This is a genomic window from Actinomadura sp. 6N118 (assembly GCF_044326415.1).
Taxonomy (GTDB): domain Bacteria; phylum Actinomycetota; class Actinomycetes; order Streptosporangiales; family Streptosporangiaceae; genus Spirillospora.
In genome coordinates this window covers 679825-795167 of the sequence record NZ_JBIRAZ010000002.1, presented here as the reverse complement: position 1 = coordinate 795167, position 115343 = coordinate 679825, and the positions used below count along the sequence as shown (strand labels likewise).

The window sequence follows — 115343 nt, the reverse complement described above, 5'->3', positions numbered from 1 at the left end:
GGCCCGAAGGGCTGCTGGAGGCCCACGGCGAGAACGTCGAGGTGCTGGTCAAGCACCGCGGCGCGCGGGGCGGGATCACCGGGACGCGGTACGTCTACCCCCGGCACCCGTTCGACGTCGTCGGCTGGGACGGCTGCCTCTACCCGTACACGTTCAACATCGCCGACTTCGAGCCGATCACCGGGCGTGTGCACCAGCCGCCGCCCGTGCACCAGGTCTTCGAGGGCAACAACTTCGTCATCTGCAACTTCGTACCGCGGAAGGTCGACTACCACCCGCTGTCGATCCCGGTGCCGTACTACCACTCCAACGTCGACTCCGACGAAGTGATGTTCTACTGCGGCGGCAACTACGAGGCGCGCAAGGGCGCCGGCATCGGTCAGGGCTCCATCACCCTGCATCCCGGCGGGCACGCCCACGGCCCCCAGCCCGGCGCGTACGAACGCAGCATCGGCGCGGAGTTCTTCGACGAGCTCGCCGTCATGGTCGACACGTTCAAGCCACTCCAGGTCGGCGAGGGCGGGCTGGCCACCGAGGACGAGGCGTACGCCTGGACATGGGCGGGCGGCCGCCGTTGACCCCGCCAGGCGGGCCGGCGCCGGAGACCGGGACGTTGCTGGACGCGCTGGTGGACGATGCCGGGCTGTTTCCGCCGACGGCGCTCGACATGGGCGATGCGGTGCGGCGGCACATCGACGACCAGCGCCGTCGGCACCCCATGCTCAGCCACCGGTTCCTGTGCCCGGCCAGCCGCCTCGGCGAACTGCGCGCTCAGTTGAACGGAGGCCATCGGCTCCGCGTGGGGCTCATCGCGGACACCGGCGTCGATGGCCTTTCCGACGCGCTCATGGAGATCGGCGTCGACCCGCGCCTGGAGATCGCCCACTTGGAGGTGCCTCTGGCGGCGATTTCGGGCGATGAGGCCTCCGCGGTCGCCGCCGTGCGGAGCGTGGCCGGTGGCTCCCTCTTCGTCTTCTGCGAGCCTGCCTCGTATGAACGGGTGCCGCACACCGTGCGTGCCCTCCAGGACGGCGACGGGCTGAAACTGCGCTGCGGCGGCGTGCGCGCCGAGCTCTTTCCCAGCCCGTCCACGCTGGCCGGCGCGCTGGTCACAGCGGCGGCGGCCGGCGTGCCGGTGAAGGCGACCGCAGGGCTGCACGAGGCAGTACGGCACCACGATCCGGCGACAGGCTTCACCCACCACGGCTACCTCAACCTGCTGCTGGCCACCGCCGAGGCGGTCGCCGGAGCCGAGGCGTTCAACGTCCGGTCGGCCCTGGAGATCACCGACGCGGCTGTTCTGACCCGCCGGCTCAAGGCGCTGGACGCACAGGCCGTCGCCCGGCTGCGGCGGACGTTCGTCAGCTATGGCTCGTGCAGCACGAGCACACCCATCGACCAGGCCCGCGACCTTCTCCTGACCAATCCGGGCCTTGCGAAAGGACGACGATGATCAACGGCTTCGGGATCGAGAACCTCCCCTACGGCGTGTTCTCGATCTCCGGCGACGCGCCGCGCGTCGGCGTCCGGTTCGGCGACCAGGTGCTCGACCTGGCCGCCACGCTCGACGACGCCACGTTCGCCGCACCCTCCCTGAACCCGTTCATGGCGCAGGGCCGCGCCCGCTGGACCGAGGTCCGCGAGCAGATCACCGGCATTCTGGCGCACGGGCGGCGGGCGGTGCTGCATCCCCTCACCGGCGTGCGCCTGCACCTGCCGTTCGAGGTCGCCGACTACGTCGACTTCTACGCGTCCGAGGAGCACGCGACCAACCTCGGACGCATGTTCCGCCCTGACTCGGCGCCGCTGCTGCCCAACTGGAAACATCTCCCCGTCGGCTACCACGGCCGTTCCGGCACCGTCGTCCCGTCCGGCACCGACATCGTGCGGCCCACCGGCCAGCGCAAGCCACCCGGTCAGGAGAGCCCTGACTTCGGCGCCAGCCGGCGCCTGGACGTCGAGGTCGAGGTGGGCTTCGTCGTCGGCGTGCCCTCCGCCCTCGGCGAGCCCGTGCCCACCAGCGCGTTCGCCGACCATGTCTTCGGTGTGTGCCTGGTGAACGACTGGTCCGCCCGCGACATCCAGGCCTGGGAGTACGTCCCGCTCGGCCCGTTCCTGGGCAAGTCGTTCGCCACCTCCATCTCCCCGTGGATCGTGCCGCTGGACGCCCTCGCCGGGGCCCGCGTCCCCACCCCGCCCCAGGATCCGCAGCCCCTCCCCTACCTGGCGGAGGACGAACCCTGGGGTCTGGACCTCTCGCTCGCCCTCACGCTGAACGGCACCACCGTCTCCCACCCGCCGTACGCGTCGATGTACTGGTCACCGGCACAGATGCTCGCCCACATGACCGCCAACGGAGCCTCCCTGCGCACCGGCGACCTCTACGCCTCCGGCACGGTCTCCGGCCCTTCACCCGACCAGCGCGGCTCGTTCATCGAGCTCACCTGGAGCGGCCAGGACCCGCTCAAGCTCCCCGATGGCAGCACCCGCACCTTCCTGGAGGACGGCGACAAGGTGACCATCAGTGGCAGCTGGGGCGACGTCTCCCTGGGAGAGGTGACCGGGCGGATCCTCCCGGCCAGGCAATGACGAGGTGGCGTGCCCCCCTGCAGGTAACGGCGTTTGCCCACGTAGAGCCGTGGCACTGATCTCGAGTTAGTGCCGCAGGCCCTCCTTGCCCTGCCTGCGGGACCACATAATCCCCAAGCATGACCCCAACCCCCCGAATCGCGGCACTCATCGGTGCGGTGGCCCTGGTCCCGCCCCTGCTGGGTGTCGCCGCAGCGCCGACACATGCCGCACCCGCGGCTCCGCAGGCTCCGGCAGCGGCTCCTGCCACCGCCCACGGACCGCCCGCCTTCATCACGGCGACCAAGAAGGTCACCATCAAGGCCCAGAAGCAGCAGCGCAGCTACTGGTGTGCCCCGGCCGCCGGGCGTGCCCTGCTCTACCCGCTGCTCGGCTCGGCTCTGCCCAGCCAGAGCAAGCTGGCCGGCTGGATGAGGACCGACTCCGGCGGCACCTCCGGTCCCGCGCTGCGCAACGGCCTGCGCAAGGCACTGTCCACGTACGGCAGCGGCCAGTACGACGTGGTGGCGCTGCGCCCCGGCTCGCAGAGCGCGTTCCACACCAACATCAAGTCAGCCGTCGGCTCGAAGAAGGTCGCCCTGATCTACCGGGTGTACTTCGGCTACAAGCCGTGGGGCCGGCAGGTCAACAACAAGACCGGCCACTTCATGGTCGTCCGCGGCTACACCACCGGGTCGGGCCCGAAGGTCCTCTGGTGGGACCCGTGGGACAACACCTACCACACCGCCTCGCTGGCCAAGTCCTGGGCGAGCGTCAAGAAGGCCGGCCGTCACGGCCACGTCGCCGCCAAGAGCTGAGCCACGTCGCCGTCAAGAGCTGACACCATAGCCCCCTGGCACCAACGGCAGGTTGGTGCCAGGGGCCCTGATGCCGCCCCGCCAGAGATCGCATAATCCCAGGGTATGACCCGAACTTCCCGCATCACGGCGCTCGTCGGTGCCGCCGTGCTGACGCCGCCGCTGCTGGCCGGCATCGCCGTCGCCCCGGCACACGCGGCGCCGGCCGCCCCGCAGGCTCCGGTCGCCGCTGCGGCACCGGTCGCCGCCGCGGCACCAGCCGCCGAAGTGTTGGCGACCAAGAAGGTCACCATCAAGGTCCAGAAGCAGCAGCGCAGCTACTGGTGTGTCCCGGCCGCGGGGCGCGCCATGCTCTCCCGGCTGATCAGCCGGGGACTGCCCAGCCAGAGCAAGCTGGCCGGCTACATGAGGACCAACTCCGACGGCACGACCCCTGCGGGTTTCCGCAACGGTCTGCGCAAGGCCCTCAGCACGTACGGCAGCGGCCAGTACGACGTGGTGCCGCTACGTCCCGGTTCGCAGAGCGCGTTCCACACCAACATCAAGGCCGCCGTCGGCGAAAAGAAGGTCGCGGTGGCGTACCGGGTCTACTTCGGTTACAAGCCGTGGGGCCGGCAGGTCAACAACAAGACCGGCCACATGATGGTCGTCCACGGCTACACCACCGGGTCGAGCCCGATGATCCTCTGGTGGGACCCGTGGGACAACACCTACCACAAGGCCTCGCTGGCCAAGTCCTGGGCGAGCGTCAAGAAGGCGGGCCGTCAAGGCCACGTCGCAGCCAAGAGCTGACGCCGTCCGCCGAGAACTGACGCCGCCTGCCGAGAACTGACCCAGCCCGCGAGAACCGGCCCCGCCACCTAGCCCCCACGGTGGCGGGGCCTTTTCGCGTCCGAAGGAAGTCTGTCCGCAGGATGGCCGGTTATTTGACGCCTGCCTCCTTCATGTCGCGGAGCTCGCGCTTGAGCTCCTTGATCTCGTCGCGGAGGCGGGCGGCGAGCTCGAACTGGAGGTCGGTGGCGGCCTGGTGCATCTGGTCGGTCATCTGCTCGATGAGCGACTCCATCTCCTCGCGGGGGCGTTCGCCGACGAGGTCGGCGGCGTGCCGGCCGGCTTCCTTTCTGCGCGAGGCCAGGCCGGGGACGGGGGCCTTGCCGCGGCTCTGCTGGCGGCCGGCGCCGCCGATGAGGGTCTCGGTGTCAGCGTCCTCGCGGACGAGGGAGTCGAGGATGTCGGCGATCTTCTTGCGGAGCGCGGTGGGCTCGATGCCGTTCTCGGTGTTGTAGGCCTGCTGCTTGGCGCGCCGGCGGTTGGTCTCATCGATCGCGCGCGCCATGGACGGCGTGACCGTGTCGGCGTACATGTGGACCTGGCCGGAGACGTTACGGGCGGCGCGGCCGATGGTCTGGATGAGGGAGGTCTCCGAACGCAGGAAGCCCTCCTTGTCGGCGTCGAGGATCGCGACGAGCGAGACCTCGGGCAGGTCGAGGCCCTCACGGAGGAGGTTGATGCCGACGAGGACGTCGAACTCACCGGCGCGCAGCTCGCGGAGCAGCTCGATGCGGCGCAGGGTGTCGACCTCGCTGTGCAGGTAGCGGACCTGGATGCCGAGCTCGAGGAGATAGTCGGTGAGGTCCTCGGACATCTTCTTGGTGAGGGTGGTGACCAGGACGCGCTCGTCCTTCTCGGTGCGCAGCCGGATCTCGTGGATCAGGTCGTCGATCTGGCCCTTGGTGGGCTTGACCACGATCTCGGGGTCGATCAGGCCGGTCGGGCGGATGACCTGCTCGACGACGTCGCCCTTGACCCGGTTCATCTCGTACGAGCCGGGGGTCGCCGACAGGTAGACGGTCTGGCCGATGCGCTCCAGGAACTCCTCCCATTTGAGCGGGCGGTTGTCCATCGCGGAGGGCAGGCGGAAGCCGTGCTCGACCAGCATGCGCTTGCGGGAGGCGTCGCCCTCGTACATCGCGCCGATCTGCGGGACGGTCTGGTGGGACTCGTCGACCACGAGGAGAAAGTCCTCGGGGAAGAAGTCCAGCAGGGTGTTGGGGGCGGTGCCCCCCTCGCGGCCGTCGATGTGGCGCGAGTAGTTCTCGATGCCGGAGCAGGTGCCGACCTGGCGCATCATCTCGATGTCGTACGTGGTGCGCATGCGCAGGCGCTGGGCCTCGAGCATCTTGCTTTGGCGCTCCATGGTGGCCAGGGTCTCTTCGAGCTCGGCCTCGATGCCCCCGATCGCCCGCTCCATGCGCTCCGGGCCCGCGACGTAGTGGGAGGCGGGGAAGACGTAAAGCTCGTCGTCCTCGGTGATCACCTCGCCGGTGAGCGGGTGGAGGGTGGCGAGTTTCTCGATCTCGTCGCCGAACATCTCGATGCGGACGGCGAGCTCCTCGTACTGCGGGATGATCTCGACCGTGTCGCCGCGCACACGGAACGTGCCGCGCGTGAACGCCAGGTCATTGCGGGTGTATTGCATGCCGACGAGCTGGCGGAGGAGGTCGTCGCGCTCGATCTGCTGGCCGACGCGGAGCTGGACCATGCGGTCGACGTACTCCTGCGGGGTGCCCAGGCCGTAGATGCACGAGACGGAGGCGACCACGACGGTGTCGCGGCGGGTGAGGAGCGAGTTGGTCGCCGAGTGGCGGAGCCGGTCGACCTCGTCGTTGATCGAGGAGTCCTTCTCGATGTAGGTGTCGGTCTGCGGGATGTAGGCCTCGGGCTGGTAGTAGTCGTAGTAGGAGACGAAGTATTCGACCGCGTTGTGCGGCATCATCTCGCGCAGCTCGTTGGCGAACTGCGCGGCCAGCGTCTTGTTGGGCTGCATGACCAGGACGGGCCGCTGGAGCTCCTCGACGAGCCAGGCGATCGTGGCGGTCTTGCCGGTGCCGGTGGCGCCCAGCAACACCGCGTCCTTGTCGCCCCGCCGGATGCGCACCGCCAGGTCGGCGATCGCCTGCGGCTGGTCGCCGGACGGCGTCATCTCCGTGACGACCTCGAACGGCGCCACCTTGCGCTGCAGGTCAGTGATCGGCCGCATGCCTTCAATCTCCCTGATCAAACACCCGCGGGCCGGGTCGGCCCGCATTCCCCACTCTATGCAGGGGGTACGACAGTCTTCCGGGCCGTGGTATTTCCGGTCTGGGCACGATCAGGAGGCGGGGAGCGGGATCCTGGCCCGGACGGCATATCCGCCGTTCTCGCAGGGACCCGCCTCGAACGTCCCGCCCAGGGCCACGACGCGTTCCTGGAGGCCCACCAGGCCGTTGCCGCCGCTGGGCAGGCCGTGGTCGGGCCGGCCGTCCGGCGGGGCGTTCTCGACCTCCACCTCGACCGCCTCCGGCAACAGCAGCAGGCCGATCCTGGTGTCGGCGTCGCCGGCGTGCTTGTGCACGTTCGTCAGGCCCTCCTGGACCAGCCGGTAGACCGTCCGGCCGACCGCCGGGGGCATGGCACGTTCCTCGCCCTGAACGTTCAGATCGGCGCGGAGCCCGGCGGACGTGGACTGGCCGACCAGCTCATGGAGATCGTCCAGCGTCGGCGTGCTCAGGGGCAGCGCCTGCTCGCCCTGCCGCAGCACCCCGATGACCTGCCGAAGCTCGTCCAGCGCCTGCCGCCCCATGTCGCCGATCACCCCGGCCGTCTCGGCGGCGCGCTCGGGATCGCGGGTGGCCACGGCCTTGAGGGCGCCCGCGTGGACGACCATGACGCTCACCCGGTTGGCCACGACGTCGTGCATCTCGCGGGCGATGCGGGTGCGTTCCTCGGCCCTGGCCTTGTCGGCGAGCAGATGGACCTCGCGTTCGAGCCGCCGGGTCCGCTCCTGCAGGGAGGCGATCAGCTGCTTGCGCGTGCCCATGTAGAGCCCCAGCACCACTGGCAGCGCCGTGAACGCCACGCCCAATGTCGTCAATGCCAGGAAGGACTCATCGGTCGCCGTAGGGCCGGGGAAAGCCAGGAACGCGAGGTATCCGGCCACCGAGACCATGATCACCGTGCGCCGGGACGCCGTGTAGGCCCCCAGCGAGTACAGGATGACCAGGGAGGCGATGCCGCCGGCGCCCGTCACCGTGCCCCACACCACCTGGTAGAGCGCGACACCGACAGGATGGTGCCGCCGCAGCACCAAGCCGAGGGCCAGGATCGCGCTGCAGATCGAGACCACCGGCGGCGGCAGCCAGAATTCCTGTGGCGCGAACCACAACCAGACCGCGTCGAAGGCGGCGGTGCCGCCGGCCAGAGAAAGATCCAGCGCCCGAGACCGACGTGTCGGCCACTGCGCCGACCACCAGTTCCGAAAGCGCATGTGACGAGCCTATAGCGAGGCATTACCTGACCAGGCCAGATAAATACGGCAGCGCACCGACTTTCCACCGGCACCCTGCCGGACACCCTCCCGGCGCCCTCCCGCAGACCCCCGGAGCACCCGCGGTCCGCCGAGCCGATGGGCGGAAGCCCTACCAGGACGGCGATTCCGGCGTGCGGCCGGCACCGCCGGAGAGGTGTATCGAGTGGCTTGCCACTGGCACTCTGGTTACGATGACGACGCCGCCAAGGGAACGGGGAATTAGCCCACGATGACCCGATTCGCCATCTGGCTCGGGAAGAACGCCGACGCCTTCATCGCCCTCGTACTCGCCATCGTCGTCGCAGTGATCAGTATCGGACTGAAGATCCCCAACGAGAACCAGGTGATCAACAGCGCGATCCTGGCGGTGATCGGCCTGCTGGCGTCCTCGGTCCTGCGCGACCGCGGCCGGCGGATCCCGGTCGAGGCCGAGGTCCGCGACACGCTGCGGGCGTCGTCGGCCACGCTGGAAGGGCTCAGCGAACGGCTCGAGCACATCGAGCGCTTCGAGGAAGTGATCTCCGACACCAAGCGTGCGCTCGACGAGACCGCCGTGGTCCGGGTGATCAGCGGCGCGCAGGTGGGCCAGGTCCTCGCCGAGGCGCGGCGCGACACCGACCGCTGGTTCTTCAAGGGCGGCACCGGCACCTACATCCGCGCCCGGACGCTCCCCGAATGCGTGGCGGCGGCCCGGCGCGAACGGCGCACCCTCCTGTTCCGGCTCGAGATCCTGGATCCGACCAACGTCGGGGTCTGCGAGTCCTACGCGCGGCACCGCCGGTCGGTCTCCGAGGAGCCCGACGGCACCGGCGAGCAGTGGACGACCGAACGCACCCGCAAGGAGGCGTACGCGACGATCCTGGCGGCGTGCTGGCACAAGCAGCGGTTCGGCATGCTCGACATCGACATGGGCCTGTCCCAGACGATGACGACCCTGCGTTACGACCTGTCCAAGTCATGGGTGGTGGTCACGCGGGACGACCCGCGCGGCGAGGCCCTCGTGATCGCCGCCGACAAGTTCTACTACGGCTGGTACAGCGCCGAGCTCCAGATCAGCCTGGACCAGGCACGCCGCGTTCCGATCGAGCAGGCCCGGCTGGCGCCGCTCGACGACGAGCCGACCGTCGAGGAGGCGCGCAAGCTCTTCGAGGTCCTCGGCATCGAGCTGGCCCGGGGCTACACCGACCGGGACATCGCCGAGATCATCCGCAAGGCCCTCCGGGCCAAGGACCCTTTCGAATGACGCGATACGACGACATCCAGCGAGCGCTCGTGACGGGCACGGCGCCGGACATGCTGCCGGCGTGGGCCCGCCGGGTGCTCGACGATGTCGCCGCGGGGCGGCTGGCGGTCGCGGCGGTGCGGCATCCGCTGGGTTTCCTGTGCCTGCCCGTGGAGCGCAGCGGCGACCTCGGCGTCTGCCTGCACATCTGGTCTCCGGAGGTGCCGGCCGCCCCGGCGACCACCTCGCCGGTGCACTGCCACAGCTGGGACCTGATCAGCTTCGTGTTGTACGGAACGGTGCGCAACGCCCGCGCCGACGTCACCGAGCCGCCAGAGCCCGCCGCGGCCGAGCGGCGGATCTTCGAGGTGGTCAGCCGCGGCGGGATCGACGAGCTTCAGGCCACGTCCCGCACGGTCAGCTGTACCCCCGGCGACTCGTCGGTGCACCGGACGGGCGACACCTACACGCTCCCGGCCGGTGTCTTCCACAGCACGTTCATCGAGGGTGGCCCGGACGCCGCGACCATCGCGCTGGGACGCCAGACGCCCGGCCGCGGTGACCTGTCCATCGGGCCCCTCGACGTCCCCACCCATCAGACCCAGCGCGAACGCTGCGCACCCGACGAGGCCGCCCGGGCGGCCCTCCGGTCGGCGCGGCTGCTGGCTCAGGCTCACCCTGGCATGGCCCACCCGGGTATGACTCCCGACGACGTCCATCCTTCGGCACGGCTCTGACCGCACAACACGTCTGACCGCAGAGTACGGAGAGGCCCCGATGAACTCATCGCACCCCGCCCCGGCCCCTCTGGTCGATCTCATCGAGGCGGGACGCGTCGCCGCCGAGGCGGCCGAGGCCGCCGGGGATCTCCTGCGCACCCGGATGACGGGTCCGCTGGACATCCATCTCAAGGGCGCCGGCGTGGACGTCGTCACCGACCTGGACCTGGCCTGCGAGGAGCTGATCCTGGAACGGATCGGCGGCGCGTTCCCCGGGCACCGCATCATCTCCGAGGAGGCGGGGGCCGTCGGTGCGGCCGGCAGCGGCTTCACCTGGCTGGTCGACCCGCTCGACGGGACCAACAACGTCGCGATCGGCATGCCGGTGTGCGCGGTCGGCCTGGCGCTCTGCGCGGGGTCCCTGCCGGTGCTGGGCGTCGTCCACGAGCCGGTCAGCGGCCGTACATGGCGGGCCGTGCGCGGTGAGGGCGCGGTGGGCCCGGACGGAACGCGGCTGCGGCTCCCCGACCAGCCCCGGCCTGGCCGCGCCGACAAGCCGGTGCTCGCCTGGATCCAGGGCCACGATGTGGACCGCGACGACGAGGTGGCGGTGCCGCTGAAGACGATGCTGGAGCGGCACGGCGGCCGGTTGCTCCAGCTGTGGGCGCCGCTTGTCGCGTGGGTCATGCTGGCCCGCGGCGACATCGACGGCATCGTGGGCTACCGGCCCGAACTCGTCGACCTGCCCGCCGGGGCCCTCCTCGCCCAGGAGGCGGGCGCGGAGCTCCGCGCGCTCGACGGCGGCCCGTACCGTCCGAGCATCGAGCTGCCCCCGGCCGAGCGCGGCTTCGTGGCTGCCCGTCCCGAGTCGCTCGGCCGCCTGCTCGACACGGCCGAGGCCGTCCTCGACCTGGCCGCGGGCTTGCCCGTCAGCCCGTGAGGAGCTCAGCCCGTGAGGAGCAGGGCGCCCACCGACGCCGCGCATCCCAGCACCCCCAGCGCCGTGCCGGTCAGGACGAACTTGCGCATCGGAACGCGGACGTCCCAGCGCCTGCACCACTCGAACCACAACAGGGTCGCCAGCGAGCCCCACGGCGTGATCACCGGGCCGACGTTCGTCCCGATGAGGAGTGACAGCAACTGATCCCGGTTGTGCTCCGGGACGGCCGACTCCCCCGCCACGTACGCGGGCAGGTTGTTGAGCACGTTGGACAGGCCGCCCCCGGCGAACGCGGCGCGCATCGCCCCGGCCACCCCGTCGTCGGTGCCGACGAGCGCCCGCATCACCTCGTCCAGCCCGTACCGCTCCAGCGTGGGCACCACGAGGAACAGCCCGGTGACGAAGACCATCAACTGCCAGGGGATCAGCGACGGCCGCAGCGAGCCAGGGTCCCGTACCGCGAACGCGATCACCGCCACCACCGCCGCCACGGTCGCGGCGATGCCCAGCTGGATGCCGGTGTGCACGCCCGCGAGGATGGCCGCGATGAACAGCAAGCACGCGATCCCGGTCGCCCCGAACAAAATGCGGTCCCGTACGGGCTCGGGCTCGGGCGGCTCGTAGCGGTCCGCGTCCACACCCCGCATCGAACGCCGCCAGAAGAAGACCCACAGCAGCACCATCGTGACGGCGAGGGCCGCCAGCTGCGGCGCCCACATCCGCTCGGCGAACGCGGAAGTCTCCAAGGCGACCCGGTTCGCCGCCAGCAGGTTGGTCAAGTTGGAGACGGGCAGCAGCAGGCTCGCGGTGTTGGCCAGCCACACGGTCGTCATCGCGAGCGGCAACGCCGCGATGCGCGCACGCACCGCCAGCGCAAGCATGACCGGAGTGAGCAGCACAGCCGTCGTGTCGAGGTTGAGGAAGATGGTGTTGACCGAGGCGAACGCCACGCAAAGCAGGAACAGCGCGAAGTAGTCTCCGCGCCCCCACTTGGCCAGCCGCTGCGCGATCGCGTCGAAGACGCCAGCCTCTTTGGTCAGCTCGGCCAGCACGATGACGCTGAACAAGAACAGCAACAGCGGGGCGATGCGTTCAATGCTCTCCTCCGCCTCCGCACGTGGCAGCAGACCGGTGGCCACGAAGAGCAAGCCCAGCGCGAGCAGGCCGAAACGGATCCAGTCGAGCACGCCCATGTCGCCCGCGGCTCGGCGGAGGACCTGTCCGGGAGGTGACACGGCGACATGATCCCATATGCGTCGTCTGGTGCTACGCCGTGCCGCCGTGCCGCGCGATAATCCACCCATGACACCCCCCGGCCCGCCACGACAGGAACGCCCGACCGATTTCTTCATCAGCTACTCCCCCGCCGACGAGCGGTGGGCGTCCTGGATCGCCTGGCAACTGGAGGCCGCCGGGCACCGGACGATGATGCAGGCCTGGGACTTCGTGCCGGGGACGAACTTCATCGACTTCATGGACCGCGGCCTGTCGGAGGCGAAGGTCGTGGTGGCGGTGCTGTCGCGCAATTACCTGCGTTCGCGGTACGGCCGCCTGGAGTGGATGTCCGCGCTGCGCGCCGACCCGGACAACCCCGCCAACAAGCTGGTGACGGTACGGATCGAGGACTGCCCGATCGACGGGTTGCTGTCCACCATCACCTACGTCGACCTGGTGGGGATCGACGATCCAGACCAGGCGCGCGACCTGCTGATGCGCCGCATCGAGGAGGCCCTCGCGGGCCACGCCATGCCGGCGGCCGGGCCCGGCTTCCCCGGCCGAGCGCCACTCCCCGGCCGGGCGCCGCTCCCCGGACAGGTCGAGCACGACGACACCGGACGCCACGACCCTGGGAGTCACGACAACGGGCGCCGTGGCGGGGCACGGCTGCCGGAGCAGACCGGCGAGCGCCAAGCCAGGCGTGCGCCGGTCGCCGCGCCGTTGTTCCCCGCGACGTCGGGCGCCGACCGGGAGCCGCGCGAGCACATCAGTGTGCTGCACGTCACCGGGCCGCGGTTCGGCCGTACGCTCGCCGAGCCGGGCGAGCCCACCACCGCGACCGAGCTGCAGGACCGGATCTGGAGCGACGTCACGCGGCTCGCGGATTCGGACGTGCCACGGCCGGACCTGCTCGTCGTCACCGGCAACCTGACCCACTCCGGGAGCCGCAAGGAGTTCGCCGAGGCGCTGTCGTTCCTCACCAGCCTGCGCGCGCTGCTCGGGCTGGAGGCGCAGCGCGTGGTGATCGTGCCGGGCACCCGCGACGTCAACCGTGCGGCCTCCCAGGCGTACTTCTCCAGCTGCGAGGCCGACGACATCGACCCGCAGCCGCCGTACTGGCCCAAGTGGCGGCACTTCGCCGGGCTCTTCAAGGAGCTCTACCAGGGACTCGACAGCCTGGTCTTCGACAGCGCCCAGCCGTGGACGTTGTTCCCGGTGCCGGATCTCAAGGTCGTGATCGCGGGCCTCAACTCCACGCTCCCGCAGACGCACCGCCAGGACGACCGGTACGGGCAGGTCGGGCAGGCGCAGGCGGCGTGGTTCACCGAACGCCTGCGCCACTTCGAGGACGAGGGATGGCTGCGTCTCGGGGTCGTCGAGCACACGCCCATCGCCGGTGAGCCGGGGGCGCTGCGCGATCCGGACCCGGCCACCGTGGACACGCTCCTCGGCGGTCACGTGAACCTCTTCTTCCAGGGCACCGAGCCCGATTTCGGCGGCGGCATCCCGGAGCTGCCGTCCGGGCCGCCGTGCGTTCCGGCGCTCGGCCCCGGCCGCCACCAGGTCGTGGTCGTGCGGCGGGACGGCCTGGAACGCTGGATCCCCGAGGAGGCGACCCGGCGCGGACCCGAACGCCTCGCCCGGGAGTGGATCCGGGTCGGTGGCACGTTCCCGGCACCGCGGCAGGAGGCACCTACCGAGACCGCGGTCGGGCCGACGCCCGAGCTCGGGCCGCGCCGGCTGGAGGTCGAACCCTCGTCCGACCCCACCGCCGAGCTGCTCGACCGCATCGCCGAGGCGTGCGAGACGCGCTTCGAGCGGGCCACGATCCGAAGGATCGACGCCGACCCGCCGCACCTGCTGCTGACGCATCTGGAGGACGGGTTCGTCCGGCAGTACCGCATCGGCGCGCACGTCGGCGCGCTCTCGCAGGAGGACGTCGACGCGTTCGTCAGGCACGTCCACGCCGACGGCGCCGACCACGGCTCCGAGCTGGTCTACATCGGCTCGGCTCCGCCCCGGTCGCTGCGCGAGGACGCGCTGCGGCGCGGGATCAGGGTGCGCAGCCTCACCGAGTTCCAGGGGCTGCTCGACCTGTCGGAGTACGTGAGCGGGCAGACGCGGCGGCTGGCCTCGGGCGGCCTCTACCCGCCGTCGTTGTACGTGCCGCAGCGCTACCGCGACCTTGACCGTCCCGCGTCGGGCCCTGAGGTCCACGAAGACCTCGTCGGCGAGATGCTCCGGCTGCTGGCGGCCGACCATGGCCGGTTCCTGCTGCTGCTCGGCGACTTCGGGCGCGGCAAGACGTTCGCGCTGCGCGAGCTGGCCCGGCGCATCCCGGCCGAGCTTCCGCACGTGATCCCGATCCTCATCGAGCTGCGGGCGCTCGACAAGGCGCACTCGGTCGACGGCCTGGTGGCCGCGCACCTCGCCAACCACGGCGAGGAGCTCATCGACCTGAAGGCGTTCCACTACATGCTGCGGCAGGGCCGCATCGTGCTGCTCTTCGACGGCTTCGACGAGCTGGTGACACGCGTGACGTACGACCAGGCTGCGGACCACCTCGACATGTTGCTGCAGGCCGCGCAGGACAAGGCGAAGATCGTGGTGGCCAGCCGTACCCAGCACTTCAAGTCGCAGGCGCAGGTGCTGACCGCCCTCGGCGAGAAGGTCGGCGTGCTCCCCCACCGGCGGGTGCTCGGCATCGAGGACTTCACGCCCACGCAGGTCCGCTCGTACCTCGTGCACCGGTACGGCGACGAGGAGATCGCCGAGGCCCGGCTGCGGATCCTGTCGGGCATCGAGGAGCTGCTCGGCCTGACCAGCAACCCGCGCATGCTGAGCTTCATCGCCGACCTGCCCGAGGAACGCCTGCGCGCCGTGGCACAGGCCCGGCACACCGTCAGCCCGGCGGACCTCTACCGCGAGATCCTCAGCTCCTGGCTCGCCCACGAGGCCGAACGGGTGCGGGGCTCCGGCGGCCCCTCCGGCCTGGAGACCACGGACATGTGGCGGGCGGTCAGCACGCTCGCGCTGCGGCTGTGGGAGAGCAACGAGTCGTTCCTGCGGCTGAACGAGCTCTCGGACGTGGCTGACACGCTCACCGACCTCGCCGAAGGACGCATGTCGCCGCATCAGGTGATGCACGCCGTCGGGGCCGGGAGCCTCCTTGTGCGGACCGAAGAGGGACTCTTCGGCTTCATCCACAGCTCGGTGATGGAGTGGCTCGTCGCGCGGCACATCGCCGACGAGTTCGCCCGCGGCACCGGGTCCACCAACGGCAGCGGGTTCGTCCACGGCACCGGGTTCGTCCACGGCACGGGGCCGCGCGCCCTGTCGCTGCGGGCGCTGTCACAGCTGACCGTGGACTTCCTCTGCGACCTCGCCGACACCCGCACGCTCCAGGACTGGGCCGCCGGCGTGCTCGCCGACCCCGACCTCCATGACGTGGCGCGCACCAACGCCATCAAGGTCACCACACGGCTGCGCACGCCCGCCCGCGCCGACCTGCGCGGCGCCAACCTGCAGGGCGAGGATCTGTCCTACCGCGACCTCCAGGAGGTCGACCTCACCGGCGCCGACCTCACCGACGCGCAGCTGGTCGGAGCCAATCTCTCGCGGGCGATCCTGCGGGACGCGTCGCTGGTGGGCGCGCGCCTCGATGACGCCCGGCTGACCGGCGCCGACCTTCGCGGCGCCGACCTGGGCCGGGCGCGCCTGGCCAACGCCGACCTGCGGGACGTCGCCGTCGAGGGCAGCCGCTGGACGCGGGCCGCGCTCATCAGCGCGTCGCTGCCGGACCGGATCGCGCAGGCGCCCGAGCTCCGCGAGGCCGCCATCGCGCCCGGCCGTCCCATCGACGTCCAGGTCGCCCCGGCGGCGGTGGGGGTGCCGTACGGCTTCCACTTCCAGACCAGCCGCCTCCCGCAGCCCCTCGCGTACAGCCCGGGCGGCTCGGTCCTCGCGGTCGGCAGCGAGGACGGCGGCGTGCTGATCGTCGACGCCGTCACCGGCACCCCGCTCCGCACCCTGGAGGGCCACCGCGACCGCGCCTACGCGGTCGGATTCGACGCGGACGGCAACCTCCTCGCGTCCGGATCCGCCGACGGGTCGGTCCGGCTCTGGGATCTGGCGACCGGGCGCTGCGCGCACACGCTGACCGTGCATCCCGAAGGCGTCTGGCCGGTCGTCATCGGCCCCCGCGGCAGCTTCCTCGTGGCGGCGGGCGCGGCCGACGGCACGATCCGCGTCTGGGACGCGAGGACCGGCGATCTGAGGCACGAGCTGCCCGGTCACACCGCGCCCGTCTACACGGCGGTCTTCGACCCGAACGCGCCGCGCATGGTGACCGGTGACGCCGGTGGCACGCTGCGCGTGTGGGACCTGGAGACCGGCGAGCTGCGGCGGACGCTCACGGGCCACCGGGGCGCCGTCTACCGGGCCGTCTTCCACCCGGACGGATCGTTGCTGGCCGCGGGCGACGAGGCCGGCGTGGTGCGGCTCTGGGACATCCGAACGGGTGAGATCCGGCAAGAGCTCCTCGGCCACACCGGACGTGTCTACGCCATCGCGTTCCACCCCGGCGGCGACGTGATGGTCACCGGTGACACCGACGGCTCCGTGCGGCTGTGGGAGAAGGAGCGGCTGTGGGAGGACGCGCGGCACTCGCTGACGCTCTCCGGCCACGGCGGCGCCATCTACCAGGCGACGTTCAGCCCCGACGGCGGCCGCCTCGCGACGGCCGACAGCGCGGGCTCGGTGCGCCTGTGGGACCCCGAGACCGGGCACCAGCGCCTCGAACTCGCCGGGCACCGCGGCGCGGTCTGGCCGTTCGCCTTCCGGCCTGACGGCGCCCAGCTCGCCACCAGCAGCAACGACGGCACCGCCCGCGTGTGGGACGCCGAGACGGGCCAGTGCCGGGTGGTCCTGCGCGGCCACGGGCGGCGTGTCACCACCGTGGCCTTCAGCCCGGACGGCGGGCTGCTGGCGAGCGCGGGCAACGACGGCCTCGTCCGGCTGTGGGAGCCGCGCACCGGCAGGCTCGTCCGGCAGCTGAGCGGCACCGCCGACAACCTCACCTCCGCTGCGTTCAACCCGCGCGGGTCGCAGCTGGCGACCGCCACCAACGACGGCGGCGTGCACCTCTGGCAGGCGGGCACCGGAACGTTCGAACGCGAGCTCAATGTCGAGACCGACCACGTCTGGGCGCAGGCGTTCAGCCCCTCAGGCGACGTGCTGGCCACCGCCAACGACGACGACAGCGTCCGGCTCTGGTACTGGACGACGGGCCGCGAGACCGTCAACCTCGCCGACCACAGGGGGCGCGTCCGGTCGATCGACTTCAGCCCCGACGGCGAACTGGTGGCCACCGGCTGCGACGACGGGGTCGTCCGGATCTGGGCTGCCCGCAGCGGCGAGTGCGTGCGGGCGCTGCAGGGTCACACCGACCGTGTCTACCGCGTGGTCTTCCATCCCGACGGCGAGACCCTTGCCAGCGCGAGCAACGACGGCACCGCCCGCCTCTGGGACCACCGCACCGGCGAGAGCCGTCACGTGATGACCCGCCATACCGGCCGGCTCTGGACCGCCGCCTTCCACCCCGCGGGCTCGTTCCTCGCGACCGCCGGCGACGACCTGGTGATCCGCCTCTGGGATCCGTCCACTGGACGCCACCTGCACACCCTCTCGGGCCACACGCGCCGTGTCTGGTCCCTGGCGTTCGATCCCGGCGGCACCACCCTCGCGAGCGCGGGCGACGACGGCGCGGTCCTCCTCTGGGACGTGAGCGACCCGGCGGCGCCCATCCGGAAGGCCACTCTGCTCGGCCTGTCGGAGGGCTGGGCCGCGCTCACTCCTGACGGGCGTTACAAATGGGAGGGCAACGCGACCGCCGAGTTCTGGTACGGCATCGGCATGTGCCGTTTCGAGCCCGGAGAGCTGGACGCGTACCTGCCGGAGGTCCGCCGCCTCGCCCTAGACGCGGACCTCTGACTGCTTTTCGGGCGAAGCCCTGGGGGTCTGGGGGTCCACCCCCAGAGGGGACTCTGAGCGCCCTTCGGGCGAAGCCCTGGGGGTCTGGGGGTCCGCCCCCAGAGGAGGCTCTGACAGCGCGGACGCCGCCTCCTGCGGGCTGAGGGTGCGGCCCCGGGTGAACTCCGCTTCGAAGGTGTCGTCGTCCAGAGCGGCGCGGACGGCGGCCGTGACGCGGGCGTTCTCGTCAAGGGCCGTACGGCCCGGGCCTTCGGCGGGAGTGCAGCTCTGGTGAACGTCACCGGGGTCGGCCGCCGCGCGGAGGGCGGCGGCCGAGCCGAGCAGCCGGGCCGCCTGGCGGCCCTCGCCGTCGATGAGCTGGATGGCCGCGAGCCCTTCAAGGACAAAGGCGACTCTGCGGGCGTCCCGGTCGTTCTGGTTGACCTGGTCGTTCCGGAGGATCTCTCGGTGCTGGGCTTCGGCCTGGGCGAGCGCGACGGACAGCGAGCGGCGCGCCTCGTCCAGGCGGCCGGTCTGGATCCAGTACCAGGCGAGGGCGCCGGTGAGGCGCACGGCCAACTCGGTGTCGCTGCGGTGGAGGACGCTCTCGAACGAGGCGCGCAGGTTGGCAGTCTCGGCGGCGAGCCGTTCGGTCCAGCGGATCCGCGCGGGGCCGAGCCGGTAGACCTCCGCGCACTCGGCGACCATCGTGTAGTAGAGGTCGCGGCGCCGCAGCGTCCGGTCGAGCTCGCCTGACTCCCGCAGGCGTTCCATGCCGTAGGCCGCGATCGACTCCAGCAACGCGTAACGGCCGTCCCGGCCGGCACCGTCGGTGCGCAGGACCAGCGAACGGTCGACGAGGCCCGCGAGCAGGCCCGGCAGCTCCTGCGCGTCCACGCCGTGCCCCGCGCAGACCTCCTCGGCCGCTTCAAGGGTGAGGCCGCCCGGGTGGGCGGCGAGACGGCGCAGGAGGATGCGTTCGGGCTCGGTCAGCAGCTCCCAGCTCCACTCGATCGTCGCGCGCAGCGTGCGCTGGCGGTCGGGGGTCCCGCGCCGGCCCGCGGACAGGAGCCGGAAGCGGTCGTCGAGACGGGCGGCCAGCTCCGCCACGCCGAGACCGTTGACGCGGGCGGCGGCGAGTTCGAGGGCGAGCGGCAGCCCGTCCAGCCGCCGGCAGATCGTGGCCACCGCGGCGTCGGCGCCGGGCCCGGGCACGAAGCCCGGAGCGGCAGCCGACACCCGGTCCAGGAAGAGCCGTACGGCGTCGGGCCCCGCCAGCGGCGGGACCGTGCGGACGACCTCGCCGGAGATGCCGACGGGTTCCTGGCTGGTGGCGAGGATCCGGAGCTCGGGCGCGGATTTGAGGAGGCGGTCGGCGAGCTTGGCGACCGCCTCGATGACATGCTCGCAGTTGTCCAGGAGCAGGAGCGCGCGGGCGTCGGAGAGGGCCTCGACCGGATCGGCGTCGCCGAGCCCCAGGGCGGTGGCGACGGCCTCGGCCACCTTGTCCGGGGAGGTGCCGGGGGTGAGCGGTGCGAGCTCGACGATGTGCGCGGGGTCGGGGAACGGGGCGGCTGCTTCGAGAGCGAGGCGGGTCTTGCCCACTCCCCCGGGGCCGGTGAGGGTGACCAGCCGTTCCTTGGTGATCAGTATGCGGATCTCCTCGACGAGATCCGCGCGCCCGACCAGCTCGGTCAACGGGACGGGGAGGCGGGCGGGTGACGTGCGAGGCCGCACGCGAGGCGGATCCAGGGCGGGATCCTGGGCCAGGATCGCCTGCTGGAGGGCGTTCAGCTCATGGCTCGGCGTGAGGCCGAGCTCCTCGCCGAGACGGTGGTGCAGGCCCCGGTGGACGTCGAGTGCCTCGTTCTGCCTGCCCGATCGGTAGAGGGCCAGCATGAGGGCCGCGTGGAAACGTTCCCGCAACGGATGGCGATCGACGTGGTCGGTGAGTTCGCCGATGAGCGCGCTGTGCTCGCCGAGCTCCAGCCGTGCCTCCGCGAGATCCTCCTGCGCGGTCAGCCGCTGCTCGTTCAGGCGGGCGATCGCGCTCCGCGTGAACTCCTCGTCCGCGAAATCGGCGAACGCAGGACCTCGCCACAGCCTGAGCGCCTCCGTCAGGAGCGCCGCCTTGGCGGCGGGCCGGTCCGCCTCGCGTGCCTTGGCGGTGAGCTCCTCGAAGCGGCGGGCGTCCACGGCATCGCACTTGAGGACGTAACCCGGCGGTTGGGAGATCACGAGGTCCGGCCCGTCCGGCTCGGCCTCGCGCAAGGCACGGCGGAGCTGCGACACCTTGGCACGCAGGGCGCCCAGGGGCTTGCCGGGCAGGTCGCGCGGCCACAGGTCCGCGATGAGCCGGTCCGGCGACACCGGATGTCCCTCGTTCACCAGCAGATCGGCCAGCAACGCGCGGACCTTCAGCTCGGGCACCTTGACCGAGCCTCCGTCGTCCGCCCAGACCTCCAGCGGGCCGAGCACCCCGAAACGCATGGGTCCACGCTAACCGGTCCATAACCGGACCCGAATCTCTCCATAACGGCCTCGGCGCATCGTGGAGACCGCTAACCGACCGTTGTGAACGTTCGAGAGGGCTGAACGTTCGAGAAGGGCTCTGTCATGTCGTCGACCGCACCCCCCGACGCAGGTGCCCGCGCCGGGGCCAGAGAATGGGCCGGCCTCGCCGTCCTGGCGCTGCCGGTCCTCCTGCTGGCGCTGGACAACAGCGTATTGTTCCTCGCCGCCCCGCACCTGGGCGCCGACCTGCGCCCGTCCGGCACCCAGCTGTTGTGGATCATGGATGTCTACGGCTTCATGGTGGCCGGTTTCATGATCACCATGGGCACGCTGGGCGACCGCGTCGGACGCCGGCGGCTGCTGCTGACCGGCGCGGCGGCGTTCGCCGGCGCCTCCGTGCTCGCGGCGTACTCCGCGAACCCAGAAATGATGATCGTCGCCCGGGCGCTGCTGGGCGTCACCGGCGCGACGCTCGGCCCCTCGGCGCTCGCGCTGATCGGCACGATGTTCGGCGACCCGCGCCAGCGGGCCATGGCGTTCGGCATCTTCACCGCGTGCTTCATGGGCGGCGCCGCCCTGGGGCCGGTGGTCGGCGGTGTCCTGCTGGAGTCGTTCTGGTGGGGATCGGTGTTCCTGCTGGGCGTCCCGGTGATGGTGATCCTCCTTGTGGCCGGATCGTTGATCCTTCCCGAGTACCGGGACACCGCGGCGGGCCGCGTGGACCTCATCAGCGTCGCTCTGTCGCTCGCCGCGATCATGCCGGTCATCTACGGGCTCAAGGAGATCGCCGACGAGCCCGGACGTGCGGTGCCGTACGTGGCGGTCGTGATCGGCCTGGGCTTCGGCATGTGGTTCGTCCGGCGGCAGCGGTCCTTGGAGACACCGCTGCTGGACATGGCGCTCTTCAAGGGGCGAGGCTTCACCGCCGCACTGGCGATCCTGCTGCTCACGGGCATCGTGCAGAGCGGGCTCTATCTCTTCGTCAGCCAGTACCTGCAGATGATCGAGGGGATGTCGCCGCTCAAGGCGGGCCTGTGGCTCGTTCCGCCGGCCCTGGCGCTGGCGGCCGGGTCCGTGCTGGCACCGGTCGTCGCCCGCCGGTTCCGCCCGTCGCACGTCATGGGCGCGGGGCTCGCGCTCGGGGCCGCCGGGCTCCTGGTCACCGCCGCGGCCGACGGCCTGGGGCTCCTCATGACCGGCGTCGTCATCGGGTTCTTCGGCACCGCGCCGGTGAGCGTCTTCGTCTTCGACCTGATCGTGGGGACGGCCCCGGTCGAGAAGGCGGGTTCCGCGTCGGCCGTCGCGCAGACCTCCGGGGAGTTCGGGATCGCGCTGGGCGTCGCGACGCTGGGCAGCCTCGGGACCGCCGTCTACGGCAGCCGGATCGACGTACCAGGCCAGGTGCCGGCCGGGTCCCGGGAGACCGCCGCCGACTCGCTGAGCGGGGCCATGGAGGTCGCCGCGGGGCTGCCCGCCGCCGTCGCCGCCGACCTCCTGCGCGCCGCGCACGCCGCGTTCACCGACGCGCTGGCCGCCGTCTCGGTCGCGAGCGCGGCCTTGATGATCGCCCTCGCCGTCGTCTCGCTGGCCGTCCTGCGATCGGTGCGCCTGGCCGGGGAGGACGTCCGCGGCCCTGAGCAGGCAGAGCCCGCCACCGGAACGCGATCCGAAGAGATCACCGTCGGTGACGGCTGATCTTCACGCCCCGCGCCCGCCCGGCCTCCGCCGGGCGGGCGCGCCGCATGTCTTCCCCGACCCCCTCTTCCCCGTCCCCCGTCCGGTCACGGTGTGACGATGGCCAGGGTCGCGTCGTCGTGGATCTTGTTGCGCGGCCAGCGATCGCCCTCCGGGTCGGTGCGTTCGGTCTCGCGGGTATGGTCGATCAGCCCGGTGGGACCGTGCTCGTCGATCAGCTGGACGAGGCCGGGCCAGTCGGTCAGGCCGAACTCGTCGACCAGCCGGGTGGCGCCGTCCGTGAGCAGGAAGGCCCGCCGCAGGTCCCGCAGCGGGATCGTGCCGGTGATGGCGTGCTCGGCCACACCCGGGTCCGCAGCGGCATAGACATGGCCACCGGTGATCTCCTGGAGGAATTCCGTGCCGTCGAGGAGCAGGGTGGAATCGGCGAGGACCAGGTAGTCCAGCACGTCACCGCGAACGCGGAGGGCCAGGACCGTGGCGGCTGGCGTGGTGGCGAGCCCGAGATCGCAGGTGGCACGGTGCGAGGCCGCGACGTCGGCGATGGCCCCGGCCAGCCGGGCGACGAGTGGCCGACGGGCCGGGCGGTGGGCTCCCTCGGGCGGGCCGACGGGCGGACCTGCCTGCGGCGCCGCACCCATGCTGTCGGTGAGCCGTGCCAGCAGCCTCGTGCCGAGGGAACGCGCGTACCAGGCGGTGCCGTGGACGCAGCCGAGATCGGTGCCGAGCGAGAGCCCGCAGCCGTCGAGCATCACCACCGCACCGGGCGCGGCGGCCACGAAGTCCTCGTTGGGCCGCTCAGGGCTCCCCTGATCGGTGGCCCACGCCATGTGCTTCACGCGTCCTCCTGAGGGTGTCCGCGCTCGACGGCGAGGCTCAATCGCCGTCGCTCCGCTCCGCGGCCGTCTGGGCGCGGCCGGTCAGGTCTTCCCAGAGCTCGTCGACCTGAGCCTTGAGATCGTCGAGCGAGCCGGAATTGTCGATCACATGGTCGGCGACGGCACGGCGGGCCTCGCGGGTGGCCTGGGCGGCGATCCGGGCCCGGGCGGCCTCCTCGGTCATGCCGCGCCGGGTGGTGAGGCGGTCGAGCTGGGTCTCCACCGGGGTGTCGACGACCACGACGACGTCATAGAACCCGGCGAGGTCGTTCTCGGTGAGGAGGGGGACGTCGTAGACGACGATCGCGTCGTCGGGAGCGGCGTCCATCAGCTCCTGCATGCGCGCCCCGACCAGCGGGTGCACGATGGCGTTGAGGGCCTTGAGCCGGTCGGCGTCGCCGAACACGATCGTGCCGACCTTCTCGCGGTCGAGCCCGCCATCCGGGAGCAGGACCTCCTCGCCGAACTCCGCCACGACCGCGGCCAGGCCGGGCGTGCCCGGCTCGACCACCTCGCGGGCGATCTTGTCGGCGTCGATGACGAGGGCGCCGTGGCCGGACAGGCGCCTGGACACCTCGCTCTTGCCCGAGCCGATCCCGCCGGTCAGTCCCACTCGCAGCAGCACGGGATCACGCCTCCTGGGCGGCGGGCACCAGGGGCTTGCGCATGTGCACAAGGGTGAGGTGCGCGGCGACGCGTTCGCGATGGGTCTCGGTGTAGCCCAGCCGGCGGTAGAGCCGCAGGTTGCCGTCGCTGAGGTGGCCGGTGAACAGCACACACGCGTCGGCGCGGGCCATGACCTCGCGTTCGAGCGCCTCCATGAGCCGCCTGCCGATGCCGCGGCCCTGCATGTCGGGCACCACCACGAGCCGGCCGATCAGGCAGGTGTGATCGCTGAACTGGGCGCGCACGGCGCCGACGAGCCGCGCGCCCGCCATCGCCTTGAGCACCACCGAGTCGGCGTTGAGCATCTTGTGGAGCTGCTCGTACGACTCGACCAGCGGCGGGATGAAGGGATCGCCGTACAGCTGCGCCTCGCTGACGTAGGCGGCGCGCTGCACGGTCAGGATCTCCCCCGCGTCGTCGGGCTTCGCCGGCTCGATCCTGACGTCCTCAGTGCTCATAGGGCGAACCTTACCGGGGCGCCCGCCGCCGGTCCGCTCAGCGCCCGATCCGGACGGTCACCCCGACGGGATAGTGATCGGACGCCTCGGACCGGGTCACCCTGTAGTCGTCCAAGACCAGGTCGTCGGTGCCGATGATCCAGTCGATGCGCTCGCCGTCGGGGGTGGTCGGCGTGGCGTCGCCCCTCGCCGCGCTGCGCAGCTCGACGCTGCCGCCGCTGCCCTCCAGCAGCCGGCTGATCTCCGGGCTCCCGGGCTGGGCGTTCATGTCGCCGCCGATGATCGTACGAGGGGCGCCGCCCCAGTTCCGCAGCAGCGCGGTCACCTCGCGGATGCGCTCGTCCGCCTGGTCGCTGCCGCCCTCCAGGTGCGTCGACCAGACGTCGATCGAGGTGTTGCCGACGCCGAGACGCGCCCACACGAACCCGCGGATCTGCGACCAGTCCCCCTTGGTCATCCGGCCGGTACCGGACTTCTTCACCGGCAGCGAGGTGAGGATCGCGTTGCCGAACTGACCGTCGGCGGCCGGGCCCCACAGCAGCTTCATGCCGAGCCTGCGCGACAGCCAGACGCCCACGTCGGTGGTGCCCGACAAAAGGGAGCCGCGGCTGGCCTCCTGGAGCAGGACGACATCGGCCTTTTGCGCCTCGATGGTCTCGGCGATGCCTTCGGGGTCCAGGCGGCCCTTGGTGTTGACGGCGTCGTGGATGTTGTAGGTGACGACGCGAACCTGGCCGGGGGTGGCCGCGCGGGCCTCGTTCTTCGGGGTGGCGATCGTGAAGATCACGGTGCCCAGGAGCAGGCCGAGCGAGGCGGCAGCGGCGGTCACCGCCCGCAGCGGCGCGCGGGCGGGCAGCGGGCCGCCGCGCGCCGCGGCGATCGCGGCCAGCGCGCCCAGCGCGATCCCGGCGAGGCCGGGCAGCACGTTGTTGGGCAGCGGCAGCGGCGTGACGGCACTGACCTGGTACGGAATCAGGATCAGCGCGACAAGGAAACCGCCCAGGGCGGCGCTCACGTCGATCCGCCACACCGGACCGCCGGCGCCGGCGCGGCGCAGCGGAGCCCGGCACGCGACCGCGAGCAGCCACGCCGCCAGGACCTGGCCGACGATCACAACGGGCACCACCTCGATGCCGGCGACCGCGTACGTCCCGGCGATCGCCCCGGCGCCCACCCCGAGGAGCGTGCCGCCCAGGACGCAGACTCCGCCCGGGACGGCACGTACCGCCAGACCCGAAGCGAGGAACGCCAGCGCCAGCCCCTGCCCGGCGACGATCACGATGTGCGCGCCGACGAGCGACTGCCAGCCGGAAGAGGCGACGAACGCCGGGCTGGCCAGAATCAGAACCTGCAGCGCGAGGAACGGGCCGAACGCAGCCGCACCCAGTGCGTCCCGCCAAGAGATCCCCGGTGCGGTGACAGGACCGGACGACAGCTCCCGATAGAGCGCCGCAGCCCCCAGACCCACGTACAACAAGCAGGCCAGCCACGGCCAGACACCGGAACGCCAGGCGGGGTCCCAGGTCGCGAACGCCATCCGGACGGCGGAGTCCACCGCGAGGCCCGCGATCGCCGCCGTGGCGAAGCCGACACCCGACAGCCCCCGGGCGCCCTCGTACAGCGCCGCCACCGCGACCATGCCGATGGCCGTGCCGAGGAACGCCAGCCAGAGCTGCGGCGACAATGCCTGCGCGAGCAGCCGTACGGCGAACAGGCCGCCCACGCCGACCAGCAGCAGGCCCTGCGGCCCGGCCGCCCGCCTGATCAGCGGGCTGAGGAAGCCCGCCAGATAGACGAGCACCACGAGCGCGGCGGCGGCGCCGGTGCCCGCGGTGTCGGCGAACCGGTCAAGCTGGGGAAGCGAGAAACGCAGGGTCTGCGCGAGGACGGCGACCGTGATCGCGATCAGTGCGAGCCGCGCCGGGCCCTGCGGGACGATCGAGGGACCGGACGGCTGGGCGGGACCACCGGTCTGATCAGGTCGGGGAGTGCCTACATCTGTACTGGCCAAGGGAAACAGCTGCTCCGGAGGACGAGCGGGTACGAGGGGCCGTGCCCCGGGATCATGGCCCGGGATCGGCACCGGGGAACACGGATCCGAGAGTATCGGCAACGACCCCGACGGGTCGAAAAGCACGCCGAACACCCAAGCAGATCCAAGCAGCCCTTACCCGGCCTCCAGCCCGCAAACGGCGGGCGCCAGTCGATGAGCGGCGGCCGCCAGATGATGAACGGCGGCCGCCTGACGATGGGGCCCCAGGGACCGGCATCCCGGTGGAAAACAGATCACGGCCGGAGGGGGATCCTGGGGATCTCCCTCCGGCCGTGATCTCAGGTCACCGACCGGGCGGCATGGGGGCCGGAGCCCCCACGTGGCTTACTGACCGCCGGAGAGCTTCTCGCGCAGTGCCGCGAGCGCCTCGTCGGTGGCGAGGGCGCCACCTACGGTCTCGGCCTCTTCGCCGCCACCGGAGTACGAGGTCTCGCCGCCGCCACCGCCGCCGCCGACCGTGGTGGTCCCGCCGGTGGCTTCGGCTTCCGCCTCGGCCTTGCGGGCGTCCTCGATCTGCTTGCGGTGCGCGTCGAACCGCGAGCGGGCCTCGGCGTACTGCCGCTCCCAGGTCTCGCGCTGCTCGTCGAAGCCCTCGAGCCACTCGCCGGTCTCGGCGTCGAAGCCCTCGGGGTACTTGTAGTTGCCCTGCTCGTCGTACTCGGCGGGCATGCCGTACAGGGTCGGGTCGAACTCCTCTTCCTCGACCACGACGCCCTCGTTGGCCTGCTTGAGCGACAGGCTTATACGGCGCCGGTCGAGGTCGATGTCGATGATCTTCACGAAGATCTCGTCGCCGACCTGGACGACCTGCTCGGGGATCTCCACGTGGCGCTCGGCCAGCTCGGAGATGTGCACCAGGCCCTCGATGCCCTCCTCGACGCGGACGAACGCGCCGAACGGCACCAGCTTGGTGACGCGGCCCGGCACGACCTGGCCGATCTGGTGGGTCCGGGCGAACTGCTGCCACGGGTCTTCCTGGGTCGCCTTGAGCGACAGGGAGACGCGCTCGCGCTCCATGTCGACGTCCAGGACCTCGACCGTGACCTCCTGGCCTACCTCGACGACCTCAGACGGGTGGTCGATGTGCTTCCAGGACAGCTCGGAGACGTGCACCAGACCGTCGACGCCGCCCAGGTCCACGAACGCACCGAAGTTGACGATCGAGGAGACCACGCCCTTGCGGACCTGGCCCTTCTGGAGGGTGTTGAGGAAGGTCTGGCGGACCTCGCTCTGCGTCTGCTCCAGCCAGGCACGGCGGGACAGGACCACGTTGTTGCGGTTCTTGTCCAGCTCGATGATCTTGGCTTCGAGCTCGCGGCCGACGTACGGCTGGAGGTCGCGGACCCGTCGCATCTCCACGAGGGAGGCGGGCAGGAAGCCGCGCAGGCCGATGTCGAGGATGAGACCACCCTTGACGACCTCGATGACGGTGCCGGTGACGATGCCGTCCTCGTCCTTGATCTTTTCGATCGTGCCCCAGGCCCGCTCGTACTGAGCGCGCTTCTTGGACAGGATCAGACGGCCTTCCTTGTCCTCCTTCTGAAGGACGAGGGCCTCGACGTGGTCTCCGACGGTGACGACCTCGTTGGGATCGACATCGTGCTTGATGGAGAGCTCGCGAGAGGGAATGACACCCTCGGTCTTGTAGCCGATGTCGAGGAGGACCTCGTCACGATCGACCTTGACGACGGTGCCTTCGACAATGTCGCCGTCGTTGAAGTACTTGATGGTCTCATCGATCGCTGCGAGGAATGCTTCCTCGGAGCCGATGTCGTTGACCGCTACCTGCGGGGTGGTCGAGGTGGCCTCGGTGCTACTCGTCATGTGTCGGCTGGCTCCGGATACGGACATGCGTAGGTGTCATCACTGCGCGGAGGGCTTTATATCCGCCCTGCCGAGGACCGGGAAGGGACGCAGCCTGAGCGACGTCAATGAACCGAACCGAAGTCAACGACCTGACCGAGCGCGAGCCTGCTCCGTCTGAAGCACGCGCAAGCCCACAGCGCAGCGATCAGGATATGGGACCAGACACGTGGGGTCAATCTGCGGAGGCCTGCTTGGGCCCCTCTACTCAGTAGGAACGCCCGAAAGACCGATATTTCTTGGCGAGCAGCCTCTCGTCCGATGCCCGGAACGAAATGGTATTCGGATCGCCGTCCGATGTGTACCGCGTGTCTGGATCTTTGTCCAGCTTGTCCAGCCAGGCGGTCGAGCAGAACTCCCGGCAGTCGTTCTCGCTGATCTTGCCCTCGGACCGCACCCGCAGGACCGCGAACGGGTCGAAGTCCTTGTCGAACGGCGAGTCGGAGGGCTTCCAGCCGGCCAGGAGCAGCCCCGTGAAGTCGTACTCCCCGTCCTTCTTCTGGGCCCAGGACCGCTTCTTGGGCACCGACCCGAACGGGTAGGCGAGCGTCGTCGAGTGGGTCCCCGTCAGCGAGACGATCTTGCTTTCCAGCCCGCCGATCTCCTTCTGGACCTCCTTTTGGGACAGCTGCGAGAGGTCCGGATGGCTCACCGTATGGTTGCCCAACTCGAAGCCGTGCTGCTGCAGCCACTTGAGCCCCGCGCCCGCCTGGTCGCCCATCCCGAAGAGGTCGTCGTTCAGGTAGAAGGTCGCGACTGGCCGGAACCCCGGGAACTTGGCCGCGACCTCCATCAGGATCGCCACCGCCGTGTCGGGCTTGGGCCTGCCCTGCGCGTCCAGCCCGAAATGACCGGGAGTGCTGTCGTCGAAGGTCAGCACCACCGGGTGTTTGCCCAGCGGCACATCGATCCGCCCGCTCACCAGCTCGGCCGCCGTGATGGGCACGTAGCCCTCCTCGGCGAGCCGGGTCACCTCGTTCCGGAACTCCTTGACCGACCGGTCCAGTGACAGCTCGGTCTTCTTGAGGATCCGGTGGTACATGAGCACCGGGATCTCGCCCAGTTCGTTCGCCTTGGCCGACACCGCCGCCTGGCTCGCGGCTCCGATCTTGCCTGGCCCCGTCGGCGCCGGGGACGCACTCCGTGTCACTGCGGGTGCCGCCGTGGTCGTGCCCCCAGGTGAGGCCTTGGCCCGCTGCGCCGCATGGGCGGCGTCCTTGCGGGGCTTCTCCTCACTTCGGTCCGCAGGAAGCGTGAGCCCAAGGACCACCGCACAAACAATCAGAAAACCGGCGAGCTTGTGGAGGGCTGGCACGGGCCTCCCGTCGATCGGCCTGACACGACCAGAACAGCCTAGGCCCGCACGCACCCACCCGAATAGGAAGCCGGGCGCCCGATTCAACGAACGCCCGGCCATCCGTCGGCTAACCCTCCGCCCTCCCCTTCGTCAGCAGGGCCACGACCTGCTCGAACCTGTCATCGATCTTCTGATCGAGCAGATCGAACCTGGCATCCACACGCTCCAGCTTGGCGCCCATGCCCTCCAGCCTGGCACCCATGCCCTCCAGCCTGGTGTCCACGCCTCCGAGCCTGGTGTCCACGCCTCCGAGCCTGGTGTCCACGCCCTCCAGCTTGGCGTCCACGCCTCCCAGCCTGCTGTCCACGCCCTCCAGCCTGGTATCCACGCCTCCCAGCCTGGTATCCACGCCTGCCAGCCTGGTGTCCACGCCCTCCAGCTTGGCGTCCACACGCTCTAGCCTGGCGTCCACGCCCTGGAACGCCAGGGTGTGCTTGTCCTGCGTCTTCCGGACTTCCCGGAGGATGTCGTAGATCGCATCGATGTCGTTGGTGTTGCGAGCGATCCGGGTGTTGATCTCTTCTGGGGTCCTCACGGTGAGGAGTCCTCTCTCTCGCGTCGTCGCGGACCGAGAGGTCATGGGTGGGTTTCGTGTATGGCGGATCGGCGAGGCTGTCGTGTGCCCGCTGGCCGGGCATCAGAGGGAGCGGCGTCCTGCTGCTTACGACCGTGACCCGATATCGACCTCAGTAAAGCGGCGAGCCGAGGAAGCTCGCCGCAGCCACTATATCGCTCTCTGTGATTGCCGTCCCGGAAATGGTTAATGTGCCGCGTCTTGCCAGGTGCGGCCGGTGCCCATGGAGATCTCTAGGGGAGCCTTGAGCTCGTAGGCGCCGGCCATCTGCTCGCTGACCAGGGCCTTGAGGTCGTCGTGCTCGCCGGCGGCCACTTCGAAGACGAGCTCGTCGTGGACCTGGAGGAGCATGCGGGACTTGAGGCCGTGGGCACGCAGGGCCCGGTCGACGTTGAGGCTGGCGACCTTGATGATGTCGGCCGCGGAGCCCTGGATGGGGGCGTTGAGGGCCATGCGTTCGGCCATCTCGCGGCGCTGGCGGTTGTCGGAGTTGAGGTCGGGCAGGTAGCGGCGGCGGCCGAGGATGGTCTCGGTGTAGCCGTCGTGGCGGGCCTTGGCGACGACGTTCTGCAGGTAGTCGCGGACGCCGCCGAACTGCTGGAAGTACTCCTCCATGAGGCCGCGCGCCTCGTCCGGCGAGATGCGCAGTTGCTGGGAGAGGCCGAACGCCGACAGGCCGTAGGCGAGGCCGTAGTTCATCGCCTTGATCCGGGCGCGGAGCTCGGAGTCGATCTGGTCGGCGGGCAGGTCGAAGACCCGGGACGCAGTGATCGTGTGGAAGTCGGCCCCGGAGGTGAAGGCGTCCAGGAGCGCCTGGTCCTCGGAGAGGTGCGCCATGATCCGCAGCTCGATCTGGCTGTAGTCGGCGGTCAGGAGCGACTCGTGGTCGGCGCCGACCACGAAGGCCTCGCGGATCTGGCGGCCCTCCGCGGTGCGGATCGGGATGTTCTGCAGGTTGGGGTCGGTGGAGGAGAGCCGCCCGGTGGCGGCGACCATCTGGTTGAACGTGGTGTGGATGCGCCCGGCGTCGTCGGCCATCGGGATGAGCGAGTCGACGATGCTCTTGAGCTTGGCGACCTCGCGCCAGCGCAGGATGTGCTCCAGGACGGGGTGGCCGTCCTTGGCGAGCAGGTTGGTCAGCGCCTCGGAGTCGGTCGTGTAGCCGGTCTTGGTGCGCTTGGTCTTGGGCAGCGACAGCTCCTCGAACAGGACCTGCTGGACCTGCTTGGGCGAGCCGAGGTTGAACTCGTGCCCGACCGCGTCGTGCGCGAGCTGCTCGGTCTCCTTGACCTGGCCGCCGAGCGAGGCCGACAGCCCGGCCAGGTGGTCGGCGTCGACGGCGATGCCGGCGCGCTCCATGTCGGCCAGGACGCGGACGAGCGGCAGCTCGACCTCGTGCAGGAGGCGGGTGGCGCCGCGCTTTTCGAGGTCCTTGTCGAAGACGTCGGCGAGCTCGGCGACCGCGCGGGCGCGGACGGCCAGGGCGCCCGCGGCCTCCTGTTCGCCGGAGCCGTCGAGGGTCAGCTGGCCGGAGTCTTCGGTCTCGCTGCGCAGCTCGCGGTGCAGGTAGCGCAGGGCCAGGTCGGCCAGGTCGAACGTGCGCTGGCCGGGCAGCGCGAGGTAGGCGGCGAGCGCGGTGTCGCTGGTGAGGCCCTCGAGGGTCAGGCCGCGGGCGTAGAGGGCGAGCATCGGGCCCTTGGCCTCGTGCATGGCCTTGGGGTGGGCCGGATCGGCCAGCCAGTCCGCGAGCGCGCGTTCGTCATCCTCGATCAGCTCGGCCGGGTCAAGGAAGACCGCAGGGCCCTTCTTGGAGGCGAGCGCCAGAGCTGTCAGCTCGCCCGTGCCGCGGCCCCAGCTGCCGGTGACGGCGATGCCGATGCGGTCGGCGGTGGTCGCGTTGCCCTGCAGCCAGGCGCCGAGGGCCCCCGGCTCCAGTTGCTCCAGGTCGATGTCGAATCCCTCGTCGGCCTCCGGCTCGGGCGCCGAGAGGGACGCGTAGAGGCGCTCGCGCAGCACCCGGAACTGCAGCGAGTCGAAGAGCGCGTGGATCTCCTCGCGCTCCCACTGGCCCATCGACAGCTGCGGCGGGGTGAGCTCGAGCCCGACCTCGCAGTCGAGCTTGTTGATCTGCTGGTTGCGCAGCACGTCGCCGAGGTGCTCGCGCAGGTTGTCGCCCGCCTTGCCCTTGATCTCGTCCACGTGTGCGACGAGCTCGTCCAGGCCACCGTACTTGGCCAGCCACTTGGCGGCGGTCTTGGGCCCGACGCCGGGCACGCCCGGCAGGTTGTCGCTGCTCTCGCCGACGAGCGCGGCCAGCTCGCGATAACGCTCGGGCGGAACTCCGTACTTGGCCTCGACCGCGGCCGGGTCGTAGCGGCCCAGCTCCGACACGCCCCGGATCGGGTAGAGGATCGTGACGTCGTCGTTGACGAGCTGGAACGCGTCGCGGTCACCGGTGACGATGAGCGTCTTCATGCCGGCCTCGGTGGCCTGGGTCGCGAGCGTGGCGATGACGTCGTCCGCCTCGAACCCCGCCACCGACAGGCGCGGGATGCGCATTGCGTCCAGCACCTCGAAGATGAGGCTGATCTGGCTCCGGAACTCGTCGGGGGTCTTCTGCCGGCCGGCCTTGTACTCGACGTACTGCTCGTGCCGGAACGTCGGCTCGGACCGGTCGAACGCCACCGCGATGTGCGAGGGCTTCTCGTCCCGCAGCACGTTGATCAACATCGACGTGAAGCCGTAGACCGCGTTGGTCGGCTGCCCGTCGGTCGTCGAGAAGTTTTCGACCGGGAGCGCGAAGAACGCCCGGTAGGCCAGGGAATGCCCGTCTAGGAGGAGGAGCCGCTGCTTGTCAGGGGTCGATGGTTCTGTCGCCACACCAGGACTCTAGTCTGCCCGTACGACAGTTTGAGGGAGGCATGGGTGACTGACACCGGCGATCAGCGGGCGAAGATCCTTGAGGAACGGGGGATCGACGCCCATGGCGATCTGGCGCAGGCGATGGGGGTCGAATACCTCGAAGCCTCGCCGGAGCGCGTCGTCGGCCGCATGCCGGTCAAGGGCAACACCCAGCCGTACGGCCTCCTGCACGGCGGCGCCTCTTGCGTCCTCGCCGAGTCGGTCGGCTCCGTCGGCGCCGCCCTCACCGCGGGTGAGGGCCGCATCGCCGTCGGCATCGAGATCAGCGCCACCCACCACCGCTCCGCGACCGAGGGCTTCGTGACCGCCGTCGCCACCCGGGTCCACGGCGGCCGCACGCTCGCCACCTACGAGATCGCGATCTCCGACGACCAGGACCGCCGGGTCTGCACCGCCCGGCTCACCTGCATGCTCCGCGACGCCCCCATTTCTTGACGCGACGCCCCCATTTCCTGACAACAGGATCTTTCTCGGGTCAAGTCGCGACTTCCTTTGCGGTCGGCGTTGAACGGTCGGTAGCGTGGATTGGAACGGCCCGGGATCACTGAGTAGACAACGTACGTGTCCGGGGAAGGCCCGTGCGGCCCCAAAGGTGATCCCGGGCCCGAACACGTCCTGACCCGGGGTGGCGACCTTTTTCGAGCCACGAAGGCGTGGCCGGTGACCGGCTAAGGGCGGTCACCGGTTGCGGTTCGATTTCAAAAGGGCCTCCGGTGTTCCTGCGGATGAGCAATGCTGCCTACCGTCGCGTCATGCGCTTGATCGTTGTTGCGGCGGCATTCGGGATCGTGCTGGCCTCGTCCGCGGGATGCTCCGGGGACGACGAGCCTCCCAAGGCGTCGGCCACGTACGAGTTGTCACCCCGGCCTGTGCGGCCCGATGAGAAGGCGCTGAAGCTCGCCCCCATCTCGGACGGGGACACCTTGTTCACCGTGATCGGGCTCACCGTCATGCCGGAGATCACGGGGAGCCATGCCAACGTGAGGGCGAAGGGCCAGTTCGTGCGGGTCCGGCTTGTGATGGTCAACAACGGCCGCACCACGACGCTCGTGGACGTGAACAAGCAACAGCTGCTCTCCTCGGACGGCGCGGCCCACAAGCCGGACTACGACGCGATGATCGTCAAGCGGCAGCCGTTCAAGTTCGACCTGGGTGCCGCGATGCGCGTGGAGTTCGACCTCTGGTACGACATCGCGGCCGGAGCCAAGGCCACGGCTCTGCGTCTCTTCGGCGGCTCCACGCTGACCGACATGAAGGACGAAGAGGGCACCGATCTCCGCCTGCCCTGAGAACCGGCCTCCGCCTGCCCTGAGAGCGTGCGCTTGGTGCGCTTGGAACGGCGGAAGCCGTGGCCCCCGCGAGGTCTCCCCCGCGAGTGCCACGGCTTCCGATCAGACGGCTCGTCCCGTCAGGCGGCTTGTCCTGTCAGGCGGCTAGTCCTGGCCGTTCCGTGGGGTGGTGTCGACGGCGGTGTCGTCCGCTGCCTCGTCCACGGCCAGGTCGCCACCGAGGTAGGCGGCCCGGACCTCCGGGTCGGCCAGCAAATCCGCGGCGGGCGCGGACTTGACGACCTTGCCGGTCTCGATCACGTACGCCCGGTGCGCCAGCGAGAGCGCCTGCTGGGCGTTCTGCTCGACCACCAGGACCGTGGTGCCGCGCCGGTTGATCTCCTCGATGATCTTGAAGATCTGCTGGATCAGCATCGGTGCGAGCCCCATCGAGGGCTCGTCGAGCAGCAGCACCTTGGGCTTGGTCATCAGCGCGCGGCCGATGGCCAGCATCTGCTGCTCACCGCCGGACATGGTGCCGCCGGCCTGCTTCTTGCGCTCGCCGAGCCGCGGGAACAGGTCGTACACCTCGGCCATGTCCTTGGTGAGGTCCCCCTTGCGGGCGTAGGCGCCCATGTGGAGGTTCTCCTCGACCGTCATGCCGGGGAAGATGCCCCGGCCTTCCGGCGACTGGCCGATGCCCAGCAGCACCCGCTTGTGGCCCGGGACCTTGCTGATGTCCTTGCCGTCGAAGGTGACCCGGCCGGACGTCAGCGGACGCAACCCGGAGATCGTCTTCAGCGTGGTGCTCTTGCCCGCGCCGTTGGCGCCGATGAGAGTGACGATCTCACCCTCGTCGACCTGCAGCGACACGCCCTTGAGCGCTTCGATCTTGCCGTAGTGGACGTAGATGTCCTCGATCTCAAGAAGCATCGGCGGGAGCCCCCAAATACGCTTCGATCACCTTCGGGTTGCTCTGGACCTCCGAGGGCAGCCCCTCGGCGATCTTCTCGCCGAAGTCCAGCACCGCGATCCGGTCGGCGATGTTCATCACCAGTCCCATGTCGTGCTCGATGAGCAGCACGGTGCGGCCGGAGTCGCGGATCTTGCGGATGAGCCCCTGCAGCGCGACCTTCTCCGCGGGGTTCATGCCCGCCGCGGGCTCGTCGAGCAGCAGCAGCTTCGGCTCGGTCGCCAGCGCGCGGGCGATCTCGAGCCGCCGCTGGTCACCGTACGGCAGGTTCTTGGCCGTCTCGTCCGAGCGGTGACCGATGCCGACGAACTCCAGCAGTTCCCTGGCCAGCTCACGGCCCCGGCGTTCTTCCTTGTGGTGCCAGGGCAGACCGAGGATCGCGCCGATGGCGCCGGTCTTGTGGTTGGCGTCGGCGCCGACCATCACGTTCTCCAGCGCCGACATGTTGTGGAACAGCCGGATGTTCTGGAACGTACGGGCGACACCGCGCTTGGTGACCTTGAACCGCTTCATGCCGCTGATGCGCTGGCCGTCGAAGTGGATCGCGCCCTCGGTCGGCTTGTAGACGCCGGTGGTCACGTTGAACACCGTGGTCTTGCCGGCGCCGTTCGGGCCGATCAGCGCGAAGATCTCGCCTTGGTTGACGTTGAACGCGACCTTCTTGAGCGCCACGACGCCGCCGAAACGCATCACGACGTCGCGCAACTCCAGCAGCGGGGTCGCCGTGCCTGCGGCGGGCGCCTCAGGCGCCTTGTCCATGCTCACGTCGCTCACTTGCCCACCTCCGGAGCCGCGGTCGTCGGGGTGGCCACCTCGGCGCCCATGGAGCCCATGCCGCCGGAGCCCTCCTGCATCTCGGCCTTGCGCTGCCGGGACGGCAGCAGGCCCTCGGGCCGGACGATCATCATGATCACCAGCACGGCGCCGAAGAGCATGTAGCGGTAGTCGTCCAGGAACCGGAACCGCTCCGGCAGCCAGGCGATGATGAACGCACCAAGGATCACACCGGGGATGTTGCCCGATCCACCGAAGACCACGCAGACCAGGATGGTCGCCGACAGGATGAACGGGAAGTTCTCCGGCTGGATGTAGCCCTGCACGCCGCCCATCTGCCCGGTGCCGCCCAGACCGCCGACCATCGCGCCGACGAAGAACGCGAGCAGCTTGAACTTGAACGTGGGCACGCCCATGAGCTCGGCCGCGTCCTCGTCCTCGCGGATCGCGGCCCAGGCGCGGCCGACCCTGCTCCTGTTCAACCGCACCGAGATGACGATCACGAGCACGATCATCGCCACGATGAGGTAGTAGAACGCGCTCGCGTCCAGCACGTCCTCGAAGTCCAGACCGAACATCGCCGGTGGCCGGGGCAGGTCGGAGAGGCCGCGCGAGTCGCCGACGTAGGTGGTGTTGCGGGCGACGATGCGGATGATCTCACCGAAGCCCAGCGTCACGATCGCGAGATAGTCGCCGCGCAACCGCAGCGTCGGCGCGCCGAGGATGATCCCGGAAAGCGCGGCGATGACGAGCGCAGCGACGACCGTGCCCCAGAACGGCCAGCCCTCCCTGCCGAGCACGCCGACGCTGTACGCGCCGATGGCGAAGAACGCGACGAATCCGAGGTCGAGCAGGCCGGCCTGGCCGACCACGATGTTGAGGCCGAGCGCCAGCAGGATGTAGATCCCGATGGGGTCCCACAGTGTGGTGATCCAGTCGGTCTGCGGCGACATGACCGACGCGACACCCTCGGTCGGCAGGACGAAGACCACGAAGAGGAGCACCAGGAGGTAGGTGAGCCAGCGTGTCCACATGGGCGCGTCCGCCCACCAGTCGCGGATCCGGTCCGACACACCGCTCCTTGCACTGAGTGTCTGCTTGATGTTCATGCGCGCGCCTGCTGGAGAGATTCACCGAGGATGCCGGTGGGACGGAACATGAGGATGACCACGAGAACGGTGAAGGCGATGACGTCCTTCCACTCGGAGCCGAAGAAGATCGCGCCCCAGTTCTCGATCAGTCCCAGCGCGAAGCCGCCGAGCAGCGCGCCGCGCAGGTTGCCGATTCCGCCGAGCACGGCGGCGGTGAACGCCTTGACGCCGAGCACGAATCCGACGTTGTAGACCGTCAGCTCGAACTCCACGACGTACAGCACGGCGGCGACGCCGGCCATGGCACCGCCCAGCAGGAACGTGGTGCGCACGATCGTGTCGATGTTGACGCCCATCAGGACGGCCGTCTCGGGGTCCTGCGCGGTCGCCCGGATGCCGCGGCCGACCTTGGTCCGGCTCACGAACTGGTCGAGCATGATCATCATGATCACCGCAGCGACGATGACGATCACGTGGTCGAGCCGGACGGTGGCTCCGAAGATCTCAAAGAGCTTGTCGCGCTCGACGAGCCGGGGCACGCCGACCTGGTTGCGGCCCTCGGGCCGGTCGAACAGATTGGGGATCACCTGCAGGGCGAACAGCTCCTGCAGGAAGAAGGACGCGCCGATCGCCGAGATGAGCGCGGCCAGCCGGGAGGCTCCCTTTTTCCGCAGCGGGCGATAGGCGACGACCTCCAGGAGGACCGCCGCGCCGCCGGACGCCGCCATCGCGACCGCCATGATCAGCAGCAGCATGCCGATCATCGCGAAGCCGGTGTACGGCGAGGTCACGGTGAAGATCTCCGTCACCGTGAACAGTGCGGCGATCGTGCCGATCATGAAGATCTCGGAGTGCGCAAAGTTGATCAGGCGCAGCACGCCGTAGACCATCGTGTAGCCGAGCGCGATCAGCGCGTAGATGGCTCCGACGGTCAGGCCACCCACTGTGGACGGCCAGAACTGGTTGATGAAGTCGTTGAGCAATGGGTTCGCCTTCAAGACGGGGACGGCGGTCAGCCGTCCGACTGACAGAGGCGGGAGCGCGGTAGCGCTCCCGCCTCGGCGCCGTCACATGCGTGGCAACTAAGCCGATCAGCCCTTCGGCTTGGCCTCGTCGGTCTTGCCGAGCCACGTGATGGCTCCGCCCTGAACCTGGTACAGGTGAATCGTGGTCTCGGCCAGCTCACCCTCCGGGCCCCACTTGACCTGCTTGGACACACCCTTCGTGTCGTAGGTCTTGAGGAATTCGTTGATCTTCTCGCCGGTCTCGTTGCCGGCCTTGATCGCCGCAGTGAAGGCCGTCGCGGCGTCGAAGCCCTCGGTCGAGTAGATCGCCGGGTTGGTGTTGGCCTTCGCCTTGTAGTCCGCCACGAACTTCACCAGCGTCGGGTCCTTCTGCTCACCGAACGGGATGAAGCAGGGGCAACCGAGCAGGGCGTTCTCAGCCTGCTTGGCACCGGCCGCCTCGACCAGCTTGGCGTCCAGCGAGCCGTCGCCGGAGGCGAACAGGGCGGTCACGCCGCCGTCGCGCAGCTGCTTGAGGAGCTTGCCGCCCTCGGAGTAGTAGCCGCCGTAGAAGATGACGTCCGGCTTGGCCGCCACGACCTTGGTGACGGTCGAGGAGAAGTCCGACGCCGTCTCGTCGATCTGGTCGCGCTGGGTGTCGATGTTCTTGGCCTTGAACGCCTGGAAGGCGAAGTCACCGATACCGATGCTGTAGGCCTTCTTGCCGTTGATGACGTAGGCCTTCTTCGGCGACTTGGCCTTGATCAGGGCCTCGGCGATGCCGGTGCCCTGGGCCTGGTCGGTGGCGACCAGGCGGTGCCAGTACTTGTGGCCCGCCTTGGACAGGTCCGGGTTGGTCGCCGACGGCGTGATGCTCGGGACCTTGCCCTTGTCCAGGATTCCGTTGGCGGCCTTCGACTCGCCGGAGAACGCCGGGCCGATCATCCCGACGATCTTGTCGTCCTTGATCGCCTTAGGAGCCAGCGCCGCGGCCTGGTTCTCCTTGCCCTGCGTGTCATAGCGGATCAGCTTGACTTTTTTCTTCGGGTTCGTCGCGTTGAACTGGTCGACCGCCAGCTGCGCACCGTTGAACGGCGGGATGACGATCGCCGAGTCCGGACCCGTAAGGTCACCCATGAAACCGATGTTCAGGGTGTCACCGCCGCTGCCGCTGTCACTGTCGCCGCAGGCGGCCGCACCGAGCGCCAGCACCGCGCTCATCGCCACCGCTCCGGTGACTCTCATCATGTTGCGCCGCAAGGTGCCCAACCTTTCCATCCGGATCCTCAATGGATCGGGTACGAGTGTTGACCCCGCGACTTCGCCCTCAACGGGTGAAAGCGGTCACTCGGGGACCTGTCCGTAGTACACCGATGTGACATCACAGTTCAGCACCCAAGAGCAGAAGGGTTACCCCTTCGTTACGCCTCCGTGCCCATGTGACACTGTCCCGTACATGGGGTGATTATAGTACGTTATCACCTGACACAGACGTCCCATGAATGCACGGCGAAGACTCGCTGACTTTCACCACGACTCGTTCCGCCCTCACGCTGACGGGATGGTCAGGGTGTCGGGGAGCCATCGGAGGGCTTGCCCAGGGCACCGGCCAGGACGGCGTCGGCCACGGCCCGCATGGTCAGGCGGCGGTCCATGGAGGTCTTCTGGATCCAGCGGAAGGCCTCGGGCTCGGTCCAGCCGTTGGCCTCCTGGAGCAACCCCTTGGCGCGGTCCACGACCTTGCGGGTCTCCAGGCGATCCTGGAGGCCGGCGACCTCGGACTCCAAGGCGCGCAACTCGGTGTAACGGCTGACGGCCATCTCGATGGCCGGCGCCAGGTCGGTCTTGGTGAAGGGCTTGACGAGGTAGGCCATGGCACCTGCCTCGGTGGCCCGCTGCACCAGCTCGCGCTGGGAGAACGCGGTGAGGATGACCACCGGCGCGATCCGGTCGGCGGAGATCCGCTCGGCCGCCGAGATGCCGTCCAGGATGGGCATCTTGACGTCGAGGATCACCAAGTCCGGCTTGAGTTCGGCGGCCAGCCGCACGGCGGTCTCGCCGTCGCCCGCCTCGCCGACGACCTCGTAGCCGTCCTCCTGCAACATCTCCTTGAGGTCCAGGCGGATCAGTGCCTCGTCCTCAGCGATCACCACACGTCGCGCGCTCTCCGTCACGCGCACGAGACTACCGGGACGCGCTAGTCTGGTCTGCGGCAGGTAGGGCGATCCTCTACGGGTTTTTAACCTCTGAGGAATGTCCGATATAAGCCCCGATATCCCAATGGCAGAGGAAGCGGTCTCAAACACCGTTTAGTGTGGGTTCGAATCCCACTCGGGGCACCCATCCTGGAGTGCACCGGCCTGGAGCGTCATCCCGCAGGTGATCGCTCATACCCGCATGTCCAGGTCTCAGTCGCGGACCGCGATGGCGTCGCCGATGCGGTGGACCCGGAGCGCGTTGGTCGAGCCGGCGGTGCCGGGGGGCGAGCCCGCCACGATCACGACGCGGTCGCCCTTCTGGACCTGGCCGGTCTCCAGCAGGCCCTGATCGACCTGGCGGACCATGTCGTCGGTGTGGTGGGCGTGCGGCACGATGAAGGTCTCGACGCCCCACACGTGGGCGAGCTTGCCGCGCACCCCCGGCACCGACGTGAACGCCAGCAGCGGGATCGGGGAGCGGTAGCGGGACAGCCGGCGGGCGGTCTCCCCCGACATCGTGAACGCGACGAGGGCCTCGGCGCCGATGATGGCGCCGACCTCGGCGGCGGCACGGGCGATCGCGCCGCCGATGGTCTCGGGGATGCGGTCGAGCGCGTGCGTGGCCTGCAGCGACGCCTTCTCGGCCGTGGTGACGATGCGGCTCATCGTCTCGACCGCCTCGATCGGGTACTGCCCGACGCTGGTCTCGCCGGAGAGCATCACCGCGTCGGCGCCCTCGAAGACCGCGTTGGCGACGTCGGAGGTCTCCGCACGGGTGGGCCGCGGGGCGGAGATCATCGATTCGAGCATCTGGGTGGCGACGATCACCGGGCGGGCCTTCTCCCGGCACAGCTCGATGGCGCGCTTCTGGACGATCGGCACCTCCTCCAGCGGGAGCTCGACGCCCAGGTCGCCGCGGGCGACCATGATGCCGTCGAACGCGGCCACGATCTCGGGCAGCGCGGCCACGGCCTGCGGCTTCTCGATCTTGCCGATGAGGGGGACGCGGACGCCCTCCTCCTCCATGATCCGGTAGCAGATCTCGGCGTCCTCGGGCGTGCGGACGAACGAGAGGGCCACCATGTCGACGCCGAGCCGCAGCGCCCAGCGCAGGTCTTCCTCGTCCTTGCCGGTGAGCGCGGGCACGCTCACCGGGACGCCGGGCAGGTTGAGGCCCTTGTTGTCGGAGACCATGCCGCCGACCGTCACCCGGGTGAGCACGCGCGGGCCGTCGACCTCGGCGACCTCCAGCGCCACCCGGCCGTCGTCGATGAGGACGGTGTCGCCGGGGCTGACGTCCCCGGGCAGGCCCTGGTAGGTGGTGGACACCTCGCGGCGGTTGCCCGGGATGTCCTCGGTGGTGATGGTGAACTCGTCGCCGAGCGTCAGCCGTACCGGGCCGTCCGGGAACCGCCCGATGCGGATCTTGGGGCCCTGCAGGTCGGCCAGGATGCCGACGCCGCGGCCGGTCGCCTCGGCGGCGGCACGCAGGCGGTGGAACACCTGCTCGTGGACGGCGTGCTCGCCGTGGCTCATGTTGAGCCGGGCGACATCGATGCCGGCCTCCACGAGAGCATGGATCTGCTCGGGGCTGGAGCAGGCGGGGCCGATGGTGCTGACAATCTTCGCTCGACGGGTCACGTGCACAACGCTACTTAGTTACCAGCCAGTACGGATATTCGTGCAGGATGCGGTCGCTCAAGATTCACGTACTGGTCTAGGTCAGAGGTCTAGACCATAGATGAGAATGTGACCTGAATCACCTTCAGCCCTACCGTTTGAAGACCTCGACGGCCGCCTGGCAGAACGCCTTCAGGTCGTCGGGCTTGCGGCTGGTGATGAGGACGTTCGGGCCGTCCTCGCAGATCTGGACCTCCTCGTCGACCCACGTGGCGCCGGCGTTGCGCAGGTCGGTCTGGAGGCTCGGCCACGAGGTCAGCGTGCGGCCGCGGACGACGTCGGCCTCGATGAGAGTCCAGGGCGCGTGGCAGATCGCCGCGACCGGCTTGCCCGCGTCGAAAAAGGCCTTGGTGAACGCCACAGCGTTCTTGTGCATGCGCAGGAAGTCCGGGTTGGCGACGCCGCCGGGCAGCACCAGCGCGTCGAACTCCTGCGGCCGCGAGACGTCCACGGTCGTGTCGACCGCGAAGGTGTCGGCCTTGTCGAGGTGCTCGAACGCGTGGATGCGGCCGGACTGCGTCGAGACCAGCCGGGGCTGCCCACCTGCCTGCTCGACGGCCTTCCAAGGCTCGGTGAGCTCGACCTGCTCGACGCCCTCGGGCGCGCAGAGGAAGGCGATGGTCTTGCCCTGCAGATCGGTGGCCATGGCGGATTTCTCCCCTTCTAGTCGGTTTCGACTGCTACCTACGCCCTGCCCACCGGCGGGAGTGGTATGCAGGAAGGGTGAATGCCAGCCGTTATCTTGAACGTCCCCCTCCCGCGGGAGTCGGGCTGGCCTGCATATGGCACCACGAACTCCCGGACGGCTCGGACGCGCCGTTCGAGCAGCGCGTCGTCCCCGACGGATGCGTGGACCTGATCTGGTGGAGCCGGGACGCCCGGATCCAGGTCGCCGGCCCCGACACCGGCCCAGCACTGGCGAGGCTGGAGCCCGGCGACCTGCTGATCGGCGTGCGCTTCAAACCCGGGATGGCCCCGCCCATCCTCGGCGTGCCGGCCGACGCCGTCCGGAACGGGCGGCTGCCGCTGCGGGACCTCTGGGGGCCCGACGCCGACCGCCTGGGCGAGGCACTGGCCTCGGCCGACGACCCGGCGGAGGCCCTGACCGAGGCGGTGATGCGGCGGAGCGCCGAGTCCGAGCCCGCCGACCCCATCGTGGTGCCGCTCCTGCGCAACCTGGCGGACCACCCCGTCAGGGGAGCCGCCGACGCACTCGGCCTGGGCGAACGGCAGTTGCGGCGGCGGGTCCAGGCGGCCTTCGGGTACGGGCCGAAGACGGTCCAGCGGGTGCTGCGCTTCCAGAGGGCGCTCAAACTGGCGTACAAGGGCACCCCACTCGCGGATGTCGCGTACACGGCCGGGTACTCCGATCAGGCACACCTGGCGCATGAGGTGCGCGAGTTGGCGGGCGCCCCGCTGACCGCCCTGCTGGATAGCCCCGCGTCAGGCCCGAGCACCCTCTGACCCGGGCGCCGGCCGGTCAGCCGTCGTCGCCGTGCCTGCGCGCGGGGGCCTCGGGCACGGGCGGTATGAATCCCGGGCGGAGACGGCGAGGCAGCGTCGCGACCACGACGTCGTACGCCTGGTCGATGAGCCCGCAGACCTCGTCGCCCTCCAGCTCCCCGTTCAGCACCACCGTCACCCAGTGCCGCTTGTTGAGGTGGTAGCCGGGCAGGACCGTGCCCGGGTACTGGGCCTGGAGGGCCTGGACCTCGTCCGGCGGCAGTTTGAGGCTCACCCTCGGCGGGTCGGCGTCCTCGCTGAGCAAGGCGAAGATCTTGCCCGCGATGCGGTAGACGGCGGGCTGGGGGCCGAAGGGGAAGTCCTCCTTCGCCTGCTCCAGCCCGAGGCAGTGCCGGGTGACGTCGTCGGGGGTGAGACGGCTCATGCGGACAGTCTCCCGTATGCCAGCAATGTCCGGAGCCGTTCGACGGTGACGAAGCCACGCCACTCCGGCTCGGTCTTGGGCGTCCAGATCAGGAAGCCGACCGTCCAGCCGCCGTCGTCCCGCTGCGCCTCCACCAGAGCGTCGAGATGGGCCTCGATGAGGTCGTCGTCGAAGAGCCGGCGGCCGAAGCCGTCCGGGGCCGACGCGTAGTCGAGCGGCAGGTGGGCGTCGCCCTCCGCCCCCGGGTCGAAATCGATGGTGGCCAGCATCGGCTCGCGGACCCGCTCGAACGCCGCCTCCGCCCGTTCCCGGTCGGGCACATGGTCGAGGAACGCCAGGATCGCGTAGATCTCGTACGGCGGCACTTCGGTCGCCTGCTCCACCCACGCCCAGCAGAAGTCGGTCGCGGGCCCCAACCACGGATGGTCTGCGCCGATCCGGTGCAACTGCCCGGCCAGCGTGCCGGTGGGAACGATGTGGCCGGGCGGGTCGTCGGGCGTCTGCCACCACGGCGCGCTGGGCGCGGCCCGCACGGTCGGCAGGACGAACGGGACACCCCCGTCAGGCCTGGTGATGGACGTCAGGTAGTCGCAGATCCTGCCCACCGCGGGATCGCCGCCGGCACCCGCCTCGTGCAGGAACTCCAGGGCGTGCTGGGCGGGGACCGGCTGGCTGGCCTCGCCGCGCAGGTCGGGTTCGATGCCGTGGCCGTAGCCGCCGTCGGGGTTCTCGTAGGGCCGCAGCGCCGTCGTGATCGCGGTGGCGGGGCCTCCCCGGAAGTGGAACGCGAACCGGTGCCGGTCGATGAGCCGCGCGTTGCGGCGCATGAAGTCCTCGGCGCGGGCGAGCCGTTCAGCGTCGATCGTTTTCACGTCCGCACGGGTTTTCATGTCAATACGGGTGTTCATGTCCACACGTTAGGAGCGCCGGCCCGTGCGGGTCTTGTAGGGAACGGACTTCGCGGGGCGGCCCGGTCATCCCAGCGGTGGATGACCGGGCCCCGAGTCCCGCACGCGGGGAAGCGGGAGTCCTTTACGCGGACAAGGCGTCCCGCGACCGACGTGGCCAAAGGCATGCCAGCGCCAGAATTAAACCTACCCTGACGGCGGAGCACAACCGCCCCCGACCAGGGATTGCAGGGTGTGGCCATGATCGGCCGCAACCGGGAAGAGTGATCATTTACGGGGGAGGCGGCGGCCTGCTTCACTGGCGTCATGAGTGACCCGATCCATGAACATGACACCGCGGCCGAGGGCCTCGAACTGGTCGCGAAAGCGGCCGCCCCGTACCTCCAGGGCCTGAAGACGCGGCTTGTCCACGACCAGGCCCGCGACGATGTCCTCGCTGACCTGGAAGGGCCCTTGCCCGAGCGGGGCGAGGGCGGGCCGGCGGCCGTGGCGGAGCTCCTGCGCATCGGCACCGAGGCCGGTACCCATGTCTCGGGTCCCCGTTTCTTCCACCTGGTCACCGGCGGGTCCACGCCCGCCGCGATGGCCGGGGACTGGATCACCTCGCTCCTCGACCAGGCCGCCGGTCTCTGGATCGCCTCCCCGTTCGCCACCCGTGCCGAGACGGTCGTGCTCGGCTGGCTCAAGGAGCTCTTCGGCATCCCTTCCTCCTACGGCGGCGTGCTGACCCCGAGCGCCACCTTCGCGCACGTCACCGGACTCTCCGCGGCCCGTTACTGGTGGGCCGAAAAGCACGGCGTGGACGTCAGTTCCCAAGGCCTGGCCGGACTCCCACAGATGCCCGTCTACAGCAGCGGCCTGGTGCACGTGAGCACACGCAAGGCCCTGCAGATCCTCGGATGCGGCCGGGACACGCTCCGCACGTTCGCCCGTGACGACTCCGGCGCGATCGACCTCCCCGCCCTGGAGGAGGCCCTCGCTCACAACGGCCCGGCCATCATCGTCGGCAACCTCGGAGAGGTGAACACCGGCGGCTCCGACCCGCTCGACGACCTCGCTGACCTCGCCGAACGCCACGGCGCCTGGCTGCACATCGACGGCGCGTTCGGCATGTTCGCCGCGCTGTCCCCCCGTACGGCCCACCTGGCCCGCGGGGCTGCCCGCGCCGACTCCATCACCGCCGACGGCCACAAGTGGCTGAACGTGCCGTACGAGAGCGGCTTCTCGTTCGTCCGCGACCCCGCCTACCTGTCCAAGGCCTTCGGCGCCTGGGGCGCCGCCTACCTCCCGGAGGCCGACGAGGAGCGCATCAACTACAACATGCTCGGCCCCGAGTCCTCCCGGCGCGCCCGTGCTCTCCCCATCTGGGCCACACTCCGCGCGTACGGCCGGGAGGGCTACCGCGCGATGGTCGAACGCCACCTGGACGCGGCAGCCCACCTCGGCAAACTCGTCGAGGACGCCCCCGACCTGGAACTCCTCGCCCCTGTCCAGATGTCCATCGTCTGCTTCCGCTACCGCCCGCCCGGCGTCCCGGAAAAGGAGCTGGACGCCCTCAACGCCCGCCTCGGCGCCGCCCTCCTAGCCGACGGTCGCGTCTACGCCGGAACGAGCACCTACCGCGGCATGACCGTCTTCCGCCCCGCCATGGTCAACTGGCGCATCACCGCCGCCGAAGCAGAGCAACTGATCACAGTCCTCCACGACCTCGCCCCCCGGATCACGTAGCGCAGTCATACACGTCCTGAGGGTCAGCGGGCGCCCCGCCAGGGGCCTGGTGGGGTGTGGTCTCGGGTCTCGGTGGCGGAACGGACGTCGAAGACGCGGAACCCTCGGGCCTGGTAGTTGCGGAGGGCGTGGGGGCCGTCGTTGGAGCAGGTGTGCAGCCAGACCCGTTCGGTGGGCTTGCGGTCAGCCCAGCGGGTGGCGAGGTCCCAGGCGCGGCCGGCGCCGACCGTCAGCAGGTGGCCGCCGAGGCCCTGGCCGGTGAACGCGCGGAGCAGGCCGAAGCTGGTGATCTCGACCTGGCCGTCGGGTTGCGGGTCCAGCTCGACATAGCCCGCGGGCGTGCCGCGGACGTAGGCGATCCAGGTCTCCACGCCGGGACGTTCGAGCCAGTTCTGCCACTGGTCGTACGACCACGGCAGGCGATCGGTCCAGTACCAGTCGCCGCCGACGGCGGTGTAGAGGAAGCGGCTCAGCTCGGGGCTGGGTATCTCCGCGCGGACGACGTCCAGGCGTGTCTCGGGAACGGGCGCGGGGCGCAGTTCGCCGGGCGCGCTCTGCTCCAGGTACCACGTGGTCACGTCCATCTGGCGAGTCGGCATATGGGTCCCCCCTGGACACGACTCCGCCGCGCCCCGTCGTCCGGTGGGACGCCGGGGCACGGCGGGATTTGCCGGATCAGGCTATCGGACGCGCGGTGGGCATGATCGGGTAGGGCAGGGACGTTTCGCCCATCAGGTGCTTGTCCACGCCGTGCGCTGCGGCACGGCCCTCGGCGATCGCCCACACGATCAGGGACTGCCCGCGACCCATGTCGCCTGCGGCGAAGACATCGTCGACGGTGGTCTTGTAGTCCTTGTCGCGGACCACGTTGCCGCGCTGGTCCAGCTCGACGCCGAGCTGCTCCAGGAGCCCCTCCTTCTGCGGGCCCAGGAAGCCCATGGCGAGCGTGACCAGCTCGGCCGGAATCTCGCGCTCGGTGCCCGGGATCGGCTTGAAGCCCGTCTGCGGGCCCTCGACCTCGACCAGGCGGAGGGCCTTGACGTTGCCGTCCCCGTCGTCGGCGAACGCGGTGGTGGAGACCGCGTAGACCCGGTTGCCGCCCTGGTCGTGGAGCTCCTCGTGGGCGCTCTCCATCTTGAAGAGCATGGGGTAGGTGGGCCACGGCTGGGCGTCGGGGCGGGTCGCGGGCGGCTGCGGCATGATCTCCAGCTGGGTGACCGAGGCGGCCCCCTGCCGGATCGCGGTGCCGACGCAGTCGGCACCGGTGTCACCGCCGCCGATCACGACCACGTGCTTGCCCTCGGCGGAGATCGGGGACTCCTCGTAGTCGCCCTCCTGCACCTTGTTGGAGGGCGGCAGGTACTCCATGGCCTGGTAGACGCCCTTGAGCTCACGGCCGGGGACGGGCAGGTCGCGCCAGGCGGTGGCGCCGCCCGCGAGCACGACCGCGTCGTAGCGCGACCGGAGCTCGTCGGCGGTGATGTCCACGCCCACGTTCACCGAGGTCTTGAAGTCGGTGCCCTCCGCGCGCATCTGGGCGATGCGCCGGTCGACGTGCCGCTTCTCCATCTTGAACTCGGGGATGCCGTAGCGGAGCAGGCCGCCGACGCGGTCGGCCCGCTCGTACACCTTGACGTCGTGTCCGGCGCGCGTCAGCTGCTGCGCGGCGGCGAGCCCGGCCGGGCCGGAGCCGACGACCGCGACCCTCTTGCCGGTCTTGACCGCGGGCGGCTGCGGGCGCACCCAGCCCTCGGCCCAGGCCCGGTCGATGATCTCGGCCTCGACCCGCTTGATGGTCACCGGGTCCTGGTTGATGCCGAGAACGCACGCCGCCTCGCACGGGGCGGGGCAGAGCTTCCCGGTGAACTCCGGGAAGTTGTTGGTGGCGTGCAGCCGCTCGATCGCCTCGTGCCAGTCCTTGCGGTAGACGAGGTCGTTCCACTCGGGGATGAGGTTGCCGAGCGGGCACCCCTGGTGGCAGAACGGGATGCCGCAGTCCATGCAGCGGCTCGCCTGCTTCTCGAGCTTGTCGTTGCCGAAGCTCTCGTAGACCTCGGACCAGCTCTTGATGCGCACGTCGACCGGGCGGCGCTTCGGGAGCTCCCGCGGTACGGTCAGGAAACCCTTCGGGTCAGCCATGGAGGAGTCCCCCTCTCACTTCTGCGCCGCGGCCATGATGGCCTCGTCGACGTCGAGTCCCTGCTGCCGAGCCTCCTCGGCGGCCTTCAACACCCGCTTGTAGTCACGGGGCATGATCTTGGTGATGCGCGCGAGCGCGGCGTCCCAGTCGGCCAGCAGGCCCTCCGCAACCGTGGAGCCGGTCTCGGCGTGGTGCCGCTCGACGATGTCGCGCAGGAACGCGCGGTCGTCGCCGGTGAGCGCCTCCAGCTCCACCATCTCGGGGTTGACGCGTTCGGTGACCAGGTCGAGCACGTAGGCGATGCCGCCCGACATGCCCGCCGCCAGGTTGCGCCCGGTGCTTCCGAGGATCACGGCGCGGCCACCGGTCATGTACTCCAGCCCGTGGTCGCCGACGCCCTCGACGACGGCGGTCGCGCCGGAGTTGCGCACGCAGAACCGCTCGCCCACCACGCCGCGGGCGAACAGCTCGCCCGAGGTGGCGCCGTAGAGGATCACGTTGCCGCCGATGATCTGGGTCTCGGCGGCGAACGTCGCATCCAGCGGGGGCCGCACGGTGAGGCGGCCACCGGACAGGCCCTTGCCGACGTAGTCGTTGGCGTCGCCGATCAGCCGCAGCGTGATGCCGCGGGGCACGAACGCGCCGAACGAGTTGCCGGCCGACCCGGTGAACGTGACGTCGATGGTGTCGTCGGGCAGCCCCTCGCCGCCCCACTTCTTGGTCACCTCGTGGCCGAGCATGGTGCCGACCGTCCGGTTGACGTTGCGGATCGGCAGGTCGAGGGAGACCTTGTCGCCGAACGCGATGGCGCCCTCGGCGAGCTGGATCAGCGTGTTGTCCAGCGCCTTCTCCAGCCCGTGGTCCTGCCCGGTGACCTGGCGCATGGCGGCGCCGTCAGCCAGCTCCGGCTGGTGCAGGACCGGGGTCAGGTCGAGCCCGTTGGCCTTCCAGTGGTCGACGGCCTTGCGGGTGTCGAGCATCTCGACGTGCCCGATGGCCTCGTCCAGGGACCGGAAGCCGAGCGCGGCCAGGTACTCGCGTACCTCCTGCGCCACGAACTCGAAGAAGTTGACCACGAACTCGGGCTTGCCGTTGAAGCGCTCCCGGAGCACCGGGTTCTGCGTGGCGACGCCGACCGGGCAGGTGTCCAGGTGGCAGACCCGCATCATGATGCAGCCGGAGACGACCAGCGGGGCGGTGGCGAAGCCGTACTCCTCGGCGCCCAGCAGCGCCGCGATGATGACGTCGCGGCCGGTCTTCATCTGACCGTCGGTCTGCACGACGATGCGGTCGCGCAGGCCGTTGAGCAGCAGCGTCTGCTGGGTCTCGGCCAGGCCGAGCTCCCAGGGCGCGCCGGCGTGCTTGAGCGAGGTCAGCGGCGATGCGCCGGTGCCGCCGTCGTGCCCGGAGATGAGCACCACATCGGCGTGCGCCTTGGACACGCCCGCCGCGACCGTGCCGACCCCGACCTCGGCGACGAGCTTGACGTGCACACGCGCCGCGGGGTTGGCGTTCTTGAGGTCGTGGATGAGCTGCGCCAGGTCCTCGATCGAGTAGATGTCGTGGTGCGGCGGCGGCGAGATCAGGCCCACGCCCGGGGTGGAGTGCCGGGTCTTGGCGATCCACGGGTAGACCTTGTGGCCGGGCAGCTGCCCGCCCTCGCCGGGCTTGGCGCCCTGCGCCATCTTGATCTGGATGTCGTCGGCGTTGGTGAGGTACTCCGAGGTCACGCCGAACCGGCCGGAGGCCACCTGCTTGATGGCGCTGCGCCGCAGGTCGCCGTTGGCGTCCGGAACGAACCGCCGCGGGTCCTCGCCGCCCTCGCCGGTGTTGGACTTGGCGCCCAGGCGGTTCATCGCGATGGCGAGGGTCTCGTGTGCCTCCGCCGAGATGGAGCCGTACGACATGGCGCCGGTGGAGAACCGCTTGACGATCGACTCGACCGGCTCGACCTCGTCGACCGGCACCGGCGGGCGCTCGCCCTCCTTGAGCTGGAAGAGCCCGCGGAGGGTCATCAGCTCCTCGGACTGCGAGTCGACCTTGCCGGTGTACTCCTTGAAGATGTCGTACCGGCGGGTGCGGGTGGCGTGCTGCAGCTTGAACACCGTGTCCGGGTTGAACAGGTGCAGCTCGCCCTCGCGGCGCCACTGGTATTCGCCGCCGACGTCGAGGGTGCGGTGCGCCGCCTCGTTGCCACCGGGCGGGTAGGCCTTCTTGTGGCGCTGCGCGACCTCGGTGGCGATGACGTCGAAGCCGACGCCGCCGAGCCGGGAGGTGGTGCCGGTGAACGCGCGGTCGACGATCTCGCGGCCGAGACCGATGGCCTCGAAGATCTGGGCGCCGGTGTACGAGGCGACCGTGGACACGCCGATCTTCGACATGACCTTGAGGACGCCCTTACCGTACGCCTTGACAAGATTGCGCACGCCCTTCGCCGGGTCGATGCCGTCGATGACCCCGGTCTTGATGAGGTCCTCGACGGTCTCGATGGCCAGGTACGGGTTGATCGCGGACGCGCCGTACCCGATGAGCAGCGCCATGTGGTGGCACTCGCGGGCCTCGGCGGTCTCGATGACCAGGCCCACCTGGGTGCGGGTCTTCTCCCGGATCAGGTGGTGGTGCACGGCGCCGGTCAGCAGCAGCGACGGGATGGCGGCCTTGGCCGAGTCCGAGCCGCGGTCGGACAGCACGATGATCCGCGCGCCCGCGGCGATGACCCGGGAGACCTCGGAGCAGATCTCCTCGAGGCGGTGCTCGAGGGCCTCCCCGCCGCCGTCGACGTCGTACAGACCCTGCACGACGTAGGCTTCCAGATGCGGCAGCGAACCCTCGTCGTTGATGTGGATGATCTTGGACAGCTCGTCGTTGTCCAGGATCGGGGTGGGCAGCACGAGGCGGCGGCAGGACTCCGGCCCGGGCTCCAGGAGGTTGCCCTCCGGGCCGAGCGTGGACTGCAGCGAGGTGATCATTTCCTCGCGGATGGCGTCCAGCGGCGGGTTGGTGACCTGGGCGAAGAGCTGCTTGAAGTAGTCGAACAGCAGCCGCGGCCGCTCCGACAGCACCGCGATCGGCGTGTCGGTGCCCATCGAGCCGATCGGCTCGGCGCCCGTCCTGACCATCGGAGTCATGATGATGCGCTGCTCTTCGAGCGTGTAGCCGAACGTCTGCTGGCGCTTGACGAGCGTCTCGTGGGTCGGGACCTCGCGCTCGCGCTGCGGCAGCTCCTCGAACCTGACCAGGCCGTCGTGCAGCCACTGGCCGTACGGGTGCTGGGCCGCGAGCTCGGCCTTGACCTCGTCGTCCTCGACGATCCGGCCGGCCTCGGTGTCGACCACGAAGATCTTGCCGGGCTGCAGGCGGCCCTTGCGGACGACCTTGCCCGCCGGGATGTCCAGCACGCCGGCCTCGGAGGCCAGCACGACGAAGCCCTCGTCAGTGACCCAGTAGCGGCCGGGGCGCAGGCCGTTGCGGTCCAGCACGGCGCCGACGACCGTGCCGTCGGTGAACGTGACGGACGCGGGGCCGTCCCAGGCCTCCATGAGCGTGGAGTGGAACTCGTAGAAGGCCCGGCGGGCCGGGTCCATCTCGGTGTGGTTCTCCCACGCCTCGGGGATCATCATCAGCACCGCGTGCGGCAGCGACCGGCCGCCCAGGTGCAGCAGCTCCAGGCACTCGTCGAACGAGGCGGTGTCGCTGGCCTCGATGTCGATCACCGGGTAGATGCGGGAGAGGTCGCCGGGGATCAGGTCGGACTTCAGCAGCGCCTCGCGGGCGCGCATCCAGTTCCGGTTGCCCTTGACCGTGTTGATCTCGCCGTTGTGCGCGATGAACCGGTACGGGTGGGCGAGCTCCCACGCGGGGAAGGTGTTGGTCGAGAACCGCGAGTGCACCAGTGCGATGGCGCTGCCGAAGCGGCGGTCGGACAGGTCGGGGAAGAACGGCTCCAGCTGCGGAGTCGTCAGCATGCCCTTGTAGACGATGGTCCGGCTGGAAAGGCTCGGGAAGTAGACCCGTACGTCCTGCTCGGCACGCTCGCGCATGCAGAAGACGACGCGGTCGAGCTCCAGGCCGGTCTTGCCGGCGTGGGGGCCGCCGGCGGCGGTGGTCAGGAACAGCTGCGCGAAGTGCGGCATGGCCCGCCGGGCCGCCGGGCCTGCGAAGTTGGGGTCGTGCGGGAGCTCGCGCCAGCCGAGGACGGCGAGGCCCTCCTCGACGCAGAGGGTCTCGATGTGGGCGACCGCGGCGGCGCGCTCGTCACCGTCGACCGGGAGGAAGGCGAGCCCGGCCGCGTAGGAGCCGGCCTCGGGGAGCGCGAAGTCGCAGACCTCGCGGAAGAAGGAGTCGGGGATCTGGACCAGGATGCCCACGCCGTCGCCATCGTCTGGCTCGGCACCCACCGCGCCGCGATGATCGAGGTTCTTCAGGACGGTCAGGGCGTTCTGAACGATGTCGTGGCTCTTGCGGCCGTGCAGGTCGGCGACCATGCCGACGCCACAGGCGTCGTGCTCGTTGGCCTGGTCGTACAAGCCCTGGTTAGGAGGCAGGCCTGGAGTGAGGGCAGCAGCAGCCATCAACCCTCCCGTCGTCTTCGTCGTGTCACTGGCTTCGATGTCAGTGCAGTCCGGGACGACGTTGGCCCTGCTGCGGTGTGATGACATTACATCACTGCCGGGATCATGCCCGACTCGACCAGATCGCGAAACTCCTCCGCGCTGGTCTTCTGGAGCCACCCATGAGTGGTTTAGACCAGGATACCGGGCAATTTTCCCGCGAAAACGCCCTGACCTCGGTGATCATCATCACCGGCCGAAGATGTTTAGCGGGTTAAGACGTATACCCGCAAGTAACGTGGGCTACACACAACGGACCTGAAGTGGCCTCAATGATCAAGCAATGGAGATCAAGGAACGGCGCTCAGGCGGCCTTGGCGGCGCGGCCCAGCACGGCCGGAGCCTTGCCACCCTCGATCAGCAACGACAGCAGGTCCTCGTCCTGCTCGTCGCCCGAGCCGTCCAGGTGCTGTGCCCAGGACACAACGACGTAGTGGCCCATGGCCAGCCCGCGTGCCATCCCGAAGCCCTGCCCGAACTTGTCCAGCGGGGACGTGGCGTTCAGCGGGCGCACGAAACCTCCGCCTCGCGTCTTGTCCAGCACCTCGACCATCCGGTCGGCGTGGTCCGCGCTCGCCAGGTTGAACACCGTGACGGCGAGGGCGTACCCCTTCTTGGTGTCGGCATGGAGCGTGCGCGCCGCCTGCGTGCATCCGCTCTTGCTGAGAGCGGCTGCGACAGTCCGGCCCCAGACCGCGGCGGTGCAGTCGTTGTCGAGCCGTTTGCCCTTCAGCGTCAGCTTGGCCTTGGCGGAGGACAGGGTGATCGTGGACGCGGACGAGGGGAACAGCTCCGCCGCTGTGAGCGGTGCGGCGTCGGACGACCGCTGGGCGATGCCGGAGTAGGCGTCGGCGGACGGCGAGCTGGAGTACGAGGCGGGCGCCGGCCCGCTCGCGGCCACCGGGCCCATCCGAGGAGCAGCCGGGGCCGACGCGGGCGCGTCGTCGTCCCGCCCGTTGATCACCACCATCGCCACGGCGGCCAGGACGACGACGAGGCCGAGTGCGCCCGCCGCGAAGAAGAACCATCGCGGATCGTGTCCCGGCCGGCCGCCCTGCCGCTGCCGCTTGGCGGGCTTGCCGGCCTTGGCGGACTTGGGCCTGGAGGGCTTGGCGGCCTTGGGGGGCTTGGACTTGGAGGACTTGCGAGCCCTGGGTGGCTCAGGCCTGGCGGGAGCGGGCAGCTCGTTCGCCTGGACGTCGATCGGCTCGGCCGGTGCCGGTGGGCGCGCGGGGCGCTGGGCCTGCCGGGGCGGGCGCGGAGCGCCACGTCCGGAGGCGAGCTTGCGCGGCGCACCCGCGCGGCGTGCGGATCCGCGGGGAGGTTGCTGCCGGGGACCGGGCCGCGCTCGCTGGTCTCCCGGCACGGAGCCGGGGCCGGGGCGGCCGGAACGCCGGCCGGGCTCGTCGTGGTCCACGAAGGCGCAGACTACTGCCCGGGGCGCGGTGCCGTGACCGTGCCCGCCCGGATCACTGCGTTTTCCTGGTGGGGATCAGCTCGAGCCGTCCCCACACGAAGTCGGCGGGCTTCTCGATGGCGAGGCTCGCGTCGATCATCTCGTTGAGCGAGGCGGGCTGGGCACCGCCGGCGCGCTGCACCCAGGTGAGGATCACGTAGTGACCGTAGACCTGGGAGTACGCGGCGCTGAAGCCCTTGCCGAAGGCCGGCTCGCCCGCGGCGTTCAGCGGCAGCACGAACCCGGCGTTGGTGGCGGGGTCGAGGTCGCGGACGATCTGCTCGGCGCCGTCCTCGTCGACCATGTTGAGCACCGCGACCTGGCCGAGATACCGCTTGTCCGGGCTGACGTACGAGCCGCGCGCGACCTGGGTGCACCCGTGTTCAGCGAGGTCGCCCTGCAGGCGCTGCCCCCACGTGACGCTCTTGCAGTCGGCGGACACCTGCGAGGTGGCCAGCGAGAACGCGTACGTGCGGTACTTCACGGTCTTGGCGTCGGCCGGGAACGCCTCGCCCTGCGTGACCGGACGCGGATCGGCGGTCCGCTTGGCCAGCTTGACCAGAGCCTTGTCAGCCATCTGCGGCGTATAGGCGACGGGGAGCACGCCTGGGCCGTTGGACGTCCCGGCGGCCTTCGTGCCATCGTCATCGCCGCCGGTCAGGACGACGGCGGCCACCACCGCGAGCACGACCACGACCAGCACGGCCGCGGCGCCGAACAGCAACTTGGGCTTGGGGCCGCGGGAGGCGGGCTTGTCGTCGGGCCAGAAGTCCCGTACGCCCGTCCCGTCCTTCGCACCCTTCGCCTGGGTGTCACGAGCCTCGATCACAGTCCGGGACTCTATCGGTACCCGCGCCCGTCGCGTGCCCAAAAGGGTGTTTCCTGTACGTTCCGATCAGAGCCCGTTCGCCCCGATGATGGCGCCCAGGCCGTAGGTGAGCGCCGCGGCTGCGGCGCCCAGCGCGAGCTGCCGCAGCCCGCCGAACCACCAGGTGCGGTTGGTCACGCGAGACACCAGCGCCCCCGCAGCGAACAACCCCAGCGCCGCGATCACGGCGGCGGGCCAGAGGCTGGAGACGCCGAGCAGGTACGGGAGCACCGGCAGCGACGCCCCCACCGCGAACGACAGGAACGACGAGCCCGCTGCCAGGTATGGGGAGGGCAGTTCGCCCGGGGCCACGCCCAGCTCCTCGCGGGCGTGCACCTCCAGGGCCTCCTCGGGATCGCGCGACAGTTGCCGCGCCACCTCGGCGGCCACGTCGGGATCGACGCCGCGCGCCTCGAAGACCTCGGCCAGCTCGCGCATCTCGGCGTTCGGGTGGCGCACCAGCTCCAGCCGTTCGACCTCGATCTCCGCCTCGGCCAGCTCGGACTGCGACGCCACCGAGATGTACTCCCCCGCCGCCATGGAGAACGCGCCGGCCGCCAGGCCCGCGAGACCCGCCAGCAGGATGACGTGCCGGCTCACCTGGCCGCCCGCGACCCCGGCGATCAGGGCGAAGTTGGAGACCAGGCCGTCCATCGCCCCGAAGACCGCCGGACGCAGCCACCCTCCGGTGACATCGCGGTGCTTGTGGTGGATCTCCGCGGCCAACCCGGCCCCTCAGTCGCCTACGTCGCGTCCTTCACAGGCGCGCCCTTACCGTCCCCATTGTCCTCGGCCGCCGCGGCAGGCTCCTCGTCGGGGGCGGCGTCGCCCTCGGCCGGTTCGTCGTCCGCAACTTCGCCCGTCGCCGCAGGCTCGGGCTCGGGCTCGACCTCCGCCACCGGCTCAGCCTCCGGCGAGGGCTCCGGCTCCGCCGCAGGCTCGTCCTCGGCCACCGGCTCGCCCTCAGCCGCGGGCTCGGACTCCGGCTCAGCTTCGGCTACCGGCTCTGCCTCCGGTGTGGGCTCAGGTTCGGCGTCCGGCTCCGGCTCAGCCACAGCCTCGGGCTCAGCCTCGGGCTCCTCCACGGGCTCGGGCTCAACCTCGGCGGCCGGCTCGGGCTCAGGCTCGGCTTCGGCAACCGGCTCGTCCTCCGGCTCGGCCGCAGCCTCGGGCTCCGTCTCAGTTACAGCTTCCGGCTCAGGCTCGGCGTCCGCCTCCGGCTGGGGCGCAGGTTCGGCGTCCGAATCAGCCTCCGCCGCCTCGGCCTCGGCCGCCTCAGACTCGGATTCCGCCACCGTCTCGGGGTCGGGCTCGGCCTCCGCGACCGGCTCGGCCTCTGGCTCTTCTGCCTCGGGCTGCTGTTCGGCGGGCTCTTCCGAGGCGGTTTCCTCGGTCACCGGCTCCTCGGCTGCCGGTTCGTCCTGCGCCTTGGCCACCGGCTCTTCCTCGGCCACCGCGTCCGGGGCGGCGCCGACGTTCTCGGGACCGGTCTTGTCACGGGCCCAGTAGAGGTAGCCCACGGCGCCCACGAAGACGATCAGCGACGTCCAGTCGTTCAGGCGAAGCCCAAGGATCTCGTGGGCGTCGTCGATGCGCAGCCACTCGATCCAGAACCGGCCCACGGTGTAGCCGGCCACGTAGAGGGCGAACGACCGGCCGTGGGTGAGGTCGAAGCGACGGCCGGCCCAGATGACGAGGATCGCGACGCCGACGCACCACAACGACTCGTACAGGAACGTGGGGTGGTACGTGCCGATGTCCGCGTACTTGGGGTCCACGCTGCCGTCGGACAGCTTGGGCCGGTTGCCGTAGTCGATCTTGAGCGCCCACCAGGTGTCCAGCGGCCGCCCGTACAGCTCCTGGTTCCACCAGTTGCCCCACCGGCCGATCGCCTGGCCCAGCGCGATACCGGGCGCGATCGCGTCGCCCAGGGCCAGCACCGAGACGCCGTGGCGGCGGCAGCCGATGACCGCGCCGACCGCGCCCAGCACGACGGCGCCCCAGATGCCGAGCCCGCCCTCCCAGATCTTCAGCGCGTCGACCGGGTTCCGGCCGTCGCCGAAGTACCGCTGGTAATCGGTGATGACGTGGTAGAGGCGGCCGCCGACGAGGCCGAACGGCACGGCCCAGACCGCGACGTCGATGATGACGCCGGGGGTGCCCCCCTTGGCGGCCCAGCGGCGCTCGCCCAGCCACACCGCGACGACGATGCCAATAATGATCATCAGCGCGTACGCGCGGATCGGGATGGGCCCGAGGTGCCAGACACCTTCGGAGGGGCTCGGAATGTAGGCGACCGACTGCATGAGCATGGACGTTACCGCCTCCAGGCCCCTCCGTGCCCCAAGATCGGCATCGTCTGGGCGCAACCGCGGCCCGATCAGGCCGCCGGTGCCCGGAGCGTGGTCCGCGCGCTACGTTCCGGCTGCCTCGATCGCCTTCTTCAGCCCGTCCGGAGTGAGTGCGTCGCCGGCGACCTGCTTCCCGTCGAGCTTGAGCGCCGGCGTCGCCGTCACCCCCGCCTTCGCGGCGTAGGCGGTGGCCCGGTCGACCATGGCGTTCTTCTCGCCGCCGTTGACGCACTTGGCGAACGCGTCGCCGGTGATCCCGGCCGCGCGGCCCCACTCGACCAGGTCGGCGTTCTCGAAGCCGACCTCGCCCTCGCGGGGCTGCTCGGCGAACAACCGGTCGTGGTACCGGATCCATGAGCCGGCCGGCGCGCACTCCGCCGCGTTGGCGGCGCGCTGGGAGTTGGACTTCAGCGGCTCCTGCTGGAAGAGCCGGAACGGGCGATAGACGGCTTTGACCTTGCCCGCGGCGGCCTGCTCCTTGATCGTCGTGCTCAGCCTGTCCTCCAGGAGTTTGCAGGCCGGGCACTGGAAGTCCTCGTACAGTTCCAGCACCGGCTTGGCGACACCTGCCTTGGCCATCGCGACCGAGCCGTCGGGCTGCCGGGTGGCCGGTGCGAGCACGCCCTTGTAGTCCGAGCCCGGCTCGGAGCCGCCCCCGGTGTCGCGCACCAGCACGACCGCCACCACGACGATCGCCGCGGCCGCCACGGCGCCCGGCACGATGAAGAGCAGCCGCCGCTGTCTCTCCCGTGCCGCCTGCCTGGCGCGTTCCTCGGCCAGCCGCTGCCGCACCGAGCGTCCCCTGTCCGCCTTGTTCATCGATCCCCCGATCAGCGCATCGACCTGCGTTTTCGCGGCCCGACACTAGCCCCGGCGGCACATCCGCCACGGCGGCCGGGCCGGAGGAGGGAGAGAAAACACCGAGCCGTGGCCCTCTCGGGGGCCACGGCTCGGATGGGAGCGACCAGCGCGGGTGACGTGTTGGTCGTGTTGCTTGTTACTTGTTGGTCTTGGCGGCGTCGCTGACGGCCTTCTCCAGGCCGGTGGGGCTGCCGAGCTCGTCGTTCTCCAGCTTGCGGCCGTTGAGGAAGACGGTCGGGGTGCCGGTGACCTTGCGGGTCTGCAGCGCGTACGTGGTCATCGTGTCGACCTGCGACTTCTGCTGCTGGTCGGTGACGCACTTCTCGAAGCCCGCGTCGGTCACGCCGACGTCCTTGCCCCAGTTGACCAGTTCCTTGGTGGCGAAGCCCTTGTCGCCCTCCTCGGGCTGGAACTTGAAGAGCGCGTCATGGTACGAGAGCCACTTGTCGGCGGGGACGCACAGGGCCGCCGCGGCGGAGCGCAGCGAGTTCTCCTTGATGGGGTTCTGCGACTGGCCGAACAGGTGGAAGGGCCGGTAGACGACCTTGACCTTGCCTGCCGCGGCCAGCTCCTTGACCGTCTTGCCGGTGCTGTCCTCGAACGACTTGCAGGCCGGGCACTGGAAGTCCTCGAAGACCTCGATCGTGGGAGCGGTGACGCCCGCCTTGGCCATCACGATCGAGCCGTCGGCGTCGCGGGTGAGCGGGGCCTGCGGTCCGGTGTAGGCGGCCGCCTGCTGGTCGCTCTTGCCACGCTGGTCGAGAACGATCACGGTGACCACCACGACCGCCGCGACGGCGACGACCGCGCCAAGGACGATCATGAGCAGCTTGCGCTGCTTGTCGCGTGCCTCCTGACGCTTGCGCTCGGCGGCCAGCCGCTCCCGTGCGGACCGCTCGCGTGCGGCCTTGCTCATTGTGGATCTCCTCATCGGGGACCGCGCGGCGGACGGCCGCGCGGGCTCGGCGGGGGGCCGGTCGGGTCCTAGTCGACCTGGCCGATCCGCCGGAACTCGTCGGACAGGACAAGGACGAACAGCAGGACGGTGACGGCGTGGACGCCGGTGCACCACAGGCAGATCTTCTGCAGCAGCGCCAGCTCCACGGTCACCAGGTAGATCACGAAGACCATCCCGAGGCCGGTGGCGGCCAGCCGGCCCCAGCGGAACAGCGGGTTCTCCGAGCGCAGCGCGAACGGCGTGATCAGCACCACGAACCCGACGAAGAACCCCAGCCCGAGCAGGGGCAGCGGGATGCCCGCCAGCTCGGAGTACTTGCTGGTGGTGACGGCGTGGCAGTCCACCGTGCCGCTCGCCGAGCAGATCAGCGCCTTCTCGTCGTAGTGGCTGATCGTCAGGTAGATCGAGATGCCGAGCCCGGCGAGCGTGAGCACCCACGCGGAGAGCATGAACCACAACGGGCGGGCGGGCGTCTTGGCCGCGCTCCTGTCCCGCCCCTCGACCTGCTGAGCCATCATGATCCTTCTCCAAGTCGGCACCCGCGGGCACCAGCCGAACAGCCCTTGGCCCGGGCGCGGTGTCACACCGCCGCTCCCGGGCTCGTGGAACACCTTAGGGGACACCACATAAACTCGCCGTGCGAAGTCGCGCCGGCGGGCCCTACTTCGCCTTGCGCACACCCTCGGCCAGCTCGGTGGTCAGCGCGCGCACCCCGGCGAGGCCCGCGGCGGCGTCCGGGGCGTCCAGGATGCGCCGGATGAACGCCGAGCCGACGATGACGCCGTCGGCGAAGCCCGCGACCTCCGCGGCCTGGGCGCCGTTGCCGACGCCGAGCCCCAGCCCGATCGGCAGGTCCAGGCCCTGCCGCCCGATGCTCTCGCGGGTCCGCTCCACCAGGCGTGGCGCGCCGGTGTCGAGGGCGCTGCGGGCGCCGGTGACGCCCATCAGCGAGGCGGCGTAGACGAACCCGCGGCAGGCCTTGGTGATCTTTTCGATGCGCTCGTCGGTGGAGCTGAGCGCGACGAGGAACACCTTGTCGAGGTCGTGCGCGTCGGCCGCCTCCAGCCAGGGGCCGGCCTCCTCGGGCGTGAGGTCGGGCGTGATGAGCCCGGTGCCGCCGGCCGACTTGAGGTCGCGGGCGAACGCCTCCACGCCGTAGTGGTCGACCGGGTTCCAGTAGGTCATCACCAGGGTCGGCACGCCGGTCGCCGCCACGGCCTCGACGGTGCGGAAGACGTCGGCGACCCTGATGCCGCCGACCAGGGCCTGGTGCACGGCGTCCTGGATGGTGGGGCCGTCCATCATCGGGTCGGTGTAGGGCAGGCCGATCTCGATGATGTCGCAGCCCGCCTCGACCATGGTGCGCGCGGCCTCGATGGCGCCCTCGTACGAGGGGAACCCGGCGGGCAGGTAACCGACGAGCGCGGCGCGCCCCTCGGCCTTGGCCTTGTCGTAGGCGGCCTGGACGCTCATCGTGCCTCTCCTTCCGGCATGAGGCCGAAGAAGTTGGCCGCCGTGTGCATGTCCTTGTCGCCTCGGCCGGAGAGGCACACGACGATCGTGGCCTCGGGGCCGAGCTCCTTGCCGACCTTGAGCGCGCCCGCGAGCGCGTGCGCCGACTCGATGGCCGGGATGATGCCTTCCAAACGGCAGAGCAGCGCGAACGCGTCCATCGCCTCGGCATCGGTGATCTCGCGGTATTCGGCGCGGCCGCTGTCGTGCAGCCAGGAGTGCTCGGGGCCGACTCCGGGATAGTCCAGCCCGGCGGAGATCGAGTGCGTCTCCATCGTCTGCCCGTCCTCGTCCTGCAGCAGGTAGGTCCGCATGCCGTGGATGACGCCGAGCGAGCCGCCGACCAGGGTGGCCGCGTGCTTGCCGGTTGTGACGCCGTCGCCGCCGGCCTCGAAGCCGTACAACCGCACACCCTCGTCGGGGATGAACGCGTGGAAGGTGCCGATGGCGTTGGAGCCGCCGCCGACGCAGGCGATCACGGCGTCCGGCAGCTTGCCGGTGAGCTCGAGGACCTGTGCGCGCGCCTCCACGCCGATCACGCGCTGGAGGTCGCGGACCATCATCGGGAACGGGTGCGGCCCCATGACCGACCCGATGCAGTAGTGGGTGGTGTCGACGGAGGCGACCCAGTCGCGGAACGCCTCGTTGCAGGCGTCCTTGAGCGTGCGGCTGCCGGTCATGACCGGGATCACCTCGGCGCCCAGCATCCGCATGCGGGCGACGTTGAGGGCCTGCCGCTCGGTGTCGACCTCGCCCATGTAGACGGTGCAGTCGAGGCCGAGCAGGGCGGCGGCGGTGGCGGTGGCCACGCCGTGCTGGCCGGCGCCGGTCTCGGCGATGACCCGCTTCTTGCCCATCCGCCGGGTGAGCAGCGCCTGCCCCAGCACGTTGTTGATCTTGTGTGAGCCGGTGTGGTTGAGGTCCTCGCGCTTGAGGAGGATCCGGGCGCCGCCCGCCTCCGCGCCGAAGCGCTTGGCCTCGGTGAGCAGGCTGGGACGGCCGGCGTAGTTGGCGAGGAGATCGTCGAGCTCGGCGACGAACTCGGGGTCCTTCTTGGCGGCCTCGAACTCGCGGTCGAGCTCGTCGAGGGCGGCCATGAGGGCCTCCGGCGCGAACCGCCCGCCGAACGCACCGAAGTGGCCGTTGGCATCGGGCACGGATGGAACAGCGCCGCGCGCGGCGTCGATGGTCATCTGAAGTCTTGTCCTGTCGTGCGAGAGATGGGTTACCCGATTAGTTAGATGTCAGGTAAGCGCGCCATCGTTCGCGCAGCGGTTCCATCAGCATGACCGTAAACCTACCCCGTTCCCCTCAGCCGCCCTGGCGCAGGGCGGGGTGCGCGCCGGCCGCGACCAGGTCGGCGACCGCGGAACGCGGGTCCTTGCCGGTCACCAGGCTCTCGCCCACCAGCACGGCGTCGGCGCCCGCCGAGGCGTAGGCCAGCAGATCGTGCGGCCCCCGCACCCCGGACTCGGCGATCTTGACGACGTCCTTGGGGATCATCGGTGCCAGCCGGGCGAACACGTCCCGGTCCACCTTGAGGGTCTTGAGATCACGGGCGTTGACCCCGATGACCTTGGCCCCCGCGTCGAGCGCGCGGGTGACCTCCTCCTCGGTGTGCACCTCGACCAGCGGGAGCAGCCCGATGGACTCGGCCCGCTCCACCAGCGACACCAGGGCGTCCTGCTCCAGCCCGGCCACGATCAGCAGGGCGACGTCCGCGCCGTGCGCGCGCGCCTCCCACAGCTGGTAGGAGGTGACGATGAAGTCCTTGCGCAGGACGGCGATGTCGACGTTGGCGCGTACGGCGGCCAGGTCTTCCAGGCTGCCGCCGAAACGGCGCCGTTCTGTCAGGACGCTGATCACCTTGGCGCCGCCGGCCTCGTAGTCGCCGGCCAGCGCCGCCGGGTCGGCGATCGCGGCCAGTGCCCCCTTGGACGGGCTGCTGCGCTTGACCTCGGCGATCACCCCGACGCCGGGACCGCGGAGCGCGGCCAGCGCGTCCCTCGGAGCCGGTGCCTGCTCGGCCTTCGCCTTGAGATCGTCGAGCGAGACGTCTCGCTGCCTTTCGGCGAGATCGGCCCGGACGCCGTCGATGATCTCGTCGAGAACACTCACGCGCTGGGCCCCCTATTTTCCGGTCGATCCGTCCACCGATCGTATCCGCAGGCGGCCGGGGCCCTCGAACCCGGCCCGAACCCAAGCCCTACAGAACCCCCCTCACGGGGCCAAGGCGTGCGCAAACGGAAGATTACGGACAACCCAGTACGCCACCATCACCACCAGGAACACCCCGACCGCCCATGGCCGGAACAGGACGGAGTCCATCGGCTCGCCCCGTGCCGTGCGGAGGGCCCACTTGGCCCACAGGTAGCCGAGCACCGGCAGCAGCAGGAAGAGCAGCGGGTTCATGCCGAAAGCCGCACCGACGTCACCGTGCGTCAGCGAGTTGACCATGCGCATCGCGCCGCAGCCGGGACAGTACAACCCGGTCAGCGCGAGGAACGGGCAGGTCGGGTAGTGACCGGGCTCGTGCGGGTCGCGGAGTGCCACCAACGTCACGCCCGCGGCGACCGCCGCCAGGGTCCCGAGCGGCGCGGCCAGCGCTGCCAACGCCGCGCGGCGGCTCCGGCCACTGCGCGGGCCGCCTCCGGGCTCAGGTCCAGAGCCGGGTCCCGGTCCGTCTGGAACGGACGGGACAGGCTGAGCAGGAACGCGGGTCACGGATCCAGCGTAGGGCGTGTCTCAGTGTCGGCGCCCGTAGCGAGGCGCGCGCTCAGGCGTCCAGGACGTAACCGACGCCACGTACGGTCCGGATCGGGCTCTCCTCGCCGAGCTTGGCGCGCAGCTGGGCGATGTGGACGTCGACCGTGCGGTTGCCCGCGCCCGCGCCGGGGCCCCAGGCGGCGTCGAGCAGCTGCTCCCGGGTGAAGACCCGGCCGGGGTTGTCCATCAGGAACGCCAGCAGATCGAACTCGGTCACCGTGAGCGCGACACTGCGGTCACCCACCGTCACAGACCGCCCGCGCGGATCCAGCGTGACGGGCCCGGCGCGCAGGACGCCCGGCGTCTCGGGCGGCGTGCTCCGGCGCAGCGCCTCGGCGACCGCGCCGACCAGCAGCCGCGGGCCGAACGGCCGGGTGACCTGGTGATCGCCCAGTCCCGGCGTGGTGATCTGGTCGAGCGGGCCGGTCACCGCGATCACCGGCGCCGGCCGGGCCGCCTCGGCGACCCGCCGGTAGAGCTCGGCGGGCAGGGCGGCCGTGGACAGGTCGAGCACGACCACATCCGGCCGCGTCAGCGCGGCGGTGGCGGCCGCACGGGCCGGATCGGTCTCCACCTCGACCTCGTAGCCCTCGCGGACCAGGTAGCGGCGTTCGAGCTCGGCGACGGCGGGCTCGTGCTCGATCACCAGGACCCTGCCGCCCCCGCTGTCGTTGGTCACGGCCGGCGCTCTTCGGCGGCTGTGGGGTCCTCGCCGCGGTCCAGGGACTTCCACAGGCTGTGCTGGTCGACCTGCAAGGCGTCGTCGGCAGTGGCCCGTTCACCTGCTGCCCGTTCACCTGCTGCGCGTTCAGGGCCGCCCGCGGCCGGGCCGACGGCGCCCTCTCGATCGTACCGCGCCGACATGCCGGGCCAGCGCGCGCCGCGCGCCGTCGTGATCAAACCGGCGGCGACGAGCAGCACCGCCCCGGCGACGGAGACCATCCACCACGGGGCCGTCTCGACCGCGGGATGCGCGGACAGGCCTTGCAGCAGGGCGCGCTTGTCCCCCGCCGTGCTGAGGACGTGGGAACGCCGGACGGCCGCGACGGAGGCGTAGCCGATCCCGGCGCCGAAGATCACCAGCAGCAGGCCGACCCCGGCGCGTACCCGGCCGCGGGTGGCGAAGAGGGCCGCCAGCGCCGCCAGCCCGGCCCAGCCGAGCGCGCTCGCGGCGCCGCCGAGGTCGCGCCCGGTCAGCTCCAGGACGAACGGCGTGATCGAATCCCTGGCGCGGACCGTCGCCCAGGGCCGCCCCGCGGCCAGCAGCACGAGCCCGGCGCCGGCCGCGCACAGCAGCACGGTCAGCCCGCGCTCACGGCCCGCTGGGGTCATTCCGCTCCCCCACCGCCGCGTCGAGCACGTCGGCGTCGAAGCAGGTGCGGTCACCGGTGTGGCAGGCGGCGCCGATCTGGTCGACCTTCACGAGGATGACGTCCTTGTCGCAGTCCAGGGCGACGGACTTGACCCACTGCTGGTGGCCGGAGCTCTCGCCCTTCACCCAGTACTCCCCGCGGCTGCGGGACCAGTAGGTGGCACGGCCGGTGGTGAGGGTGCGGTGCAGGGCCTCGTCGTCCATCCAGGCCAGCATGAGCACCTCCCCGGTGTCGTACTGCTGGGCGATGGCGGGGACCAGGCCGTCCTCGGTGCGCTTGAGGCGGTCTGCGATCTTGGGGTCCAGGTTGGACGGGCGAGCCGACATGGGATCCATTGTGCCTGGTGCCCCTTCCTGCGTCGCACCGCCCCGCCGGGGGCCGGGACACAACAAGGCCCGCATCCTGGTGGGGATGCGGGCCCGGCTGTACGGCTATCGGGTGTTACAGGGGGACGACCTGGTCGGCCTGCGGACCCCGGTTACCCTGCGTCACCTCGAACTGGACGCGCTGGTTCTCATCGAGGGTGCGGTACCCGGAGGACTGGATCGCCGAGTAGTGCACGAAAACGTCCGGCCCACCACCGTCGACGGCGATGAAGCCGAAGCCCTTTTCGGCGTTGAACCACTTCACGGTGCCCTGCTGGGGCATGTCTTTCTCCTTGCGGCAAAACATGGGCCCACACCTCGCGGGCCCAGCGCGGTCGCTGCGGAACGCTCTCGCCCCCGGCTCGTCCCGGAAAAGCCAAAACGCCCGCTGCCATCAGTCCGCGGGCGTCCATACAAACGATCGAGAACCACGACTGCAACCGACGAGCCCCACCGTATCACCGGTTCCTCGTAAAGCGGAGGAGCCGCAAGCCCCGCGATTCACCTGACGGCGAACGACCGCGTTACCGCACCATTAAAGGCTGCAACTTGCTTCCCCCAGGGTCTTGACAGCCTCCCCACCGCCCCGACGCCACGGGCCCTGCGGAGCCCTGCCGTCCGGAGTGAGTGGGGACCGTCGCACGCCAGTGATGGGAGCGCGCAGCGACTCCTCAAGAGCACTTGTGTGACAAATTCTTTAGGACAAAACAGCCAATTCTTGGCCTAGTCGCGCACGATTCCACGAACGCCGTCCACGGCCACGGACGGTAAGCCTCTCCTGTCTGCCGGGAATAAGCGACGGACGCGGATGGTAGGGATGTGCAGGCCCCCGAACCCCCACGATCCGGAGATAAGCCGTGCCAGCAGCCTCGACGCGTGTCAACCCCCACATCCTGCGTGACGGCATGCGGGTGCTCGGGGTCGCGATCCGGGCAGAACCCAGGGTCTTCACCGTCTCGGTCCTCGGCAGCGCCCTTTACGCGGCGATGACCGTGGCCACGGCCACGGTCATCGGCTGGGTGACGGAAGAGGTCGTCCTGCCGGCCTTCCGGACCGGCGACACCACCGCCGGAGCTCTGGCAGGCGCGGTCGTCGCGATCGTGGGCGTGGCCCTGTTCAAGGCGCTGGGAGTCGCGGCACGCCGGTTCTACGCCGGTCTGATGCAGTACCGCATGCAGGCGCGTTACCGCCGGGCCGTGACCCGCCAGTACCTGCGGCTGCCGCTCGCCTGGCACCACCGCCACCCGACCGGGCAGCTGCTCTCCAACGCCAACGCCGACGTGGAGGCCGCCTGGGCGCCGCTCGCGCCGCTGCCGATGGCCGTCGGCGTGGTCTTCATGCTCGTGATCGCCGCGGTGTCGATCGTCCTGACCGATCCGACGGTGGCCGTCGTGGGCTTCCTGGTCTTCCCGGCGATCGCCCTGCTGAACGTGGTCTACCAGCGGCGGCTGGCACCCGTGGCCACCCGCGCCCAGCAGCTGCGCGCCGAGGTCAGCGAGGTCGCCCACGAGAGCTTCGAGGGCGGCCTGGTGGTCAAGACCCTCGGCCGGGAGCAGGCCGAGACCGAGCGGTTCGCCGAGCGCGCCGACGCCCTGCGCGACGCCAACGTGGCGGTCGGCCGGGTCCGCGGGCTCTTCGACCCGATCCTGGAGGCGCTGCCCAACCTGGGTGTGCTCGCCGTCCTGCTGATCGGTTCGGTCCGGCTGGAGTCCGGGGCCATGACGGCGGGCGACCTGGTGAACGTGGCGTACCTGTTCACCCTGCTGGCCTGGCCGATCCGGGCGCTCGGCTGGGTGCTGGCCGAGGTGCCGCGCAGCGTCGTGGGCTGGACCCGGGTCCGGTCGGTGCTCGACGCCACGGGTGATCTCCCGTACGGACCGCACTCCCCGAACGGCAACGGGAAGGCGGCGAAACTGGAGGTCCGCGAGCTGCGCTTCGCCTACGAAGCCGCCGAGTCCGATGACGACGAGTCTGAGAACGAGCGCGACGAGCGCGACGACGGTGCCAAGCGACACGTTCTGCATGACGTGTCCTTCGCCGCCCAGCCCGGCCAGACGATCGCGGTGGTCGGGCCGACGGGCTCCGGCAAATCGACCCTCACCTCTCTCCTGGTGCGGCTGGTCGATCCCGCCGACGGGTCGGTCCTGCTGGACGGGATGGATGTACGGGACATACGCCAGGGCGGGGTGGCCGAGACGGCCGCGCTCGTCCCCCAGCAGACGTTCCTCTTCGACGACACCGTGCGCGGCAACGTCGTGCTCGGCCTGGACGTGCCGGACGAACGCGTCTGGGAGGCCCTGCGGCTGGCCCAGGCGGACGGATTCGTCGCGGCCCTCGCGGACGGGCTCGACACCAAGGTCGGCGAGCGCGGCGCCACCCTGTCGGGCGGCCAGCGGCAGCGGCTCGCCCTGGCCAGAGCGCTCGTGCGGCGGCCCAGGCTGCTGGTCCTCGACGACGCCACGTCGAGCGTCGACACCCAGGTCGAAGCGCGCATCCTGCAAGGACTACGCGAGGCCCAGGCGTCAGAGGACGGCCCGGGAGCCACCGTCGTCGTGGTGGCGTACCGCAAGGCCACGATCGCGCTGGCCGACGAGGTCGTCTACATCGAACACGGCCGCGTTCTCGACCGTGGCTCCCACGCTGAGCTGCTGCGGCGGTCGGAGGGCTACCGCAACCTCGTCAACGCCTACGAGCGCGCCGAGGAAGAGCACGAGGCCCTCGAGAGCGGCGACGCCCACGCCAGCGGCACGAAAGACGGCGACACCAAAGACAGCGAAACAGAAGACAGCGACATCGAAGGCAGCGAGGAGGCCCTCACGTGACGGCGCTCAGTGACGTCTCGGTCCACGAAGGCGCGCTCAGCACGCTGCGGCGCGGCCTGCGGCTGAGCCCCGAGTTCCGCGCGGGACTGGCCGGCACCCTGCTGCTCGCGCTGGTCGCGACCGCCGGCCGGGTCGTCGTGCCGATCGCGGTCCAGCAGACGATCGACAAGGGGCTGGGCGCCGACGGCGGCCCGGATGTCGGCTACATCCGTACCGCCGTGCTGCTGTGCGCGGTCGCGGTCCTGATCACGGCGGTCAGCGCGTACGCGATGAACGTCCGGCTCTACAAGACCTCCGAGACCGGCCTGGCCGCCCTGCGTGTCAAGGCGTTCCGCCACGTCCACGACCTGTCCATGCTGACGCAGAGCGGGGAGCGGCGCGGCGCGCTGGTGTCGCGGGTGACCGGCGACGTGGACCAGATCAGCCAGTTCATGCAGTTCGGCGGGCTGATGATCATCATTTCGGTGGGCCAGTTGCTGGTCGCCAGCGTGCTGATGGCGGTCTACTCGTGGCCGCTGGCGCTCATGGTGTGGCTCGCCTTCGTGCCGCTGGCCCTCGCACTGCGCTGGTTCCAGCGGCTGATCTCCACCGCGTACACCCGGGTGCGCGAGCGCACCGGCGACCTGCTGGCGGCGGTCAGCGAGTCCGTGGTCGGCGCGTCGGTGATCCGCGCGTACGCCTCCGAGGAGCGCACCGCGCGGCGGGTCGACGAGACCGTCGACGCCACCCGCACCGCCCAGACCCGCGCGCAGGGCCTGGTCGCGCTCACGTTCCCCACCAGCGAGCTCACCGCCGCGATCGCGACCGCGTCGGTCGTCGTCGCCGGGGTGCTGCTCGGCGTCGACGGCAACCTGACCGCGGGCAAGCTCATCGCGTTCCTCTTCCTCGTGACGCTGTTCGTCAGCCCGATGCAGGCCGCGACCGAGCTCCTGAACGAGGCGCAGAACGCGATCGCCGGGTGGCGGCGGGTCCTGGGGGTGCTCGACACCGACCCCGACGTCGCCGATCCCGGCGAGAAGGGCACGGTCCTGCCCCGCGGGCCCATCGAGGTGACGTTCGAGGACGTCGGGTTCGCCTATCCGGGTGGTCCGCCCGTCCTGCACGAGGTGAACGTCTCCATCCAGCCGCGCAGCCGGGTCGCGATCGTGGGCGAGACCGGGTCGGGCAAGACCACGTTCGCCAAGCTGCTCACGCGTCTCATGGACCCGACGTCCGGCCAGGTTCGCGTGGACGGCGTGCCGCTCGGCGAGGTGAGGTTCTCCTCGCTGCGGGAGCGGATCGTGATGGTGCCGCAGGACGGGTTCCTCTTCGACGCCTCGCTCGCCGACAACATCCGGTACGGCAAGGCGGACGCGTCCGACGCCGACCTGCTCCTGGCGCTGACGGAGCTCGGCCTCGCCGACTGGCTGGAGGGCCTGCCGCGCGGTCTCGCGACCCCGGTCGGCCAGCGCGGCGAGTCGCTGTCGGCCGGTGAGCGCCAGCTCGTCGCGCTGGCGCGCGCCTACATCGCCGACCCCGACCTGCTCGTCCTGGACGAGGCCACGTCGGCGGTCGACCCGGCCACGGAGGTACGGATCCAGCGTGCCCTCGACGGCGTCACCAGGGGCCGGACGGCGATCTCCATCGCGCACCGGCTGTCGACCGCGGAGGCCGCCGACGAGGTCATCGTGTTCGACTCCGGCCGCATCGTCCAGCGCGGCCCGCACGCCGGGCTGGTGACGGAGCCCGGCGTCTACGCCGACCTGCACGCCAGCTGGATCGCCCAGCGCCAGATCTGACGATCCGGAGCGTGACCAGCCCGTACTGACCAGGCCGTTCGGCGTAAAACACTTGCCCGTTATCGACTCTGATGCGCATTCTGGCGTGGTGAACAACGAGGTCGTCTTGGAATCAGCGGGCACGCTGCACGGGCAACTGCAGCGGGGTCTGGGCCGGGCCGCGCGCAGGGCGGCCGACACGTCGGGCGCGGGCGAGTACGTCTTCGAGTGCATACGGCGCGATCCACGCTGGGACTTCCAATGCGAGACCAGGAGCCTCTATTACGCCCGGCTCGTGGTCGATCTCGAACTCCCGGTGGGACCGATCGCCGACCATCTGTTCGATGCGTCCGATCATTCGGACGAGGACGAGCAGCGGGTGGTCCTGGCGCTGCGGGTCCTGGGGGACCTCGTCCGGCTGAGCCGGCGCGAGGCCGCCGTGCCGCTGCGCGAGTACGCCGAGGAGGGCACGCACTGGTTCGACGCCCTCGACGAGCTGATCGAGCTGCGTGACCCGGTGCTGACGACCGGGCTGGCCACGCTGGTGGCCGCGCGCTGCGACGACGGCACCCTCGCCGATCTGGTCGCCGGGCCGCCGAATCCGGTGATCGAGAGCTGGGCCGCCCGGGAGCCGCGCATCGCGGCCGTGCTCACCGCGCACCGGGAGGCCGCGCCGGCCGTGCGCCGCCCCGGCGGCCCCGGCGGCCCCGGCGGCGGCGACCGCTCCGAACGCACCGAATCCGAACTCCTCGACATGGCCCGGCAGCGCGACGACCGCGCGGTCGCGGCCATTTTCGAGCTCGGGCGCAGGCGAGCCCCCGCGTTGCTGGACCTCGCGGAGGAGCTTCTGCCGCAGCGGCCCAGCAGATGGGGTGGCGCGGTGTGCAGGGCGCTACGGGAGTACGGGCCGGAGGCCCTCCCCCGCGCCCGCGCGTGGGCCGCCTCCCACAACGGGTGCGAGGACATGGCGCTGCGCATCCTGGCCCGCCATGGCACCCGCCAGGACATTCCGCTGCTGATGAGCGAGCTCCGCAGCGCCCTCGCCCGGCGCGACTGGAGTGACGCCGCCGGCCCCATCGAGGGTCTCGGCAGGCTTCGCGCAGGGGAGGCCGTGCCGCTGCTCAAAGACGCCTGGACCGAGTCCGCCTACGCCTATCTGAGGCCCCGCGTCCTCACCGCCTTGACCCGCACCGCCCCGCACACCGCCGAGGCCTACACCGTCGAGGGCCTGTGGGACTGTGAGGAGGGCGTCCGCGAGATCGCCGCGCAGTCGGCCCCGCTCACGCAGGAGACCCGGATACGCCTCCAGCGCCTGCACCACGACCCCGCCGAAGAGCCCGAGGTCCGCGCGGCCGCCGCCGCCCGGCTCATGTGAAACTCGGCTGAACCCTCGCACCCTCCGGCGCGTACAACTCCCCGGAATCGCATCTCCCCGGGAGGACGCACCATGGGTTTGCCGCACCTTCTCAAGGCCGCGCTGGTGGCCGTGCCCGCCGTGGCCTTGCTGGCCGGCTGTTCCGGCAAGCTGAACAACAGCGCACAGGCCGGAAACAAGGGGCCGGAGGCCAAGGCCGCCACCATCGAGCAGATCGCCTCGCAGACGGGCTGCACGCTCTCAGGGCGGCGGAACGCCTCGGAGCTGCGGCAGGGCGCGTGCCAGACCGGCACCGGGCGCTACACCGTGGTCGGCTTCACCACCGACCAGGGACAGAACAGCTGGCTCGAAGAGGCCAAGCCATGGGGCGGCACCTACCTCGTCGGCAAGCGCTGGGTCATCGTCAGCACCGCGCCCACCCTGGAGACGTTGCGCCAGCAGCTCGGCGGCAACATCGTCAACGGCCGCAGCCACCACAGCTGATCGGCTCACACCACGAGCTCCGAGAGAGCCGCAGCGCCGGGTTGGGGATCCTGCGCTGCGGCGAGGCCGTGTCACCGCGGGGTACTACTTCAGTTCCGCAGGGTTCCTCCCCGCGGATGGCGTGACGGCTTGAGCGCACCTCATAGACTCAGAGTCATGATCTCGCCAGTGAGGCGCAAGCTCGCCGTGCTCCCCCTCGTCCTGCTGCCGTTCGCGACGGTGGCGGCGTGCGGCGGGGAGAACACCAAGACCGACTGCAACCTGAACGCCTGCACGATCACGTTCGACCGCGGTGTGGACGCCAGCGCGTCGATCCTCGGCATCAAGGCCGAGCTGGTCAGCGTCCAGGGCGACAACGTCACGATGAAGGTCGGCAACCAGCAGATCACCGTGCCGGTGGGCGAGGCCGAGCAGTCCGAGGGCTTCAACGTCCAGGTCCAGTCCGTCACGAAGGACAACGTGGTCGTCAAGATCTCCAACAGCGGGTGACGTGGGCCTAGTATTCGCCCATGCGTTCGATAACAACGGCGGAGCGGCGGGCCCGGCTGGCGATCCGCCACCGGCTGGCCACGGCGGCCCGGACCGACGACGTCGCCGAGATCGCCCGGTCGCTCGTGGCGTTGCACGCCACCGACCCGGCCACCGTCTTCCTGTCGGTGGCCGCTCGCAGCAGGACGGCGACCCCGGGCCTGGTCGAGAAGGCCCTCTACGACGACCGGACCCTGCTGCGGATGCTCGCCATGCGGCGGACCATGTTCGTCGTCCCGGTCGAGCTGGTCCCCGTCCTGCAGGCCTCCTGCGCCGACGCCCTCGCGGTCAAGCAGCGCCGGACGTACAGCCGGTTCCTGGAGCAGGCCGGGGTGGGCGACGGCGACATCGACGGGTGGTGGCGCGACGTCGAGAACGCCACCCACGCGGCGCTGCTGGCCCGCGGCGAGGCGACCGGGGCGCAGCTGAGCAAGGACGAGCCGCGGCTGCGCACCCAGGTCGATCCCGCGCCGGGCAAGTCCTACTCCAAGCCCATCGGCATCACGACCTGGGTGCTCGTCACCCTCGGAGTCGAGGGGCGCATCGTGCGCGGCCGTCCCAACGGTTCCTGGATCAGCAGCCAGTACAAGTGGTCCCCCGTCGAGGCGTGGCTGCCCGGCGGCGTCCCCGAGATGCCCGCCGACGAGGCCCGGGCCGCGCTGCTCCGCGACTGGCTCTGGTCGTTCGGCCCGGCGCCCGTCTCCGACCTCAAGTGGTGGACGGGCTGGACGCTGGGCGACGTCAAGAAGGCCCTCGCCCTGCTCGACGTCACCGAGGTCGATCTCAGCGGCACGACCGGCCTGCTCCTCGCCGACGATCTTGAGCCGGTGACCGCACCCGGCCCCTGGGCGTCGCTCCTGCCCGCACTCGACCCGACGCCGATGGGCTGGCAGGCACGGTCCTGGTATCTCGGCGATCACGGGCCCGCGCTGTTCGACAAGAACGGCAACATCGGCCCGACCATCTGGTGGGACGGCCGTATCGTCGGCGGCTGGGCCCAGCGCAAGGACGGCGAGATCGCGATGCGCCTGCTGGAGGACGTGGGCGCCGAGGCCAAGGCCGCGATCGAGGCCGAGGCGGCCCGCTTGCCCGGCTGGTACGGGGATGTCCGCGCGACTCCTCGCTTCCGTACCCCCCTGGAACGCGAACTGACCACCTGATCCGGGAAGATAACAAGCATGCCCGCAGAACGCATGCTCCCCACCCCGGAAGCCGAAGATCTCATCGAGCTGACCCGCGAGCTCTGCCGCAAGGAACTGGCGCCGCGCGCCGCCCCGGCGGAGGAGACCGGCACCTTTCCCCGCGACATCTTCCGGCTGCTCGGCCGGAGCGGCCTGCTCGGCCTGCCCTATCCCGAGGATCAGGGCGGCGGCGGGCAGCCGTTCGAGGTCTACCTGCAGGTGCTGGAGGAGATCGCGTCGGTCTGGGCGTCGGTCGCCGTCGGCGTGAGCGTGCACTCACTGGCCTGCTTCCCGCTGGCGAACTACGGCACCGACGAGCAGCGCAAGCAGCTGCCCGAGCTGCTCGGCGGCGAGTTGCTGGGCGGGTACGCGCTGTCGGAGGCGCACGCGGGCTCGGACGCCGGAGCGCTCAGCACCCGGGCGCTCGCCGTGGACGACCACTACCTGGTCAGCGGCACCAAGACCTGGATCACGCACGGCGGAGAGGCCGACTTCTACGTGCTGTTCGCCCGTACGTCCGACGAGGGCGGCCGCGGCATCAGCTGCTTCCTCATCGAAGGGCGGATGCCCGGGCTGACCTTCGGGCCGCCGGAGCGCAAGATGGGCCTCACCGGCTCGACGACGACTCAGCTGCATTTCGACAACGTGCGCGTCCCGGCCGAGTGGCGGCTCGCCGACGAGGGCCAGGGGTTCCCGATCGCGCTGGCCGCGCTCGACTCCGGGCGGCTCGGCATCGCCGCCTGCGCGGTCGGGCTGGCGCAGGGCGCGCTGGACCACGCGGTCGCCTACGCCACCGAGCGCGAGCAGTTCGGCCGCCCGATCATCGCGAACCAGGGGCTGGCGTTCCTGCTGGCCGACATGGCGGCCGCCGTGGAGTCCGCCCGGGCCACCTATCTCGACGCCGCCCGGCGCAAGGACCGCGGGCTCCCGTTCGGGCGCCAGGCGTCCATCGCCAAGCTGGTCGCCACGGACGCCGCGATGAAGGTGACGATCGACGCGGTCCAGGTGCTCGGGGGCTACGGCTACACCCGCGACTTCCCGGTGGAGCGTTACATGCGCGAGGCCAAGGTCATGCAGATCTTCGAGGGCACCAACCAGATCCAGCGCATGGTCATCGGCCGTCACCTCGCCAAGGACGCCGCGAAATGACCGACGCCTCGAAATGACCACCGACGCCTCTAAATGACCTTGGTGGGTAGGGGTGGTCGACAGCCGAGTGGTCAGCGGCCGAAGGGGCCTGGCGGGGGCATCTGGGGATAACCGCCGCCCGGCGGGGCAGCACCCGGCGGGCCGGCAGTCGGGGGGCCCGCGGTCGGCGGGCGCTGCGCCCAGGCGCGGCGCTTGGAGTTGCGGCGCCGCAGCGGGATCACGATCGCGGCGATGACCCCGAGGCCGCCCAGGAAGAGCCCGCCGAGGAGGGCGAACCCCAGGTAGCCGTCGACCGTGTCGTCGGGCGTCACCAGCAGCTCGCCGGTGGCGCCCCGGCACGTCAGCCGCGCCTTGCCGGTCAGCGGCGCCTCGAAGGTCGCCACGTACCGGTACGAGGGATAATCCGTCGCGCTCCAGGAGTTCTTCTTGGTCAGCTGGATCGAGTCCGGAGAGCCTCCGTTGGCGGGGGTGATCGAGCAGGCCGCCGGCCCGGCGGCGTTGCCGCGGACGTAGACGAAGTACGGGTGGCCCTGGTGGAGGTCGACCGTCAGGCCGTTCACCGGATCACCGCGCACCTTGGGGCCCGAGGCGATCTGGGTCTCCTCCCATTTGCCGATGAGCAGGGTGGTGAAACCCACCACCGAGCCCAAGATCAGCACGATCGGGAGCAGATACCACGCCGCGTGCGGCCGGATGGGCGCGGCGGGCGTCCAGGCCCGCCCCTGCGGCGGCATCATCGGCGCGTTCGGTCCGGCCCACATGCTCGTTCTCCCCCGCTGCTCAACCCTCTGAGCGCCACGATGTCAGAGAAAACGACCGCCCGCCAGACAACGTTTCACCAGGATGGACCGGCGGTCCGGAACATTCTCCGAGTCTCCCCGGGATGCCGTCAGGCGGCCCGAACGGCTACCGTTACCAAGTAGTAGCACCCGACCTGGCCGACAGAGACCCGTTCACCCACCCCGCCGGGCTCGTACGGCGCTCTGGAGACAGCATGGCCCTGAGGGACCACCTCCCCGCCTCGCCGATCAGACTCCCCCGCCCGCGTGGCCTGCCCCGCTACACGGTCCACCGCGACATTCCCGTCGTCATGCCCGACGGCGCGACCCTGCTCGCCGACCGCTTCGTGCCGACCGGCGTGCGGCGGCCACCACCCACGATCCTGGTCCGTACACCGTACGGGCGGCGCGGCCCGGCCTCGGTCATCAACGGCCTGCCGCTCGTGCCGTTCGGCTTCCAGCTGGTCGTGCAGAGCGTGCGCGGCACGTTCGGATCCGAGGGCGAGTTCGACCCGCTCACCAACGAACGGGAGGACGGCCTCGCCACGGTGCGATGGCTGAAGGACCAAAACTGGTTCAACGGCTCGTTCGCCACGTACGGGCCGAGCTATCTCGGCTATACGGCCTGGGCGTCGGCCGCCGACTCCGGGCCCGAGCTGAAGGCGATGGCACTGCAGATCACCACCTCGTCGATCTTGGACGCGGCGTACGTGGGCGGCTCGTTCGCGCTGGAGTCGGCGCTCACCTGGAGCGACCTCACCGCGCGGCAGCAGACACCCCTCGGCATGCTCACCGCGCCGCTGACCTCGCGGCGCCGGGTGCTGAGGGCGGCCCGCAGCGGCCGGGCGCCGGTGGAGCTGGACCTGCTGACGGGCGGCTCGCCGCTGCGCTTCTACCGCGACCTGCTGGCCGGGCACGGCCGCGAGCCAGGCTCGGACTTCTGGCTCAAGCGTGACTTCAGCGGCACGGTCGGTGAGGTCACCGCGCCCGTCACGCTGATGGGCGGGTGGTACGACATCTTCCTGCCGTGGCAGATCAAGGACTATCTGGCGCTGCGGGCGGCCGGGAACCACCCGTACCTCACCATCGGCCCCTGGTGGCACACCGACGCCCGGCATGGGCTGGTCGCGTTCCGCGAGGCGCTGGCCTGGTTCCGTGCGCATCTGCGAGGCGACTTCTCCGGCCTGCGCGCCAACCCCGTCCGGGTGTACGTCACGGGGGCGCGGGAGTGGCGCGACTACCGGGACTGGCCGCCGCCCGGCATGGCTCAGCGGCGGTGGCATCTGCACTCCGGCGGCGGGCTCAGCGAGGACGGACCGCAGGAGCGGCCGGGTAGCACCTACCGCTTCGACCCGGCGCGGCCGACGCCCGCGCTCGGCGGCCCCACGTTGCTGGGCAGCTCCAAGCCCGTCGACAACAGGCCGCTGGAGAAGCGTCCCGACGTCCTGGTCTTCACTTCCCCAGAGCTCACCGAGGACCTGGACGTGATCGGCCCGGTGGGCGCCGACCTGTTCGTCCGGTCGAGCCGCGAGCACACCGACTTCATCGTGCGGTTGTGCGACGTCGCGCCCGACGGCACCTCACTGAACGTGTGCGAGGGCGGGCTCAGGCTCGATCCCGCCCGGCCGGTGGCGGACAAGCCGGTCGGCACCGAGGGGGTTCGGCGGATCGCGGTCGACCTGTGGCCGACGGGGCACCGGTTCCGGCGCGGCCACCGCGTCCGCGTGCACGTGACCAGCGGCGCCTATCCCAAGGTCGCCGCCAACCCGGGCACCGGCGGGCCGCTGGACGGGGTCGGCGAGTTCCTCCCCGCCGACCAGGAGCTCTTCCATGAGCCCGACCATCCGTCGGCGATCCTGCTGCCCGTGGTCGAGCGGTCGCCCGAGGCGGCCATCCCCGACCCCGCCGCCGACATCGACGCCGAGGTGGCCTGACGGAAAAATGAGATGCCGTCCACATGGCCCCCACCTACGATCGGCGTTCTGGGGAGGCCATGGGACACATCGACGTGAGCGGAGTGACGTTCGTCCTGCCGGACGGGCGGCTGCTCCTCAATGAGGTGTCGTTCCGGGTCGGCGAGGGCGTCAAGGCGGCGCTGGTCGGCCCGAACGGCGCAGGCAAGACCACGCTGCTCCGCCTGATCGCCGGAGAGATCACGCCGGTCGAGGGCGGTGTGGCCTCGTCCGGCGGGCTGGGCGTGCTGCGCCAGTTCGTCGCGGGCGACCGGACGCTCCGGGAGCTTCTCCTCGCCGTCGCGCCTGAACGGGTGCGCGTCACCGCGGGCGCGCTGGAGCGGGCGGAGGCGGCGCTGGGCGAGGACGAGGCGAGCCAGCTCGCGTACGCCCAGGCCATCACCGATTTCACCGACGCGGGCGGTTACGAGCTCGAGGTCGTCTGGGACGCGTGCGCCACCTCGGCCCTGGGTCTCACATACGACGCCGTCCGTGACCGCAAGGCGGGCACGCTCTCGGGCGGCGAGCAGAAACGGCTGATGCTGGAGGCACTGCTGCGCGGGCCCGACCAGGTGCTCCTCCTGGACGAGCCGGACAACTACTTGGACGTGCCGGGCAAGGAGTGGCTGGAAGAGCAGCTCCGGGCCACGTCCAAGACCGTCCTGCTGATCTCGCACGACCGCCAGCTCCTCGCCAACGCCGCAGACCGCATCGTCACGGTGGAGAATCGTACGGTCTGGGTGCACGGCGGCGGCTTCGCCACGTACGCCCAGGCCCGGCAAGACCGCGCCGCGCGGCTCGACGAGCTGCGGCGCCGGTGGGACGAGGAGCACGCGAAGCTGAAACGCCTCGTCAGCATGCTGCGGCAGAAGGCCAGCACCAATGACTCGATGTCATCCGCCTACCACGCCGCGGTGACCCGGCTGAAGCGCTTCGAGGAAGCCGGGCCGCCGGAATCCCCTCCCAAGGAACAGAACATCCGGATGCGCCTGCGTGGCGGACGCACCGGCAAGCGCGCAGTGATCTGCGAGGGGCTTGAGCTGACCGGGCTGATGCGGCCGTTCGACCTGGAGGTCTGGTACGGGGAACGCATCGCGGTGCTGGGCTCCAACGGCTCGGGGAAGTCGATGTTCCTCAAGCTCCTCGCCGGCCGGCCCGTTCCGCACACGGGTGTCGCGCGACTCGGAGCCCGTGTCGTCGCCGGGCATTTCGTCCAGACGCACACTCGCCCGGACCTGCACGGCCGCACGCCGGACGAGATCGTCATGACCGAGAACGCGCTGACCCTCAACGAGGCCATGCGGGCGCTCGCGCGCTACGAGCTGGCACCCACCCGCCGCCAGCCGTTCGAGACGCTCTCCGGCGGCCAGCAGGCGCGGCTGCAGATCCTCCTGCTGGAGCTGTCCGGCTGCACGCTGCTGCTCCTGGACGAGCCGACCGACAACCTCGACCTGGCCAGCGCCGAGGCGCTCCAGGACGGCCTGAGCGGCTTCGCCGGGACCGTCCTGGCGGTGACGCACGACCGCTGGTTCGCCGCCGACTTCGACCGCTACCTGGTCTTCCGCGGCGACGGCCGGGTCCACGAGTCCGACGAGCCCAGTTGGCACGAACCCAGGGTCGACCGCCCCCGCGCGTGATCGTTCCCGCGCTTGACCTCAACCGCGGTTGAGGAAACAGGATCAGTTGCATGAGCCTGAACGAGAACGAACTCGCCTACCTCAAGAGCCAGCCGCTGGCCCGGCTCGCCACCGTCGGCACCAAGGGCGACCCGCAGAACAACCCCGTCGGAGTCAGCTACAACGCCCAGACCGGGACGATCGACATCTACGGCTACAACCTGGGCGCGACCCGCAAGTTTCGCAATGTCCAGGGGAACGACCAGGTCGCGCTGGTCGTGGACGATCTCGTCTCCACCGACCCCTGGGAGGTACGGGGCCTGGAGATCCGCGGCCGTGCCGAGGCGATCAGCGGGATCACCCCGCCCGCGCCCTATTTCAGCGGCGAGGTCATCCGGATCCACCCGCGGACGGTGTTCTCATGGGGCGTCGAGCCCGGCACCGAAGGCATGATCAAGCGGACGGTCGGCTGACCCGGCGCGCGATCGCCCGGGCGTAGCGGGCGGCCGAGCCCGGTGCGTGCTGCAGGAAGAGCGCGGGCTCGGCCAGCTCCAACTCCAGGACGACGGGCGCGCCGTCCGGCCCGGGAACGAGGTCCACGCGGGCGTAGAGCAGGTCGCCGGGAACGGCGGCGAGCGCCCGCTCCGCGACCGCGAGCTGCTCGGGCGTCGCCTCGGCAGCGGTGATGTCGCCGCCGTTGGGGGCGTCCAGCAGCCCGGCGCCGACCTTGAGGATCGGCGCCTTGCGGGCGGCATGGCTGAACTCGCGGTCGCAGAAGAGCAGCGCGGTCTCACCCGCGGTGTCGATCGCGGACAGATAGGGCTGGATCATGACCGTGCGGCCCGCCTCGCGCAGTGACCGCAGATGGGCGCGCGCCTTGTCCTCCTCGCCCGCGCGCCAGCGGGCGGTGTCGCGCGACCCCGCGGAGACGGCCGGCTTGATGACGTACTCGGGCCAGTCGGCGGGGACGTCATCCAGGTCCCAGCGGGTCGGGACGACCGGCACCCCAGCCTCGTCGAGATCCCTGAGATAACGCTTGTCGGTGTTCCAGCGCAGCACCCCGGGGGGATTGAGGAGGCGCGGGACCCGGTCGGCCCAGGCGAGGAACTCGTCGAGGCGGGCGGTGTAGTCCCAGGTCGTACGGACGACGACGAGGTCGTAGGAGCCCCAGTCGGCATCGGGGTCGTCCCAGCTCACCACCTCGGCACCAAGGCCCTCGGCGGTGAGCGCCGCGGACAGCTCCCGGACGTCGTCGTTGCCGTCGGGCATGCCGGAGAAGGTCGCCAAGGCGACATTGGCTTGCAGAGTCATGCGGTGGAACCTCGGGGGGAGAGAGTCGTTCAGCGTACGGGGTGACCGGACGCCCGGAGGGCGTCCTTGACCTGGGAGATCTTCAGATCGCCGAAGTGGAAGACGCTCGCGGCCAGGACGGCGTCCGCGCCGGCGTCGACGGCGGGGGTGAAGTGCTCCAGCGCGCCCGCGCCGCCGCTGGCGATCACGGGCACCGAGACGGCCGCCCGGACCTGGCGCAACATCTCCAGGTCGAAGCCGTTCTTGGTGCCGTCGGCGTCCATGGAGTTGAGAAGGATCTCGCCGACCCCCAGCTCCTCGCCGCGGCGCGCCCACTCGATGGCGTCGATGCCGGTGCCCTTGCGGCCGCCGTGCGTGGTCACCTCGTAGCCGGATTCGGTGGTGGTGTCGCCTGTCACGCGGCGCGCGTCGACCGACAGGACGATGCACTGGGAGCCGAAGCGGTGCGCGGCCTCACGGAGGAACTCCGGGCGCGCGATCGCAGCGGTGTTGACCGACACCTTGTCGGCCCCGGCGCGCAGCAGCCTGTCCACGTCGTCCACGGCGCGGATGCCGCCGCCGACCGTGAGCGGGATGAAGACCTGCTCGGCGGTGCGGCGCACCACGTCGTAGGTGGTGGCCCGGTCGCCGCTGGAGGCGGTGATGTCGAGGAACGTGAGCTCGTCGGCGCCCTCGGCGTCGTAGCGGCGCGCGAGCTCGACCGGGTCGCCTGCGTCGCGCAGGTTCTGGAAGTTGATGCCCTTGACGACGCGCCCGGCGTCCACGTCCAGGCACGGGATCACACGTACGGCGACGGTCATGGGGCCTCCTTGACGGCCTGCAGGGCCTCTTCGAGCGTGAACGCCTGGGCGTAGAGGGCCTTGCCGACGATCGCGCCCTCCACGCCGGCCGGCACCAGCGCCGCCAGCTCGCGCAGGTCGTCGAGCGAGGAGACGCCGCCGGAGGCGATGACCGGCTTGTCGGTGCGCGAGCACACCTCGCGGAGCAGCTCGCTGTTGGGGCCGCGCAGCGTGCCGTCCTTGGTCACGTCGGTGACGACGTAGCGCGGGCAGCCGTCGTCCTCCAGCCGGGCGAGCACCTCCCAGAGGTCGCCGCCCTCGCGCGTCCAGCCGCGGGCGGCCAGGGTCGTGCCGCGCACATCGAGCCCCACCGCGATCTTGTCGCCGAACTCGGCGATGATCTTGCGGCACCAGCCAGGGTCCTCCAGCGCGGCCGTGCCGATGTTGACCCGGGTGCAGCCGGTCGCCAGGGCCGCCTCCAGCGAGGCGTCGTCGCGGATGCCGCCGGACAGCTCCACCTTGACGTCCAGCCGCCCGGTGACCTCGGCGAGCAGCTCGCGGTTGGAGCCGCGCCCGAACGCGGCGTCCAGGTCGACCAGATGGATCCACTCCGCACCCGCGCTCTGCCAGGCCAGCGCGGCGTCGAGCGGCGCCCCGTAGGAGGTCTCGGTGCCGGCCTCGCCCTGGACCAGGCGGACCGCCTGGCCGTCGGCGACGTCGACCGCGGGAAGGAGTTCGAGAGTCATGGGCAAACCTTATCTGCGCAGTTGGGCGGCGTTATCGGCGGCGATCGAAGGCGAGGGTCACAAAGACCGGGACGAGGAAGACCGACAGGGCGAAGAGGGCGAGCCGGGCACCCCAGGTGGCCAGCACGAACCAGCCGACCACCTGGACGGCGAGGAAGAGCCCGAAGACCGCGCGGTTTTGGATCCGGCGCTTGCGGGCGAGCTCGCCGCCCTGCCGCCGGACGCGTACGGGACGCGGGACCATGGCCGCGAGCCGCCGGCGCCGTTCGCGGCGCCTGGCCTCCTTGGCCTGCCGTTCAGCGTGGTCGGCGGCGGCCTTGGCCGCCGCGGCCTCCCGTTCGGCCCGTCGTTTCGCCCGCTCTCTACTCATGACTCATGGCTCGCTGTCGCCCGTCGCGCGCTCACTCGACCGTGGAAAGCCAGTTCTTGAGGAGCTCCGCGCCCGCGTCCCCCGACTTCTCCGGGTGGAACTGGGTGGCGCAGAGCGCCCCGTTCTCCACGGCGGCGACGAACCGGTCGCCGTGCTCGGCCCAGGTGACGAGCGGCGGCTTGAGGTGGCCCATCGGGTCGGGCTGCAACTCCCAGCGGCGGACGCCGTAGGAGTGCACGAAGTAGAACCGGGTGCCGGCGTCCAGGCCCTTGAAGAGCACCGTTTGGTCGGGCGCGTCCACCGTGTTCCACCCCATGTGGGGCACGACGGGCGCCTCCAGGCGTTCCACCGTGCCGGGCCACTCGGCGCAGCCCTCGGTGGTCACGCCGTGCTCGACGCCCTTGGCGAAGAGGATCTGCATGCCGACGCAGATGCCGAGGACCGGGCGGCCACCGGAGAGACGACGGCCGATGATCTGCTCGCCGCGGACGGACCTCAGGCCGGTCATGCAGGCGGAGAACGCGCCCACGCCGGGCACGATGAGGCCGTCGGCCTCGACTGCGGCGTCCCAGTCGGGGGTCACGGTGACGTCCACGCCGTGCCTGGCGACGGCGCGTTCGGCCGACCGCAGGTTGCCCGAGCCGTAGTCCAGGATGACGATCTTCTTGCTCACAACCACATCACTCCCCCGGCGGCCACGAGTGCGGCCAGCGCCAGGACGATCAGGGCGGCGATCTTGAGGCCCTGCTTGATGAAGCTGATCACACCCATCAGCAGGAAGACCGCGAGGCCGAACAGCAGGACGTTGGCGTAGGTGAAGTCGAGTTCGCCGATCTTCACGGCTACAGGGCCCCCTTGGTCGAGGGGATCCCGTGCACCTTGGGGTCGAACGCCACGGCGTCGCGGAGCGCCCGGGCGAGGGCCTTGAACTGGCACTCCACGATGTGGTGCGCGTTGCGGCCGTAGGGGACGTGGACGTGCAGGCAGATCTGCGCGTTGGCCACGAACGACTCGAGAATGTGCCGGGTCATCGTGGTGTCGTACTCCGGGCCGATCATCGGGGCCATGCCCTCGGGCTCGGTGTGCACCAGGTAGGGGCGGCCCGCGATGTCCACGGTCACCTGCGCGAGCGACTCGTCCAGCGGCACCGAGGCGTTGGCGAAGCGGCGGATCCCCGCCTTGTCGCCGAGCGCCTGGCGGAACGCCTGCCCGAGCGCGATCGCGGTGTCCTCGATGGTGTGGTGGCTGTCGATGTAGAGGTCGCCGGTGGTCTTCACGGTCAGGTCGAACGACCCGTGCTTGCCGAGCTGGGCCAGCATGTGGTCGTAGAAGCCGACGCCGGTCGCGACGTCGACCGCACCGGTCCCGTCCAGATCGATCTCGACGAGGACCTCGGTCTCCTTGGTCCCGCGCTGAACACGGCCCTTGCGCGTCACAGACTCTCCTTCAAAGCGGTTCGGAAGGCCGCCATCTCCTCCGGGGTGCCGACGCTCACGCGCAGCCACTCGGGCGGTCCCACCTCGCGGATCAGCACGCCCCGGTCGAGCATTGACTGCCAGACCCTCCGCCGGTCCGCGAACCGGCCGAACAGGACGAAGTTGGCATCGGAATCGGCCACCTGGTGGCCTTCGGCCCGCAACCACGCGACCAGGTCGTCGCGTTGGCTGCGGAGCGCGTCGACCGAGCCGAGCAGCTCGGCCCCGTGGGCCACGGCGGTGCGCGCCACGGCCTGGGTGACGGCCGACAGGTGGTACGGCAGCCGGACCAGCAGCAGCGCGTCGATCACGGCGGGGTCGGCGGCCAGGTAGCCCAGCCGGGTGCCCGCCATGGCGAACGCCTTGGACATGGTCCGGGTGACGATCAGCCGCGGGTTGCGGGGCAGCAGCGTCAGCGCGGACGGCACGCCCGCCCGCCGGAACTCGGCGTACGCCTCGTCCACCACGACCATGCCGGTCGTCACGTTCAGGACGGCCTCGATGGTGGAGAAGGGCAGCGCGGTGCCGGTCGGGTTGTTGGGAGAGGTGAGGAAGACCACGTCGGGCCGGTGTTCCTCGACCGCCGCGACGGCGCGTTCGGCCTCCAGGCCGAAGTCCTCGTCCCGATGCGCGTTGATCCACGTCGTGCCCGACACGCTCGTGATGATCGGGTGCATCGAGTACGAGGGTTCGAAGCCCAGCGCCGTGCGGCCGAAGCCCCCGAACGCCTGCAGGATCTGCTGGATGATCTCGTTGGACCCGTTGGCCGCCCAGACCTGGCGCCAGGCCAGGCCGGCACCCGGCGTGTCGCGGTTGAGGAACGCCGACAGGTCGGAGCGGAGCGCCACGGCGTCGCGGTCGGGGTAGCGGTTGAGCGACCCTGCCACGTCCGTGACGGCCTCGCCGATGGCCTTCACCAGGGCCTCGGACGGGGGGTAGGGGTTCTCGTTGGTGTTGAGCGCGTACGGGACGTCGAGCTGGGGTGCCCCGTAGGGCTCCCGGCCCCTCAGGTCGTCGCGGATCGGGAGATCGTTCAATGACGTCACGTAGGGATCTCCCAGTCGAAGCGGGCCTTGAGGGCGGCGCCGTGCGCGGGCAAGTCCTCGGCCTCGGCGAGTGCGACCACCCGGGCCGTGGCTTCGGCGAGGGCGGGCTCGTCGTATTCGACGACGTGGATGCCGCGCAGGAAGGTCTGCACGGACAGCCCGGACGAGTGGCAGGCGCAGCCGCCGGTGGGCAGCACGTGGTTGGATCCCGCGAGGTAGTCGCCGAGCGACACGGGGGCGTGCGCGCCGATGAAGATCGCACCGGCGTTGCGCACCCGGGCGGCCACCTCGCGGGCACCGGCGGTCTGGATCTCCAGGTGCTCGGCCGCGTACGCGTCGACGACCTTCAGACCGTCCTCCAGATCGTCGACCAGCACAATGCCGGACTGGCGCCCGGCCAGCGCCTCGGTGATGCGCTCGGTGTGCTTGGTGCGGGCCACCTGGGCGGCGAGCTCGGCCTCGACCGCGCCGGCCAGCTCGGCCGAGTCGGTGACCAGCACGGCGGCGGCCAGCGTGTCGTGCTCGGCCTGGCTGATCAGGTCGGCGGCGACGTGCACCGGGTCGGCGGTGGCGTCGGCGAGGACGGCGATCTCGGTCGGGCCGGCCTCGGAGTCGATGCCGATCACGCCCTTGAGGAGGCGCTTGGCGGCCGCCACCCAGATGTTGCCGGGGCCGGTGACCATGTCGACGCGCGGGCACTCCTCGGTGCCGTAGGCGAACATCGCGACCGCCTGCGCGCCGCCCGCCGCGTACACCTCGTCCACCCCGAGCAGCGCGCAGGCCGCCAGGATCGCCGGGTGGGGCAGGCCGCCGAACTCCTGCTGACCGGGTGAGGTCACCGCGAGCGAGCGCACCCCGGCCTCCTGCGCCGGGACGACGTTCATGACCACGCTGGACGGGTAGACGGCCCGGCCGCCCGGCACGTACAGACCCACGCGGCCGACCGGCACCCAGCGTTCGGTGACGGTGCCGCCGGGGACGACCTGGGTGGTGGTGTCGGTGCGGCGCTGGTCGCGGTGGACGATCCGGGTCCGGCGGATAGCCTCTTCGAGCGCGTCGCGCACGGCCGGGTCGAGCCCGGCGAGCGCCTCGCCGATCATGTGGACCGGGACGCGGGTGCTCGCCTGCTCGACGCCGTCGAAGGCCTTGTTGTATTCCCGTACCGCCTCGGCTCCCCTATGGCGCACGTCCTCGCAGATCGGCCGCACCTTCACCAGGGCGGCCTCGACGTCGAGTTCGGCGCGGGGCAGCACGGAGCGCGGGTCCTCGGGGAGTGACCCGCGCAGGTCAATACGGGAAATCACCAGCCCAGTCTACGTAGTGCACACTGTCGCCCGCGCAACGTCTCACTTGCCGAGACGCTATGCACAGCAGAAGATCGTCAAGCTTTGAACTCGCCGTCCAGGACGGTCACCGCTCGGCCTCTCAGCTCGACCCGGTCGCCGCGCAGGGTGACACCGACCTGCCCGCCGCGCTCGGAGGCCTGGAATCCGACGAGGCGATCACGGCCGAGCTCCGCTCCCCAGTACGGGCCGAGCGCGCAGTGGGCGGAGCCCGTCACGGGGTCCTCACCGTCGCCGAGCAGGACCCTGGCCCCGAAGAACCGGGACACGAAGTCGTACCCCTGTCCCGGGTCGGCGGTGGCCGTGACGATGATCCCGCGGGCGTCCATCCGGCCGAGGGCCGCGATGTCCGGGGCCAGCTTGCGCACCGCCTCCTCGTCGGCGACCAGCACGAGCAGGTCGTTCTGCGAGTTGCGGCCCGTCCAGAAGGGCGTCGTGCCGAGCGCCTCGCCCAGGTCGTCCGGCGCCTCGGTCTCGGCGGGCGGGCACGCGGGGAAGTCCATCAGCAGACCGCCGTCCTCCACACGGGTCACCGTGAGGACGCCCGAACGGAGCGTGCGGAAGCGGATCGGCTGATCGGCGGGGGCCACTCCGGTCTCGTAGAGGGCGTGGGCGCTGGCCAGCGTGGCGTGGCCGCACAGGGCGACCTCGACCACCGGGGTGAACCAGCGCAGTTCGAACTCGGCGTCCGGAGCATCGATCGGGCGGACGAACGCGGTCTCGGAGTGCTTCATCTCTGCCGCGACGCGCTGCATCCAGTCGCTCCCTGCCTCTGAAGTGCGCTGGGCAGCCTGGTCGAGCAGGCAGACGCCTGCGGGGTTCCCGGCGAACGGGCGGTCGGTGAAAGCGTCGACGACGAGCATCCTCATGTCCCCGACGCTAACCGGCACCGCTCGCCAGGAGAACGGCCAATCCACCCGGATTGGCCTGTACGTATCGAGGGGGACGCATCGATGGGGACGCAGCGACGGGACGCGGCGGTCACGGTGATCGCACAGCTTCAGACTGTGATAAATCCGGCATGCAACGATCGTTGAATCCGGAAGTACTCTGGCGCCGTGGGCGGATCCCCAGGGCCGCCCCCGAAGCGAGTTGGTGAAGACCGTGACCGAACGGCTTCCGTTGTTCCCACTGGGCACAGTGCTCTATCCGGGCCTTGTGCTGCCCCTGCACCTGTTCGAGGACCGCTACCGCCTGCTGGTCCACGACCTGCTCGAACGACCCGAGCCGCGGTACTTCGGGGTCGTCGGCATCGAGCTGGGCCACGAGGTGGGCGAGGACGCGGCCCGCCGCCTGGCCGGGGTGGGCTGCGCGGCCGAGTTGCACACCGTGACGCCGCACGAGGACGGCCGGTTCGACATCGTGACGGTCGGCAGCCGCAGATTCACGCTCAAGGAGCTCGACCGCTCCCGCCCCTACCTGCGCGGGGACGTGGAGTTCCTGCCGGAGGAGGCCGGCGCCGATCCCGAGCCGGTCGCCCGCCGCGTCCGGCTGCTGTTCCAGCTGTACCGGCACCGCCTGGCCAAAGCGGGCGCCGAGATGGCCGAGCCGCTCGACCTGCCCGAGGATCCCGTGCGCCTCTCGTACCTGATCGCCGCCGCCGTGGTCCTGGACGGCCACGAGAAGCAGCGCCTCCTGCAGGCCGAGGACGCCACTGTCCGCCTCCAGCTGGAGCGCGACCTCCTCGAGCGCGAGAACCGCCTGCTCGACAAGCTCCCCACGGTCCCCGCGGGCCAGTTCCTGGACGGCTCGTTCAACCCGAACTAGCGCTAGCGGGCCAGGGGCGGGCCGATATTCGGCACACTGAGCGCCATGAGTTCAGCGAAGGCGAAGTCTGCGAAGGGCAAGGGTGCGAGCAAAGGCGGCGGTAAGGGCACGCCGGCGACGGTGGCGGCGACCAAGGCGAAGGTCGGGTTCAGCCTGCACACGTACGAGGTGGATCCGAGCACCGAGCTGTCGTACGGCGAGGCCGCGGCCGACGCGCTGGGCATCCCGCGCGAGCGGCTGTTCAAGACGCTCGTGGCCGAGGTCGACGGCGAGCTCACCGTCGGTGTCGTGCCTGTATCGGCCACCCTCGACCTGAAGGCGCTCGCCGCGGCGGCCGGTGGTAAGAAGGCCCAGCTGGCCGACTCTCAGGACGCCGAACGCGCCACCGGCTACGTCGTGGGCGGCATCAGCCCGCTGGGGCAGCGCAAGCGGCTGCCGATCGTGATCGACGAGACGGCGTCAGGGTTCGCGACGGTCTACGTCTCCGCCGGGCGCCGTGGCCTGCAGATCGAGCTCGCCCCGGCCGATCTCCTCCGGCTCACCGGCGGCCGCCTTGCCGCGATCGCCCGCGGGTAGGCGCTTCACGAACAGCTCCAGTGCGCCGTACGTACCCACGGCCAGGATCGGCCAGAAGGTCACGATGCCGGTGGCGCGGAGCTCGGCGACCCCCTTGACCGTCGCGCCGTCCTTGGCCGCGCGCACCGCGTCCTCGTAGCGGGCCAGGCCGATCTGGTGCCCGGTCTTCCAGGCGATGACGGCCGCTGCGATGCCGCCCACGGCGAGACCCAGCACGAGCGGGATGTCGTTGCCGCGTCCCCCGGCCAGATAGGCGAGGGCACCGCAGCCGATTCCGGCCACCATGACGATCAGCGCGAACCGGCCGTCCATGCCGACCGGCCCCTGGCCCTCGGGGTCGGCGAACAGGGGTTCGCCCTGGATGACGACGTATTCGACCGTCGGAACGATCTTCGCCCACAGCAGCCCGGCCAGCGGCCCGAGGACCGTGACGACGATCGTCGCGACCGCCCAGGTTCGCAAGGCCTTCCCGGTCGGTCCCCGCACCTCGTACGCTCCTAGGTGAACACAGTCGCCACACGTCCTCTGACAGCGAAAGCCTAACTCCCCCTGGTCAGCTGATCGACAACCGCATGGTGTCTGATTCCCGCCCGCGCACGACTCATTCCCTGGGATAATGTCCCCGATATGTCCGGATTCAGTCCAGCGTTCGAACGCCTCGGCGCCGCCCTCGCCGCAGTCGTCCTGCAGCAGCAGGAGACCCTCGCGGAGTTCCTGCCGCGCGAGGACTGGAGTGCTGACCTGACCGCGCGCACCTACACCAGCGGCGGCGTCACCGTCCGGGTGTCACTGCTCGGCAGCTACGCCGCCAACGAGCGCACCTGGCTCTGGGGCTGGGCCAACCCGCAGTTCGGCGACGCCCATCCGGCGGTGGCCCCCACCCTGGCCATCCGCACCCTCGGCGAGCGCCTCGGCATCCCGGAGTTCACAACCCCCGAGATCGACCTCAGCTGGTACGAGGGGCCCGCGGGGCACGGCGGCGAGCTGATCGCGATGGCGGCGGGCGGCGTGCTGGGCGGCGGCGGTTACATCGGCGCGGGATATGACGGCGGCTCCGCCTACCTCCACGTGGACGACCCACAGGCTCCGCCCGCCATCTGGGATCCCGTGCCCGTCCCCCGGTTGATCTCCAACGCGGTCAGCCTCTTCCCCCGCGAGCCCCGGCTGACTCTCGCCCGCCTGCTGAGCCACCACACGATCCCCTACCGCGAGTCCGAGGGGCAGACCGAGGTGTTGCTCCCCGGCGGCGGCAAGGCCCACGCCCAGTTCGACGGCCTGGGCCGCCTCGTCCACTGGGACGCGGAGCTCAGCCCCGCGAGCCTCTGACCAGTAGGCCTACTGACCTCCCGGCCGGGTGATACAAAGCGGCCGGGTCGGCCAGAGATTGAAGGGCTCAGAGGTTGAAGCAGGAGGGGCCCAGGAGTTGCTTGAGGTCGCCCATGAGGGCGGGTGAGGGCGCCACGCGGAGCTTGTCGTCCAGGCGGACGACGGTGGTGCGCGGGCCGTTCTGCAGGTGCAGGTGGACCTCGGACGCGCCCGGGTGGGCGTTCAGGACCTCCTTGAGGCTCGCGACGATCGGCGGGGTGCACCGGCCGATCGGGAGCGTGACCGAGAGGGGGCCGTGGGCGTCCGCGATGGTGAGGTCGGGCTGCGTGACCTCCATCGCGATGATCTTGGCGACGTCCTCGCGGCGGTCGATGCGGCCCTTGACCACCAGGACGGCGTCCTCGGCGAGGAGCGTCGAGCACAGCTGGTAGCTGGAGGGGAAGCACATGACCTCGATGGAGCCGCCCAGGTCCTCCAGCTGGAACATGGCCCAGGAGTTGCCCTGCTTGGTGACCTTGCGCTGCAGGCCGGACAGGAGGCCCGCGACCGTCACCACCTGGCCGTCCGGGCCGTCGCCTTCGTTGATGGCGGCGATGGAACGGTCGGCCTCGCGCTCCAGGATGTGCTCGATGCCGAGGAGCGGGTGGTCGGAGACGTAGAGGCCGAGCATCTCGCGTTCGAAGGCGAGGAGGGTGGTCTTGTCCCACTCCTCGGACTCGGGGATGGCGACGGTGAACGCGGCCTGGCCGTCGTCCTCTTCGAGGGCGCCGAAGAGGGAGTCCTGGCCGATGGCCTCCTTGCGCTTGATGTCGATGACCGAGTCGATGGCCGGCTCGTGCACCATGAGGATCGCCTTGCGCTGGTGGCCGAGTTCGTCGAAGGCACCGGCCTTGATGAGCGACTCGACGACGCGCTTGTTGCAGACGATCGGCGGGACCTTGTTGAGGAAGTCGTTGAAGTCGGTGTAGGCGCCCTTCTCCTTGCGGGCTGCCACGATGCCTTCGACGACGTTGGTGCCGACGTTGCGGACGGCGGAGAGGCCGAAGCGGATCTCGGTGTCGCCCATGGGCGTGAAGTCCGCGTCGGAGGTGTTGACGTCCGGCGGCAGGACCTTGATGCCCATGCGGCGGCACTCGTTGAGGTAGAGCGCGCTCTTGTCCTTGTCGTCGCCGACCGAGGTGAGCAGGGCGGCCATGTATTCGGCCTGGTAGTTGGCCTTGAGGTAGGCGGTCCAGTACGAGACCAGGCCGTAGCCCGCGGTGTGCGCCTTGTTGAACGCGTAGTCGGAGAACGGCAGCAGGATGTCCCAGAGGGCCTTGATGGCGGCGGCCGAGAAGTCGTTGTCCTGCATGCCCTTTTCGAAGAACTCGAACTGCTTGTCCAGCTCGGACTTCTTCTTCTTGCCCATCGCGCGGCGGAGCAGGTCGGCGCTGCCGAGTGAGTAGCCCGCGACCTTCTGCGCGATGGCCATGACCTGCTCCTGGTAAATGATCAGGCCGTGGGTCGTGCCGAGGATCTCCTTGAGCGGCTCTTCGAGCTCGGGGTGGATCGGGGTGATCTCCTGCTGGCCGTTCTTGCGCAGGGCGTAGTTGGTGTGCGAGTTGGCGCCCATCGGGCCGGGCCGGTAGAGCGCGAGCGCCGCGGAGATGTCTTCGAAGTTGTCGGGTTTCATCAGCCGGAGCAGCGAGCGCATGCCGCCGCCGTCCAGCTGGAAGATGCCGAGCGTGTCGCCGCGGGCCAGCAGCTCGTAGGCCTTGCGGTTGTCGAGCGGGAGCTTGAGCAGGTCGAGCTTCTCGCCCTTGTTGGCCTCGATGTAGCGCAGCGCGTCCTGCATGATCGTCAGGTTGCGCAGGCCCAGGAAGTCCATCTTGAGCAGGCCGAGCGTCTCGCAGGTCGGGTAGTCGAACTGCGTGATGATCGCGCCGTCCGCGTCCCGGCGCATGATCGGGATGTGGTCGGTGAGCGGCTCGGCGGACATGATGACGCCGGCGGCGTGCACGCCGGTCTGGCGGATCAGGCCCTCCAGGCCCTGGGCCAGATCCATGATCTGCTTGACGTCGGGCTCTTCCTCGTACAGCCTGCGCAGCTCGCCGGCCTCGCCGTAGCGCGGGTGCTTGTCGTCGAAGATGCCCGAGAGCGGGATGTCCTTGCCCATGACGGCGGGCGGGAACGCCTTGGAGATGCGGTCGCCCAGCGCGTAGGGGAAGCCGAGGACGCGGCCCGCGTCCTTGACGGCGGCCTTCGCCTTGATGGTGCCGAACGTGGCGATCATGGCGACCTTGTCGGCGCCCCACTTCTCCGTCGTGTAGCGGATGGCCTCCGCCCGCCCGGCTTCGTCGAAGTCGACGTCGATGTCGGGCATGGACACACGTTCGGGATTGAGGAACCGCTCGAAGATCAGCCCGTGCGGGATGGGGTCGAGGTCGGTGATGCCCATCGCGTAGGCGACCAGCGAGCCGGCCGCCGAGCCGCGGCCCGGTCCCACGGCGATGCCGTTCTGCTTGGACCACATGATGAAGTCGGCGACGACCAGGAAGTAGGAGGGGAACCCCATCTTGCAGATGATGTCCATCTCGTACTCGGCCTGCTTTTTGTGCTCCTCGTCGTAGCCGTCGGGGAAGCGCCAGTCCATCCCCTTCCAGACTTCCTTGCGGAACCAGCTCTCCTCGGTCTCGCCCTCGGGGACCGGGAACTTGGGCATGAGGTTGTGGTACTCGAACATGCCCTCGGGGTTGACCCGCTCCGCGATGAGAAGCGTGTTGCGGCAGCCCTCGGCCCAGATGTCGGACGAGTCGATCCCCCGCATCTCGTCGGCGGTCTTGATGTAGTAGCCGCTGCCGTCGAACCGGAACCGGTCGGGGTCGGCGAGCTGCTTGCCGACCTGGACGCACAGGAGCGCGTCGTGCGCGGTGGCCTCGGACTCGTGTGTGTAATGCGAGTCGTTGGTGACCACCGGCGGGATGCCGAGCTTTTTGCCGATGTCGATGAGGCCCTGGCGGACGCGGCGCTCGATCTCCAAGCCGTGGTCCATCAGCTCAAGGAAGTAGTTTTCCTTGCCGAAGATGTCTTGGAACGTGGCGGCGGCCTTGAGCGCCTCGTCGAACTGCCCGAGGCGCAGCCGTGTCTGGATCTTGCCGGACGGGCAGCCCGTCGTGGCCATGACGCCCTCGGAGTGCTCGGCGAGGAGCTCCTCGTCCATCCGCGCGTACTTGAACACGAAGCCCTCGGTGAACCCGCGGCTGGAGAGCTTGAAGAGGTTGTGCAGGCCGGTCTTGTCACGCGCCCAGAGCGTCTTGTGGTTGATGAGGCCGCCACCGGAGACGTCGTCGCGCTTCTGGCTGGGCTCGCCCCACTGGACCTTCTTCTTGTGGAAGCGGGACTCAGGGGCCATGTAGCTCTCGATACCGATGATCGGAGTGATCCCGGCGGCGGTGGCCTGCCTGTGGAAGTCGTAGGCGCCGTGCATGTTGCCGTGGTCGGTCATCGCGATCGCGGGCATGCCCTGGCGGCTGACCTCCTCGAACATCTGCTTGAGCCGGGCGGCACCGTCCAGCATGGAGTACTCGGTGTGTACGTGTAGGTGTACGAACGAGTCCGCCATGCTCTGTGCGCCTCCTAGTTGTGCCCTGCTGGTCAAGCCGTGCCGAAACCCGCGCCGGTCAGGCCATGGCTCCGCGCACGTGCGGTCGGCACGTGTCTGCGACATGCGGGCCCGGGGGAAGATCGCCACCCCGGAACGAGCCCGGGGCGACGCGGCTCTGAGAGCCTAACCCTCCCCACCGACAGCCCGCGCCCCGACACTCCGGATGCCCGGTGGGCCCGCTCTCGACCGTTACGCACGGCACGCGGCCACACGCCCGGAGTGCCCTCAGGCGGTGTGCCGGGAGTGCCTCAGGCGGCGGCGCGGGCGCGCTGGTAGGCACCCGGCGGGACCCCGATCGTGCGCTTGAAGTGACGTGTCAGATGCGCCTGATCGGCGAACCCCGTCCGCGTGGCGACCTCCGCAGGGCGCCCGCCCGCGTCCAGCAGCCTGCGGGCCTCCCGGACGCGGACCTGGTTGAGGTAGGCGTGCGGTGGCAGGCCTGTGGCCGTTCGGAACGCACGCAGGAGGGAGAACGGGCGGGCCCCAACCGCCTCGGCCAGTTCCTCTAGGGACGGCGGCTCCACCAGGCGTCCGTGCAAGATGTCTCTGGCCGCGCGAACGGAGTCCGGCATCGCCGAGGAGACCTCTCCCGTTCCCGAGTACTGGGCATGGCGCTGCAACATCCCGGCCAGCGCGGACCGCAGCAATGATGTGGCCGCGAGCGCGTCGCCATGCTCCCCCGCCCTGTGCGCGGCGCTCAGCAGCTGAGCCGCGGCGGGGTCGTGCAGGACGGTCTCCGGAAAGCACGGGGTGCCCTGCGGCAGCCCCAGCTCGGCGGCGACGTCGGCGACGAGCTCCACCGACGGGTACATGCCGCGGTAGCCCCAGCCCTCCGGGTGAACGGCCTGGCCGGTGTGCACGGTGTCCGGGTTGACCACGACGATCGAGCCGGGACCGGCACGCAGCAGGGTGCCGCGATGCTCGAACTCCTCGACGCCTTGCTCGATCACGCTGAAGTTGTAGCCCTCGTGGACATGCCGTCCGAAGCGGTGGGTGATGAAGCGGGCACGGAGCAAATCGACGTTCGGCAGCGCCGGATGCCGCCAGTAGTGCGCCCGTTCTTGACTCATGACACGAAGGGTACCGTCGCCCTCGGATCAAATCGTCTCAATATCTGAGACGATTATTCCGGGGATTGGCGCGTCCACCGAACGCCCCCTACGATCGAGAACATGGATCGTCGTTATTTCAGGTTTACGCAGCCGGCTCTGGTCGAGCCGGTCGGCGCTACCTGAGCGACGACCCCGGAGCCGGCAAAAAGGCAGCGCCCATCCATCGGGCCTGCCTTTTCTTCATTTCAAGACGCGGCTCCGGGCATGGACACCACCCCCTGCGCGGACGCCGCCGCCGCGAGAGAGGGAACCCCGACATGCACGAGCTGATCGACTCCACCGAACCGGCCATCGGCTCACTGGCCGAGGCGCGCGCCGCCATCGACGAGATAGACGCCGCCCTCGCCGTGCTGCTGGAGCGGCGGACCGCGGTGGCGGGGGCCGTGCAGCGCCTCAAGCCGGTGGGGGGCTTCGCGGGCCGCAATCCCGAGCGTGAACGCCAGATCGTCACGGCGATGGCCGAGAAAGCGCCCTCCCTCGGTCCCGAGCGGCTGGCAAGGATCATGAACGCGGTCATCGAGGCGGGCCTGGAGGTCGCCGAGCAACACAGGGCCGAGTAACGCAGGGTCGAGTAACACAGGCCACCCGTCACCCGCGTGCAAGAACGTTCAAGACCGGGCCATACCTGTCTCAATACGGTCACCCGCATGATTTCGACGGATGAGGTCACCACCACAGCCGAAGGGACCGCCGCCGCCTCCGCGGCCCGTTCAGCCGCCGTGCGCGACGGGTTCGGGGTGGGCCTGGCGGTAGGCGTCTCCGGGCTGGCCTTCGGCGCCGCAGCGGTCACCGCCGGGCTGTCGGTGGCCCAGGCGTGCGCGCTCAGCCTGCTGACGTTCACCGGCGCGTCCCAGTTCGCCCTGGCCGGGGTGATCGGCGGCGGAGGCGGGCTGGTGGCCGGAACGCTCGGCGCGGTCCTCCTGGGCGGCCGGAACGCCCTGTACGGCCTGCGCCTGGCGGAGATGCTGCGCGTACGAGGGTGGCGGCGCCTCCTCACGGCCCAAGGCGTCATCGACGAGTCGACCGCGGTCGCCACGGCCCAGCCGGACCGTGAATCGGCCCGCGTCGGCTTCTACGTCACCGCGATCAGCCTCTACCTGACCTGGAACCTCAGCACGCTGGCGGGCGCGGCGGGCGCCTCCAGGCTGGGCGACCCGGACACCTTCGGGCTCGACGCCCTGGGGCCCGCGGTCTTCCTCGCCCTGCTCTGGCCCCGGCTGGCGGCGGGACGCATGGAGATCAAGGTCGCGGCCGCCGCCGCGGTGCTCGCGATCGCCGCCACTCCCCTGCTGCCGCCGGGCGTCCCGGTGATGCTGGCCGCCGCAGCGGCCCTCCTCGGTTTCCTGCCCGGCCGCCGCGCCGAGAGCCGCGCGGGGGGACCGGCGTGAACGTGTGGATCGCGGTGATCGCGACCGGGCTCGGGTGTTACGCCCTCAAGCTCGGCGGACTGGTCACGCCGCAGCGGGTGCTCGACGACCCGCGGGTACGCAGGTTCACCGATCTGGTGCCCGTGGCCCTGCTGACCGCCCTGATCGCGGTCCAGGCCCTGGCCGACGGCCGGGCCCTGGAGTTCGACGGCCCGCGGATGGCGGGCCTGGGCGCGGCGGTCGTGGCCCTGCTGCTGCGCGCCCCGTTCCTCGTGGTGCTCGCGGTCGCCGCCGTCGTGGCCGCCGGACTGCGGCTGCTCCTCTGAACGGGGCTCAGGACTCGTGAACGGGGCTCAGGACTCGTCGGCGACGATCTCCAGGGCCCGGGCCAGGTCATCGGGGTACGGGCTCTCGAACTCGACCCAGTCGCCCCCGGTGGGATGCTCGAATCCGAGCCGCACCGCGTGGAGCCACTGGCGGGTCAGCCCCAGCCGGGCCGCCAGCGTGGGGTCGGCCCCGTAGGCCATGTCCCCCACGCACGGGTGCTTGATCGCGGACATGTGCACGCGGATCTGGTGCGTACGGCCCGTCTCCAGGTCGATGTCGAGCAGCGTGGCGGCGCGGTAGGCCTCGACCGTGTCGTAGTGCGTCACGGAGGGCTTGCCGCCCGCCACCACGGCGAACCGGCCGTCCCCGGACGGATGCCGGTCGATCGGCGCGTCCACCGTGCCCCTGAAGGGATCAGGGTGGCCCTGCACCAGCGCCTGGTAACGCTTGTCGACGCGGCGTTCCTTGAACGCGCGCTTGAGCCGCGAGTAGGCGACCTCGCTCTTGGCCACGGCCATCGCCCCGGTGGTGTTGGCGTCGAGCCGGTGCACGATGCCCTGGCGTTCGGACGCTCCGCTGGTGGCGATGGTGTGCCCGGCGCCGAGGAGCCCGCCCAGGACGGTGGGGCCCGTCCAGCCGGTGGTCGGATGGGCGGCGACACCGATCGGCTTGTTGACCACGACGATGTCGTTGTCCTCGTACAGGATCACCATGCCCGGGACGGGCTCGGCGACCGGAGCGGGCGCGGCGGGCGGGGGCGGGAGGGTCACCTCCAGCCAGGCCCCGCCGTGGACCCGGTCGGACTTGGCGACCTCCCTGCCGTCGACGAGGACGTCACCGGCGGCGATGATGTCGGCCGCCCGCGCCCGGGAGAGGCCGAACAACCGCGCCAGCGCGGCGTCCACCCGTTCTCCCTCCAGGCCGTCGGGCACCGGGAGGCTGCGGACGTCGGCCATCAGGACTGCTCTTCCGGCGTCGCCCCGGCCTCGGGGGCCGCCTTCCGCTCGGCCTGACCGTCGACCTTGCCGTTCGGCACGCCGCCATCGGCAGAACCGTCCGCCTCCACGGCGGGCTTGGGCTCCGCGTCGATCTTGGGCTCTACGGCGGGCTTGGGCTCTACGGCGGGCTTGGGCTCTACGGCGGGCTTGGGCTCTACGGCGGGCTTGGGCTCCACGTCCGCCTTGGGCTCCACGTCCGCCTTGGGCTGTGGGTCCGCATTGGCCTCGGAAGCCCCAGCCTCGGAGGCCTTGTCCTTCTCGTTGTCCTTCTCGTTCGTCAGCCGGGTGCCGTCGAGCTGGAGGCCCCGGGCGGCCAGCAGGACGGCGAGCGCGCCGCCGCACACGATCGCCGAATCGGCGAGGTTGAAGACCGGCCAGTGGGGCAGCTCGATCCAGTCCACGACATGGCCCTTGAGCGGGGCCGGCGCGCGCAGCATCCGGTCGATCAGGTTGCCGACCGCCCCGCCGAGCAGCAGGCCCAGGCAGACCGCCCAGGGCAGGCTGCGCAGGTTGCGCGCGGTGCGCAGGATGGCGATGACCACCCCGCACGCGATCACGGTGAAGATGATCGTGTAGCCGGTCCCGATGGAGAACGCGGCACCGCTGTTGCGCGTCTCGCGCAGCGTCAGCAGGCCGCCCAGCAGCTTGATCGGCTCCTTGTCCTGCAAGGCCGCCACGACGATGATCTTGGAGACCACGTCGAGGGCCAGCGCGGCCAGCGCGACCAGGATCAGGACGCCGATACGGCGCGGCCGAGGGGATCCCGCAGATCCCTCGGCCGCGCTCTTGGAGTCTGTGTTGTCGCTCAGCGACGTTCCTCGCGTTGTTTGCATGTCACACATAGGGTCGCACGTGGAAAGGCCTGCAAGCGCCCTTTGCCGATCGGCCTGCCGCATGATTCGCAGATCCCGTACGTGCCGGCGTCCATCCGCTCGATGGCCCGCTCGTTCTGGGCGAGCAGGTCACGCGCGTTGTTGACGAGGGCCATCTCGTGCTCGCGCTCGTAGGTCTTGGCGCCCACGTCGGCCTGGTCGTCGCCCGCGCCGTCGGTGGCGTCCCCGTCGGCGATCTGCGTCGCGGCGGCGGCGATCTCCTCGCCCAGCGCGGTGATCTCCTCCCCCAGGGCCGACCGGACCTCGGCGACCTCCTCCTCGGTCCAGCGGTCCTCACCCTCGCGGACCGGCAGTCTCGCGGCCTTGGCCGGCGCCTTCGCGGCGGCGGAGACCTTCGAAGCGGGCTTCGGCGCGTCCGCCTTGCCCTTAGGCGCCGTGGAAGCCTTTGTGGAACGGGCTTTGGTGGCGGGCGCCTTCGTGGCCGGGGTCTTTTTGGCGGGGGCCTTTTTGGCAGGCGAACGTTTTCCCTGAGCCGTCCCCTTCGGCGGCGGCGTGCCGTTCCCCGCGCCGGCCATGTCGGTCCCCCTCGCGCTGATCTCCTCGACAGGCAGTGCGGGCAGCATAAGTCCCCTTTCGCGGCACGGCAAACAACCCGTCCTCACCCGACGACCTTGGTCGACTACACGCGGCATATGCCCGGTGACGGCTGGACAAGAACCCATGAAGAGGTCGATCTCTTTGGTGACCTGCGCCACATCGTTCCCCGGAAACCCAGGTCGGCGGATAAGGGGAAGAGTTTCCCGCGCGGGTGCGTTAAGGTCGCAGCGAGCAGTCTCATCGGCGCGGCCATGATGGGGACAACTGCCGCCGCAAGCAGCCATGAGCGATCCGGGGACGGTGCGAGCCCGGAGGCGGGCCCGGCGGTCTGATCACCCCTGAGCCGCCGGAAGAACCGCCCCTGCGCCGGCACACGGCACATCGGGGCACAGTAGACCCGGCCGCCCGAGACTCGAACGAAGCGGGCCGTCTCGATTCGACATGACTCAGACGGCCAAGGAGGGTGGTACCGCGGGGCCCCGCCAGGGCGTCTCGTCCCTCCGGACACGAAGCAGGCACATGCTCATGCGTCGATCCGGAGGTTGAACCCACGTGAGCCGTCAGTTCCGGCCCCTGCCCGCGCAGGTGGACCTGCCCGCCCTCGAGCGGGACATGCTGCGCCGCTGGCAGGAGAACAAGGTCTTCGAGCGGTCGCTCGAGCGCACCGCGTCCGGGCCGCGCTGGGGCTACTACGAGGGCCCGCCCACCGCCAACGGCATGCCCGGCGTCCACCATGTCGAGGCCCGCGTCTTCAAGGACGTCTTCCCGCGTTTCAAGACCATGAAGGGCTTCCACGTCGCGCGCAAGGCCGGCTGGGACTGCCACGGCCTGCCCGTCGAGGTCGCCGTGGAGAAGGAGCTCGGCCTCACCGGCAAGAAGGACATCGAGGCCTACGGCGTCGCCGAGTTCAATGCGCGCTGCCGCGAGTCGGTGCTCCGGCACGTCGACGCGTTCGAAGAGATGACCGAGCGGATGGGTTTCTGGGTCGACATGTCCCAGGCCTACCGGACCATGGACCCCGAGTACGTCGAGTCCGTCTGGTGGTCGCTCAAGACCGTCTTCGACAAGGGGCTGCTGTTCCGCGACTTCCGCATCACCCCGTACTGCCCGCGCTGTGGCACCGGCCTGTCCGACCACGAACTCGGCCAGCCGGGCGGCTACGAGACGATCTCCAGCCCGTCGGTGTACGTGCGGATGCCGGTCACCTCCGGCCCGCTCGCCGAGCTGAACGCCGCCCTGCTCATCTGGACCACCACGCCGTGGACACTGGTGTCCAACACCGCCGTCGCGGTGCACCCCGACGTCACCTATGTCGCCGCCCGCTCGGCCGGCTCAGACGAGGTGCTCGTGGTCGCGGAGCCGCTGCTGGAGCAGGTGCTGGGCGAAGACGCCGAGCGCCTCGCCACGTACCAGGGCCGCGAGCTCGAACACACCGCCTACGCGCGCCCGTTCGAGCTCGTCGACATCCCCGATGCGCACTACGTGGTGCTCGGCGACTACGTCACCGTCGAGGACGGCACGGGCCTCGTCCACCAGGCGCCCGCGTTCGGCGCGGACGACATGACCGTCTGCAAGGCCTACGGCATGCCGATCGTCAACCCGATCGGCCCGGACGGGAAGTTCCTGCCCGACGTGCCGCTCGTCGGCGGGACGTTCTTCAAGGACGCCGACGAGGCGCTCACCGCCGACCTCAAGGCACGGGGTCTGCTGTTCCGCGGCGACCACTTCGAGCACAGCTACCCGCACTGCTGGCGCTGCCACACGGCGCTGCTCTACTACGCGCTCCCGGCCTGGTACATCCGGACCACGCAGATCAAGGACCGGCTGCTCCAGGAGAACGAGAAGACCAACTGGTTCCCCGAGACGGTGAAGGAAGGCCGGTACGGGGAGTGGCTCCGCAACAACGTCGACTGGTCGCTGTCGCGCAGCCGCTACTGGGGCACGCCGCTCCCGCTGTGGGTGTGCAGCGAGAACGACGACCACATCACGTGCGTCGGCTCCCTCAAGGAGCTGGGTGAGCTCGCCGGGCAGGACCTCGACAAGCTCGACCCGCACCGTCCGTACGTGGACGACGTCACGATCCCGTGCGGTGCCCGTGTCGGAGACGCGGCCGACAGCACGTGCGGGGCCGAGGCCCGGCGTGTGCCGGACGTGATCGACGTCTGGTACGACTCGGGCTCGATGCCGTTCGCCCAGTGGGGCGCGCCGCACCGCAACAAGGAGATCTTCGAGGAGTCCTACCCGGCGCAGTTCATCTGCGAGGCGATCGACCAGACCCGCGGCTGGTTCTACTCGATGATGGCGGTCGGCGCGCTCGTCTTCGACCGGTCGTCGTACGAGAACGTCCTGTGCCTGGGCCTGATCCTCGCCGAGGACGGCCGCAAGATGAGCAAGCACCTCGGCAACGTGCTGCAGCCCATCCCGCTGATGGACGACCACGGCGCCGACGCGCTGCGGTGGTACATGCTGTCCAGCGGCCTGCCCTGGGCCAACCGCAAGATCGGCCACAACGCGTTGGAAGAGGTCGTCCGCAAGGTCCTCCTCACGTACTGGAACACCGCCTCGTTCTTCATCCTCTACGCCAACGCGGCGGCCGCCCAGGGCCAGGCCTGGACGCCGGACCGCCTCGCCGAGGCCCCGGCGCCCGCCGACCGCCCGCTCCTGGACCGCTGGGCCCTGGCCGAGCTTCACCGCACGGTCAAGGAGGTCGACTCCGCCCTTGAGGAGTTCGACACCGCCCGCGCCGGACGCCGCCTGGCCGAGTTCGTCGACGACCTGTCCAACTGGTACGTGCGGCGCTCCCGCCGCCGCTTCTGGGACGGCGACGACGCCGCGTTCGCCACGCTCTACGAGTGCCTGGAGACCCTCACCCGCCTGATGGCGCCGATGGTCCCCTTCGTCACCGACCACGTGTGGGACGTGATCCGTCCCGCCGACGCCCCCGAGTCGGTCCACCTCACCGACTGGCCCGCCGTGAACGAGGAGCTCCTCGACCCGGCCCTCACCACCCAGATGGCCCTCGTCCGGCGCCTGGTGGAGCTCGGCCGCTCGGCCCGCGCCGCCAGCGGCGTGCGCACCCGCCAGCCGCTCGGCCGTGCTCTGGTGGGCGCCCCGGCATGGGCCGACCTGCCCGTGGAGCTCCGCGCCCAGATCTCCGAGGAGCTCAACGTGCTGGCGTTCGAGGAGCTCTCCTCGATCGGCGGCGACCTGGTCGAGTACGAGGTGAAGCCGAACTTCCGCGAGCTCGGCAAGCGCTACGCCAAGGACACCCCGGCGGTCGCCAAGGCCGTCACCAGCGCCGATCCGACGTGGGTGGTCACCACCCTGCGCGCCGACGGAACGGTCACCCTGGACACCGGGATCGGCGCCCAGACGCTCTCCTCCGACGACGTGATCGTCACGGAACGGCCCCGCACCGGCTGGGCCGTGGAGAGCGCCGCGGGCGAGACCGTCGCCCTCGACCTGGAGCTCACACCCGAACTCCGCCGCGCGGGCCTGGCCCGTGAGGCGGTCCGGCTGATCCAGGAAGGCCGCAAGTCGAGCGGGCTGGAGGTCACCGACCGGATCGAGCTCTGGTGGAGGGCCGCCGGTGGCGACCTCGCCGAGGCACTCCGGGGCCACGCGACCGAGATCGGCACGGAGGTCCTGGCCGAGTCCGTCCAGGAGGGCAAGGCCGCCGGCCTCCCTGCGCACCGCGACGACGAACTGGGTCTGACCTTCTGGCTCCGCAAGGTCTAGGCGATTTTCGCGCGGCCTGGAAAGGCCTCGCACCGGCACATCCGGACACGCGCATCCGGGTCAGGCGCCCGCCTGGCCCTGATGCGCGTGACATTTCCGTCCTGGGCCCTTTTTCGAGACACATCGCGTTTGAGATGATGGCTCGCGTGAACGACTCTGAGAACCTCCGCGCGTCCGACGCCGACCGCGACCGGGTCGCCGACCGGCTGCGCGAGGCCCTCGCCGAGGGCCGCATCACGCCGGAGGAGCACGGCGAGCGCATCGACGTGGTCTACCAGGCCAAGACCTACGCCGACCTGGAGCCGGTCCTGCGGGATCTCCCCGGCGAGACCGGCCCCGCGGTCCGCCTCACCAAGGACGGGCTCACCAGGGACGCGCTCGCCAGGGATCCGCTTAACGGGGACGCGGCCGAGCCACCGCCCGCCCCACAGTCCACCAGCATTGTGGCGGTCTTCGCTGGCGCCGACCGCCGCGGCCGCTGGCTCGTCGAACCGCAGACGAACGTCAGCTGCGTCTTCGGCGGCGTGGAGCTCGACTTCCGGCGGGCGGTGCTCTCCCAGCGCGAGGTCACCGTCAACATCACCTGCATCTTCGGCGGCGTCGACGTCACCGTCCCCCCGGGCGTCCGCGTCATCAACTCCAACTCGGCCGTCTTCGGCGGCGTGAGCCTCCCCGAGGACGACGACCTCGGCCCCGACGCCCCGACCATCCGCCTGACCGGCTTCACCCTCTTCGGCGGCGTGGACGTGCACCGCCGCGAGCCCGGCGAGAAGCGCCGCCGCGAAGCGGTCCGCGAACTCCACCGCGAACTCCACCATCAGCACCGCGAAATCCACCACGACCGCCGCGAGCGTCTCCGGGAGCTCCGGGAGGCGCGACGCTCCGCCCGCCGCAACCACTCCTGACACCTGGACCGGGTCAGTCCCGGGCGCGCTCCTTGTCGGGCTGGCAGACCAGGCACGGGGTGCAGCCGCGGGCCTTGGCCTCCGCGCGGGAGAGCGCCTCGAGGTCGTCGGCCTCGTCGCCGATGTCCTCGATGAGGGCGCAATCGGTGCGGTGGTAACGCTTGGTGCCGCTGAGGATCCGCACCTGCGGGCCCTCGTCGGGCTCGGCGGAAGCGCGGGGCTTGGGCGGGGCGGCTTCCTGCTTCGCCTCGCCTGCGGGCGGCTCGGCGGCGACGGGGCGGTCGGTCACCGTCCGCTCGACCAGCGACGGGCTCGGGTCAGATGGGCTCGGGTCAGACGGCCTCGGGTCAGGCTTGGACGCGGCCCGTGCGATGTCACCGACCGGCGAGGCGGGCGCGGGCCAGGCTGACGGGAGGCCCGAGCCGGAGTCGGCGGGCTTCTCCGCGGGCTTGCGCTGGGCGGGCTTGGCCGCGGCCTGTGTGATGTCTTGCACCGGGGCGGGCGCCGTAGGGGCCGCTGATGCGGACGGCTGGGGCTCCCGAGGAGCCGCCGGGCCCTTCGCCGGTGTCGCCTGCGGCTTGGCCGGGGCACCCTTCGACGGGGTGCGGGGAAGCTCAGCCGTCTTGGCCTTCGCCTCTGCGGAGGCCGCAGGGACCGACACCGCGGCGCGCGCCGCCAGTGCGGTGTCGGGCATGCAGGCCGTGCAGGGGCTGAAGCCCTCTTCCTTGGCCTCGACGTAGGTCAGCTCTTCCTTGTCACGACCGGCGAGCTGACGGCAAGTGCTGAGGTGGTAACGCTTGCGACCGCGGACCACGAAGACCACGGCGTCATCCGGGACGTTGGCCGGAGGAGCGGGGATGGTGACCTCGGTGTCGGCGGGCTCGTCCTTGGCGGGAGCCGTCTTGGTCCGCACCGGGGGGGCCTTCTTGCTCTTGCTCTTCCGCTTGTTCTTGGCGGCGGACGGCACCGCTCCCGCGCCGAACAACTCCTTGCGCCGCAGGAACACCCCGAGGGCCAGGCACAACGCGGACACGACACTGACGGCGATCGAGATGTAGATCACCACCAGCGCGTCCAGCCCGAGGACCTGTGCACTCTCTCCGTTGCCGGCCACGATGCCCGCGACCAGCAGGGCGATGGCGACGACGACGAGGACGCCACTCAGGATGATCAAGGGTCTCTCCCTCTATCAGGCGCACGCTCCGGGCCGCCTGCACCTAATGAACAGGCCCGGAGGCGACCAACGACGTTCCGGAACGCCGAACGCCGCCGGGATGGCTACGGCGCCATCCGCGGCGCGGCGGTCGGGAAGACACTATCGCCTGAGCGATGCGCCTCAACGCCTCTCGTGCGGCGGGTTGTCGCCGCCCGAGTGGAACGCGCCGGTGGCCGAGTGCTGGACCTGCTGGCTGTGCTGAGCGGGCTCCGCGGGCGGCGGGAACGGCGCGGGGCCGGTCGCCGTCGAGCCGGCGGTGCCGTTGCGGTTTTCCGCGTGCGGGATGGCGTTCTGCGGGCCGGTCTGGGTGCCCGCCTGAACGCTCTGGCCGCCGGGAGGGGGCGGGAATCCGCCTGCCTCGGCGCTGCCCGCCTCCAGGTCGCGCAGCTGGCCCTCCAGGTAGACCTTCAGGCGGCTGCGGTATTCCCGTTCGAAGGCGCGCAGGTTGTCGACCTCACGCTCAAGCTCCTCGCGCTGCTGCACGAGGGAACCCATGACCTGGCGGTGCCGCTCCTGGGCGTCGCGGTCGAGGGCCTCGGCGCGCGAGCGGGCCTCGCTGACGATCTGGTCGGCCTGCCGGCGGGCCTTGCCGAGGATCTCCTCGGCCTCGCGGCGGGCACGGCCGAGCGTCTCGTCCGCCTCGCGGCGGGCGTCGGCGATCGCCTGGTCGGCGGTCTGCTGCGCCAGCGCGAGCACGCGCGCCGCGGTGTCCATGTTGTCCTCGCCGGACGGGGCGGACATGCCGAGGCCCCCCATGACGGGCTCGGGCTCGGGCTGCGGCTGCGGCTCGGGCCGGGGAGGCTCGGGGATCTTGGCGACGTCGGGCTTGGGCTCCACGATCGGGGCGGCCATCGCGGGGACCTTGCCGCGCAGGCACTCGGCCAGCTTCGCGCGCAGCTCCTCGTTCTCCTGGATGAGGCGGTCGAGCTCAGCCTCGACCTCGTCGAGGAAGGCGTCCACCTCCTCCTCGTCGTACCCCGGCCTCAGCCTGGTGGTACTGAACTGCTTGTTCCGCACATCGGCGGGTGTCAGCGGCATGTTCGTCTCCTTGGCGCGCTTGGAGTCTGTCCCAAAGGACGGTATCCGATCAGAGCTCCCGGACGAAGATGATCATGACCCAGACCACAAGGATGAGGACCGTGAAGCTGAGATCGAGTGCCACGTTACCGAGACGTATGGGTGGGATGAAACGTCTCAGGAGCTTCAGTGGCGGATCGGTGACGGTGTAGGTCGCCTCCGCGATCACGAGCACCACCCCCGTGGGACGCCATGAACGCGCGAACGACTGCAGGACTTCGAGGATCAACCTCCCGATCAGGAAGAGGAGGAAGATGTAAAGCAGTGCGCTCAGCACGGTTCCAACGATTGTCACGGACACTCTCGCATGTGGCTGTCAGCTTTGGTTGAAGAATCCTCGTTCTGCCATCCGGGCCTTGTCCTCGGCCGTCACCTCCACGTTGGCAGGTGACAGAAGGAACACCTTGTTCGTAACACGCTCGATGCTCCCATGCAGGCCGAATACGAGACCTGCCGCGAAGTCGACGAGACGCTTGGCGTCGCTGTCGACCATCTCGGTCAGGTTCATGATCACCGGCGTTCCCTCACGGAAATGCTCCCCGATGGTCCTTGCCTCGTTGTAGGTCCTTGGATGCAGCGTAGTGATACGAGCAAGGTCTGTGGTACCCGACTCGTACAGCGCTACCGACCGCTGCCCGCCGGTCGACGGAGCGTGATGATCACGATCCCGGTCCGCGCCGTCCTCCGCTCGGGTAAGCTGCGCCGCGGACTCGTCGTCCCGGAGCCGGCCCTGCCGCCCCGAGCCCGGATCGGCCTCGTCGTCGTACACCTCGTACTCGTCGTAATCGTCGTACTTGGCGTACTTGTCGTCGTATCGGTCGTCCTCCACAAGGCCGAGGTAGACCGCCATCTTGCGCATCGCGCTGGCCATATGCCCCTCCGTCGTCCTGTGGGCCCCGGCGCCCCGGCACCGCGATCGGACCGATCCGACCGGCCCGGAGGCGCCCCCGGGCCGGTGTGGCCTGCCGTTTCGGCAGGTACCACTGGGGGGACATTACCTGACGATTGCCCGTCGGCCGCCGAGCAACGCCGTACCAACACGTACGTGTGTCGCACCACATGCGATCGCGGGCTCCAGATCACCGCTCATACCCGCCGAGATGACCCTTGCCGCGGGGTGCGATTCCCCTACCCTCGCCGCGATGCGGGCCAGCCGCGCGAACGCCTCGGCCGGGTCCCCGCCCAGAGGTGCGACCGCCATGACGCCGTCCAGCTCCAGGCACTCGGCCGCCGCGATCTCGTCGGCCAGCGTGAGCACGGCGTCCGGTGCGGCGCCGCCCCGGTCTTCCCGTTCGTCCAGCGACACCTGGACGAGGCAGCGCAACCGCCGGCCGGCTCTCCCGGCGGCGCGGTCCAGCGCGGTCACCAGTTTGGAGCGATCCACCGAATGCACGACGTCGGCGTACGACGCCACCGAACGGACCTTGTTGGTCTGCAGCTGACCCACGAAATGCCAGGTCAATGGGAGGCCTTCACATGCGGCCGCCTTGGGGGCCGCATCCTGGTCGCGGTTTTCGGCGACGTCGGCCACGCCGAGCTCGGACAGCAGCCGCACGTCCGACGCGGGGAAGGTCTTGGTCACCGCGACCAGCGTGATCTCATCCGCGTCGCGGCCGGCCGCGGTGCAGGCTGCCTCGATCCGCTTGCGGACCTCGGCCAGATTGGCCGCCAGCTCGTCTCTGCGTGCTTCAGTCATCTTGCTGCGTTCTTCAGTCATCTTGCTGCGTGCTTCAGCGTCAGCCATCGCCGCCGCCCCTGAGCCAGACATATCCAGCGAACCGCCCTGTCCGGCCCTCGCGGCGGAACGAGAAGAGCTCGCCGCTCTCGATCGTGCACCGGGGGTCGATCCGCACGTCGGTCACCCCCACGGCGGCGAGCTGCGCCGCGATCCCGGCCCGGATGTCGAGTCCGGGAGTACCGGCCGTCGTGGTCGCGTACGCCTCGGGCACGGCCTCGGCGACCTCGTCGCGCATCTCGGCGGGCACCTCGTAGCAACCCCCGCACGCCGCCGGGCCGATGGCCCCGCGGATCCGTGCGGGGTCGGCGCCCTTGGCGCACATCTGCTCGACCAGGGCCGGGACCACCCCGGCGGCCGTCCCGGGCCGGCCCGAGTGCGCGGCGCCGACGACGCCCGCCGCGTGGTCGGCGAGCAGCACCGGCGCGCAGTCGGCGACGAGGACCGCCAGGGCCAGCCCCGGCTCCGTCGTCACGATCGCGTCCACCGGCGGGATCCCGTCGCCGCCCTCCGGGGAGGCGGGACCGGTGACGAACGCGACGTCCGCGCCGTGGACCTGGCGCATCCAGACGGTGCGCGCCGGGTCGATGCCGAGGGCGGCGGCGGCGCGACCCCGGTTGTCACGCACCGAGGCGGCGTCGTCTCCGACGGCGCCGCCCAGGTTGAGAGAGTCGTACGGGGCCCGGCTCACGCCGCCCGCGCGTGCGGTGAACGCCGCGCCGACACCCGCGCCCAGCCCGACGTTCGTGATCACTTGAGGAAGAGGAAGTCGGGGACGTCGAGATCGTCGTCCTCGTCGAACACGACCGGGCGCCGGCGCGGGCCGGTCGAGGCCGAGCCGCTCTCGCTGTCGCCGGCATGCACCCGCGCCGGGGCGGGCTCGGCCGATGGGCGCGGGGCGGGCGGACGCGGCGCGGGCTCGGTGCCGTCGTCGGCCGGAGCGCCGGACCCGCCGGAAGACTGCGACTCGTCCCGCGACGACCGGCCGTCACCGCCCTGCTGTGGCCGCTCGGGCTCCGCACGCGGCGGGGCCGGTGCGGAAGGCGCCGGCGGGGCGGGGGCCGGAGCGGGCGCCGCCGCGGCCTGGGCGACGGTCTGCTGCCCGGCCGGCTGGGGCGCGGGCTCCGAACGGCCCACCCGGCTCGGAATCGGGTTGGACGGCGCCGCGGGCGGTGTCGGGGGCGGGGGCACCGGACGCGGCGGCGGCGGCACCCGCTTGGCCTCCGGCTCAGGAGCCGGCTTGGTAGGGCGCCCCTCGTCAAAACCCGCCGCGATCACCGTCACCCGGACCTCGTCGCCGAGCGCGTCATCGATGACCGCACCGAAGATGATGTTCGCGTCCGGCGCGGCCGCGTTCGACACCAGCTGCGCCGCCTCGTTGATCTCGAACAGGCCCAGATCGGACCCGCCGGAGATCGACAGCAGCACGCCGTGCGCACCGTCGATGCTGGCCTCCAGCAGCGGGCTGGAGATCGCCATCTCGGCGGCGGCCACGCTGCGGTCGTCGCCGCGGGCCGAGCCGATGCCCATGAGTGCCGAGCCCGCGCCGGACATGACCGACTTGACGTCGGCGAAGTCCAGGTTGATCAGGCCCGGTGTGGTGATCAGGTCGGTGATGCCCTGGACACCGGACAGGAGCACCTGGTCGGCGGCCTTGAACGCGTCCAGCACGCTGACCTGCCGGTCGGAGATCGACAGCAGCCGGTCGTTGGGGATCACGATGAGGGTGTCGACCTCGTCGCGCAGCGTCTCGATGCCGGCCTCGGCCTGCATCGCCCGCCGCTTGCCCTCGAAGCTGAACGGGCGGGTCACCACGCCGATCGTGAGGGCGCCCAGTGACCGCGCGATGTTGGCCACGACGGGCGCGCCGCCGGTGCCGGTGCCGCCGCCCTCCCCCGCCGTCACGAACACCATGTCGGCGCCCTTGAGGACCTCTTCGATCTCCTCACGATGGTCTTCGGCGGCCTTGCGGCCCACGTCCGGGTTGGCCCCGGCTCCCAGGCCGCGGGTGAGCTCACGCCCCACGTCCAGCTTCACGTCGGCGTCACTCATCAGCAGCGCCTGGGCGTCAGTGTTGATCGCGATGAACTCGACGCCCTTGAGTCCCTCCTCGATCATCCGGTTGACGGCATTGACGCCGCCGCCGCCGATACCGACGACTTTGATGACCGCGAGGTAATTCTGCGGTGCTGCCACGACGAGGGGCCTTTCCGCTCGCTCTATCCAACCGGCCGGCCCGGATTCCGTGCCGCTGCCATGTTCCTGACCTGGTCTTGCTCTGGTGCGGATCGGGGCGGTGTAGGACCACCCAAACCCTCACCCTCAACTTGAGGCTTACAGTTATGTCAACCTGAAGACTGATACGGACAGTAGGGCGGGCTTACCGCCAGGGTCAACTAACCTCCCGCCAACTACACCGGCGTGTCGCAGTGCGCGCCACTTGCCCTGGTTGGCGAACCAAGGGCGGTGGACCGCGCCTCGCCTTACCCGGGACATCAGACCTCATTCTCCTTGTGAGCCGGCAGTGCTTGTGAGCCGGCACTGCACGCCCGGCTTTCGCACCTGCGGCCGCGCTTGCGTCAAGCGTGCCCCATTGGGCGGCCGGAATCCCCGCGACACACGCACGGGACCAGACTCCGGCGCTCAGCGGGTGGTCACCACTTCCGGAGAGCTCACGTCGATCGTCCGTGCGGCCCGTCCGGCGGCGGTGCGCTGGAGGGCGTCGAGGAGACGCAGCTTCTCACTGGAGCGTTCGCCGGAACCCCAGACGACGGTGAGGCCGCCGGTCAGGCGGAGCGTGACGGACTCGGGGGTGGGGGCCTCCACCTCGGTCAGGCTCTTGCTGAGACGGGGCGGAAGGGCGTCCACGACGCGCAGGGCGGCGAGAGTGGCCGGGTCGGTCGGGCCCGGGGCGGTCGCCGTCAGGCCGGGCATGCGGCCCGGCCGGACGGGGGTGTCAGTGACGATCACGCCGTGCTTGTCGAGCTGGTAGAAGCGGGCGGCGCGTTCGACGGTGACGAGCGGCACACGTTCACGGACGACGATCCGCACCGTGCCGGGCCAGTGCCGTTCGATCCGGGCGGACTCGACCTCGCGCAGCTTTTCCACGCGCGCGCGGACCGAACCCGTGCCAAGGCGGGCCATGGGGCCGCCGAGGCGGATCCCCGCAGCGGCAACCACCCGGTCGCGTGGAGCGAGCTTGGTGCCGGTGACCTCGACGTGGCGGACGACCAGGAGCCGGGAGCCGAGCAGGACCCAGGCCGCCGCGCCGAGCAGGCTGACCACCAGGAGGGTGACGAAAAGCACCTTCCAGCGGCCGGCCCGCTGACGTTCGGCGGACACCGGCCGGCCCGGGTCTGATGGCTCGTCGGCACGATCCTCGATCGCCGATTCCCGGCCCGTCCCCATCTCAGTCACCTATGAGGCGGCGATCAGGTCGAGGATCTTGGGCCCCAGCAGGGTGACGTCGCCCGCACCGAGGGTGATGACGACGTCGCCGGGACGGGCGAGCGCGGTGACCGTCTCGGGGACCTCGTCCCAGACCGGGGCGTAGACGGTCTCGGTGCCCGCCGGGACGGCGTCGGCCACGAGCTTGCCGGTCACACCGGGCTCGGGATCTTCACGCGCGCCGTACACGTCCAGCACCACCGCCACGTCAGCCAGCGCGAGGGCCTCGCCGAACTCCGCGGCGAAGAAACGGGTGCGGCTGTAGAGGTGCGGCTGGAAGACAGCGATGATCCTGGCGGCGCCGATCTGGTCGACGTAGTCGCGGGTGGCTTCCAGGTCGGCCGAGAGCTCGGTCGGGTGGTGGGCGTAGCTGTCGAAGACCTCGACGCCGCCCGCCTTGCCCTTGGGCTCCAGGCGGCGCATCGCCCCGCCGAAGGCGGTCAGGCCCCGGAGGACGTCGGCCAGGTCACGGCCGAGCGCCCGTGCCACCGCGACCACCGCGGTGGCGTTGAGCATGTTGTGGCGGCCCGGGACGCCGAGCGCGACCTCGCCCAGGCCTTCGATCTCGAAGCGGGAGCCCAGCCCGCGCGGAGTGAATCCGGTCACGCGGAGATCGGCGCCGGCCGCCTCGCCGTAGGTGACGACGGTGAGGCCGCGCTCGCGCGCCTGGACGGCCAGCTCCATCGCGACGGGGTCGTCGGCGCCGGCGACGAGGGTGCCGCCCGGCTCGATCCGTTCGACGAAGCGGGCGAAGTTCTCCTTGACCTTCTCGAAGCCGCCGTAGTTGTCGAGGTGGTCGGCCTCGACGTTGGTGATGATCGCGATGTGCGGGGTGTACATGAGGAACGAGCCGTCGCTCTCGTCGGCCTCGGCCACGAAGACGTCGCCGGTGCCCTCGTCCGCGCCGAGGCCGGTGGTGACCAGCTGGCCGCCGATGCAGTAGGAGGGGTCGGCCCCCGCGTGCTGCAGCGCGACGGTCAGCATCGACGTCGTCGTGGTCTTGCCGTGCGTGCCCGCCACCGCGACCGCTCGCCGGCCGGCCATCAGCGAGGCCAGCGCGGCCGAACGGTGCAGCACGCGCAGGCCGCGCTCGCGGGCGGCGACGAGCTCGGGGTTGGTGTCCCTGATCGCGGTGGACACCACGACCGTGTCGGCCTCGCCGACGTAGGCCGCGTCGTGCCCCACGAACACCTTGGCGCCGAGGTCGCCGAGCTGCCCCAGCAGCTCGGAGTCGCGCGCGTCGCTGCCGGAGACGGCGATGCCGCGCTTGAGCATGATGCGGGCGATCCCGGACATGCCGGCCCCGCCGATCGCGATGAAGTGAACCGCTCCCAGCTCATCGGCCGGCACGATCTCGCCAGGACTGATCAGATTCATCCCGTAACGCTCATCCCCTCGTCGTGAGTTGTCTCACGACCCCCTAGTGCTGTCGCCCCGACGCGCGGACCACGTCGTACACCATCTTGGCCAGCGCCACGTCGGCGTCGCGCCGGCCCATCCGCCCGGCCGCCTCCGACATGTGGGCCACCCGGCCCGGGTCGGCCAGCACCGGCAGCAGGCTGTGCGCGATCCACTCCGGCGTGAGCTCGGCGTCGTCGACGAGCAGCCCGCCGCCCGCGGCGACGATCGGCTCGGCGTTGAGCCGCTGCTCGCCGTTGCCGATCGGCAGCGGCACGTAGACCGCGGGCAGGCCGACCGCGGTCAGCTCGGCGCAGGTCATCGCCCCCGCCCGGCACATGGCCATGTCCGCCGCCGCGTAGGCCAGGTCCATCCGGTCACAGTACGGGATGGTGACGTACTGGGGGCCGCCGGCGGACGGCTCGGGCTCCTCGGTGTTCTTGGGTCCGACGATGTGCAGGACCTGGATCCCGGCCTGCCGGAACGCGGGGGCGGCGGCGACCGCGGCGCGGTTGAGCGACCGGGCGCCCTGCGAGCCGCCGAAGATCAGCAGCGTCGGGAGGTCGGGCATCAGCCCGAAGTAGGAACGGGCCTTGTCGCCCATCGCCAGCCGGTCCAGCGTGGCGATCTCGCGGCGCAGCGGGATGCCGACGAACGTGGCGCCCGGCAGCGGGGAGTCGGCGTGCGAGACCGCGACGTGGTCGGTGAAGCGGGCGCCGAGCTTGTTGGCCAGGCCCGGCTTGGGGTTGGCCTCGTGGACGATGATCGGGACCTTGCGCTTGCGCGCCGCCAGATAGCCGGGGGTGGCGACGTAGCCGCCGAAGCCGACGAGAATGTCGGCCTGGGCCTGGTCGAGGACGTTCGCCGCCGCGTTGATCGCGCCGCGCAGCCGGCCGGGCACCGACAGCAGCTGCGGAGTCAGCGTGCGCGGCAGCGGCACCGGCGGGATCAGGGCGAGCTGGTAGCCGCGCTGCGGGACGAGCCGGGTCTCCAGACCCCGTTCCGTGCCCAGACAGGTGATCCCGACGTTGGGATCGTTGCGGCGCAGCGCGTCAGCGAGGGCCAGGGCGGGCTCGATGTGTCCGGCGGTGCCGCCGCCGGCCAGGACAACCCTCATGCTCGTTGACAACTCCTCAAAGTGTCGATCAGCGGATTCAACGCCGTGCCAGGCCCAGCCAGCTTAGGGCCCGCGAGACCGGACCGGGACCCCGCGCCGCCAGTGCCTGGCGCGCCCCCGGCTCCCGTTTGGCGAACGCCAGCAGTACGCCCAGCACGATCAGTGTCGGGATCAGCGCCGAACCGCCGTAGGAGACCAGCGGGAGCGGGATTCCCGTGATGGGAAGCACACCGATCACCGCCCCGATGTTGACGATCGCCTGCACCACGAGCCACGCGGTCGCCCCGGCCGCGGCGAGGCGGGTGAACGGATCCTTCACCCTCCTGGCGATCCGCAGCCCGGCGTACGCCAGCAGCCCGAACAGACCCAGCACTACGAGCGTACCGACCAGGCCGAACTCCTCTCCGACGATCGCGAAGATGAAGTCCGTTTCGGCATGGGGAAGATAGTCCCATTTGGCCCGCCCCTCGCCCAGGCCCGTGCCGAACCAGCCCCCGGAGGCCACCGCGAACAAACCCTGCCGCCCCTGGTAGTTGCTCGTCAGCTGGTTGCCCGAGGGGTCGAGGAAGCCGGTGAGCCGCTGCATGCGGTACGGCTCGACCACGATCAGGATCGACACCAGCAGGCACACCAGCCCGGCGATGCCGACGAACAGCCGCGCGGGTGCCCCCACGACCCACAGCAGCGCCAGGAAGATCGTGAGGAGGACCAGGGTCGTGCCGAGGTCGTTCCCCAGCATCACCAGGAGGACCAGCAGCCCCGCGCCGGGAAGCAGGGGCACGAGCAGCGGCCGCCACTCGGTGAGCTGGCCTAGCCGTTCCTTGCGGGCCAGCAGGTCGGCGCCCCAGAGCACCAGGCCCAGCTTGGCGGGTTCGGACGGCTGGATCTGCATCGGCCCGAGGCTGATCCAGCGCGTGGCGCCGCCCGCCGTACGGCCGAGGCCCGGCACCAGCACCAGGATCAGCGCGACGATGGACAGCAGCAGGAGCGGGTACGCCAGCGCACGGATCGCCTTGACGGGCATGCGGGAGGCGAGCCACATGCCGGGCAGCCCGAACACCACCCACATCGCCTGCTTCTGGAACAGCGTGTAGGCCGATCCGGTCTCCTGCAGTTGCTTCACGCTGGACGCCGACAGCACCATCGTGAGCCCCAGCGCCAAGAGCATCATGGAACAGCCCAGCACCAGGTAGTACGAGGTGAGCGGGCGGTCCAGAAGCCCTACGGCGGCGACGACCTGCTCGCGCGGTCCGGAACGCCCCGAGGCCTTTTCCGTGGAGGGCAGGTCCTTGGACGACGGGTCCTTGGACAGGTCCTTGGCCGGTACAGCGGTCATGCCCGCTCCACTACCGTCGCTCGGAAAGCCGCCGTACCGCGGCGGCGAAGGCGTCGCCGCGCGCTCCGTAACTGGTGAACATGTCGAACGAGGCTCCGGCGGGGGCCAGGAGCACGGTGTCCCCGGGCTGTGCCAGGGCGGAGGCTTCACTAACGACGCGGTCCATCGCCCCAGTGTCGGTGCCGGAGACGTCGACGACCGGGACCTCCGGCGCGTGTCGCGCGAGTGCGGTGGCGATTTGTGCCCGATCGGCCCCGAGGAGCACGACGGCGCGCAGCCGGTCGGCGCAGGAACGCACCAGATCGTCGACGTCGGCGCCCTTCAGCAGCCCCCCGGCGATCCAGACGGCCGACCGGCAGGCGGCCAGCGAGGACGCGGCGGCGTGCGGGTTGGTCGCCTTGGAGTCGTCGACGTAGTCCACGCCCGCGAGCGTGGCGACATGGGCGATGCGGTGCGGGTCGGGCACGAACTCCCGCAGTCCCGCCCGGACGGCCTCGGGCGGGACGCCGAAGGCACGGGCCAGGGCGGCCGCGGCGAGCGCGTTGGCGACGTTGTGCGGCG

101 protein-coding genes and 1 tRNA gene (2 of these 102 only partly in view) are annotated in these 115343 nt (G+C 70.6%); 33 read left to right on the top strand and 69 right to left on the bottom strand.

Annotation, left to right across the window (positions count from 1 at the left end):
• The 5 genes from ACH34W_RS07480 to ACH34W_RS07460 form a co-directional block, all read left to right on the top strand.
• Positions 1 to 578 carry the end of a homogentisate 1,2-dioxygenase gene (locus ACH34W_RS07480; RefSeq protein WP_395959959.1) on the top strand. It extends 613 nt beyond the left edge of the window, so 578 of the gene's 1191 nt are visible here — the last part of the coding sequence; its start codon lies beyond the left edge, outside the window; the stop codon is at positions 576 to 578.
• Positions 557 to 1453 (top strand): hypothetical protein, encoded by an 897-nt coding sequence (locus tag ACH34W_RS07475; protein ID WP_395959958.1) that lies wholly within the window; start codon positions 557 to 559, stop codon positions 1451 to 1453. The genes ACH34W_RS07480 and ACH34W_RS07475 overlap by 22 nt, the downstream gene beginning before the upstream one ends.
• Positions 1450 to 2589, top strand: a complete 1140-nt coding sequence (gene fahA, locus ACH34W_RS07470) for a fumarylacetoacetase (protein ID WP_395959957.1) — start codon at positions 1450 to 1452, stop codon at positions 2587 to 2589. The genes ACH34W_RS07475 and fahA overlap by 4 nt, the downstream gene beginning before the upstream one ends.
• A gap of 119 nt (positions 2590 to 2708) precedes the next feature.
• On the top strand, positions 2709 to 3386 hold the full coding sequence (locus ACH34W_RS07465; RefSeq protein ID WP_395959956.1) for a C39 family peptidase: 678 nt from the start codon (positions 2709 to 2711) through the stop codon (positions 3384 to 3386).
• Positions 3387 to 3491: 105 nt separating this feature from the next.
• A complete protein-coding gene (locus tag ACH34W_RS07460) occupies positions 3492 to 4178 on the top strand; it encodes a C39 family peptidase (RefSeq protein ID WP_395959955.1) in 687 nt (228 codons plus the stop codon).
• Positions 4179 to 4308: 130 nt separating this feature from the next.
• Here ACH34W_RS07460 and uvrB read toward each other — a convergent pair whose 3' ends face one another.
• Together uvrB and ACH34W_RS07450 are read right to left on the bottom strand one after the other, a co-directional pair.
• On the bottom strand, positions 4309 to 6426 hold the full coding sequence (gene uvrB, locus ACH34W_RS07455) for an excinuclease ABC subunit UvrB (protein ID WP_395959954.1): 2118 nt from the start codon (positions 6424 to 6426) through the stop codon (positions 4309 to 4311).
• Positions 6427 to 6537: 111 nt separating this feature from the next.
• Entirely contained in the window at positions 6538 to 7692 is a 1155-nt protein-coding gene (locus ACH34W_RS07450; RefSeq protein ID WP_395959953.1) for a sensor histidine kinase, read from the bottom strand.
• 271 nt (positions 7693 to 7963) lie between these two features.
• Between ACH34W_RS07450 and ACH34W_RS07445 the strand changes: the two genes are divergently transcribed.
• Genes ACH34W_RS07445 through ACH34W_RS07435 form a run of 3 tightly spaced genes read left to right on the top strand, consistent with a single transcriptional unit; the run spans position 7964 to position 10615 of the window.
• Positions 7964 to 8977, top strand: a complete 1014-nt coding sequence (locus ACH34W_RS07445) for a hypothetical protein (RefSeq protein ID WP_395959952.1) — start codon at positions 7964 to 7966, stop codon at positions 8975 to 8977.
• Positions 8974 to 9693 (top strand): hypothetical protein, encoded by a 720-nt coding sequence (locus tag ACH34W_RS07440; RefSeq protein ID WP_395959951.1) that lies wholly within the window; start codon positions 8974 to 8976, stop codon positions 9691 to 9693. Before ACH34W_RS07445 ends, ACH34W_RS07440 begins: the two co-directional genes overlap by 4 nt.
• Positions 9694 to 9733: 40 nt before the next feature.
• Positions 9734 to 10615 (top strand): inositol monophosphatase family protein, encoded by an 882-nt coding sequence (locus tag ACH34W_RS07435; RefSeq protein WP_395959950.1) that lies wholly within the window; start codon positions 9734 to 9736, stop codon positions 10613 to 10615.
• Between the two features lie 5 nt (positions 10616 to 10620).
• Here the strand turns inward: ACH34W_RS07435 and ACH34W_RS07430 are convergent, their stop codons facing one another.
• Positions 10621 to 11850 carry an SLC13 family permease gene (locus ACH34W_RS07430; protein WP_395959949.1) on the bottom strand — a complete coding sequence of 410 codons (1230 nt, stop codon included), beginning with the start codon at positions 11848 to 11850 and terminating at the stop codon, positions 10621 to 10623.
• Positions 11851 to 11917: 67 nt separating this feature from the next.
• Between ACH34W_RS07430 and ACH34W_RS07425 the strand changes: the two genes are divergently transcribed.
• Positions 11918 to 17824: a TIR domain-containing protein gene (locus ACH34W_RS07425; RefSeq protein WP_395959948.1), complete on the top strand. Its 5907-nt coding sequence runs from the start codon at positions 11918 to 11920 to the stop codon at positions 17822 to 17824.
• On the opposite strand, the gene ACH34W_RS07420 is transcribed toward ACH34W_RS07425, so the two are convergent.
• The gene (locus ACH34W_RS07420) at positions 17807 to 20293 is read right to left on the bottom strand and encodes a BTAD domain-containing putative transcriptional regulator (RefSeq protein ID WP_395959947.1); all 2487 of its coding nucleotides are present in this window, start codon (positions 20291 to 20293) and stop codon (positions 17807 to 17809) included. The two genes, ACH34W_RS07425 and ACH34W_RS07420, sit on opposite strands and share 18 nt — an antisense overlap.
• Before the next feature lie 126 nt (positions 20294 to 20419).
• Between ACH34W_RS07420 and ACH34W_RS07415 the strand changes: the two genes are divergently transcribed.
• Complete coding sequence (locus tag ACH34W_RS07415) at positions 20420 to 22012, top strand: MFS transporter (protein ID WP_395959946.1); 1593 nt, start codon at positions 20420 to 20422, stop codon at positions 22010 to 22012.
• An 86-nt stretch (positions 22013 to 22098) separates the two neighbouring features.
• On the opposite strand, the gene ACH34W_RS07410 is transcribed toward ACH34W_RS07415, so the two are convergent.
• The 8 genes from ACH34W_RS07410 to polA all read right to left on the bottom strand — a co-directional run bounded on the left by ACH34W_RS07410 (position 22099) and on the right by polA (position 32741).
• The gene (locus tag ACH34W_RS07410) at positions 22099 to 22851 is read right to left on the bottom strand and encodes an integrase (RefSeq protein WP_395959945.1); all 753 of its coding nucleotides are present in this window, start codon (positions 22849 to 22851) and stop codon (positions 22099 to 22101) included.
• 37 nt (positions 22852 to 22888) lie between these two features.
• The gene (coaE, locus tag ACH34W_RS07405; RefSeq protein ID WP_395960071.1) at positions 22889 to 23512 is read right to left on the bottom strand and encodes a dephospho-CoA kinase; all 624 of its coding nucleotides are present in this window, start codon (positions 23510 to 23512) and stop codon (positions 22889 to 22891) included.
• A 7-nt stretch (positions 23513 to 23519) separates the two neighbouring features.
• On the bottom strand, positions 23520 to 24014 hold the full coding sequence (locus ACH34W_RS07400; RefSeq protein WP_395959944.1) for a GNAT family N-acetyltransferase: 495 nt from the start codon (positions 24012 to 24014) through the stop codon (positions 23520 to 23522).
• 37 nt (positions 24015 to 24051) lie between these two features.
• Complete coding sequence (locus tag ACH34W_RS07395) at positions 24052 to 26025, bottom strand: endonuclease/exonuclease/phosphatase family protein (protein ID WP_395959943.1); 1974 nt, start codon at positions 26023 to 26025, stop codon at positions 24052 to 24054.
• Positions 26026 to 26391: 366 nt separating this feature from the next.
• On the bottom strand, positions 26392 to 27891 hold the full coding sequence (gene rpsA / locus ACH34W_RS07390; RefSeq protein WP_395959942.1) for a 30S ribosomal protein S1: 1500 nt from the start codon (positions 27889 to 27891) through the stop codon (positions 26392 to 26394).
• Positions 27892 to 28138: 247 nt separating this feature from the next.
• Positions 28139 to 29200, bottom strand: coding sequence for a polysaccharide deacetylase family protein (locus ACH34W_RS07385; RefSeq protein WP_395959941.1), 1062 nt, complete (start codon positions 29198 to 29200; stop codon positions 28139 to 28141).
• A gap of 154 nt (positions 29201 to 29354) precedes the next feature.
• Entirely contained in the window at positions 29355 to 29822 is a 468-nt protein-coding gene (locus tag ACH34W_RS07380) for a hypothetical protein (protein WP_395959940.1), read from the bottom strand.
• A gap of 225 nt (positions 29823 to 30047) precedes the next feature.
• Positions 30048 to 32741 carry a DNA polymerase I gene (gene polA, locus ACH34W_RS07375; protein ID WP_395959939.1) on the bottom strand — a complete coding sequence of 898 codons (2694 nt, stop codon included), beginning with the start codon at positions 32739 to 32741 and terminating at the stop codon, positions 30048 to 30050.
• 123 nt (positions 32742 to 32864) lie between these two features.
• Here polA and ACH34W_RS07370 point away from each other — a divergent pair, with 123 nt between their 5' ends.
• Together ACH34W_RS07370 and ACH34W_RS07365 are read left to right on the top strand one after the other, a co-directional pair.
• The gene (locus tag ACH34W_RS07370) at positions 32865 to 33218 is read left to right on the top strand and encodes a PaaI family thioesterase (RefSeq protein WP_395960070.1); all 354 of its coding nucleotides are present in this window, start codon (positions 32865 to 32867) and stop codon (positions 33216 to 33218) included.
• 317 nt (positions 33219 to 33535) lie between these two features.
• Positions 33536 to 34072, top strand: a complete 537-nt coding sequence (locus tag ACH34W_RS07365; protein ID WP_395959938.1) for a DUF4352 domain-containing protein — start codon at positions 33536 to 33538, stop codon at positions 34070 to 34072.
• Positions 34073 to 34216: 144 nt separating this feature from the next.
• Here the strand turns inward: ACH34W_RS07365 and ACH34W_RS07360 are convergent, their stop codons facing one another.
• The 6 genes from ACH34W_RS07360 to ACH34W_RS07335 all read right to left on the bottom strand — a co-directional run bounded on the left by ACH34W_RS07360 (position 34217) and on the right by ACH34W_RS07335 (position 40073).
• Entirely contained in the window at positions 34217 to 34984 is a 768-nt protein-coding gene (locus tag ACH34W_RS07360) for an ABC transporter ATP-binding protein (RefSeq protein WP_395959937.1), read from the bottom strand.
• Positions 34974 to 35783 (bottom strand): ABC transporter ATP-binding protein, encoded by an 810-nt coding sequence (locus tag ACH34W_RS07355; RefSeq protein WP_395960069.1) that lies wholly within the window; start codon positions 35781 to 35783, stop codon positions 34974 to 34976. Before ACH34W_RS07355 ends, ACH34W_RS07360 begins: the two co-directional genes overlap by 11 nt.
• Before the next feature lie 11 nt (positions 35784 to 35794).
• The gene (locus ACH34W_RS07350; protein WP_395959936.1) at positions 35795 to 36871 is read right to left on the bottom strand and encodes a branched-chain amino acid ABC transporter permease; all 1077 of its coding nucleotides are present in this window, start codon (positions 36869 to 36871) and stop codon (positions 35795 to 35797) included.
• A 32-nt stretch (positions 36872 to 36903) separates the two neighbouring features.
• Entirely contained in the window at positions 36904 to 37872 is a 969-nt protein-coding gene (locus ACH34W_RS07345) for a branched-chain amino acid ABC transporter permease (RefSeq protein WP_395960068.1), read from the bottom strand.
• A gap of 108 nt (positions 37873 to 37980) precedes the next feature.
• Positions 37981 to 39171: a branched-chain amino acid ABC transporter substrate-binding protein gene (locus tag ACH34W_RS07340; protein WP_395959935.1), complete on the bottom strand. Its 1191-nt coding sequence runs from the start codon at positions 39169 to 39171 to the stop codon at positions 37981 to 37983.
• Between the two features lie 287 nt (positions 39172 to 39458).
• Positions 39459 to 40073: an ANTAR domain-containing response regulator gene (locus tag ACH34W_RS07335; RefSeq protein WP_395959934.1), complete on the bottom strand. Its 615-nt coding sequence runs from the start codon at positions 40071 to 40073 to the stop codon at positions 39459 to 39461.
• An 86-nt stretch (positions 40074 to 40159) separates the two neighbouring features.
• On the opposite strand from ACH34W_RS07335, the gene ACH34W_RS07330 reads away from it, so the two are divergent.
• Positions 40160 to 40232 (top strand) — tRNA-Leu (locus tag ACH34W_RS07330).
• A 69-nt stretch (positions 40233 to 40301) separates the two neighbouring features.
• On the opposite strand, the gene pyk is transcribed toward ACH34W_RS07330, so the two are convergent.
• Both pyk and ACH34W_RS07320 read right to left on the bottom strand, forming a co-directional pair.
• Entirely contained in the window at positions 40302 to 41732 is a 1431-nt protein-coding gene (pyk, locus tag ACH34W_RS07325) for a pyruvate kinase (protein ID WP_395959933.1), read from the bottom strand.
• Between the two features lie 130 nt (positions 41733 to 41862).
• Positions 41863 to 42417: a type 1 glutamine amidotransferase domain-containing protein gene (locus ACH34W_RS07320; RefSeq protein WP_395959932.1), complete on the bottom strand. Its 555-nt coding sequence runs from the start codon at positions 42415 to 42417 to the stop codon at positions 41863 to 41865.
• 77 nt (positions 42418 to 42494) lie between these two features.
• Between ACH34W_RS07320 and ACH34W_RS07315 the strand changes: the two genes are divergently transcribed.
• Positions 42495 to 43235: a helix-turn-helix domain-containing protein gene (locus ACH34W_RS07315; RefSeq protein WP_395959931.1), complete on the top strand. Its 741-nt coding sequence runs from the start codon at positions 42495 to 42497 to the stop codon at positions 43233 to 43235.
• 16 nt (positions 43236 to 43251) lie between these two features.
• Here the strand turns inward: ACH34W_RS07315 and ACH34W_RS07310 are convergent, their stop codons facing one another.
• Both ACH34W_RS07310 and ACH34W_RS07305 read right to left on the bottom strand, forming a co-directional pair.
• Entirely contained in the window at positions 43252 to 43659 is a 408-nt protein-coding gene (locus tag ACH34W_RS07310) for an MmcQ/YjbR family DNA-binding protein (RefSeq protein ID WP_395959930.1), read from the bottom strand.
• Positions 43656 to 44567: a hypothetical protein gene (locus ACH34W_RS07305; RefSeq protein ID WP_395959929.1), complete on the bottom strand. Its 912-nt coding sequence runs from the start codon at positions 44565 to 44567 to the stop codon at positions 43656 to 43658. The genes ACH34W_RS07310 and ACH34W_RS07305 overlap by 4 nt, the downstream gene beginning before the upstream one ends.
• A gap of 306 nt (positions 44568 to 44873) precedes the next feature.
• Here ACH34W_RS07305 and ACH34W_RS07300 point away from each other — a divergent pair, with 306 nt between their 5' ends.
• On the top strand, positions 44874 to 46295 hold the full coding sequence (locus tag ACH34W_RS07300; protein ID WP_395959928.1) for a pyridoxal phosphate-dependent decarboxylase family protein: 1422 nt from the start codon (positions 44874 to 44876) through the stop codon (positions 46293 to 46295).
• Positions 46296 to 46318: 23 nt separating this feature from the next.
• On the opposite strand, the gene ACH34W_RS07295 is transcribed toward ACH34W_RS07300, so the two are convergent.
• The 18 genes from ACH34W_RS07295 to ACH34W_RS07210 all read right to left on the bottom strand — a co-directional run bounded on the left by ACH34W_RS07295 (position 46319) and on the right by ACH34W_RS07210 (position 65838).
• Complete coding sequence (locus tag ACH34W_RS07295; protein WP_395959927.1) at positions 46319 to 46894, bottom strand: GNAT family N-acetyltransferase; 576 nt, start codon at positions 46892 to 46894, stop codon at positions 46319 to 46321.
• A 76-nt stretch (positions 46895 to 46970) separates the two neighbouring features.
• Complete coding sequence (locus ACH34W_RS07290) at positions 46971 to 48434, bottom strand: glutamate synthase subunit beta (protein ID WP_395959926.1); 1464 nt, start codon at positions 48432 to 48434, stop codon at positions 46971 to 46973.
• A 15-nt stretch (positions 48435 to 48449) separates the two neighbouring features.
• Positions 48450 to 53006, bottom strand: coding sequence for a glutamate synthase large subunit (gltB, locus tag ACH34W_RS07285; protein WP_395959925.1), 4557 nt, complete (start codon positions 53004 to 53006; stop codon positions 48450 to 48452).
• Positions 53007 to 53349: 343 nt separating this feature from the next.
• Positions 53350 to 54462, bottom strand: a complete 1113-nt coding sequence (locus tag ACH34W_RS07280) for a hypothetical protein (protein ID WP_395959924.1) — start codon at positions 54460 to 54462, stop codon at positions 53350 to 53352.
• A 52-nt stretch (positions 54463 to 54514) separates the two neighbouring features.
• Positions 54515 to 55330 carry a hypothetical protein gene (locus tag ACH34W_RS07275; protein ID WP_395959923.1) on the bottom strand — a complete coding sequence of 272 codons (816 nt, stop codon included), beginning with the start codon at positions 55328 to 55330 and terminating at the stop codon, positions 54515 to 54517.
• Positions 55331 to 55396: 66 nt separating this feature from the next.
• Complete coding sequence (locus tag ACH34W_RS07270) at positions 55397 to 56095, bottom strand: VIT1/CCC1 transporter family protein (protein WP_395959922.1); 699 nt, start codon at positions 56093 to 56095, stop codon at positions 55397 to 55399.
• A 17-nt stretch (positions 56096 to 56112) separates the two neighbouring features.
• The gene (lgt, locus tag ACH34W_RS07265; protein WP_395959921.1) at positions 56113 to 57675 is read right to left on the bottom strand and encodes a prolipoprotein diacylglyceryl transferase; all 1563 of its coding nucleotides are present in this window, start codon (positions 57673 to 57675) and stop codon (positions 56113 to 56115) included.
• A 108-nt stretch (positions 57676 to 57783) separates the two neighbouring features.
• Positions 57784 to 58539, bottom strand: coding sequence for a DsbA family protein (locus ACH34W_RS07260; protein WP_395959920.1), 756 nt, complete (start codon positions 58537 to 58539; stop codon positions 57784 to 57786).
• Between the two features lie 178 nt (positions 58540 to 58717).
• A complete protein-coding gene (locus ACH34W_RS07255; RefSeq protein WP_395959919.1) occupies positions 58718 to 59497 on the bottom strand; it encodes a DsbA family protein in 780 nt (259 codons plus the stop codon).
• Between the two features lie 68 nt (positions 59498 to 59565).
• Positions 59566 to 60057, bottom strand: a complete 492-nt coding sequence (locus ACH34W_RS07250) for a vitamin K epoxide reductase family protein (RefSeq protein WP_395959918.1) — start codon at positions 60055 to 60057, stop codon at positions 59566 to 59568.
• Between the two features lie 142 nt (positions 60058 to 60199).
• Entirely contained in the window at positions 60200 to 61012 is an 813-nt protein-coding gene (gene trpA, locus ACH34W_RS07245; RefSeq protein ID WP_395959917.1) for a tryptophan synthase subunit alpha, read from the bottom strand.
• The gene (trpB, locus tag ACH34W_RS07240) at positions 61009 to 62244 is read right to left on the bottom strand and encodes a tryptophan synthase subunit beta (RefSeq protein ID WP_395959916.1); all 1236 of its coding nucleotides are present in this window, start codon (positions 62242 to 62244) and stop codon (positions 61009 to 61011) included. The genes trpA and trpB overlap by 4 nt, the downstream gene beginning before the upstream one ends.
• A 118-nt stretch (positions 62245 to 62362) precedes the next feature.
• Positions 62363 to 63169 (bottom strand): indole-3-glycerol phosphate synthase TrpC, encoded by an 807-nt coding sequence (gene trpC / locus ACH34W_RS07235; protein WP_395959915.1) that lies wholly within the window; start codon positions 63167 to 63169, stop codon positions 62363 to 62365.
• Positions 63170 to 63271: 102 nt separating this feature from the next.
• On the bottom strand, positions 63272 to 63775 hold the full coding sequence (locus tag ACH34W_RS07230) for a DUF2752 domain-containing protein (RefSeq protein WP_395959914.1): 504 nt from the start codon (positions 63773 to 63775) through the stop codon (positions 63272 to 63274).
• Between the two features lie 52 nt (positions 63776 to 63827).
• Positions 63828 to 64496, bottom strand: coding sequence for a response regulator transcription factor (locus tag ACH34W_RS07225; RefSeq protein WP_395959913.1), 669 nt, complete (start codon positions 64494 to 64496; stop codon positions 63828 to 63830).
• A complete protein-coding gene (locus ACH34W_RS07220) occupies positions 64493 to 65149 on the bottom strand; it encodes a Trp biosynthesis-associated membrane protein (protein ID WP_395959912.1) in 657 nt (218 codons plus the stop codon). The genes ACH34W_RS07225 and ACH34W_RS07220 overlap by 4 nt, the downstream gene beginning before the upstream one ends.
• Complete coding sequence (gene hisI / locus ACH34W_RS07215; RefSeq protein WP_395959911.1) at positions 65130 to 65516, bottom strand: phosphoribosyl-AMP cyclohydrolase; 387 nt, start codon at positions 65514 to 65516, stop codon at positions 65130 to 65132. Before hisI ends, ACH34W_RS07220 begins: the two co-directional genes overlap by 20 nt.
• A 115-nt stretch (positions 65517 to 65631) precedes the next feature.
• Entirely contained in the window at positions 65632 to 65838 is a 207-nt protein-coding gene (locus ACH34W_RS07210; RefSeq protein WP_018657218.1) for a cold-shock protein, read from the bottom strand.
• Between the two features lie 622 nt (positions 65839 to 66460).
• On the opposite strand from ACH34W_RS07210, the gene ACH34W_RS07205 reads away from it, so the two are divergent.
• From ACH34W_RS07205 to ACH34W_RS07175, 7 genes are all read left to right on the top strand, one after another.
• Positions 66461 to 68377, top strand: a complete 1917-nt coding sequence (locus ACH34W_RS07205; RefSeq protein ID WP_395960067.1) for an ABC transporter ATP-binding protein — start codon at positions 66461 to 66463, stop codon at positions 68375 to 68377.
• Positions 68374 to 70155, top strand: a complete 1782-nt coding sequence (locus tag ACH34W_RS07200; RefSeq protein ID WP_395959910.1) for an ABC transporter ATP-binding protein — start codon at positions 68374 to 68376, stop codon at positions 70153 to 70155. Before ACH34W_RS07205 ends, ACH34W_RS07200 begins: the two co-directional genes overlap by 4 nt.
• A gap of 88 nt (positions 70156 to 70243) precedes the next feature.
• Positions 70244 to 71509, top strand: a complete 1266-nt coding sequence (locus tag ACH34W_RS07195; RefSeq protein WP_395959909.1) for a hypothetical protein — start codon at positions 70244 to 70246, stop codon at positions 71507 to 71509.
• 72 nt (positions 71510 to 71581) lie between these two features.
• A complete protein-coding gene (locus ACH34W_RS07190; protein ID WP_395959908.1) occupies positions 71582 to 71992 on the top strand; it encodes a hypothetical protein in 411 nt (136 codons plus the stop codon).
• A gap of 156 nt (positions 71993 to 72148) precedes the next feature.
• Complete coding sequence (locus ACH34W_RS07185; protein ID WP_395959907.1) at positions 72149 to 72481, top strand: hypothetical protein; 333 nt, start codon at positions 72149 to 72151, stop codon at positions 72479 to 72481.
• Positions 72482 to 72501: 20 nt separating this feature from the next.
• Positions 72502 to 73680, top strand: coding sequence for a winged helix DNA-binding domain-containing protein (locus ACH34W_RS07180; protein WP_395959906.1), 1179 nt, complete (start codon positions 72502 to 72504; stop codon positions 73678 to 73680).
• An 18-nt stretch (positions 73681 to 73698) separates the two neighbouring features.
• On the top strand, positions 73699 to 74850 hold the full coding sequence (locus ACH34W_RS07175) for an acyl-CoA dehydrogenase family protein (RefSeq protein ID WP_395959905.1): 1152 nt from the start codon (positions 73699 to 73701) through the stop codon (positions 74848 to 74850).
• 71 nt (positions 74851 to 74921) lie between these two features.
• Here the strand turns inward: ACH34W_RS07175 and ACH34W_RS07170 are convergent, their stop codons facing one another.
• Entirely contained in the window at positions 74922 to 75611 is a 690-nt protein-coding gene (locus tag ACH34W_RS07170) for a hypothetical protein (protein ID WP_395959904.1), read from the bottom strand.
• Between the two features lie 122 nt (positions 75612 to 75733).
• On the opposite strand from ACH34W_RS07170, the gene ACH34W_RS07165 reads away from it, so the two are divergent.
• The 3 genes from ACH34W_RS07165 to ACH34W_RS07155 are packed head-to-tail and all read left to right on the top strand — an operon-like array spanning position 75734 to position 79670.
• Positions 75734 to 77563 (top strand): CocE/NonD family hydrolase, encoded by a 1830-nt coding sequence (locus ACH34W_RS07165; RefSeq protein ID WP_395959903.1) that lies wholly within the window; start codon positions 75734 to 75736, stop codon positions 77561 to 77563.
• 59 nt (positions 77564 to 77622) lie between these two features.
• On the top strand, positions 77623 to 79218 hold the full coding sequence (locus ACH34W_RS07160) for an ABC-F family ATP-binding cassette domain-containing protein (protein WP_395959902.1): 1596 nt from the start codon (positions 77623 to 77625) through the stop codon (positions 79216 to 79218).
• Positions 79219 to 79268: 50 nt separating this feature from the next.
• On the top strand, positions 79269 to 79670 hold the full coding sequence (locus tag ACH34W_RS07155; RefSeq protein ID WP_395959901.1) for a PPOX class F420-dependent oxidoreductase: 402 nt from the start codon (positions 79269 to 79271) through the stop codon (positions 79668 to 79670).
• Here the strand turns inward: ACH34W_RS07155 and ACH34W_RS07150 are convergent.
• From ACH34W_RS07150 to ACH34W_RS07105, 10 genes are all read right to left on the bottom strand, one after another.
• Positions 79651 to 80508: a RimK family alpha-L-glutamate ligase gene (locus ACH34W_RS07150; protein WP_395959900.1), complete on the bottom strand. Its 858-nt coding sequence runs from the start codon at positions 80506 to 80508 to the stop codon at positions 79651 to 79653. The genes ACH34W_RS07155 and ACH34W_RS07150 overlap by 20 nt on opposite strands.
• A gap of 29 nt (positions 80509 to 80537) precedes the next feature.
• A complete protein-coding gene (gene hisF, locus ACH34W_RS07145) occupies positions 80538 to 81308 on the bottom strand; it encodes an imidazole glycerol phosphate synthase subunit HisF (RefSeq protein ID WP_395959899.1) in 771 nt (256 codons plus the stop codon).
• Entirely contained in the window at positions 81305 to 82039 is a 735-nt protein-coding gene (gene priA, locus ACH34W_RS07140) for a bifunctional 1-(5-phosphoribosyl)-5-((5-phosphoribosylamino)methylideneamino)imidazole-4-carboxamide isomerase/phosphoribosylanthranilate isomerase PriA (protein ID WP_395959898.1), read from the bottom strand. The genes hisF and priA overlap by 4 nt, the downstream gene beginning before the upstream one ends.
• A gap of 25 nt (positions 82040 to 82064) precedes the next feature.
• Positions 82065 to 82403, bottom strand: a complete 339-nt coding sequence (locus ACH34W_RS07135) for a hypothetical protein (RefSeq protein WP_395959897.1) — start codon at positions 82401 to 82403, stop codon at positions 82065 to 82067.
• A gap of 31 nt (positions 82404 to 82434) precedes the next feature.
• Positions 82435 to 83076 (bottom strand): imidazole glycerol phosphate synthase subunit HisH, encoded by a 642-nt coding sequence (gene hisH / locus ACH34W_RS07130; protein WP_395959896.1) that lies wholly within the window; start codon positions 83074 to 83076, stop codon positions 82435 to 82437.
• Positions 83073 to 83243, bottom strand: coding sequence for a hypothetical protein (locus tag ACH34W_RS07125; RefSeq protein ID WP_395959895.1), 171 nt, complete (start codon positions 83241 to 83243; stop codon positions 83073 to 83075). The genes hisH and ACH34W_RS07125 overlap by 4 nt, the downstream gene beginning before the upstream one ends.
• 2 nt (positions 83244 to 83245) lie before the next feature.
• Positions 83246 to 83839: an imidazoleglycerol-phosphate dehydratase HisB gene (gene hisB, locus ACH34W_RS07120; RefSeq protein WP_395959894.1), complete on the bottom strand. Its 594-nt coding sequence runs from the start codon at positions 83837 to 83839 to the stop codon at positions 83246 to 83248.
• Entirely contained in the window at positions 83836 to 84924 is a 1089-nt protein-coding gene (locus tag ACH34W_RS07115; protein WP_395959893.1) for a histidinol-phosphate transaminase, read from the bottom strand. Before ACH34W_RS07115 ends, hisB begins: the two co-directional genes overlap by 4 nt.
• Positions 84921 to 86228 (bottom strand): histidinol dehydrogenase, encoded by a 1308-nt coding sequence (gene hisD, locus ACH34W_RS07110; protein WP_395959892.1) that lies wholly within the window; start codon positions 86226 to 86228, stop codon positions 84921 to 84923. Before hisD ends, ACH34W_RS07115 begins: the two co-directional genes overlap by 4 nt.
• Before the next feature lie 77 nt (positions 86229 to 86305).
• Positions 86306 to 87136, bottom strand: a complete 831-nt coding sequence (locus ACH34W_RS07105; RefSeq protein ID WP_395959891.1) for a PhzF family phenazine biosynthesis protein — start codon at positions 87134 to 87136, stop codon at positions 86306 to 86308.
• 235 nt (positions 87137 to 87371) lie between these two features.
• On the opposite strand from ACH34W_RS07105, the gene ACH34W_RS07100 reads away from it, so the two are divergent.
• Complete coding sequence (locus ACH34W_RS07100) at positions 87372 to 88034, top strand: LON peptidase substrate-binding domain-containing protein (protein ID WP_395959890.1); 663 nt, start codon at positions 87372 to 87374, stop codon at positions 88032 to 88034.
• 45 nt (positions 88035 to 88079) lie between these two features.
• On the top strand, positions 88080 to 88610 hold the full coding sequence (gene ybaK / locus ACH34W_RS07095) for a Cys-tRNA(Pro) deacylase (RefSeq protein ID WP_395959889.1): 531 nt from the start codon (positions 88080 to 88082) through the stop codon (positions 88608 to 88610).
• On the opposite strand, the gene ACH34W_RS07090 is transcribed toward ybaK, so the two are convergent.
• Positions 88494 to 89096 carry a hypothetical protein gene (locus tag ACH34W_RS07090; protein ID WP_395959888.1) on the bottom strand — a complete coding sequence of 201 codons (603 nt, stop codon included), beginning with the start codon at positions 89094 to 89096 and terminating at the stop codon, positions 88494 to 88496. The two genes, ybaK and ACH34W_RS07090, sit on opposite strands and share 117 nt — an antisense overlap.
• 141 nt (positions 89097 to 89237) lie before the next feature.
• Here ACH34W_RS07090 and ACH34W_RS07085 point away from each other — a divergent pair, with 141 nt between their 5' ends.
• Positions 89238 to 89936 carry a DUF6882 domain-containing protein gene (locus ACH34W_RS07085; protein ID WP_395959887.1) on the top strand — a complete coding sequence of 233 codons (699 nt, stop codon included), beginning with the start codon at positions 89238 to 89240 and terminating at the stop codon, positions 89934 to 89936.
• Between the two features lie 67 nt (positions 89937 to 90003).
• On the opposite strand, the gene dnaE is transcribed toward ACH34W_RS07085, so the two are convergent.
• Together dnaE and ACH34W_RS07075 are read right to left on the bottom strand one after the other, a co-directional pair.
• Positions 90004 to 93537 (bottom strand): DNA polymerase III subunit alpha, encoded by a 3534-nt coding sequence (gene dnaE, locus ACH34W_RS07080; RefSeq protein ID WP_395959886.1) that lies wholly within the window; start codon positions 93535 to 93537, stop codon positions 90004 to 90006.
• A 290-nt stretch (positions 93538 to 93827) separates the two neighbouring features.
• Entirely contained in the window at positions 93828 to 94649 is an 822-nt protein-coding gene (locus tag ACH34W_RS07075) for an AraC family ligand binding domain-containing protein (RefSeq protein WP_395959885.1), read from the bottom strand.
• Between the two features lie 299 nt (positions 94650 to 94948).
• Between ACH34W_RS07075 and ACH34W_RS07070 the strand changes: the two genes are divergently transcribed.
• The 3 genes from ACH34W_RS07070 (at position 94949) to ACH34W_RS07060 (ending at position 96384) form a co-directional block, all read left to right on the top strand.
• Entirely contained in the window at positions 94949 to 95251 is a 303-nt protein-coding gene (locus ACH34W_RS07070) for a chorismate mutase (RefSeq protein WP_395959884.1), read from the top strand.
• An 87-nt stretch (positions 95252 to 95338) separates the two neighbouring features.
• Entirely contained in the window at positions 95339 to 96079 is a 741-nt protein-coding gene (locus tag ACH34W_RS07065; RefSeq protein WP_395959883.1) for an AzlC family ABC transporter permease, read from the top strand.
• A complete protein-coding gene (locus ACH34W_RS07060) occupies positions 96076 to 96384 on the top strand; it encodes an AzlD domain-containing protein (protein WP_395959882.1) in 309 nt (102 codons plus the stop codon). The genes ACH34W_RS07065 and ACH34W_RS07060 overlap by 4 nt, the downstream gene beginning before the upstream one ends.
• A 27-nt stretch (positions 96385 to 96411) precedes the next feature.
• Here ACH34W_RS07060 and ACH34W_RS07055 read toward each other — a convergent pair whose 3' ends face one another.
• The 3 genes from ACH34W_RS07055 to ACH34W_RS07045 are packed head-to-tail and all read right to left on the bottom strand — an operon-like array spanning position 96412 to position 98569.
• On the bottom strand, positions 96412 to 97341 hold the full coding sequence (locus tag ACH34W_RS07055; protein ID WP_395959881.1) for an RluA family pseudouridine synthase: 930 nt from the start codon (positions 97339 to 97341) through the stop codon (positions 96412 to 96414).
• Positions 97341 to 98216, bottom strand: coding sequence for a signal peptidase II (gene lspA / locus ACH34W_RS07050; protein WP_395959880.1), 876 nt, complete (start codon positions 98214 to 98216; stop codon positions 97341 to 97343). The genes ACH34W_RS07055 and lspA overlap by 1 nt, the downstream gene beginning before the upstream one ends.
• A complete protein-coding gene (locus ACH34W_RS07045; protein ID WP_395960066.1) occupies positions 98189 to 98569 on the bottom strand; it encodes a TraR/DksA family transcriptional regulator in 381 nt (126 codons plus the stop codon). Before ACH34W_RS07045 ends, lspA begins: the two co-directional genes overlap by 28 nt.
• Positions 98570 to 99365: 796 nt before the next feature.
• Here ACH34W_RS07045 and ileS point away from each other — a divergent pair.
• Both ileS and ACH34W_RS07035 read left to right on the top strand, forming a co-directional pair.
• Complete coding sequence (ileS, locus tag ACH34W_RS07040; RefSeq protein WP_395959879.1) at positions 99366 to 102551, top strand: isoleucine--tRNA ligase; 3186 nt, start codon at positions 99366 to 99368, stop codon at positions 102549 to 102551.
• A gap of 146 nt (positions 102552 to 102697) precedes the next feature.
• Positions 102698 to 103456 (top strand): DUF1707 domain-containing protein, encoded by a 759-nt coding sequence (locus ACH34W_RS07035; protein ID WP_395959878.1) that lies wholly within the window; start codon positions 102698 to 102700, stop codon positions 103454 to 103456.
• A gap of 13 nt (positions 103457 to 103469) precedes the next feature.
• Here ACH34W_RS07035 and ACH34W_RS07030 read toward each other — a convergent pair whose 3' ends face one another.
• The 12 genes from ACH34W_RS07030 to murD form a co-directional block, all read right to left on the bottom strand.
• A complete protein-coding gene (locus tag ACH34W_RS07030; protein WP_395959877.1) occupies positions 103470 to 104630 on the bottom strand; it encodes a hypothetical protein in 1161 nt (386 codons plus the stop codon).
• A gap of 162 nt (positions 104631 to 104792) precedes the next feature.
• Positions 104793 to 105710 carry a DivIVA domain-containing protein gene (locus ACH34W_RS07025; protein WP_395959876.1) on the bottom strand — a complete coding sequence of 306 codons (918 nt, stop codon included), beginning with the start codon at positions 105708 to 105710 and terminating at the stop codon, positions 104793 to 104795.
• A 49-nt stretch (positions 105711 to 105759) separates the two neighbouring features.
• Positions 105760 to 106044 (bottom strand): YggT family protein, encoded by a 285-nt coding sequence (locus tag ACH34W_RS07020; RefSeq protein WP_395959875.1) that lies wholly within the window; start codon positions 106042 to 106044, stop codon positions 105760 to 105762.
• A 21-nt stretch (positions 106045 to 106065) separates the two neighbouring features.
• Entirely contained in the window at positions 106066 to 106620 is a 555-nt protein-coding gene (locus ACH34W_RS07015) for a cell division protein SepF (protein WP_395959874.1), read from the bottom strand.
• Positions 106621 to 106743: 123 nt separating this feature from the next.
• The gene (locus ACH34W_RS07010) at positions 106744 to 107445 is read right to left on the bottom strand and encodes a YggS family pyridoxal phosphate-dependent enzyme (protein WP_395959873.1); all 702 of its coding nucleotides are present in this window, start codon (positions 107443 to 107445) and stop codon (positions 106744 to 106746) included.
• 40 nt (positions 107446 to 107485) lie between these two features.
• The gene (gene pgeF, locus ACH34W_RS07005) at positions 107486 to 108238 is read right to left on the bottom strand and encodes a peptidoglycan editing factor PgeF (RefSeq protein ID WP_395959872.1); all 753 of its coding nucleotides are present in this window, start codon (positions 108236 to 108238) and stop codon (positions 107486 to 107488) included.
• Positions 108235 to 109680 (bottom strand): cell division protein FtsZ, encoded by a 1446-nt coding sequence (gene ftsZ / locus ACH34W_RS07000; protein WP_395959871.1) that lies wholly within the window; start codon positions 109678 to 109680, stop codon positions 108235 to 108237. The genes pgeF and ftsZ overlap by 4 nt, the downstream gene beginning before the upstream one ends.
• A 447-nt stretch (positions 109681 to 110127) precedes the next feature.
• The gene (locus tag ACH34W_RS06995; protein ID WP_395959870.1) at positions 110128 to 110892 is read right to left on the bottom strand and encodes a cell division protein FtsQ/DivIB; all 765 of its coding nucleotides are present in this window, start codon (positions 110890 to 110892) and stop codon (positions 110128 to 110130) included.
• 9 nt (positions 110893 to 110901) lie between these two features.
• On the bottom strand, positions 110902 to 112308 hold the full coding sequence (murC, locus tag ACH34W_RS06990) for a UDP-N-acetylmuramate--L-alanine ligase (RefSeq protein ID WP_395959869.1): 1407 nt from the start codon (positions 112306 to 112308) through the stop codon (positions 110902 to 110904).
• 43 nt (positions 112309 to 112351) lie between these two features.
• Complete coding sequence (gene murG / locus ACH34W_RS06985) at positions 112352 to 113446, bottom strand: undecaprenyldiphospho-muramoylpentapeptide beta-N-acetylglucosaminyltransferase (protein ID WP_395959868.1); 1095 nt, start codon at positions 113444 to 113446, stop codon at positions 112352 to 112354.
• A gap of 37 nt (positions 113447 to 113483) precedes the next feature.
• Positions 113484 to 114782, bottom strand: a complete 1299-nt coding sequence (ftsW, locus tag ACH34W_RS06980) for a putative lipid II flippase FtsW (protein ID WP_395959867.1) — start codon at positions 114780 to 114782, stop codon at positions 113484 to 113486.
• 10 nt (positions 114783 to 114792) lie between these two features.
• Positions 114793 to 115343, bottom strand: partial view of a UDP-N-acetylmuramoyl-L-alanine--D-glutamate ligase gene (murD, locus tag ACH34W_RS06975; protein WP_395959866.1) — the final stretch only. The gene runs 865 nt beyond the window's last position; 551 of the gene's 1416 nt are visible here — the last part of the coding sequence; the start codon falls outside the window, past its right edge; it ends in the stop codon at positions 114793 to 114795.

Bases quoted from the DNA above. Each gene is read 5' to 3' on its own strand.
- ACH34W_RS07440 (WP_395959951.1), top strand. From the start codon at position 8,974: ATGACGCGATACGACGACATCCAGCGAGCGCTCGTGACGGGCACGGCG.
- ACH34W_RS07180 (WP_395959906.1), top strand. From the start codon at position 72,502: ATGCGTTCGATAACAACGGCGGAGCGGCGGGCCCGGCTGGCGATCCGC.
- ACH34W_RS07135 (WP_395959897.1), bottom strand. From the start codon at position 82,403: ATGAGTAGAGAGCGGGCGAAACGACGGGCCGAACGGGAGGCCGCGGCG.
- ACH34W_RS07290 (WP_395959926.1), bottom strand. From the start codon at position 48,434: ATGGCTGACCCGAAGGGTTTCCTGACCGTACCGCGGGAGCTCCCGAAG.
- fahA (WP_395959957.1), top strand. From the start codon at position 1,450: ATGATCAACGGCTTCGGGATCGAGAACCTCCCCTACGGCGTGTTCTCG.
- dnaE (WP_395959886.1), bottom strand. From the start codon at position 93,537: ATGGCGGACTCGTTCGTACACCTACACGTACACACCGAGTACTCCATG.
- ACH34W_RS07475 (WP_395959958.1), top strand. From the start codon at position 557: ATGGGCGGGCGGCCGCCGTTGACCCCGCCAGGCGGGCCGGCGCCGGAG.
- ACH34W_RS07340 (WP_395959935.1), bottom strand. From the start codon at position 39,171: ATGGAAAGGTTGGGCACCTTGCGGCGCAACATGATGAGAGTCACCGGA.
- hisF (WP_395959899.1), bottom strand. From the start codon at position 81,308: ATGACCGTCGCCGTACGTGTGATCCCGTGCCTGGACGTGGACGCCGGG.
- ACH34W_RS07445 (WP_395959952.1), top strand. From the start codon at position 7,964: ATGACCCGATTCGCCATCTGGCTCGGGAAGAACGCCGACGCCTTCATC.
- ACH34W_RS07260 (WP_395959920.1), bottom strand. From the start codon at position 58,539: ATGAACAAGGCGGACAGGGGACGCTCGGTGCGGCAGCGGCTGGCCGAG.
- murC (WP_395959869.1), bottom strand. From the start codon at position 112,308: ATGAATCTGATCAGTCCTGGCGAGATCGTGCCGGCCGATGAGCTGGGA.
- ACH34W_RS07435 (WP_395959950.1), top strand. From the start codon at position 9,734: ATGAACTCATCGCACCCCGCCCCGGCCCCTCTGGTCGATCTCATCGAG.
- ACH34W_RS07460 (WP_395959955.1), top strand. From the start codon at position 3,492: ATGACCCGAACTTCCCGCATCACGGCGCTCGTCGGTGCCGCCGTGCTG.
- ACH34W_RS07070 (WP_395959884.1), top strand. From the start codon at position 94,949: ATGCACGAGCTGATCGACTCCACCGAACCGGCCATCGGCTCACTGGCC.
- ACH34W_RS07420 (WP_395959947.1), bottom strand. From the start codon at position 20,293: ATGCGTTTCGGGGTGCTCGGCCCGCTGGAGGTCTGGGCGGACGACGGA.
- ACH34W_RS07305 (WP_395959929.1), bottom strand. From the start codon at position 44,567: ATGAACACCCGTATTGACATGAAAACCCGTGCGGACGTGAAAACGATC.
- ACH34W_RS07450 (WP_395959953.1), bottom strand. From the start codon at position 7,692: ATGCGCTTTCGGAACTGGTGGTCGGCGCAGTGGCCGACACGTCGGTCT.
- ACH34W_RS07165 (WP_395959903.1), top strand. From the start codon at position 75,734: ATGCCGTCAGGCGGCCCGAACGGCTACCGTTACCAAGTAGTAGCACCC.
- ACH34W_RS07415 (WP_395959946.1), top strand. From the start codon at position 20,420: ATGTCGTCGACCGCACCCCCCGACGCAGGTGCCCGCGCCGGGGCCAGA.
- ybaK (WP_395959889.1), top strand. From the start codon at position 88,080: ATGAGTTCAGCGAAGGCGAAGTCTGCGAAGGGCAAGGGTGCGAGCAAA.
- ACH34W_RS07075 (WP_395959885.1), bottom strand. From the start codon at position 94,649: ATGAGTCAAGAACGGGCGCACTACTGGCGGCATCCGGCGCTGCCGAAC.
- ACH34W_RS07175 (WP_395959905.1), top strand. From the start codon at position 73,699: ATGCCCGCAGAACGCATGCTCCCCACCCCGGAAGCCGAAGATCTCATC.
- ACH34W_RS07185 (WP_395959907.1), top strand. From the start codon at position 72,149: ATGATCTCGCCAGTGAGGCGCAAGCTCGCCGTGCTCCCCCTCGTCCTG.
- ACH34W_RS07170 (WP_395959904.1), bottom strand. From the start codon at position 75,611: ATGTGGGCCGGACCGAACGCGCCGATGATGCCGCCGCAGGGGCGGGCC.
- ACH34W_RS07010 (WP_395959873.1), bottom strand. From the start codon at position 107,445: ATGACTGAAGCACGCAGAGACGAGCTGGCGGCCAATCTGGCCGAGGTC.
- ACH34W_RS07355 (WP_395960069.1), bottom strand. From the start codon at position 35,783: ATGGACAAGGCGCCTGAGGCGCCCGCCGCAGGCACGGCGACCCCGCTG.
- ACH34W_RS06995 (WP_395959870.1), bottom strand. From the start codon at position 110,892: ATGGGGACGGGCCGGGAATCGGCGATCGAGGATCGTGCCGACGAGCCA.
- ACH34W_RS07250 (WP_395959918.1), bottom strand. From the start codon at position 60,057: ATGATGGCTCAGCAGGTCGAGGGGCGGGACAGGAGCGCGGCCAAGACG.
- ACH34W_RS07370 (WP_395960070.1), top strand. From the start codon at position 32,865: ATGGGGGTCGAATACCTCGAAGCCTCGCCGGAGCGCGTCGTCGGCCGC.
- ACH34W_RS07055 (WP_395959881.1), bottom strand. From the start codon at position 97,341: ATGGCCGACGTCCGCAGCCTCCCGGTGCCCGACGGCCTGGAGGGAGAA.
- ACH34W_RS07150 (WP_395959900.1), bottom strand. From the start codon at position 80,508: ATGACTCTGCAAGCCAATGTCGCCTTGGCGACCTTCTCCGGCATGCCC.
- ACH34W_RS07465 (WP_395959956.1), top strand. From the start codon at position 2,709: ATGACCCCAACCCCCCGAATCGCGGCACTCATCGGTGCGGTGGCCCTG.
- hisI (WP_395959911.1), bottom strand. From the start codon at position 65,516: ATGTCGGCTCGCCCGTCCAACCTGGACCCCAAGATCGCAGACCGCCTC.
- ACH34W_RS07210 (WP_018657218.1), bottom strand. From the start codon at position 65,838: ATGCCCCAGCAGGGCACCGTGAAGTGGTTCAACGCCGAAAAGGGCTTC.
- trpB (WP_395959916.1), bottom strand. From the start codon at position 62,244: ATGACCATCGACGCCGCGCGCGGCGCTGTTCCATCCGTGCCCGATGCC.
- gltB (WP_395959925.1), bottom strand. From the start codon at position 53,006: ATGGCTGCTGCTGCCCTCACTCCAGGCCTGCCTCCTAACCAGGGCTTG.
- ACH34W_RS07300 (WP_395959928.1), top strand. From the start codon at position 44,874: ATGAGTGACCCGATCCATGAACATGACACCGCGGCCGAGGGCCTCGAA.
- ACH34W_RS07365 (WP_395959938.1), top strand. From the start codon at position 33,536: ATGCGCTTGATCGTTGTTGCGGCGGCATTCGGGATCGTGCTGGCCTCG.
- ACH34W_RS07025 (WP_395959876.1), bottom strand. From the start codon at position 105,710: ATGCCGCTGACACCCGCCGATGTGCGGAACAAGCAGTTCAGTACCACC.
- ACH34W_RS07105 (WP_395959891.1), bottom strand. From the start codon at position 87,136: ATGAGGATGCTCGTCGTCGACGCTTTCACCGACCGCCCGTTCGCCGGG.
- ACH34W_RS07085 (WP_395959887.1), top strand. From the start codon at position 89,238: ATGTCCGGATTCAGTCCAGCGTTCGAACGCCTCGGCGCCGCCCTCGCC.
- lgt (WP_395959921.1), bottom strand. From the start codon at position 57,675: ATGCAGTCGGTCGCCTACATTCCGAGCCCCTCCGAAGGTGTCTGGCAC.
- ACH34W_RS07190 (WP_395959908.1), top strand. From the start codon at position 71,582: ATGGGTTTGCCGCACCTTCTCAAGGCCGCGCTGGTGGCCGTGCCCGCC.
- ftsW (WP_395959867.1), bottom strand. From the start codon at position 114,782: ATGACCGCTGTACCGGCCAAGGACCTGTCCAAGGACCCGTCGTCCAAG.
- uvrB (WP_395959954.1), bottom strand. From the start codon at position 6,426: ATGCGGCCGATCACTGACCTGCAGCGCAAGGTGGCGCCGTTCGAGGTC.
- ACH34W_RS07295 (WP_395959927.1), bottom strand. From the start codon at position 46,894: ATGCCGACTCGCCAGATGGACGTGACCACGTGGTACCTGGAGCAGAGC.
- ACH34W_RS07310 (WP_395959930.1), bottom strand. From the start codon at position 43,659: ATGAGCCGTCTCACCCCCGACGACGTCACCCGGCACTGCCTCGGGCTG.
- trpA (WP_395959917.1), bottom strand. From the start codon at position 61,012: ATGAGCGTCCAGGCCGCCTACGACAAGGCCAAGGCCGAGGGGCGCGCC.
- rpsA (WP_395959942.1), bottom strand. From the start codon at position 27,891: ATGACGAGTAGCACCGAGGCCACCTCGACCACCCCGCAGGTAGCGGTC.
- lspA (WP_395959880.1), bottom strand. From the start codon at position 98,216: ATGCAAACAACGCGAGGAACGTCGCTGAGCGACAACACAGACTCCAAG.
- murG (WP_395959868.1), bottom strand. From the start codon at position 113,446: ATGAGGGTTGTCCTGGCCGGCGGCGGCACCGCCGGACACATCGAGCCC.
- ACH34W_RS07065 (WP_395959883.1), top strand. From the start codon at position 95,339: ATGATTTCGACGGATGAGGTCACCACCACAGCCGAAGGGACCGCCGCC.
- ACH34W_RS07425 (WP_395959948.1), top strand. From the start codon at position 11,918: ATGACACCCCCCGGCCCGCCACGACAGGAACGCCCGACCGATTTCTTC.
- ACH34W_RS07220 (WP_395959912.1), bottom strand. From the start codon at position 65,149: ATGACCCCAGCGGGCCGTGAGCGCGGGCTGACCGTGCTGCTGTGCGCG.
- ACH34W_RS07205 (WP_395960067.1), top strand. From the start codon at position 66,461: ATGCGGGTGCTCGGGGTCGCGATCCGGGCAGAACCCAGGGTCTTCACC.
- ACH34W_RS07160 (WP_395959902.1), top strand. From the start codon at position 77,623: ATGGGACACATCGACGTGAGCGGAGTGACGTTCGTCCTGCCGGACGGG.
- ACH34W_RS07360 (WP_395959937.1), bottom strand. From the start codon at position 34,984: ATGCTTCTTGAGATCGAGGACATCTACGTCCACTACGGCAAGATCGAA.
- ACH34W_RS07400 (WP_395959944.1), bottom strand. From the start codon at position 24,014: ATGAGCACTGAGGACGTCAGGATCGAGCCGGCGAAGCCCGACGACGCG.
- ACH34W_RS07155 (WP_395959901.1), top strand. From the start codon at position 79,269: ATGAGCCTGAACGAGAACGAACTCGCCTACCTCAAGAGCCAGCCGCTG.
- ACH34W_RS07320 (WP_395959932.1), bottom strand. From the start codon at position 42,417: ATGGCCACCGATCTGCAGGGCAAGACCATCGCCTTCCTCTGCGCGCCC.
- ACH34W_RS07015 (WP_395959874.1), bottom strand. From the start codon at position 106,620: ATGGCCAGCGCGATGCGCAAGATGGCGGTCTACCTCGGCCTTGTGGAG.
- ACH34W_RS07255 (WP_395959919.1), bottom strand. From the start codon at position 59,497: ATGAGCAAGGCCGCACGCGAGCGGTCCGCACGGGAGCGGCTGGCCGCC.